A 115,343-nucleotide genomic window follows, 5' to 3' on the forward strand; every position below is an offset into this window, starting at 1 on the left:
GATATCTTCAACATAAGATGGCCAAATGAAGCCGTCTTTGTCATCCAATCCATTCTTAGAAATTTCCTTGATGCCAGAGTCGTAAACAGATTTCATGAAGGCATTACCGTAGTCGAAGAAGTAGGTGCCTTTAGCCGTCAAATCTTTAATTACTGCGAAGTGACGAGCCAAGGTTTCATCGACCAAGCGATGGAAGGTTTCTTTGTCTTCTGCCAACAAACGTGTCCGTTCTTCAAAGCTAATCCCAACTGGGCAATAGCCACCATCATAAACGTTGTGGCAAGAGGTTTGGTCAGACAAGAGATGAACGTGGACTTGGTGTTCATTGACATATTCGAGCAAGTCTACGATATTACCATGGTAGGCAATAGAAGTTGATTCACCAGCTTCAAGGGCTGCTTGAGCCAATTTCACAGCTTCTTCGGCACTGTCGGTCACTTGGCTAATCCAGCCTTGAGAGTGACGGGTTTCGATCCGAGAGCGGTCTACTTCTGCAACGATGGCAACAGCTTTTGCAATTTCAGCTGCTTTCCCTTGAGCTCCACTCATCCCACCAAGACCAGACGAGATGAAGAGTTTACCAGTTAAGTCGCCATCATCAGGCACACCGAGTTTAAGACGTCCAGCGTTGAGAAGGGTGTTGAAGGTACCATGGACGATTCCTTGAGGACCAATGTACATCCAACCACCAGCCGTCATTTGACCGTAGTTGGTAACGCCCATCTCTTCAGCGATTTCCCAGTCGCGCATATTGTCATACTCACCGATCAAGAGACCGTTGGTAATGATGACGCGAGGAGCTTCTGGTTTAGACTTGAAGAGGCCGAGAGGGTGACCAGATTCAACCACCAAGGTTTGGTCTTCTGTCATGACTTCTAAGTATTTCTTGATCAAGTTGTATTGCATCCAGTTAGCACAGACAGAACCTGTTTCTCCGTAAGTGACCAATTCATATGGATAAAGGGCAATTTCAAAGCTCAAGTTGTTGTCAATCATGACTTGCATAGCCTTAGCGGCGGTGCATTTTCCTTTGTACTCATCAATTGGTTTTCCATAGATCCGATCTTTTGGACGGAAGCGATAGCCATAAATCCGACCGCGAGTTTTTAGTTCTTCCAGAAATTCTGGGATCAATTCTTGGTGGAATTTTTTAGGGATGTAACGCAGAGCGTTCTTAAGAGCAATCTCAGTCTGAGCTTGCGTTAAGCGGAAGCCTCTATCAGGTGCACGACGGATGCCTTCTTGAAAAGTTGCCTTTTCAGGTAGGACATCAAAGTCAAGTTTGACAGACATAGCAGCTGCAATTTCTTTATCGTCTATAAATGACATAGTAGGAACCTCCTTATGTGTAGACTATGAATTTATATTTTCTTTATTGTATCCAAGAAACGTCAATAAAGAGTCAAAAATAAATTTAATTTTTAATAAAGCAAAAAAAAATGAGGGAGAAACTTTTTGACTTTTTTTTGACGCTTTTTCTTTAGAATTGTAAAATGAATAACAATGGAAATAGAAAGGAATGTTTTCATATGTCTGCTGATGTAATCTTAACCCACTTTAACCAGTTGTTTTGTCCAAATGATTTAGGCCATCCTCTCTATGGAAAAGAGATGGCAGAAGCGCAAATCCTTTCCGATGCTTATATTGCTATTAAGGATGGAAAAATCCTCGCAGTTGGGACAGGTCAACCCGATCCAGAACTGATCGATGACCATACGGAAGTAAAATCTTGTGAAGGGAAAGTTGCGACTCCTGGTTTGATCGACTGCCATACCCACCTGGTCTACGGAGGTAGTCGTGAGCATGAATTTGCGAAAAAGCTAGCGGGTGTTTCCTACTTAGACATCCTCGCTCAAGGCGGTGGAATTCTGAGCACTGTTCGGGCAACTCGTGAAGCATCTTTTGACAATCTTTATAACAAGTCCAAACGATTGTTGGACTATATGTTGCGTCATGGAGTGACCACCGTTGAAGCTAAGAGTGGCTATGGTTTGGATTGGGAAACGGAAAAACGCCAATTAGATGTGGTTGCAGCCTTGGACCGTGACCATGAAATTGATCTGGTTTCGACCTTTATGGCAGCTCATGCGATCCCGACAGAGTATAAGGGCCGTTCTCAAGAGTATTTGGATCTCATCATTGAGCAAATGCTTCCAAAAGTGAAGGAAGAAAAGTTAGCTGAATTCTGTGATATCTTCTGTGAAAAGGGTGTCTTTACAGCAGATGAGTCTCGCTATCTTCTGTCAAAAGCCAAGGAAATGGGCTTCAAACTGCGGATTCATGCGGATGAAATCGAGTCTATCGGTGGTGTGGATGTTGCAGCTGAATTGGAATCTACTAGCGCAGAACACTTGATGGTGATTACCGATGAAGGCATTCAAAAACTAGCAAAAGCAAAAGTTATCGGCAATCTGTTGCCTGCTACAACCTTCAGCCTCATGGAAGATACCTATGCACCGGCTCGTAAGATGCTGGATGCTGGGATGGCCATCACCCTAACAACAGATAGCAATCCAGGATCCTGTCCGACAGCCAATCTCCAGTTTGCCATGCACCTGGGTTGCTTCATGATGCGTTTGACGCCAGTTGAGATTCTCAATGCGGTAACTATTAATGCAGCTTATTCAGTAGATCGTGCCAAAACCATTGGCTCTTTTGATACTGGAAAACAAGCCGATATCACGATTTACGATGCACCAAATCTAGATTATCTCTTCTATTTCTTCGCGACCAACCTAGTGACAGATGTCTATAAAAATGGTAAAAAAGTGATTTGATCCTCTCGTTTCAAATGTGACCTAAATAGAAAAAATCCCCTCATCAATTGATTCTGATGAGGGGATTTTAGTGCTGAGAACAGTATTTCCAAAGGGAGTTGGAAAGCTTTAAATTCCAACCTTGACATCTGGGAATCTCTCAGACACCTGTGCAAAAAGAGTGTAGAGTTGTTCTTCAGCGTTCTTCTTATTCTTAATGGCTAGGCGGTGCTGTTTCTTTGGTTTGTCCTTGCGGATGTAGCACAATTGGAAGATTGAGCGAGCAATCCCTGATTGACGAACTCGAGTGACATGTAAGTATAGTTGTTGAACCTCTCGTAAATCAATCGTTTGAGTTCCTCTGAAATAGGTGATCAAATGATTTTTGTACAAGATAACTTTTAAGTCTTGATTGTAGTAGCTGGCTTCATCAGACAGGCGAGACAGATCTCCTTGGAGTTCGGGATAGTTTTGGTGGAGTTCCTGATAGGAAGCAATGGTCCGTTTCCGAACGGAGAAGCTGGCTACGACCATTATGATAGAAAGTCCAGCAAGAGCAGCTGAACCAATTAAGAGGAATAAGGAGTCTTTGTTGTACTCTGTGAGGCTTAAGTAATAGCTGGTCGTCATATTAAGTGACACGACAGAAGTCGGGTCGAGAAGGGAATGGATGTAGTCGCTATAGCCGACAAGGCGACCGTTACGAGACGTATTTTTGCTATCCTTTGCCAAAGGGGCTAATTGCGTTCCCTTTAGTTGATAAGGATGGGTCTGCAGTTCCCCATTTTTTGCCTTATCAATGACCTCTTTAATCGTCGCATCGTCTTTTTTGGCTTCGATCCCTGCAAACTTACCATCGTTTTGGTTATCGTATTGGACGATATAGAGGACGTGGCCGTTGTCCACAGTTCCGACAGGTTCTCGTGTAATATCATAGACCTTCATCGTTACAGGGTCCCCAGACTTTTCTGCCTTCGCAAAGCTAGTAGAAGGGTTCTGGCGTCCCATCCATAATGAAAATACTAATCCTGCGAATGCAAGAAAGACAAGGGCAAGCACTAGACCTGACACAAATCCTTTATTGCGTTTTTCCGTCATCATAACGACCTCCTTTAGTTTGATATCTAAAGTATATCATGAAAGATTTTATGTGACAAGGGGATTTATAGAAAGCTGATTTCAAAGGATTTTCGAGCGGTCTAAGCAAAAATCTGTTTGTAAAATGATTGAAAAATGCTTTGATTTTAAAAGAGATTTGCAACTTTTTATAAAAAACTATATTTTTTTTTAATTTTTTCTATATACAAAAAGATAAATTATTGATAGAATAGAAAAGAATTGAATTAAATTTGGTTCGCGTTCGTTCTGTCTTCATGTTAGTGAAACAGAATGTTTATACCTAAATACTTGCACTGGATTCTAATTCATCAGAATCATAGCTAGAATTTGAGAGGAGACAATATGACTGTTGATTTTAACAGCAAAGCTTACTTGGATAAAGTGGATGCGTGGTGGCGTGCAGCCAACTACATTTCGGCTGCTCAAATGTACTTAAAAGACAACCCATTGTTGAAACGTGAAGTGGTTGAAAACGACTTGAAGGCTCACCCAATCGGACACTGGGGAACTGTACCAGGACAAAACTTTATCTATGCTCACTTGAACCGTGCCATCAACAAATACGACTTGGATATGTTTTACATTGAAGGACCAGGTCATGGTGGACAAGTTATGGTGTCCAACTCTTACTTAGATGGTTCTTACACAGAATTGAATCCAAATATCCCACAAAATGAAGAAGGATTTAAACACCTATGTAAAATCTTCTCATTCCCAGGAGGGATTGCCTCTCACGCGGCACCTGAAACTCCAGGATCTATCCATGAAGGTGGAGAGCTTGGTTATGCTCTTTCTCACGCAGCTGGAGCTGTTTTGGACAATCCAGATGTGATTGCTGCAACCGTAATCGGTGATGGTGAAGGAGAAACTGGTCCATTGATGGCTGGTTGGTTGGCCAATACCTTCTTGAACCCAGTTAACGATGGTGCTGTTCTTCCAATCTTCTACCTCAACGGTGGGAAGATCCACAACCCAACGATCTTTGAACGCAAAACAGACGAAGAATTGGCCCTCTTCTTTGAAGGTCTTGGATGGAAACCAATCTTTGCAGACGTAACAGCTATTTCTGACGACCACGAAGCAGCTCATGCTTTGTTTGCAGAAAAATTGGACGAAGCGATTGAAGAAATCAAGAAAGTCCAAGCAGAAGCTCGTAAAGGTTCTGCAGAAGAAGCAACTCAACCAGTATACCCTGTCTTGATTGCTCGTATTCCTAAAGGTTGGACTGGACCAAAAGCTTGGGAAGGTACACCAATCGAGGGTGGATTCCGTGCTCACCAAGTGCCAATCCCAGTAGATGCTCACCATATGGAGCATGTAGATGCCCTCCTTTCTTGGTTGGAATCATATCGTCCAGCTGAATTGTTCGACGAAACTGGTAAATTGCTTCCTGAAATTGCTGAAATTGCACCAAAAGGTGACCGTCGCATGGCTATGAACCCAATCACAAACGCAGGTGTCATCGAACCAATGGACACTGCTGATTGGAAGAAACATGCCTTCAAGATTGAAACACCAGGTGCTATCATGGCCCAAGATATGATCGAGTTTGGTAAGTATGCAGCAGATCTTGTGGATGCGAACCCACATAACTTCCGTATCTTTGGACCAGATGAAACTAAATCAAACCGTCTTCAAGAAGTCTTCACTCGTACAAGCCGTCAATGGTTAGGACGTACGAAACCAGACTACGATGAAGCTTTGAGCCCTGCTGGACGTGTCATTGACTCTCAATTGTCAGAGCACCAAGCAGAAGGTATGCTCGAAGGATATGTCTTGACAGGTCGTCATGGCTTCTTCGCTTCTTACGAATCATTCCTTCGTGTCGTGGACTCTATGATTACTCAACACTTCAAATGGTTGCGTAAATCTAAGACTCACACGACATGGCGTAAAAACTACCCTGCCTTGAACTTGATTGCGACTTCAACTGTTTTCCAACAAGATCACAATGGCTACACTCACCAAGATCCAGGTATCTTGACTCACTTGGCAGAAAAAACTCCAGAATACATCCGTGAGTACTTGCCAGCAGATACGAATACGTTGCTTGCGGTGATGGACCAAGCCTTCAAGGCAGAAGATATGATTAACTTGATCGTTTCTTCTAAACACCCACGTCCTCAATTCTACTCAGCTGATGAAGCGGAAGAATTGGTTCGTGAAGGATACAAGGTGATCGATTGGGCATCAACTGTTTCAGCAGATGAAGAGCCAGATCTTGTCATTGCAGCTGCAGGTACAGAGCCAAACCTTGAAGCTCTTGCAGCCATTACAATCTTGCACAAGGCCTTCCCAGAATTGAAGATCCGCTTTGTCAATGTGGTAGATATCTTGAAATTGCGTCACCCATCCGTCGATGCGCGTGGACTTTCAGATGAAGAGTTCGACAAAGTCTTCACAACTGATAAACCTGTGATCTTTGCCTTCCACGGTTATGAAGGCATGATCCGTGATATCTTCTTCAACCGTCACAACCATAACCTTCGTGTACATGGTTACCGTGAAAACGGAGATATCACGACACCATTCGATATGCGTGTCATGTCTGAATTGGATCGCTTCCACTTGGCACAAGATGCAGCCAATGCAGCTCTTGGAGTAGAAGCAGCTGAATTCGCAGCTCAAATGGACGAAACAATCGCCTTCCACAACGCTTACATCCGTGAACATGGTGATGATATTCCAGAAGTACACAACTGGAAATGGGAAAACGTAAATAAATAAGTTTATTCCAAAAGAAATCAGAAGTTATTCTGATTTCTTTTTTTGTACCTTTTTAAAGAAAGAAACTTTGGCTAAGGAATTCCCCTTGGCAAGAAAAAATTCTTCAATAATGGATAAAGAAATCTGACAAAAATCAATGAAATAGTATATTTTTTTAGATTGCATTGACTTTGCATAAGATAAGGACTAAAATATAGGTGCGGAAACCGCTTACAAAATATAAAGGAGGTCTGTTTATGGGAAGCGACAGACAACAACGTTTTTCTTTACGAAAATATGCAGTCGGCTTAGTATCGGTACTTGTCGGATGCTTTTTTTGTGGGGTGACTGTTTCAGCCCAGGAGCAGGAAGGGCAGACAGATGTATCCGCTCTTGTAGTCAAGGAAGAAAGTCAGGAGGTGAGTCCGACAGTCGGACAGGGCAAAGGTTTGGACGGAGCTCATGCAACTGATGCAGTGAAGGAGGAGTCTTCTTCACAAGAGCAAGCCAAGACTGAGAAAACTGCCGAGATCTCACCTTCCAATGCTCTAGCAAATCCAGCTTCGGACCCTACACCTGAAAAGGAAGGTATTGAAAAGAAGGAGCAAGAAGATCACACTGTTTCAGAATCTCAGCCAGTAGCTAATAAGGACGCTGTTTCAGCAACCGTGGCAGATGAAGCCCGTGTTCAGGCCCTGGTACGTTTGGAGACGAAAAAGCAAGATGAAGCTGCTCCTCTTAGTATTGCGGAGCAGATCAAGGATAATGCACCAATCAAGGAAGCTGTATTGAATGAATTGAAGGAAAAAGGCATTCAGTATACAAAACTAGCTGATTTTGATTTGGTCTTTAATGGTTTTGTTTTAGAAACCAAGTACAAGGATGCCTTGAAGATTCGTCAGTTAGCGCGTGTTGAAAAGGTAGAAATTACGCCACTAACGGATCGGACGGATGCACAACCTAGCCCAACGAAGCAGAATACCCTCCTTCCTACAAAAGTTAGTGATGAAAATGAGTTGATTAATCTACAGCCTCTCTGGGACAAAGGGATCAAGGGGCAAGGTCGGGTGGTAGCCGTTTTGGATACGGGCCTTGATGTCCACCATAATTTCTTTAGTCTAACGGATAAAAGCAAAGCCAAATTTCAGAATAAAGAGCAGATGGAAGCGGCTATGAAAAAGGCAGGCATCACTTATGGGAAGTGGTACAACGATAAGGTAGTCTATGCCTATAACTATTCAGATATGAACGATGAGATTCGAGAAGATGATCCGCGTTCACATGGGACCCACGTAGCAGGCTCAGCCGTTGGAAATGCGACCAAGCCAGTGCCAACTGGTGAATACCTAAAGGGAGTCGCACCAGAAGCCCAGCTTATCTTTATGCGCGTTTTCTCTGATAAGAAGGGAATGACAGAACAAGGCTTTGTCGTCGCTAAGGCTGTTGAAGATGCGGTCAAGCTTGGTGCTGATACTATCAATATGAGTTTTGGTGGAGTTAATGGGTCTGAAGCAGATACCAATCCCCTAACCCGCCAAGCCTTTGAATTCGCGCGTAAATCCGGTGTTGTCATCAATGCTGCAGCAGGGAATTACGCCGTGAGTGGATACTGGCAGGCTAAGCCAAAAGCAGATGCACCGGATACTGGAACGATTGATGAACCCGCCATAGAAGATGGAGTTCTAGCCATTGGTGCCTTCAATAATCAGATTAATCACGAAACAACCATGCGTCTGGAAATCCCAGCTCTAAAGGATAAGAAAGAATTCCAAAATGGCCTCGTTGATCTCCCTGTTTACCGGCTGATTTTCCCAGTAGAAGGTCCTCAGTCTTACGTTTCAGTTTCAAAAGGTGGACTAGATACTTACCGAAATGCTACGGTGAAAGGCAAAATTGCTCTGGTTGAAAGCGGTGGAGATGTGACGGACGAAGAGAAGGTCAACGCCCTCAGACAAGCTGGTGCAAAAGGTGTCCTCGTTTATCAGAATGAAGAGCAAGGAGACAACCTCCAAAAACTTCCGATGGGCTATTGGGGATCCTTCTATCCGGTCAGCGTCTTGAACCATGCTATCGGAAAAGAACTAGCCTCCCACGCTGGAGAATACGAGCTAATCTTCCATCAAGAAGTTAAGAAAGTACCTTATAGCGAAGCCAACAAGATGCTCTTCTTTACTGGTTGGGGGCTTTCTGCCGAAGGAAAACTTAAGCCAGATGTTACCCTACCTGGCGGAATGGTTTATTCGGCGATTCCAGATGGTATGTATGATATGGATGAGGGAACCAGTATGGCAACGCCCCATGCGGCAGGGGCGACAGCCTTGATCAAGCAAGCTCTAGAACAACGTTTCCCAACTTATAGTCCAGAGCAAATCCATACGCTGTTACGCCAGTTAGTCATGAGTACAGCCAAACCTCATTTTGATCAGGAAAGCAAGAGCTACTCATCTGTCCGTCAACAAGGATCTGGTCTCATGGATGCTGCAGCGGCAGCCTTTGGCGAAGTCTTTGTAACAGGTGGAAAAGGAACCAATAGCAGCTTGACGCTTGGCAATGTCAAAGATGCCTTTACGTTTGAAGTTACGGTACACAATTTAGGCTCAGAAGCAAAAGAATTCACTTATCACACGGTTGTTAATACCGATCAGGTGGAAAATGGTCGCATCAGCTTGAAGATGCGTCAGCTATTGGATCAAGTGGGAGAAAAAACCATTCATGTTCCAGCTAAGGGAAGTGTGATGGTTCCAATTTCTGTAGATACCAGTACCTTTACAAGTGAACTCACCAATCAAATGAAGAACGGTTACTTTTTAGAAGGATTTGTCTTCTTTAAAGATGCCAAAACCAAGAAAGATCTCGTAAGTCTTCCATATATTGGCTTCAAAGGGCAGTATCAGGATTTACCGGGTATCGAAAAGCCTATCTATGCCTTCACTGGGGATGAAAAACCATTCTACTATTACGCAAACGAAAAAGCAGAGAAACCTGAAAAAGATTCAGGGGATCACTTTACAGCCTTGGTCAGCACTATTTGGCGCGGAGGCAAAGAAGTACAGGTTGTCCTGGGAGAAAAAGATGGGCATTACGATGGGAATCAGCTCGTCTTCTCGCCAAATGATGATGGTTCCTATGATAGTGTCAAGCTCAATGCAGTCGTTTTGAGAAATGTAGACAATATTCATTTATCAGTCTATCGTGCAGATGACCTCAAACGCGAACATCCTATTTTTGAACAAGGCAATGAAAGTCAGAAGAAATCCGACTACGGTTGGCGGATTAATGACCGTAGTAAGATTCTTAATGCGACACAGTGGGCAGGCAAGGACAATAACAATCAGCTAGTGCCAGATGGGGACTATCAATATGTAGTCACTTATCGTCCAAGCACACCAGGTGCCAAACCTCAAGAGATTGTTCTAAAAGTCCGAGTCGATAAGCAAGTGCCACAACTGGCGAATACCAAGGATCTCTTTGATCCAGCAACTCGTATCTTTAAGCCAGGTGAGATTATTGAAACGGGCAGTGGGCTGGGTGGAAAATACCTCTCCTACCAAAAGGATAATCAAGAAGTAGAGATCAGTCCAAACGAAGATGGAACCTACACGATTCCTGAAGGAGTGGATCTAAAAACTGTGCGCTTCTATATCTGGGATCAGGTCAATAATACCAACACCCTGACCTTGGATGGTAAGACCGTTTCAGAAGAAAAAACGACAGAAAGAGCAGGGACTGAAGGGGCAAGCCTGACAGCTGCAAGCAGCGAAGCAACCGTCGGTCGCTTAGAGGTTCAAATTGTCGATGAAAAAGGCGAGGCAACCAACCAATACCCAGAAATGATGCGTTACCAAGTCTTTGACAGCAAGGGAAATCGGGTGGATCAGGAATTTAATAGCTACTACGAAGATCCGCTACCGACTCTTCCATTTGGAACCTACACTGTAAAAGTTGTCGCTCAAGATCAAAACTACTCTTGGGTATCTCCAACCACTGTGACAGTGGAATTAAGCAAGGAGCACCCTAAAGGACTGGTCAAATTTGTCTACCACTATATTGATAAAAATCGCTTTGACCTCGTCTTTGACAAAGAACTTCCAGATGGAACCCGCGTCTTTGCCATTGATCAGAAGACAGGGGAAAAAGTGGAGTTGGATCAAACCCTATATGAACCAAAGACATTTGAAAGCATCCTGATCAATGGAGAGTATCAGATCCATATTGATCTGCCAACAGGTTATCGGGCAGTGGAAAATGATTTCGTCTATACCGTAACTAATGGTATCAATCGCTACTTGACCAGTTTTGTAAAAATCTCAGAAGATCAGGTAGAAAATCCGGCTGTCCCATCCACTCCTCAACTGTCACCTATGACACAAAAAGGTAGAATAAAGATGGATCAGGAGTCTCAACAAGTCACTCCTCAACCGTCACCTATGACACAAAAAGGTCAATCTGAAATGGATCAGGAGTCTCAACAAGTCTCTCATCGACCAGCAACTTCTCTTCCAAAAACAGGACAGGAAAATGACCAGCTGGGTCTTGTAGGATTGATGGTTCTTCTTCTCACTTTCGGTGCGATCCGAATGAAGAAAAATCATCTAGACCAAGTATAACGTTCTCCTAGTAGAGAAAATTGAGTGGGGTTCAGGTGGTGTAACAGCCACCTGAACCTGGTATATAAAAAGGAGTTTTTATGGAATTTCATCGACAACAACGTTTTTCCATTCGTAAATATGCGGTTGGAGTTGCTTCCGTTTTAATCAGTATGGTCTTGATGGGATCAGTGGTTTCGGCCGATACTGTAACACCAGCACCATCCACAGTCGAGTCATCAGCCGTAGTACCTGATAGCACAGCGACAGATGAAAAGGGAATTGAGCCCAATACGGTTGCTAAGGAGGATACCCCTACTAGGCCGATAGAAGAAGTGCCTTCTACTGTCCATGTTCCGGCAGAGACTGATGGTAAGGACCAAACCAAGCAACCACAAATTACCTCTTCTGCTACTAGCGATTCTTCAAATGAGAAACCAAAAGAAGAGAAGACCTTGTCAGCTTCTGTTATGGCAAGTCCAACAGCTAATCCTGAGCTTGCTACGACGGACACTCCCAAGGAAGGAACGAAAGAAACTCTAGAGGATTCAAGTCCAGTTGAGGTCCTAGTTCGTCTGAAAGAAAAAGTTTCTGATGGGGTTGGAGAATCATCACCAGTCTCAAAAGAAGCGCGTATCGAACAAACCAACCAAGATCATGAACAATTTTTGAAAGAACTCGAAAAGCAATCCATTCAGTTCAAAAAATTGTATGACGTTAATTTGCTCTTTAATGGACTGGCTCTAGAGACGACTTATGGAGATGCTAAAAAGATTCGGGGACTAGCGCGTGTAGATGCCCTAGATTATGCTCCACTAGGTCGGACTAGAGTGGAGGAAAACCAGCCTGCTCCTGCATCACCGACTTCAACTAGGACCAAGGTCAGTGAAGAAAATAGTCTGATCAATTTACAGCCACTCTGGGATAAGGGGATTAAGGGTCAAGGTCAGGTTGTAGCGGTCATCGATTCGGGGGTCGACCCTGCCCACGATATTTTCCGTCTAACAGATATCAGCAAGGCCAAGTACAAGAGTGAAGCGGAAATTGAAGAGGCTAAGAAGAAGGCCGGCATCACTTACGGTAAATGGTACAACAATAAAGTCGTCTACGTTCACAACTATAGTGATATGGATGACAATGTTAAAGAAGATGATCCAATCTCTCACGGTGCCCACGTAGCTGGAACCGCTGTGGGAAATGCCTCCCAACCATCTCCAAATGGTGAGATTATCCGAGGTGTCGCTCCCGAAGCCCAGCTTATGTTTTTGCGTGTTTTCTCAGACACCAAGGGCGGGCAGGTGCAAAATTTCATCTACACTAAAGCAGTAGAAGACGCCGTCAAATTAGGGGCGGATTCCATCAACATGAGTTTGGGAACCGCATCAGGCTCGATTTATGATGTGGGAGAAATTACGCGCCAGGCCTTTGAGGCCGCAAGAAAGGCTGGAGTGACCATTACAGTTGCCTCTACCAATATGGCGACCAATGGCTTCTGGCACAGCAAACCACTTGCAAGCACACCGGATTATGGGATGACAGGAACCCCATCCGTCAATCCAAATGTCATCTCAGTCGCGTCTATTAATAGTCTGACTAAGCATGAGTCGACAGAAGCAAGCCTGACCGTAGAAGCCTTAAAAGGTTCCGTGGACTTTCCTGATGGTAAAATTCCGATGCACTCCTTTGTAGAACGCGATGCCTTTCGGACAACCATCCCTCAAAGTTATCTCCATGTGGAAAAGGGAGGAATCGACCACTACCAAGCTGATAGTATCAATGGGCACTTAGTCCTTACGGAGCGAGGTGGCGAAGTTTCGGATGTGGATAAGGTCAAAGAGCTCAAAAGAGCTGGTGCTACAGGGGTGATCTTCTACCAGACTAAGGAGCAGGGCAATAATCCTGTAAGCTTTGACTTAGAAGGGTTGGGGGAACGATTCCCAGTTGGGGTTATTGGCCACGATGCTGGAAGTGTCCTAGCACAACATGCCAAGGACTACCAGCTCCATATTGCCAACAAATTCAAACGGGTGCCGTACGACGCAGCCAATCAATTATCCGACTTCTCCTCTTGGGGGCTGTCAGCTGATGGCGACCTCAAACCGGATGTCACCCTTCCAGGAGGGATGATCTACTCATCTGTTAATAATGGAGAGTACTATATGGATAGGGGGACCAGTATGGCCTCTCCTCACGCAGCGGGTGCCACTGCACTGGTGAAACAAGCCTTGAAGGAGCGCTTCCCTCATCTCAGTCCAGAACAGTTACAAGTTCTTGTCAAACAGATGACCATGAGTACAGCTGTTCCGCATGTGGATGAGGAAACGCATGCCTATTCCTCTGTTCGTCAGCAAGGAGCAGGGGTTATGGATGTCACAGCTGCAGCACTAGGTGATCTCTATGTAACGGCGAAAGATGCTAAAAGTAGTCTGACACTAGGTAATGTCACAGATACTTTTGAGTTTGACGTGACCATCCACAATCTTTCCAATCAAGAGAAGTCTCTTCGTTATGAAACGACCCTTCAGACAGATCAAGTTCAAGATGGCAAATTCACCCTCCATCCTCGGCTATTAGAAACCATAGATGGCAAGGAAACCATTACTGTTCCAGCCAATGGTCAGCGGACCATCCATGTAACGGTTGATGCGAGCAAGTACAAGGAAGAGCTCAGCAAGCAAATGCCAAATGGTTATTTCTTAGAAGGGTTTGTACTGGTCAAAGATGCCAGCAACCAAAAACATCTGGTCAGCCTCCCTTATGTTGGCTTCCATGGAGATTATCAAAATCTGCGTGGCATTGAAAAGCCAATCTACGAATACACAGGTAGCGACAAGCCGTTTTATTACTACAAGGACAAGACGGATTATCCAGATGAAAAGGTCCCAGAAACGCCAGAGCGTCATCCAGACAATCACTTTACATCTTTGATCAGTTATGTCTATGAAAATGGAGAATCCGTAGCCAAAACTCTTGGCCAGGATGGGGATCGCTTTGATGGGGACCAACTTTACTTCTCTCCAAACAATGATTCCAGCTTTGATAGCATCAAGGTCAAAGCCGTCATGCTTCGCAATGTTGAAAATGTCCACCTATCAGTTTACAAGAAGGAGGACACAGCTCGTACTAACCCGATTTACGAGGTCGGAAATGAAGTCCACCGTAAGACAGACTGGAGTTACCGGATTGGGAATCGTAGCGAAGAGTTTTATGAAATCTCTTGGGAAGGTTTGGACAAAGACGGCAAGCAATTACCAGATGGAGAATACCAATTTGTGATCACCTACCGTCCAACTGCTTCAGGGGCTAAGAAACAAGAGCTTAACTTCAAGGTTAAGATTGACAATACGGCTCCAAGCATCGAGTCTGGAAGTGCTCAGTACAATCCAGCAACACGGATTTTCCGACCAGGTAAGGTGATTGAAACTGGTAGTGGACTAGCAGGGACTTATCTGTCCTACGTCAAAAATGGGGAAACCGTGGCCTTGGAACCCCAAGAGGACGGTAGCTATCTGCTTCCGGAAGGGGTGGACCCTTCTACTGTTCGCTATACCATCTGGGATAAGGTCTACAATACCACTGAGATGGACATCGAAGGAAAGAAAGTAGAGGCAACGACTTCGACGAATGAAGCCAGTTCAGATGAACAACCAGGCGAGACAGAGACTGAAAAACCAAAGGCTGAAAAGAGCACCTTGGAGGTGGTCTTCACAGATAGCAGTGGAGAAGTCATTTCGTATTATCCATCCGTCGTTCGTTATCAGGTAGTGGATGACCAAGGCCGTGTAGTAGAAGGAGAGTTCAATGCGTCCTACAATGCTGGCACCTTCCCAGACTTACCTTTTGGCACTTATACAGTGAAAATCACCTTGTCTGATTACCATTATGATTGGGGAACAGAGCTAGTGAAGAAGGTGACGGTTTCAGCCGAAAATCCACATCCGAAAGTGACCTTTGCCTTCCATTATTTAGATGAAAACAAACTCACTATTGGATTTAATCAGCCGGTTCCGACAGGAACAGTCGTAAAAGTGGTGGGGAATGATGGTATCAGTCGCCTTCTCCCACAAAGTATCTATGATTTGAAACGCTTTGAGACCATGTTGATGAACGGCTCCTATCGTGTTCATGTGGATCTCCCAGCGGGGTATCGTGCATCGGAAAATGATTTCCTTTATGAAGTGAGCAATCAAATCAATTTCCACCTTCTTTCTTTGGTCAAAGACGTTATCAAGCCAAACCCAGAGGTGCATAGTGGAGCGATTGTGGAACCATGGATTCAACCAGAAAATCCGACACTAGAGATACCGGAAACTCCAGTGACGCCTGTCCAACCAGCGGTATCCAAAGGCCCAGTTACCCCAGCTCAACCAACTACACCTGAAACGAAAGAAGTTGCAACAAACAAACCAGTCGCTGTTACCTATCATACAGGTGGTCAAGCAGAAGTAGCTGCTACATCAGCAACTGGTCTTCCAAAAACAGGTCAAGATGAATTGGCTTCAACAGTCCTTAGCCTCTTTGGCATGACCTCACTAGCTTTGGCAGGTTTTGTAGCAAGTAAAAAACGGCAAGATTAAGTCGTTCATGTATTAGGTTAATCAAAAAAACGTCCGTTTAATTTTAGAAACGGACGTTTTGAATGTTTTAAGCTGTTTTCTCCATCCAAACACTGCGGATAAAGAAGAGGCTGATGAGGGCGAGGGCTAGGAAGATCCCTGCAACATAATAGTAGGGTTGGTCGAGAGTTGTTGAACGACCAGAGAGGTTAACAATACCTCGGTAGAGGGCCCCCGCAGTTGCCGTAGCAACTGCTGAGTTCCAAAGATTGAGAGTGAGTCGAGAAAGGCCTTTTACCACTAGTTGCAGGGCCACTAGCAGGATGCCGCCGATCAAAGGAATCAAGAAAAGGTAGTGCATGAAGGCAGAGGTTTCGCCAAAACTAAAGTGTTCGTAGATGCGACTACCGACGAAGAAGAAAGCTGAAATCAGACTGTACCAGAGGATGGTCTTTTTCAACCGTTGTTTGATAGGATTAGTAACCGATGTAGACAATGTCACTCACCGCCCTTTCTGAGATAGTACCATTTGTTGTTGGTTTGTTAATAACTTGGCCATTGAAGTAAAGTGTAGAAGATCCACCCCCGTCTAGGTTGTAGGCTGTTTTAACGCCATAAGACTTCATCACTTCCGCTAATTGGTAGAGAGAAAGCCCTTCACTCTCAGAAGTCCGTCCGTCTGACACTACGATAATGTAGTGGTTTTCATCGATGATCCCAATCGCTGTCCGTGGATTAGACGCCATGGATTGTCCTACCTCTGAGTTCGTATCGACTGTAATTTCTCCATCTTCAACCAAGGAAGGTCCGAAGGCAAGGAGATTGACGACGCCATCTTCGACCAACTGATCCGCAGAGATTTCATCTTCGTAGATAACCTTGAAGGAACCATCTTTATAAATCGCCAGGTCGCCATTGCTAGAGTCTTCACGAACCGTATCACGGTAGACCACTCCATTTCGGATGACATAGCCGGTGCTATTAGCTCCATAGTAGTCTCCATTGACGGCTAGAATAGCATTGTTCTCAGCTGCAGTGACGGAAGTTTTAGCCGTCACATTGGTCCCATAGGTATTTTGCGCAAAAGCAGTTTTTAGATAGTCAGAAGAGCTAACCGTAATATCTGCAATGTAAACTTGGGTGTTTTCAACTGTTGTTTCTGTCAGGCTTACCTGGATATTGTTATCGGAGTAACTGGTATCTGTTGTAGTAGCAGAGGCTGCTGCCTCCTCAGCCGACTTGGTATCAGTGGTCGTAGCTTTGACTGTTTGGATAGCATCCGATAAGACAAAGGTCTTGAGCATAGAATAGCTGAAGGAGCTTGTTAGCAGGATGCCGAAACAAGCAGCATAGGTATAAGATTTTTTAAAGAATTTCATGAGTAGGTGCAGTCCTTTCCTTGAAAATGATTTTTTTCTGAATCAACCATGAGACGACGAAAAGCAAGAGTCCGACGATCACTTTGCTGAGGAGCAAATGGAGACCAAAGCTTGTATAGAAGAGTCGAATCAAGAGGGTATCGAGAATAAAGAGTCCAATCGCAAGTCCCAAGTAACCACTTCCGGTTCGAGCCACGCTGTCTTTGTTCTTAAAGACTAGATGTTTGTTGGTCGAGTAGTTAAAGATGGAGCTGGTCACACGAGCGATCCCGTTTGCAAGGAGGATCCGAAGACTAATCGGCACAGCCATCATCACGAAAAGGAAGAAGGCATAGACCAGGTAATCCACGATAAAGCTACTCAGGGAAGAGAGGGCAAACTTGAACATGTCCTTGTAGATCATGAGACCGTCGCGAATAGGACGGAAGTGGGACCCTTCATTGTCATTGATATAAACTGTTTTAATCGGAACTTCCAAGATGGGGAAGGCCTTGCTAGCTGCAAGAAGCACATTCATTTCGTACTCATACCGTTGTCCCTCGATATCTAACATAAAGGGGATCATGTTGGTTGTAAAGGCTCGAAGGCCAGTCTGCGTATCTGTCACAGCGACCCCTGTTTGTTGCTTGAACAAGAAGCGGGTCAATTTATTTCCGAAAGCAGAACGCAAAGGAACCTTGCCTGAAAAGGCGCGTGCCCCTAGAACCAATTGGTTCGGATTTTCTTGCGATTGATTGGCTACGCGGAAGATATCCCAAACCTTATGTTGACCATCAGCATCAGCTGTGATGACTGTTCCATATTGCCCTTGTTCTTGAATGTAGGTGTAGGCTGTTTTGAGAGCCCCTCCTTTTCCAAGGTTGGTTTCGTGGTGAAGGACTGTAGCTAGCCCGTCTAATTTTTCAAAAATCGCTTGGCAGTCCTCGGAACTACCATCGTCCACAACGATAATGGAGAAGTCACATTTTTCTATCAGTTTTTTTACCAGTTTGAGAAGTTTTTGATCGGGTTGATAAGCGGGGATGACTAAATAATTCATAACCGTTCCTCGTTTCTTGTTTGTGATGAAGGTAGTATAACGGCCCTTTCTTAAAGCTAACTGATATCAGTTTTCTTTAAGGAAAGGGAGAGATTTCCTTGTTGTAAAAAAGGAGAGAAAATAATAGAAGAAAAATAAAACTTTTCGAAAAGAATGTAGAGAAGGTATTTTTACTTGCCTTCTATCCCAAAGTCTGGTATAATAGTTTCTTGTGAGCAAACCTCACTTACCCCTTGCAAAGACTTGGGGTCATTAGACCAAAAGGAGGAACATATCAATGGCTAAATACGAAATTCTTTATATTATTCGTCCAAACATTGAAGAAGAAGCTAAAAACGCTTTGGTAGCACGCTTTGACTCTATCTTGACTGACAACGGTGCAACTGTTGTTGAATCAAAAGATTGGGAAAAACGTCGTCTTGCATACGAAATCCAAGATTTCCGTGAAGGACTTTACCACATCGTAAACGTTGAAGCGAACGACGATGCAGCTCTTAACGAGTTCGACCGTCTTTCAAAAATCAACGGTGACATTCTTCGTCACATGATCGTAAAAGTTGACGCGTAAGCCCTAACGAATAAAGAAGGTGACTAATGATTAACAATGTTGTACTTGTAGGTCGTATGACTCGAGATGCTGAACTTCGTTATACCCCTCAGAATCAGGCTGTTGCGACATTCTCACTCGCGGTTAACCGTAATTTTAAAAACCAAAATGGTGAACGAGATGCGGACTTTATCAACTGTGTGATTTGGCGTCAACAAGCTGAAAATTTAGCAAATTGGGCTAAAAAGGGTGCCTTAGTTGGGATTACAGGTCGTATCCAGACTCGTAATTATGAGAATCAGCAAGGTCAACGTGTTTATGTCACTGAAGTCGTAGCGGACAGCTTCCAATTGTTGGAAAGCCGCGCGAATCGTGAAGGACAAGCTGGTGGAGGTTATTCTTCAGCTGGAGGATTTGCAGGAAATGCAGCTCCAAGCTTTGGAGGATCTGAACCATCGAACGCAACACCAAACTTTGGACGTGATGACAATCCATTCGGTGCTAATCCAATGGACATCTCGGATGACGATCTACCATTCTAAGAATGGGTTTAACGAATTAAAACTATAAAGGAGAAATAAACATGGCTCAACAACGTCGTGGCGGATTCAAACGCCGTAAAAAAGTTGATTACATCGCAGCAAACAAAATTGAATATGTTGATTACAAAGATACTGAGCTTCTTAGCCGTTTCGTTTCAGAACGTGGGAAAATCCTTCCTCGTCGTGTAACTGGAACTTCAGCGAAGAACCAACGTAAAGTAACAACAGCTATCAAACGCGCTCGCGTAATGGCTTTGATGCCTTTCGTAAACGAAGATTAAAGAAAAGACCCTTACGGGTCTTTTTTTCACGAGCCTGGAAATGTAAGAGCGAGTTGAGGTCCAGTGGACCTCTTTTTCATGAGCTTGAAAACAAGAGAGCGAGTAAGACCCTTACGGGTCTTTTTTGCGAGCATAGAAATGTGATAGTGAGTTAGGTCCGTGTGAAGCTCTTTGCCCTTTCCCAAGCTCTAATTATGCTATAATGATGGGGAGAAAGGTATCAAGGAGCGCAACATGAAGGAAGGTGTAATCATCAGGAGGATGATAAAGGCAGATATTGAGCACATCTCTCAAGCCTTTATCCACCAAAGGTGGCCAGGTAGAGAGGATATCTTGACTAGCTATTTTCAAGAGCAGGAGAATAGAGAGAGGGACGTATTAGTAGCTGAGTCGGATGGATTTGTGGCAGGCTATATCACTATATTGCCTGCTGCCAAGCACGGCCCTTTCGTGGGAGTCTATCCTGAACTATCTGATTTTAATGTTTTTGAACCATTTAGAAATCGAGGGATTGGGAATCAACTCTTAGAGGAGGCAGAAAAAAGAGTCCGGCTACTATCAGAGATTGTTACTTTAGGGGTTGGTTTACACTCGGGTTATGGCCCAGCTCAAAGACTGTATGTCAAACGGGGCTATATCCCAGATGGATCTGGAGTTTGGTTTAGGGATCAGCCCTTGGCCCCTTACAGTTCTTGTGAAAACAATGATGACTTAGTCCTCTATTTTTCAAAAAGGTTGAACAGGGAAATACAGTAAAACAAAAACGGATGAAAACTTCATCCGTTTCTTTTTAGCGTCGTTGAGGTGCTGTATTGGCGCTCTTGATATTGTATTTTTTCTTCAAATAGTAGCGGAGGAGAAGAGCACCACCACCGAGTAAGAGCATGAACCAGTTTGGTACACGCGGATTGAGGAATTGTGGGAGCAAAGCAGTGACCATGAGAATCACAACCCAAAGAATCATGGCTAACATTAGGATAGGAAGTGACTTGGTTAAAGCAGGCCGTTTCATTCCTCGTTTAGAAACTTCGTAGTATTGGTAGAAGTAGTAATACATCAAATAGAGCACAACCCCACCAGCCAAGCTACCAAGAGTCAAAGTGAGGAGTCCATAAGTGGTTCCCTGAGGTGCAAAAAGGTTCATGAAGGCTGAAATGGCAGCAAAGAGACCAAAGACGAGAAGGAAAGAATCTGTGATCATGAGATGAGGAGCATCATTCTCTTTTGGATGCTCTTTTTCGTAGCGTTCCTGATCACTAAAAGCATTGGCCCAAACAGTTGGCGCTCCAAAGAGAGTTCGCGCCGTTACTCCTTTTGGTTGGTTTTCAAAGATAGCTGGAAGAATTTCTTCAATCAGGCTAGTAGCCTCTTCTTCTGTTTTGCCGTTTTCAATCAATTGGTGTTTAGCGATGCGAACGAATTCTTGATTCTTTTTACTTAATTGGGTCAAATCAAATTGAGACATAAATACTCCTTAGTGTTATTAGTAGGTGTTAGAACCATTTTTTATGGATGAGGTAGACAACGAGCGATCCGGTCATGGCAAAGGCAATAAAGATAATGAGCCAGAAAGCATTAGGTTCTCCGTTGAGGGGGAGATCATTGTTCTTAAAGTTCATGCCATAGGCCGAGAAAATCATAGTTGGGATGGACATGACAATGGTCACCATGGCCAAGGTTTTCATGATATTGTTCTGGTTGTTGGAGATGATCGATGCGAAGGTATCGGTCATAGAGTGGAGAATGTTTCCATAAATATCCGCCATCTCAATGGCCTGTTGAGTTTCAATCAAGGTATCTTCCAAGAGATCCTCGTCTTCCAGGTATTTCTTGATGTTACTAGTGGCACTGGTCAATTTCTTGATCACGCGCTCATTAGTTTTCAGAGAGGCCTTAAAGTAGACGATGGTCTTTTCCAGCTCCATCAGTTCAATCAGTTCTTCGTTTCGAGTCGACTTGTGCAGTTGACTTTCAATCTGTTCACTCTTACGATCCAGGGTACGAAGTGCGGTCAAGTAGAGCTCGGCATTTCGATAAAGGATCTGAAAGATGAAGCGGGATCGCATGAAGGTATAGAAATTCCGCAAGCGACGATTGATAAAGGTGTCTAGGAGAGGCAACTCTTCCAAGCAAGTGGTGATGATAGCCTCTTCTGTTAGGATGATTCCCAAAGGGATGGTGACATAGTAGGTCTGATTGTTACGCTCTTCCTTGATGGGAACGTCTACGATGATCAAGGTATACTCATCTTCAATGGTCATACGAGACATTTCTTCCGCATCGAGTGGTGCCCGTAAGTCGGCAATATCAATATTAAAAGCAGAGGCGATTTCCATCGATTCACTTTGGGAAGGATTGACAAGGTTGATCCAGCTACCGGGTTCCAGTGTCTCTATTTCTTTAAATTCAGTCGTTGTCGATAAAAAGACCTGTTTCATGGTGCCTCCCCTTGTTTTTTTACACCTTAACATTATAACAGAAAAAGCACGCTTTTGGATAAAAGAATGCTGAAAAATTTGATATAATGAAGGATAAATAAATTGATGAAAAGTGGAAGAAATGCTCGATAAAATTGTCATTCATGGAGCGCGTGCTCATAATTTAAAAAATATTGATGTTGAAATCCCTCGAGATAAGCTGGTCGTGGTCACTGGTCTATCAGGTTCTGGGAAATCGAGCTTAGCCTTTGACACTCTCTATGCGGAAGGACAAAGACGTTATGTAGAGAGTCTGTCAGCCTATGCTCGTCAGTTTTTAGGAAATATGGAAAAACCCGATGTGGACTCGATTGATGGCTTAAGTCCAGCCATCTCCATTGACCAAAAAACAACCAGCAAAAATCCGCGGTCAACGGTTGGAACGACTACTGAAATCAACGATTATTTACGTCTTCTCTATGCTCGTGTGGGGACTCCTTACTGTATCAATGGGCATGGAGCGATTACGGCTTCTTCGGTCGAGCAGATCGTTGACCAAGTTTTGGAATTGCCGGAGCGCCAACGCCTGCAAATTTTAGCGCCCATTGTTCGTAAGAAAAAAGGCCAGCATAAGAATATCATCGAAAAGGTGCAAAAAGACGGCTATGTCCGGGTGCGGGTGGATGGCGAGATTTTTGATGTGACAGAGGTCCCAGAATTATCCAAAAGCCAACAGCACACAATTGAGGTTGTCGTAGACCGGATTGTCATCAAAGATGGCATTCGTTCCCGTCTCTTTGATTCTGTCGAAGCGGCCCTTCGGATCGCAGATGGCTACGTGGTCATCGATACCATGGATGAAAATGAATTGCTCTTTTCAGAGCACTACGCTTGCCCGGTTTGTGGCTTTACCGTCCCTGAGTTGGAACCTCGTCTCTTTTCATTTAATGCCCCCTTTGGCTCTTGTCCAGATTGTGATGGACTAGGGATCAAGCTAGAGGTGGACTTGGATTTGGTTGTTCCAGATGCTAGCAAGACTCTCCGTGAAGGAGCACTAGCACCATGGAATCCGATTTCTTCTAACTACTATCCTCAGATGTTGGAGCAGGCCATGATCCAGTTTGGGATTGATATGGACAAGCCCTTTGAAGACTTGTCTCCAGAAGAGCGGCACTTGGTTTTCTATGGTTCTGAGGGCAAGGAATTCCATTTCCATTATGAGAATGAATTTGGTGGGGTTCGAGATATTGACATTCCTTTTGAAGGGGTCGTTACCAACATCAATCGCCGCTACCACGAAACCTCTAGCGACTTTACTCGCAATCAGATGTTGTCCTACATGAATGAATTGACTTGTGCTACCTGCCATGGTTATCGCTTGAATGACCAGGCCTTGTCTGTCCGAGTAGGAGGAGAGAAGGGGCTACATATCGGGCAGATCTCGGACTTGTCCATTGAGGACCATCTTAAGTTGGTAGCTGATCTAAAATTAACCAAGAATGAGGAGACCATTGCGCGACCGATTCTCAAAGAAGTCAAGGATCGTTTGACCTTCCTGAACAATGTTGGCTTGAGCTATCTGACCCTGTCTCGCTCGGCCGGGACTCTATCAGGGGGAGAGAGTCAGCGGATTCGCTTGGCGACCCAGATCGGATCCAACCTCTCAGGTGTCCTCTATATCCTGGATGAGCCTTCGATCGGTCTTCATCAACGGGACAATGATCGCTTGATTGCTAGCCTCAAGAAGATGCGTGATTTGGGCAATACCTTGATCGTTGTCGAACACGATGAGGATACCATGAGAGAGGCTGATTACCTGATCGACGTCGGTCCAGGAGCCGGTGTCTTTGGAGGCGAGATTGTTGCGGCTGGAACGCCTAAGCAGGTAGCCCGCAATAGCAAATCCATCACTGGTCAGTACCTCTCTGGAAAACGGGCTATCCCTGTACCAACGGAACGACGGGTGGGCAACGGTCGCTTTATCGAATTGACAGGGGCTGCTGAAAATAACTTAAAAGAGGTGACCGCACGCTTCCCGCTGGGCAAGTTCATTGCTGTTACTGGCGTTTCTGGATCAGGGAAGTCAACCTTAGTCAACAGTATTTTGAAAAAAACGCTGGCGCAAAAGTTGAACCGCAATTCAGAGAAACCCGGGAAATACAAAACCATTTCAGGTGTCGAGCACATTGATCGACTGATTGATATCGACCAAAGTCCGATTGGCCGCACTCCACGCTCCAATCCGGCTACCTATACAGGTGTATTTGACGACATTCGTGACCTCTTTGCCCAAACCAATGAAGCCAAGATTAGAGGCTATAAAAAAGGCCGCTTTAGTTTCAACGTCAAAGGAGGCCGGTGTGAGGCCTGTTCGGGAGATGGGATTATCAAGATTGAGATGCATTTCCTACCGGATGTCTATGTACCGTGTGAAGTCTGTCATGGACGACGCTACAATAGTGAAACCCTAGAAGTTCACTATAAAGAAAAAAATATCTCCCAGATTTTGGACATGACCGTCAATGATGCGGTGGATTTCTTTAAACATATTCCAAAGATTAATCGCAAATTACAAACCATCAAGGATGTCGGCTTGGGCTATGTGACCCTGGGACAGCCGGCAACGACGCTTTCTGGTGGAGAAGCCCAGCGGATGAAGTTGGCTTCAGAGCTTCATAAGCGCTCAACTGGCAAGTCCTTCTATATCTTGGATGAGCCGACAACAGGACTTCATACAGAGGATATCTCTCGTTTGCTCAAGGTTTTGGAACGCTTTGTGGACGATGGCAATACCGTTTTGGTTATTGAGCACAACTTAGATGTCATTAAGACAGCGGACCATATCATCGACTTAGGACCAGAAGGTGGTGTCGGTGGTGGTACCATTATTGCGACAGGAACACCAGAAGAAGTAGCCAGCAACCCAGCTAGCTTTACAGGACAGTATTTGAAAGGGAAATTACAATGAACCAACGAATTACAAATCTACGAACTAAAATGAAGGCACAGGATTTAAAAGCTGTCCTCATTAACAACTTGAAAAATGTCTACTATTTGACAGGTTTCTGGGGATCAAATGGGACTGTTTTGGTGACAGAAGAGCGCGTGGTCCTCTTCACCGATTCGCGCTATACCATTCATGCCCATGCGACTTGTTTCCCCTTTGTTGAGATTGTTGAAACCCGCAATGAATTGGAAGAAGCGGCAAAAATTGTCAAAGACGCAGCGATCCAAGAACTTGGCTTTGAGGATGAGATCACAGTTGCCTATCATACTCGTCTGGCGACAGTTTTCTCAGGAGTCTCTCTAAGAGCCTTGTCTGATTTTGTGATGGAGTTTCGTTTGATTAAGGATGAGACAGAAGTGGCAACCATCCGCAAGGCCTGCAGTATTTCAGATCAAGCCTTCCTAGATGTGCTGGAGTTTATCAAGGTTGGTCGAACAACAGAGTTAGAAGCGGCAACTTTCCTGGATTTCAGAATGCGGGAATTGGGAGCGTCAGGTGTATCCTTTGATATCATCTCCGCTGCGGGAGAGCGCTCTGCTATGCCCCATGCGACTCCAAGTGATCGCATCATCTCTGCTGGGGATGCCTTGACCTTGGACTTTGGCTGTCTCTACAACCATTACGTCAGTGATATGACCCGGACCATTTATGCAGGTCATGTCAGCGACAAGGAAAGAGAAATTTACGAAACGGTCTTGAAAGCCAACCAAGCTCTCATTTCTGAAGCCAAGGCTGGACTCGGTTTCCGTGATTTTGATAAAATTCCTCGGGATATTATTGAGGCTGCAGGATACGGTCAGTACTTTACTCATGGAATTGGCCATGGAATTGGCTTGGACATCCATGAAGAGCCTTATTTCAGTCAAACTTCAAAAGAAGTTATCAAGGCGGGGATGGTTTTGACAGATGAGCCAGGGATCTACATTGAAGGCTTATCTGGTGTCCGGATTGAAGATGATCTCCTGATTACGGAAACTGGCTGTGAAGTCTTGACCTTGGCACCGAAAGAATTGATTGTGATCTAAGGAAATTTGCAGAGACAGATTTGAGAAATCTGAGCATTTGTGATAAAATAAAGAGTAATATATTTTTAAAAAGAGGTATGAAAACATGATTGAAGCAAGTAAGTTGAAAGCTGGTATGACCTTTGAAACAGCTGATGGAAAATTGATCCGCGTTTTGGAAGCTAGCCACCACAAACCAGGTAAAGGAAACACCATCATGCGTATGAAATTGCGTGATGTACGTACTGGTTCAACTTTTGATACAAGCTACCGTCCAGAAGAAAAATTTGAGCAAGCTATTATTGAAACAGTACCAGCTCAATATTTGTATAAAATGGATGATACAGCTTACTTCATGAATACTGAAACATACGACCAATATGAAATTCCTGTTGCCAATGTTGAGAACGAATTGCTTTACATCCTTGAAAACTCAGAAGTGAAAATCCAATTCTATGGAAACGAAGTGATTGGGGTGACTGTTCCTACAACTGTTGAATTGACAGTTGCTGAAACTCAACCATCTATTAAAGGTGCTACAGTTACAGGTTCTGGTAAACCAGCTACAATGGAAACAGGTCTTGTGGTTAACGTTCCAGACTTCATCGAAGCAGGACAAAAATTGATTATCAATACAGCTGAAGGAACTTACGTTTCTCGTGCCTAATCAGCTCTAAAATAGGTCTGATAGAAAGGAACTTCTATGGCAACTGAACAATACGGCGAAATCGTCATTGCACCTCGTGTGCTAGAAAAAATTATTGCGATTGCGACTGCAAAAGTAGATGGTGTTCATTCTCTTGAAAACAAGAGTGTATCGGATAGCCTTTCAAAACGTGCTCTTGGTCGTGGGGTTTACCTTCGTACACAAGAAGATGGTCAAATCTCTGTTGATATTTACCTCTATCTAGAGTATGGTGTGGCAGTCCCTAAAGTAGCGGTTGCAATCCAAAAAGCAGTAAAAACAGCTGTCTACAATATGGCGGATGTCACATTGGATGATGTCAACATCCATGTAGTTGGAATCGTGACTGAAAAAGCAGCGAAACCTGATTTGAAAGATTTGTTTAATGAGGATTTCCTCAATGACTGATATTTTATTTGAATCACGTCGTGATCTACGGGAGCGTGCCTTTCAAGCTCTGATGAGTTTAGAGTATGAAGGGGATGTTGTAGAAGCGTGTCGATTTGCTTTTACTCATGACAAAGAGGAAACAGACCAGGAAGTGGAAATTCCAGCTTTTCTCCTCAATTTGGTATCGGGTGTTCGTCAATCAAAGGATGAATTGGATCAACAGATTGCCCAACACTTGAAAACTGGCTGGACCGTAGAACGCTTGACTCTAGTGGAGAAAAACATTCTTCGCTTGGGTGTGTTTGAAATGACTTCCTTTGATACACCTCAATTGGTTGCGGTGAATGAAGCAATTGAATTAGCAAAAACTTTTTCAGATGAGAAATCTGCTCGGTTTGTGAATGGTGTCTTAAGCCAATTTGTGACGGAAGCAGAATAAAAAAGAAGCTACCTAAAAGGTGGCTTCTTTTTTGTGATTAATTTCTTACTCATTTACACACTTTTGCCGGGTAAAACACTAACAGGGAGAAAATAGCCTGTAGTCTTTACCTCTTTCCCTTCGATTTTCTGTAGAAGAAGATCGACCGTCAGGTGAGCAATCTCTTGTAAAGGTTGCTTGATGGTGGTTAGACGGGGGAAAAATTTTTCAATAAAGTAGGTCCCGTCGTAGCCAATGACTTTGAGGTCTTCTGGAATTGAAATGCCGAGTTCATCAGCAATTTTCATCACCAAAATCGCCGTTAGATCGTCAGATGCAAAGATAGCATCAGGTTTTTGCTGGGTCAAGATAGACTTGATTTCCATTTCTTTGCGAATGGGGGAATAATCACTAGAAACATTAATGATTTGTGCTCCTGGCAGTACCGAAGCAAACCCTGCATGGCGAAGACCTGTTGGGGAATTGGAGTTATCATTCCCCGTAATCATGATAATCTTCTTTGCACCTGTCTTGGCAAGGGTTTCCGCAGCAAGGACGCCACCGGCGTAGTTATCTGAGGAGACGACAGGGATCTCAGGTGATAGGTTTCGGTCAAAAGCGATGATAGGAGCTGTAACTCGGTTATAATCTTCAATTCCCAGATTATGACTACCAGAAATAATACCATCTACTTGATTGGCTTCTAGCATTTCAATGTATTCACGTTCTTTTTCAGAATCATGCTCGCTATTACAAATAATGGTTTTATACCCATGTTTGAACAGTTCTTCTTCCAATTTATCGATTAATTCTGCATAGAAGACATGACTGATTTTTGGGAAGATTAAGCCGATTAATTTGGCTGATTTTCCTTGTAGGCTCCGAGCGATTGTATTAGGCTTGTAGCCCAACTCCCTCATGGCCTCTTTGACTTTTGAGATAGTTTTTTCAGATAAATAGCCCTTTTTATTGATGACTCGTGAAACTGTCGTAGGGCTGACGCCAGCTAATTTGGCGACATCAGTGAGCTTTGCGACCATAGTCTAGTTCGTAGTATGTTCCAGTAGGTGTTCCAGATTTAATCAAAATACCAGTTTGATTAGCATGCGGGAAGACGCGACCAGAGAATACTTTTTCTCCTTTGTTGATAAAAATTTCAAAAATAGAATGATCGATGAAAATAGTAGCAGTTGTAGCTTGGTTTTCGATCGGGCAAGTACGAGTAGTCCCAAACTCTTGGGCATATTGTTCACCAGCTTGACTACGATCGACAATGACTTGACCATTTGCAATATCGAAAGTAATAGAAAGACCTTTTCCTTCTTTATCTGCTAGGAGAACAATCTCACTTTTGCTATTCGCTTCAAAGGCTAATTCTAACTCGTAACAATTGTTGGTAACCTCTTTGTTACGAAACTCGGATGAAGAGGAGCGGAGCTCTTTTATAGCTTCAACTGGATATTGATAAAGTTTACCGTCCTTAATACTTAGCTCTTTGACCAAAGAGAAAGCTCCTTGGTGGTCATAACGATCAGATGGATAAGCGACATCTGGTAGACCTAACCAGCTAACAGTTAAGGCTCTTCCATCAGGAGCATTGAAGCCTTGAGTTGCATAGGCTTCGAAGCCATAGTCTAAGTTTTGCAATTCAGATACATCAACTAAACGAGCCTGTTCAGGATCAAAAGAAGCCCCAATCTTATACATATTTGGGTAGATATTGTCGTAATCGAGGACCGCTTTGTCCAAACCTTGAGGGCAATAAAGAAGGATAGGTTGCTCGCCGACGAAGACCAAGTTAGGACATTCCATCATATAAGCTGTACGATCATTGTTGAAATCAAGATCTCCTACTTCAACCCAGTTGGTATAATCGTTATTCACTGCTTTGTAAAGACGAACGAATCCTTTTTTCTCAAGATCTTGACCACCGACAATGGCATAGTATTGGCCTTTGAAATTAAAAATTTGTGGGTCGCGGAAGTGATCAGTAGAATCAGCAGGTTGATCAATCAAGATTTTGTTAATTTTTTCAATCTTTCCTTCTTTGTCCATCAAAGCGCCGACTTGGTAGGGATGACGGATCCATTCTGCATCGCGAACATTTCCAGTATAGAATAAGAATAGTTTGTCATCAAACTGCATAGCAGAACCAGAATAGGCTCCATGGCTATCTAAAGGTGTGTCTGGAAAGACCTTCACTCCGGTTTCGTTAAAATGGACTAAATCGTCACTTTCGAGTTGTACCCAAGACTTCAATCCATGTGCGGCTCCAAACGGAAAGTTTTGGTAAAAGAGGATCCATTTGCCGTCAAAATAAGAGAAACCATTTGGATCATTTAAGAGACCAGATGTTGGTTCAACATGGTAGTGAGTATGCCAAGGGGATTTGGCCATATTTTCTTTAATTTGTTTCTTTTCTTCTTCGGTCCAGTCTTCATACCGTTTGTACCGAAGTTCGGTTGTCCATTCCATTTGACTCCTCCAAAATTTTTCTTACTTCCATAGTACCGATTTCTAAAAAAAAAAGCAAGAATTTGGCCAAATAATTGAGAAAAAATGTCAAACGTTTATCATAAAATATCGAAGTCAAGCCTAGTTTCGGTTTATGAAAATAAATGAAAGTATGAAAGTTTTTGAAAATTCAAAAACAAGATAGAGGTTTTTATATAGAGCATACGGGCTTTTTAGTGAATGAAAATAAGAAATCCATCTTTCAAACAATCAAAAATCGCAAATAAACACCAAAAACATTCTGCAAAACGGTTGACATATTCTTAATACGTGGTACAATTAAGAGCGTAGAGATGGTTTAACCGTTTTCAAAACAATAAAAAATAAGGAGATTTTTGCAAATGTCAAATACAGAAATTGCAAAAAAAGTCATCGATGCAATCGGTGGAGTTGAGAACGTTAGCAGTGTTGCTCACTGTGCGACTCGTCTTCGCGTGATGGTTAAAGATGAATCAAAAATCAACAAAGATGTTGTTGAGAACATTGAAAAAGTACAGGGAGCTTTCTTTAACTCAGGTCAATACCAAATCATCTTTGGTACTGGTACTGTAAATAAGATCTACGATGAAGTAGTAGCTCTAGGCTTGCCAACTTCTTCAAAAGATGAAATGAAAGCTGAAGCAGCGAAACAAGGAAATTGGTTCCAACGCGCAATCCGTACCTTCGGAGATGTTTTTGTCCCAATTTTGCCAGCAATCGTTGCAACTGGTTTGTTTATGGGAATTCGTGGTGCTATTGCTCAAGATCAAGTGCTGGCTTTGTTTGGTACTACAGCAGACGCATTTAAATCTACAGATTTCTATACCTATTCAACAATTTTGACAGATACTGCGTTTGCTTTCTTCCCAGCCTTGATTTCATGGTCTGCGTTCCGAGTGTTTGGAGGAAATCCTGTTCTTGGAATTGTAATTGGTTTGATGATGGTTAGTCCGACACTTCCTAATGCGTGGGTTGTAGCGGAAGATCCTTCTAAAGCAGCAACATTCTTTGGTATCTTCCATCATGTAGTTGGATTCCAGAACTCAGTTCTTCCCGCTTTCTTCGTTGGTCTAATTGGTGCAAAACTTGAAAAATGGCTCCATAAGAAAATTCCAGATGTCTTAGATTTGTTATTGGTTCCATTATTTACATTAACAATCATGTCATTCCTCGCTTTGTTTATTATTGGACCATTCTTCCACAGCATCGAGGAACATGTACTGAATGCAACTAAGTTTATTTTAAATTTACCATTCGGCCTTGCAGGTCTTCTTATCGGTGGGGTTCATCAGTTGATTGTCGTTACTGGTGTCCATCATATTTTTAACCTTCTTGAATCGCAATTAATTACTTCGGATAAAAAAGATCCATTTAATGCAATTATTACAGCTGCTATGACTGCACAAGCTGGTGCGACTTTAGCGGTGGCAGTGAAATCAAAATCTCAAAAAGTGAAAGCTTTAGCATTTCCTGCAACTATTTCTGCCTTATTAGGTATTACTGAGCCTGCAATCTTTGGTGTGAACTTGCGTTATGTGAAACCATTCGTTATTGCTTTGGGAGCAGGTGCTGTAGGTGGTTGGATTGCATCTATGTTAAACCTTGCTGGTACAGGATTTGGTATTACAATTATTCCAGGAACACTTCTCTATCTAAACGGTCAATTATTGAAATATGTATTTATGGTTGTATTTACAACTGCACTAAGTTTTGGTTTGACATATATGTTCGGTTACGAAGATGAAGCTTCATCAGTTCCTGCAGAAGACGAAGAAGCTGGTGCAATTATTGAAGAAGAAACAACTGGAACTGTTCCAGCATCTCTTCAAGATGAAACCATCATCTCTCCAATCGTTGGTCAAGCGGTTGCTTTAGAAAACGTAAATGACCCTGTATTCTCAAGTGGTGCTATGGGACAAGGGATTGCCATCAAACCAACTGAAGGTGTTGTATATGCTCCGGCGGATGCTGAAGTAACCATTGCTTTTGCAACTGGACATGCTTTTGGCTTGAAAACAGCCAATGGTGCTGAAGTTTTGATCCACGTTGGGATTGATACAGTTTCAATGAACGGGGAAGGATTTGATCAGAAAGTTGCTCAAGGTGACAAGGTCAAAGCTGGCGATGTTCTTGGAACATTTGATTCTGCTAAAATTGCAGCAGCTGGTCTTGATGATACAACAATGGTCATCGTCACAAACACAGCTGATTATGCTTCAGTAACTCCAGTAGCTACTGGTGCAGTTGCTAAAGGCGATGCGATTATTGAAGTAAAAGCATAATCTAAAATAGGATTACTCAAGGACTGGTTAGGGCTTCCTCCAGTCCTTGAATTTTGTTTGGAGGTGAGGCTTGGAATAAAAAAGCCGCTCACCTAATGTTTAAACATAAATAAGAGTAGTTTTTTCTATAAGGAATAGAAGTGAACCGTTTCCCTTTGTGATATAATAGAAAAAAAGAGAATTGAAAAAGAGGTTTGATATGACTAAATTATATGGAAGTCTTGAAGCTGGTGGAACAAAGTTTGTTTGTGCTGTAGGTGACGAAAATAATAACGTCATTGAAAAGACACAGTTTCCGACAACAACCCCAATTGAAACCCTTGATAAATGTATTGAGTTTTTCTCTAAATTTGAAAGTCTTGCTGGTTTAGCCATTGGTTCATTTGGACCGATTGATATTGATAAGAATTCAAAGACCTATGGTTTTATTACAACAACTCCCAAACCACATTGGGCAAATGTAGATGTGGTGGGAGCTTTCCGTCGATCCTTGAATGTACCGATTTACTTCACCACTGATGTGAATAGCTCAGCTTATGGTGAGGTCGTGGCTCGTAATAATGCGGGTGGTCGTATTGAGAACTTAGTTTACTACACAATTGGTACAGGGATTGGTGCAGGTGTCATCCAGCGTGGTGAATTCATTGGTGGAGTGGGACATCCTGAGATGGGGCACTACTATGTTGCTAAACACCCAATGGATGTTGAAAAAGAATTTAATGGAGTTTGTCCATTCCACAGAGGCTGTTTAGAAGGTTTTGCGGCTGGTCCAAGCTTGGAAGCTCGTACCGGTATTCGTGGGGAAAATATTGAACTGAATAGCTCTGTATGGGATATCCAAGCCTACTATATTGCCCAAGCTGCTGTCAATGCAACTGTAACCTTCCGCCCAGATGTGATTGTATTTGGTGGAGGAGTGATGGCACAACAACACATGTTGGATCGCGTTCGTGAAAAATTCACCGTCTTATTGAACGGCTATTTACCAGTGCCAGATGTTCGTGACTATATCGTAACACCAGCAGTAGCAGGAAATGGTTCAGCGACCTTGGGTAACTTTGTCTTAGCAAAACAAGTCAGCAAAAAAGACTAATAAGTTAAGGTTGAAATAACATAAAGCATCAAAATGCTAGGGGGAGGGAGTTCTTCGTCGGGAAGATGGATGAATGACCTTCTCTTTTTTAGCAAGAGAGGAGAAATGATGGAAAAAGCCATTATGAAGGATCCCTTCTTTTTGAGTCAAGTGTCTGAAGAAGCGACAAAAGAGGATTTGTATTTGGCGCAAGATTTACAAGATACCCTACGAGCTCACCAGGAAGCCTGTGTTGGCATGGCTGCTAATATGATTGGTGTACGTAAGCGAGTCATCATCATCCAACTAGGTTTGATGCCCTTGGTTCTCTTTAATCCTGTTCTAGTTAAGAAAGAAGGGATTTATGAGACAGAAGAAGGCTGTCTTTCTTTGCCAGGAAGTCGAAAGACAAGTCGCTTTGAAAAGATTCAAGTTTCCTACCGTGATACAAATTGGAAACCTCAGCTCATAAGCTTAGAAGGTTTTGTGGCCCAGATTTGCCAGCATGAGCTCGATCACCTGGAAGGGATTTTGATCTAGCTGAGCTGTTGCTTGTTAAATGACTGATTGAAGAGAAAATCCTTATGAAAAAAGAATGTTTGTTCTATGAACGGGTTAGACCATTTTTTGTGACCCATCCCTATTATCTTTCTTTATTAAAGTGGACCAATCGGCTTGTCACCTTGTTGATGCCTCTCCTTTATTTCTATGTTCTTTGGGCAGCCTATCTAAAGACTACCAAGACTTGGATTGTGCTTGCTTATCTTTTGGTACCAGCAACTGGTTTTATTGTATTAAGTGTCATTCGAAAACGAATGGATTGGCCGCGTCCCTATGAGCTTGGGACTTTCCCTCCGTTACTGAATCGAGAGGGGAAGGGAAGTTCCATGCCAAGTCGGCACGTCTTTTCTGCGGCGATCATTTCTACAGTAGCCTGGGGAGTGAACCCTCTTCTATCTGTCCTTGGTCTGTCCTTGGCTCTTCTATTGGCGGGGGTTCGTGTTCTGGCTGGACTCCATTTTGTCCGTGATGTTGTGGTCGGTTTTTTATCTGCTATTCTTTGGGGGTTCTTTTGGTTTTATCTCTTAGGGCTTTTTTAAGAATAAGGTCAGGAAGAAGGATGAAGTGAACGATAAAAGAGGCTGGGACAAAAGTCCTAGCCTCTCAATTATCTTTGGATTGTCGAGCAAGACGCAGTGGTTGAGTGGGCTCTACTAGGCTGATTTCATCAGCTTTTACAGCCCTACTCAACTGTGCGGAGGTGGGACGACGAAATCGAAGTCTAACGAATGACCGATTTCTGTCCCACTCTCTATTTTTGTATCGTTATTTCATCTTGATGGAATTTTTGGAAAAACCGTTCGCGTTCTTCTATAATAGCAGGACTTGGATTTTTGAGGGAAGTTAATAAATCGACCAAGTCAGGTGTGACTTCTCGAATCAGCTCTCCCAGTGACCAAATGGCTGTTGCAATATGAATCTGGTTTTGCGAGGTTTCGATAATTTCTAGAAGTTTAGGGATAGCAGACCGGTTGTTCGCATTGGCCAAGGCAATAATGGCATTTCGCTGAAGGATATTTTTCCCCCGCCAACTACCAGCAACCATTCCGAATTTTTCTTTGAATTGTCCATTGGATAGCTCGATAAAGGGGATTAATTCTGGGTGAGCGAGTTCTGGATCAATGTCAGTGGCTAGTGGGTTATCCAGACCACGATTGTAGGGGCAACAGATTTGACAGATATCACAGCCGTAAATGACCGTTTTAATCTTTTTACGGAATTCCATATCCATCATCCCCTTGTCTTGGGTCTGAAAGGATAAACAACGTCGGGCATTCATGGTGCCATCTCCAATTAAGCAAGATGTCGGGCAGGCTTCTACACAGCGGTTACAATCTCCACAACCATAGTCGACTGCTTGGTCGGGTTCAATTTCTAGGTTAGTGATAAGCTCCCCTAAAAACATATAAGAACCATATTCTTTTGAGATGACGAGGCCATTCTTGCCGATAAATCCAATGCCAGCCCGTTGAGCAACGGCAGTATCCACCAAGGCTCCGGTATCTACCATGCCCTTGTATTCGAAGTTAGCCGTCAATTCTTCAATCCCTTTAGCCAGGCGGTCCAACTTATCCTGTAGGACATAGTGATAGTCTATGCCCCAACTGTTGGGAGTGAATTTTCCGCGTTTATAGGCTGTCTTCTGAGGTTGTTGTTTTAACTTGTGAGGATATGCAACGGCAATGGAAATAATCGTTTTAGCAGAAGCTAAACTTAAGCGCGGCTGGATTCGTTCTTCGATATTTTTGTGCTCAAACCCTGAATTTCGGCCTTCCTCTACAGCTAGGCGGAGAGATTTTTCTAAATAGGAAAAATCATCTGCAGTGGTAAAACCGATTTTTGAAATACCGATGGAGTGAGCCAACTCGATAATGGATTCTTTGAGATTCATATACCTATTATAGCGAAAAGCCGGTAAAAATGCGAAAAACGTGCAAAAAATTAAAAAGGGGATGAAGGGCTTGGCAGGGCTTTCAAAAACGAATGAAATTTTGTATAATAAGGTATTGAATACAAGGATATATGGAGGCAGGTATGTCACAACCGTTATTTTTACAATCCGTCATGCAGGAAAAAATTTGGGGTGGAACTAGATTACGAGATGAGTTTGGCTATGAAATCCCGAGCGATCATGTTGGTGAATATTGGGCGATTTCGGCCCATCCACATGGTGTTTCTGTTGTTAAAAATGGGCCATTTGCTGGAATGGGGTTAGACCAACTTTATGCAGAGCATCGTGAATTATTTGGAGATCGAACAGAACCGGTCTTTCCTTTATTGACAAAGATTCTGGATGCCAATGACTGGCTCAGTGTTCAGGTTCATCCAGATGATGCCTATGGAATGGAGCATGAAGGAGAACTTGGGAAAACCGAATGCTGGTATATTATTGCTGCTGATGAAGGTGCGGAGATTATCTATGGTCACCACGCCCAGTCCAAGGAAGAATTACGTCAGATGATCGAAGCCAAAGAATGGGATGATCTTTTAGCACGGGTTCCTGTGAAAGCGGGAGATTTCTTCTATGTTCCAAGTGGAACCATGCATGCCATTGGTTCGGGTATCTTGATTTTGGAAACTCAGCAATCAAGCGACACGACGTATCGAGTTTACGACTTTGATCGCAAAGATGATCAAGGGAATTTACGTGAATTGCACATTGAACAGTCTATTGATGTACTGAACTTAGGTGCTCCGGCAAATAGCCGACCAGTTGAGGAAAAAGTTGACCACTTGTCATCGACTTTGTTAGTGGCCAATGACTTCTTTGGTGTTCACAAATGGGTCATCAATGGGGAAGTTCGATTTGAAAAGACCCATGATTATAGTTTGATGAGCGTTCTCTCAGGGCAAGGAAGTCTTCGGGTAGATGGGGTAGATTATCCGATTGGAAAAGGAGAACATTTTATCTTAACGAGTGATATCCAGAATTGGACCTTATCAGGAGAAGAGATGGAATTAATTGTCAGTCATCCATAAATGTAGGTAGAAGGTTGAGTCATCAAGTGCTCAGCCTTTTGTTGTTTTAAGGATTTTTCTAATAGATGAGCAAAAGGTGAAATGGATAAGGGAAAAAAGAGGGGGAAACCATCTTCTAATCAATGGAATTTCTTGATGGATAAGCTACAGTGTGCTATAATAAAAAGAACGTTTAAAATTTAAGAAATTTGAAAAGTAAGGATACTAATGGCTAATTTATTAAAAACAATTATCGAAAATGATAAAGGTGAATTAAGACGATTGGAAAAGATGGCAGACAAGGTCTTCTCCTATGAAGATCAAATGGCTGCCTTGTCAGATGATGAACTGAAGGCGAAAACAGAAGAGTTCAAACAACGCTACCAAGATGGTGAATCATTGGATGATCTCCTCTATGAAGCTTTCGCAGTAGTTCGTGAAGGTGCTAAGCGTGTCTTGGGCTTGTTCCCTTATAAAGTACAGGTCATGGGGGGGATTGTTCTTCACCATGGTGACGTTCCAGAAATGCGTACAGGGGAAGGGAAAACCTTGACTGCGACCATGCCGGTGTATTTGAATGCCCTATCTGGTAAAGGGGTTCACGTTGTTACGGTCAATGAATACCTGACAGAACGTGATGCGACAGAGATGGGTGAATTGTACTCATGGCTTGGTTTGTCAGTTGGGATCAACCTGGCTGCAAAATCACCTTCTGAAAAACAAGAAGCTTATGCTTGTGATATCACCTATTCAACCAACGCGGAAATCGGTTTCGACTACTTGCGTGATAACATGGTTGTTCGTGCCGAAAATATGGTACAACGTCCTTTGAACTATGCCTTGGTCGATGAGGTAGACTCGATCTTGATTGATGAAGCCCGTACTCCATTGATTGTTTCAGGTCAGACTTCTACAGAAACTAGCCAACTCTATCACATGGCGGATGCCTTTGTGAAATCTTTGGAAGAAGAAGACTATATCATTGATGTTCCTTCAAAAACGATTGGTTTGTCAGATTCTGGGATTGATAAGGCTGAAAGCTACTTTAAGCTTGAAAACTTGTATGACATCGAAAATGTTGCTTTAACGCATTACATTGACAATGCCCTCCGTGCCAACTATATCATGATTTTGGACATCGACTATGTGGTCAGTGAGGATCAAGAAATCTTGATCGTCGACCAATTTACAGGTCGGACCATGGAAGGACGTCGTTATTCAGACGGCTTGCACCAAGCGATTGAGGCTAAAGAAGGTGTACCAGTCCAAGAAGAAACCAAAACATCAGCTTCTATTACTTACCAAAACCTCTTCCGGATGTACAAAAAACTTTCAGGGATGACAGGTACTGGTAAGACAGAAGAAGAAGAATTCCGTGAAATTTACAACATTCGCGTCATTCCAATTCCAACAAACCGTCCGATTGCTCGTATCGACCATCCAGATCTTCTCTACCCAAGCTTGAAATCGAAGTTTAAGGCTGTAGTAGAAGATGTAAAAGCACGTTACGAAAAAGGGCAACCAGTCTTGGTGGGTACCGTTGCCGTTGAAACCAGTGACTATTTATCTCGTCTCTTGGTCGAAGCAGGAGTTCCCCACGAAGTTTTGAATGCGAAAAACCACTACAAAGAAGCTCAAATCATCATGAATGCGGGTCAACGTGGTGCCGTTACCATCGCGACTAACATGGCCGGACGTGGTACCGATATCAAGCTCGGTGAAGGAGTTCGTGAATTGGGCGGACTATGTGTCATTGGTACAGAGCGTCATGAAAGCCGTCGTATTGATAACCAGTTGCGTGGACGTTCTGGACGTCAAGGGGACCCAGGTGAATCTCAATTCTACCTTTCTCTTGAAGATGAGTTGATGCGTCGTTTCGGTTCAGAGCGCATCAAAGCCTTGCTAGACCGCTTCAAACTAAGCGAAGAAGAATCTGTCATCCGATCTAACATGTTTACACGTCAAGTTGAAGCAGCCCAAAAACGAGTGGAAGGGAACAACTATGACACTCGTAAGCAAGTCCTTCAGTATGATGACGTCATGCGGGAGCAACGCGAGATTATCTACTCTCAACGCTATGATGTGATTACAGCGGATCGTGATTTGGCTCCAGAAATCAAGGCCATGATCAAACGAACCATTAAACGGATCGTTGAAGGGGCAAGTCACTCAAGCAAGGAAGAACGTACGGAAGCTATCTTGAACTTTGCCAAATACAATTTGGTCCCTGAAGATACCATTTCAGAGAGCGATATTGAAGGCAAATCTGATAAAGATGTGATTGATTACTTATTCCAACGAGCTGAAGAGGTTTATGAAAACCAAGTAGCGAAATTACGCGATGAAGAAGCAGTTAGAGAATTCCAAAAGGTCTTGATCCTTCGTGTTGTGGATAGTAAATGGACAGATCACATCGATGCCTTAGACCAATTGCGTAATGCTGTCGGTCTCCGTGGCTATGCGCAAAACAATCCAGTGGTCGAATACCAATCTGAAGGATTCCGTATGTTCAACGATATGATTGGCTCTATCGAGTTTGATGTGACTCGTTTGATGATGAAAGCTCAAATTCACGAACAAGAACGCCCACGTACTGAACATAGTATTTCAACGACAGCGACTCGTAACATTGCCGCTCAAAAAACTGATTTACCAGAAGATCTTGATTTGAGTCAAATCAAACGCAATGACATCTGTCCATGTGGATCTGGTAAGAAATTTAAAAACTGCCACGGTAAAAAACTCTAATCGTATGAAAGGATCTGCCTATGTCTTTTACAGCTACTAGCCCAATCATTGATGAAACAGCAGTAACTTCTCTTTATCGCTTAGAAGGTGAACAGTTGGCTCGCAAAGAAGCGCGTGACCGTGAACTAGCCTCTATTTTAAAGGGAGAAGACAAGCGTATCTTGCTTGTGATGGGACCATGTTCATCAGATAATGAGGAAGCGGTGATGGAGTATGCTCGTCGCCTTGCAGCCCTTCAAGAAGAAGTCAAAGATCGGGTCTTCATTGTGATGCGGGTCTATACTGCCAAGCCTCGGACCAATGGAGATGGCTATAAAGGTTTGATGCATCAGCCGGATACTGCTTCAGAACCAAGTTTTGTAGCTGGTTTAAAGGCAGTTCGTCGCCTACATCATCGAGTGATTACCGAAACCGGATTGACTACAGCAGACGAACTTTTGTATCCTGAGACCTACCCATTTGTTGAAGATTTACTTTCCTATGTTGCTATTGGGGCCCGTTCTGTAGAAGATCAAGGCCACCGCTTTGTGGCAAGTGGAATCTCAGTCCCAACGGGATTGAAAAATCCAACATCTGGAAATCTGTCTGTCATGTTTAATGCGATTTATGCTGCACAGCATGGGCATCATTTCTTCTATAATGGTCGTTCTGTGGAGACAAATGGAAATCCATTCGGACACGCTATTCTGCGTGGAGCTTTAGACACGAATGGGAAAAACATTCCAAACTACCACTATGAAGATTTGCTAGAAGCTGCTCATCGTTACCAAGCCTTGGGCTTGCAACATCCATTTATCTTGGTTGATACCAATCATGATAATTCTGGGAAAAAATTTGCTGAACAGATTCGCATTGTCAGAGAGACCCTTAGTAATCGAAGCTGGAATCCAATTATCCATGATGTGGTTCGTGGATTTATGATTGAATCTTATCTGGAGGACGGTCGTCAAGATCAACCAGAAGTATTTGGTCAATCAATCACAGACCCATGCTTGGGTTGGGAAAAGACAGAAAGCTTAGTACGAGAAATATATCAGTATGTAGCTGAATAAGAGGAGAGGGCTGGAGAAAACATTCTCAGCCCTTTCCTTCTTAAATGGAGTTGCGGATAGAGAATTATCAAAGAGGAATAGATATGATTGTTGGACATGGGATAGATATCGAATCGATCCAATCCATTGAAGAGGCCTACCAGAGACATCCCAGATTTGCTACCAAGGTATTGACAGAGACAGAACGAGAACGGTTCGATCAATTATCCGGGAAACGGAAAATGGAATACCTGGCCGGACGATGGTCTGCAAAAGAAGCCTTTTCCAAGGCTTGGGGAACAGGAATTGGTCCAGTAGGATTTCAGGATCTGGAAATTCTAACCAATCAAAAAGGAGCTCCCTATTTTTCTAAAGCCCCTTTTAGTGGAAAGATATGGGTTTCGATTAGTCACTCAGGCGATTTAGTTTCGACCAGTGTCATTTTGGAGGAAAGAAATGAAAGCTAGTATACATAGACCAACGCGAGCATATGTGGATGTGGAGGCTATTGCCTATAATGTTCGACAAATACAGGACCATATTCCGAAAGAGACCTTGACCTTTGCGGTTGTCAAGGCCAATGCATACGGCCATGGGGTTCAGCCAGTGGTAGAACGCTTATTGCCAATGGTAGATGCTTTTTGTGTCTCCAACCTAGACGAAGCCATAGAAGTTCGCCAAGTAGCTGGTGAAAAGCCGATTTTAATTTTGGGAGTTGCTCCAATAGATTTCATAGAGATTGCCATCAAAGAAGGAATTCGTTATACAGTGGCTAGTCTCGAGTGGTTGAAATCTTTATTAGCTAAAAAGTCTGATTTGACTGGTTTGAAGCTTCATATTAAAGTGGATTCAGGAATGGGACGGATTGGTTTTCGTTCAGCCGAAGACTTGCAAGAGGCTATGATCTTATTAAGAGACCATGGAGCAGAAGTGGAAGGGATCTTTACTCATTTTGCTACAGCTGACGAGAAAGATGACCGTCATTTCCAAGGACAATTGCAACGGTTTAGGACCCTGTTGGAGCTCTTACCCTATACTCCAGAAATCGTTCATGCCAGCAATTCAGCAACGACTTTATGGCATGCTAATACCATTTTTAATGCTGTCCGACTGGGCGATGTCATGTATGGCCTCAATCCAAGTGGAAGAGAGTTAGAACTACCTTACAATATTCGACCTGCTTTAAGTTTGGAAACAGAATTGGTGCATGTCAAGCCACTAGAGGTGGGGCAGACAGTTGGCTATGGAGCGACCTATCAGACTACTGAGGAAGAGTGGATTGGGACCATTCCGATTGGCTATGCAGATGGCTGGACTAGAGATATGAAAGGTTTCCATGTCCTTATTGATGGGCAATTCTGTCCAATTGTCGGTCGCGTATCCATGGACCAAATCACCATTCGCCTACCCAAGGCCTATCCGATTGGGACCAAGGTGGTATTGATCGGATCGGATGGTAATCTAGCTATCACGGCAACGGATGTAGCAGCCTATAGAGGCACGATCAACTATGAGGTGGTTTGTGTCTTGAGCGATCGCGTACCAAGAGTTTATCGTCCAACAAAGGAAGTCAGTGGGAAGTAAGCTGTTTAAGTTTTCCTAGCTTCCTTTCATAAAAAGTTCGAGATGAAAGAGGTTGATGACGGAGGTCCCAGCCTCCTTTCTTATCTAGGAGGAATGAATGAACTTACACCAACCACTCTCTGTCCTACCAGGAATTGGACCAAAATCAGCAGAGAAATACAAGAAATTGGGAATCGAAACGGTTGAAGATCTCTTGCTCTACTTTCCATTTCGATATGAAGATTTTAAATCAAAAAATGTTTTAGACTTGGAAGATGGAGAAAAAGCGGTCGTTTCTGGACTTGTCGCAACTCCAGCCAATGTTCAATATTACGGCTACAAACGCAACCGTCTTCGCTTCACCATTAAACAAGGGGAGCTGGTGTTAGCAGTTAGTTTCTTTAACCAGCCCTATCTAGCGGACAAGATTGAACTGGGGCAAACGGTGGCTGTCTTTGGTAAATGGGACAAGGCCAAGGGAGCCTTGACAGGGATGAAGCTACTCGCGCAAGTCGAAGATGACCTTCAACCGGTCTACCGCTTGGCTCAAGGGGTGAGTCAGACTGCTCTAGTGAAGGTTATCAAAACAGCTTTTGAAGCAGGCTTGGACCAACTATTGGAAGAAAATTTGCCCCAAGTCCTAATGGACAAGTACCAGTTGCTTTCTCGCAGGCAGGCGGTTAGAGCCATGCATTTTCCCAAGGATCTTGAGGAATACAAGCAGGCCCTGAGACGAGTGAAATTTGAAGAACTGCTCTTTTTCCAATTGCAACTGCAGGTCTTGAAGGAAGAAAATCGTTCAGTCGGGCAGGGAATTGTACTGGATTGGGATGAGAAGAAGCTAAAAGCTCTTCAAGCCAATCTTCCCTTTGCTTTGACAGAAGCCCAGGAGCGGAGTCTGAAGGAAATTCTAGCAGATATGCGCTCTCCTTACCACATGAATCGTCTCTTGCAAGGGGATGTCGGAAGTGGAAAAACTGTCGTTGCTGGACTAGCCATGTATGCTGCTGTGACAGCTGGCAAGCAAGCAGCTTTGATGGTACCGACAGAAATTTTGGCCGAGCAGCATTTACAAAGTTTGACCTCTCTTTTTCCTAATCTTAGAATCCTTCTTTTGACAGGAAGTCTGAAAGCTGCGGAGAGACGAGAGCGATTGGCTTCGATTGAAGCAGGGGAAGTGGACCTTATTGTGGGAACCCATGCCTTGATTCAGGAGGGAGTCCATTTCCATGATTTAGGCTTGGTCATTATTGATGAGCAGCACCGTTTTGGTGTAGCCCAAAGACGGATCCTGCGTGAAAAGGGCCAAAATCCTGATGTCTTGATGATGACAGCAACCCCAATCCCTCGGACCTTGGCGATCACTGCTTTTGGTGATATGGATGTTTCGATTATCGACCAAATGCCAGCTGGTCGAAAAGACATCATCACCCGATGGGTCAAGCACCAACAGTTAAACTTGGTTTTGGATTGGTTGGTTAAAGAAATTCAAAAAGGATCCCAAGCCTATGTTATTTCTCCCTTGATTGAAGAATCTGAAGCCCTGGACCTCAAAAATGCTATTGCCTTAGAGGAAGAATTGATTGCCTACTTCGGAGATCGTGCCCGTATTGCCCTCCTCCATGGCAAGATGAAGGGGGAAGAAAAAGAGGCCATTATGCAGGCCTTCAAGCAGGGAGAAATTGACTTGCTAGTTTCGACAACCGTTATCGAAGTCGGGGTCAATGTTCCCAATGCCACCGTCATGATTATCATAGATGCAGACCGCTTTGGCTTGAGCCAATTGCACCAGCTGAGAGGTCGGGTAGGACGTGGTGATAAGCAGTCTTACGCGGTCTTAGTTGCCAATCCCAAAACAGAATCTGGCAAGCGTCGGATGAAAATCATGACTGAAACAACCAATGGGTTTGTCTTGGCAGAAGAAGATCTCAAGCTAAGGGGCTCTGGGGAAATCTTTGGAACGCGTCAATCAGGCATACCAGAATTTCAAGTGGCCAACCTCATTGAAGATTATCCAATCTTAGAGGAAGCGCGAAAGGTAGCTGTTCAGGTGGTGACAACTCCTAATTGGCGGGAACACCCAGACTGGCACTGTCTGTCTCTACATTTGGAACAGAAAGAACACCTGGATTAAGAAGTGATAAAAGAGAGTGAGACAGAAATCGGTCATTCGTTAGAATTCGATTTCGTCGTCCCACCTCCGCACAGTTGAGTAGGGCTGTAAAAGCTGATGAAATCAGCGTAGTAGAGCCCACTCAACCACTGCATCTTGCTCGACAATCCAAAGACAATTGAGAGGCTGGGACTTTTGTCCCAGCCTCTTTTATCTTATTTTAAGTTTGTGGACCTATAATTCTAAAAAACAGAAAAGAGGTCCTAGCTATGAGAACCATGTTAAAATTCATTTTGTCCGTCATTATCTCAGTTCATCAAAGCTATTTTTAACTTCAAAAGGCGGATGGATTAACCATCACGCCTTCTATCCTTATTTTACCCTTCCATATAGTCTCTTAATTCTTCATCTTTTAAGCCAGCATTGATGGCAATCAAGAGTTTTAACCGAGCCTTGGCGGCATTGAGCTCTTTCACAAAGAAGATGCCACGATCGTGAAGTTGAACTCCGCCCCCGTCGTAAGCATAGACGGGTTCTGCAATCCCGTTAAAACAACGGGAAACCAAGGCAATGGGAAGACCGGCTTCCTGAAATTCAAAGAGTTTCTCAGCTATTTCCTTAGGAAGATTTCCTGCTCCAAAGGCTTCAATAATCAAACCATCCATTTGATGGACATCTAGTAGATCAAGGAGTTCTGTTTTCATGCCAGCATAGGCGGAAATAATGGGGACGACTCCCTTGATTTCTTGCAAATCAAAACGCACACGGGGTTCAGCTGTTTTGAAGAAAAGAACTTCTTTTTTCATAACCAATCCTAGAGGACCATGTGTTGGGGTCTGGAAGGTGCTGACATTGGTTGTATGTGTTTTGGTCACGTACTTTGCTGCATGGACTTCATCATTCATCACGACCAAGACACCCTTGTCTTGTGATTTGGAATCTGCCGCAACTCGGATGGCCGTCAGATAGTTATAGACACCGTCACTTCCTAATTCGTTGGAGCTTCTCATGGCTCCTGTCAGTACTACAGAAATAGTTGGCAAGTCCATGGTATCTAAGAAGTAGGCTGTTTCTTCGAGAGTATCGGTACCATGGGTGATGACAATACCATCATACTGGGAAGCCTCTTTCTGAATCTTATGATAGAGTTGCAACATGTGCTGAGGAGTTACATGAGGGCTTGGTAAATTTAAAAAATCTTCTGAAGTGAGCTCAATCCCAGCTAGTGACAAATCAATATGGTTCATGGGGTTGGCTGAATTGGTCACGACAGCTCCTGTGGCGTCAGCCTGCATGGAGATGGTCCCTCCTGTATGAAGGGCCAAAATTTTCTTAATCATGTGTGTCTCCTTGAAATGTGTGTTATAATTTATTGTATCATAAAACGGAAAGAAAGCAGTTATCATGGAAATAAAAGCGGTCTTTTTTGACATTGACGGAACCTTGGTCAATGATAGTCGAATGGTTTTAAAGTCAACTGAAAAAGCCATTCGCGCCTTAAAGGAACAAGGGATTTTTGTTGGTTTGGCGACAGGGCGAGGACCGTTCTTTGTCCGTCCTTTTATCGAGCGTTATGACTTTGATTTCGCAGTCACCTATAATGGTCAGTATATTTTTACCAAGGACAAGATTTTATCTGCCTCTCCGATTGATAAGAAGAATCTTCGTCTCTTAATTGAATATGCAAAGAAACATCGCATCGAAATTGCTTTAGGGACAGAAGATGGAGTCGAAGGCTCTCGCATTATGAGTTTTGGGATGAGTCCGATTTCTCAATGGTCTGCACGTTTTGTACCGAAAGGTTTTTCGAAGGCAGTTAGTCAGGGCTTCAACAAGGTAGTCAGCAAGGCTGTTCCTCAGGATCAAAAGCAACTGCTACAAATTGCTCAAGGACCGGTTTATCAGGTTCTCTTATTAGCTAGTCCCAAGGACACCCAAAAAGTTGAGCAAGCTTTTCCTGAATTAAAATTCACTCGTTCTAGTCCCTTTGCGGCAGATGTCATCAACCCTGATAACTCAAAAATGGAGGGAATTCGGATTGTAGGAGAAGAATTTGGCTTCTCGATGGACCAAGTTATGGCTTTTGGTGATTCGGATAATGACTTAGAGATGCTTTCGGGTGTCGGTCTGTCGATTGCGATGGGGAATGGGACCAGCAAGGTCAAAGAAGTGGCTCAGCACACAACGACTAGTAATACCAAGGACGGAATTCAAAAAGCGCTGGAACATTTTGGAATTATTACGGATCAGACTCTTTTTGTCAGTCGCGACGACCACTTTAATAAGGTCAAAGCCTTCCATCAACTCATGGATGGTCAAACTCAGGAAGAACCAAAGGCCTGGGACAATCAAGAGGCTCTTTACCGAACCATGTTTAAGCAGGAAGAATTGGTTGAATTTATTCGGGCAGCTAGTAAGGATGAAGCAATCTTCGATCGTTCAATTGAAAAATTGCATCAAGCTCTAGATGAGGCAGCGAATAAGGTTCGCAGCAAGCATCCCGCCGAGATCTCCATGGTAGGGCAGGTCGATGCCTTGATTGATACGCTGTATCTGACTTATGGTAGTTTCGTTCTAATGGGGGTCGATCCTGAAGAGGTCTTTGAGATTGTTCACCGCGCCAATATGGGGAAAATTTTCCCAGATGGTCAGGCTCACTTTGATGAAGTCACGCATAAAATTTTAAAACCAGACGACTGGGAAGAAAAGTATGCACCTGAACCAGCTATTCAAAAAGAGCTGGAACGGCAAATCAAAGCTTATCAAAAACATTGCTCTGAAAAAACAGTAGAATCTGAAGAAAATAAAAGAGAGTGGGACAGAAATCGGTAATTCGTTAGAATTTGATTTCGTCGTCCCACCTCCGCACAGTTGAGTAGGGCTGTAAAAGCTGATGAAATCAGCGTAGTAGAGCCCACTCAACCACTGCGTCTTGCTCGACAATCCAAAAACAATTGAGAGGCTAGGACTTTTGTCCCAGCCTCTTTGTTTTTTATAAAGTTTATAAGGTCTTTTCGGTCTCACGCACCACTAACAAATCAACTTTGGCATGGCGGAGGATGTATTCAGAAGAAGAGCCAACTAGTAAACGTTCAAAAGCATTTAGACCAGTCGCCCCAACCATGATGAGATCAACTTCCTCTGCTTCAGGGATATCAGTCGCTAAGAGGACTTTTGGATTTCCCATTTCGACCACTGAAGCAATATTTTGGACACCGGCTTCTTTTGCACGTTTGATATAACCTTCTAATAGTTCATTAGCCTCTGTTTGGAATCCTTCATACACTTCGGCATCAAAACTAGAGACACTTTGTAAGGCACGTGTATCAACGACATGAGCAAGGGTAAGTTTTGAACCGTTTCGCAAGGCTACATTCACACCTTTCTCAAAAGCGAGTTCAGCTTCGCGAGATCCATCAACTGCAACCATAATGTTTTCGTATTTTTGAGACATGTTCCGTCCTCCTTTAGTGCTTGAAAACGTGAAAATGAAATGGATGAGCCCATTTATGTTACCTATAATTATATTTTAAACTTTTTAGCATAGAAAGTAAAGGTCAAATAAGCTATCTATAGGATTTCATCTAGAATGAAAGAGGTTGCTCAGTTGTACTCAAGATTAACTAGTGGTATAATGGAAGCAGTTTGATAAAGTGAGGAAAAAATCATGAAAGAATACAATAAGTCCGTCAAGCTAGAGCACGTTGCTTACGATATTCGTGGTCCAGTATTAGAAGAAGCGATGCGCATGCGGGCAAACGGGGAGAAGATCCTTCGCTTAAATACAGGAAATCCGGCTGAATTTGGTTTCACGGCTCCCGATGAAGTCATTCATGATTTGATTATGAATGCTCGGGATAGTGAAGGGTATTCAGATTCAAAAGGAATTTTTTCTGCCCGTAAGGCAATTATGCAGTATAGCCAATTGAAAAAGATTCCGAATGTTGAGATTGATGACATTTATATTGGAAATGGTGTCAGTGAGCTAATCGTGATGTCTATGCAAGGCTTGTTGGATAATGGCGATGAAGTACTTGTACCGATGCCAGACTATCCTCTATGGACAGCAGCGGTCAGCCTAGCAGGTGGTAATGCAGTGCACTATGTCTGTGATGAAGAGGCTGAGTGGTATCCTGATATTGAAGATATCAAGTCAAAAATCACTTCAAACACCAAGGCTATCGTCGTGATCAATCCCAATAACCCGACCGGGGCTCTCTATCCAGATGAGGTGTTGTTGGAAATCGTCGAGATTGCGCGCCAACATGGCTTGATTATCTTTGCGGATGAAATCTATGATCGCTTAGTTATGGATGGAGAAAAACATACTGCGATTGCCAGCCTGGCTCCAGATTTGTTCTGTGTCAGCATGAACGGTTTGTCCAAATCACACCGCATCGCGGGCTTCCGTGTGGGCTGGATGGTTTTGTCTGGACCCAAACACCATGTGAAAGGCTATATCGAAGGTTTGAACATGCTCTCTAATATGCGCCTGTGTTCAAACGTCTTGGCTCAACAAGTGGTTCAGACTTCTTTGGGAGGCTACCAGTCAGTGGACGAACTCTTGCTTCCAGGTGGTCGAATCTACGAACAACGGAACTTTATCTATAAGGCCATCAATGATATTCCAGGACTCTCAGCTGTCAAACCAAAAGCCGGTCTCTATATCTTCCCTAAGATTGATCGAGAAATGTACCGAGTAGATGATGATGAGCAATTTGTCTTGGAATTCTTGAAACAAGAAAAGGTTCTTTTGGTTCACGGACGTGGATTCAACTGGAAAGAGCCAGATCATTTCCGGATCGTTTACCTTCCTCGAGTAGAAGAATTGGCTCAAATTCAAGAGAAGATGACCCGTTTCTTAAAACAATACAAACGATAAGCAGATAGAGAGAGTGGGACAGAAATCGTTAATTCGTTAGAATTCGATTTCTTCGTCCCACCTCCGCACAGTTGAGTAGGGCTGTAAAAGCTGATGAAATCAGTGTAATAGAGCCCACTCAACTACTGCGTCTTGCTCGACAATCCAAAGACAATTGAGAGGCTGGGATTTTTGTCCCAGCCTCTTTTTTGACTGAGTGAAGCGAATATTTTGTTACATAAGGATAATTATTCTGAATTGAATAGAATTGTAGAAAAAATAAATAATTTTCAGATAATTTGATTGAAATTCCCTCGCTTATATGATATACTTTAGCTGACTATATGCGAGGTTTATTATGGCTAAATTATTAGAAAAAACGAGAAAAATTACATCTATCTTGAAGCGTTCTGAAGAACAGTTGCAAGACGAAATGCCTTACAATGCAATTGCCCGTCAACTGGCTGATATCATTCATTGTAATGCTTGTATTATTAATAGCAAGGGGACTCTCCTTGGTTATTTCATGCGTTACAAGACTAATAATGACCGGGTTGAGGCTTTTTTTGACAATAAAAAATTACCAGAAGATTATGCTAAAGCAGCTAGTTTAGTCTATGATACAGAGGCAAATTTAGATGTGGACCACGATTTAAGTATCTTTCCAGTAGAGACCAAGTCTGAATTTCCTGATGGCTTGACGACCATTGCTCCTATTCATGTATCTGGGATTCGCTTGGGATCTTTGATTATCTGGCGCAATGATAAAGAGTTTGATGACGATGATTTGATCTTGGTTGAGATTGCTAGTACAGTAGTTGGGATTCAAATGTTGAACTTCCAACGAGAGGAAGACGAGAAAAATATTCGTCGCCGTACTGCAGTCAATATGGCTGTGAACACCTTGTCCTATTCAGAATTGCGGGCAGTTTCTGCTATCCTTGGTGAATTGAAAGGAAATGAAGGACAGTTGACGGCTTCTGTCATTGCGGATCGGATTGGTATTACGCGCTCTGTGATTGTCAATGCGTTGCGGAAGCTGGAGTCAGCAGGAATTATTGAAAGTCGTTCGCTTGGGATGAAGGGAACCTACCTCAAAGTGTTGATCCCAGATATTTTTGAAGAAATTAAGAAAAGAGACTACTAATGACTAAAGCGTTAATTTCGATTGACTACACCTTTGATTTTGTAGCGGATGAAGGTAAGCTTACTGCAGGAGCTCCTGCACAAGCCATTTCTGAGAGCATTGCCCAGGTGACCCAGTGGGCCTTTGATCAAGGTGCCTATGTCTTTTTTGCTATTGATGCTCATGAAGGGAATGATCCCTTTCATCCAGAGAGCAAGCTTTTCCCACCCCATAATATCATTGGGACCAGTGGGCGGGACTTGTACGGCCCCTTAGCTGATTTTTATCAGCAACATCAAGCTGATCCACGCGTCTTTTGGATGGACAAGCGTCATTATTCTGCTTTTTCGGGAACTGACTTGGATATCCGTCTTCGAGAACGTGGCGTGGATACTGTTGTTTTGACGGGAGTCTTAACGGACATTTGTGTCCTCCATACAGCGGTTGATGCCTACAATCTTGGCTATCAGATTGAAGTGGTAGAACCGGCAGTAGCGTCGCTTACTCCTGAAAACCACCAGTTTGCTTTAAATCATTTCAAACATGTTTTGGGAGCAAAACTTGTGAATGAACAATTAGAAGAATGTTAAGAAGAGAGTTCGAGGAGAGAGGCCTAATGGCTACGCTTCCTTGGACTCTATTTTCTTGCCAAACTACCGCATAAATACTAAAAATATGGTAAAATAGAGGGTATTGAAAAATCATCATTTCACGAAAGGAAGCAAGATGAAAATTACGCAAGAAGAGGTAACACACGTTGCCAATCTTTCAAAATTGAAATTCTCTCCAGAAGAGACAGCTGAGTTTGCGACAACCTTATCGAAGATTGTGGATATGGTGGAATTGTTGGAAGAGGTGGACACAACCGATGTGGCTCCAACAACGACCATGGCGGATCGCAAGACTGTATTGCGTCCGGATATTGCTGAAAAAGGGACGGACCGTGACCGTTTGTTTAAAAATGTACCTGAAAAAGATAATTACTACATCAAGGTACCAGCTATCCTAGAAGATGGAGGAGATGCCTAATGTCATTCAACCATAAAACCATTGAAGAGTTGCACGACCTCCTTGTCTCTAAGGAAATTTCAGCAACCGAATTGACCCAAGCGACGCTTGATGATATCAAGGCGCGTGAAGAAGCAATCAATGCCTTTGTAACGGTGGCCGAAGAAGCTGCCCTTGCACAAGCCAAGGCTATTGATGAAAAAGGAATCGATGCAGACAACCTCCTATCAGGGATTCCGCTCGCGGTCAAAGACAATATCTCAACAGATGGTATCTTGACGACTGCGGCATCAAAAATGCTCTATAACTACGAGCCAATCTTTGATGCGACAGCTGTTGCCAATGCCAAAGCTAAAGATATGATTGTCATCGGGAAGACCAACATGGATGAATTTGCCATGGGTGGATCTGGTGAAACTTCATATTATGGACCAACCAAGAATGCATGGGACCACAGTAAGGTGCCTGGTGGATCTTCTAGTGGTTCAGCAGCTGCTGTAGCTTCAGGTCAAGTCCGTTTGTCCCTTGGTTCAGATACTGGTGGTTCTATCCGCCAACCAGCTGCCTTCAACGGGATTGTTGGTCTCAAACCAACTTATGGAACAGTTTCACGTTTTGGTCTCATTGCCTTTGGTAGCTCACTCGACCAAATTGGTACTTTCTCACCAACCGTTAAAGAAAATGCCCTCTTGCTCAATGCTATTTCCAGCGAAGATGCAAAAGACTCTACTTCTGCTCCAGTCCGCATTACTGACTTTACTTCTAAGATTGGTCAAGACATCAAAGGCATGAAGATTGCCCTTCCTAAGGAATACCTTGGGGAAGGGATTGACCCAGAAGTCAAAGAAACTATCCTCAATGCGGCTAAACACTTTGAAAAATTGGGAGCAACTGTCGAAGAAGTCAGCCTGCCTCATTCTAAATACGGGGTTGCCGTTTATTACATCATCGCTTCATCTGAAGCTTCTTCAAACTTGCAACGTTTCGACGGGATTCGCTATGGTTTCCGTGCGGAAGATGCTAAAAACTTAGATGACATCTACGTGAACACTCGTAGCCAAGGCTTTGGCGATGAGGTCAAACGCCGTATCATGCTTGGTACCTTTAGTTTGTCATCTGGTTACTACGATGCTTACTACAAGAAAGCTGGTCAAGTCCGTACCCTCATTATCCAAGACTTCGAAAAAGTCTTTGCGGATTACGACCTTATCCTTGGTCCAACAGCTCCAAGTGTAGCCTTTGATTTAGATTCACTCAACCACGACCCGGTTGCCATGTACTTGGCTGACCTCTTGACCATTCCAGTTAACTTGGCAGGTCTTCCAGGGATTTCGATTCCTGCAGGTTTTGCTCAAGGTCTTCCAGTTGGTTTGCAGTTGATTGGTCCCAAGTATTCTGAAGAGACCATCTACCAAGCTGCAGCGGCCTTTGAAGCAACGACGGATTACCACAAGCAACAACCCCTTATTTTCGGAGGTGACAATTAATGAACTTTGAAACAGTCATCGGACTTGAAGTCCACGTTGAATTGAATACAAACTCAAAAATTTTCTCACCAACCTCTGCCCATTTTGGAAACGAGCAAAATGCCAATACCAATGTGATTGACTGGTCTTTCCCAGGGGTGCTTCCTGTCTTGAACAAGGGTGTTGTGGACGCTGGGATCAAGGCTGCTTTGGCGCTGAATATGGATATTCATCAGCACATGCACTTTGACCGTAAGAACTATTTCTACCCTGATAATCCAAAGGCCTACCAAATCTCACAATTTGACGAACCAATCGGATACAACGGTTGGATTGAAGTGCAATTGGAAGACGGCTCAACTAAGAAAATCGGGATTGAACGGGCTCACTTGGAAGAAGATGCTGGTAAGAACACCCACGGAACAGACGGTTTCTCTTATGTAGACCTCAACCGTCAAGGGGTCCCATTGATCGAAATCGTATCTGAAGCAGATATGCGTTCTCCAGAAGAAGCCTATGCTTATTTGACAGCTTTGAAAGAAGTCATCCAGTACACTGGTATTTCAGACGTCAAGATGGAAGAAGGATCGATGCGGGTGGATGCCAACATTTCCCTTCGCCCATACGGCCAAGAGGAATTCGGTACCAAGACGGAGTTGAAAAACTTGAACTCCTTCTCAAACGTCCGTAAAGGTCTTGAATACGAAGTACAGCGCCAAGCGAAAATCTTGCGATCAGGTGGGGTCATTCGTCAAGAAACACGCCGTTATGATGAAGCGAATAAGAGCACCATTCTTATGCGTGTCAAAGAAGGAGCAGCGGATTACCGTTACTTCCCAGAACCAGACCTTCCCTTGTTTGAAATCTCAGATGAGTGGATCGAGGAAATGCGTACGGAGTTGCCAGAGTTTCCAAAAGACCGTCGGGCTCGCTATGTGGCAGAGCTTGGCTTGTCTGACTATGATGCCAACCAATTGACAGCGACGAAAGTCACTTCTGACTTCTTTGAAGCAGCTGTAGCCCTTGGTGGCGATGCTAAACAAGTGTCTAACTGGCTCCAAGGGGAAGTCGCACAATTCTTGAATGCAGAAGGCAAAACGCTGGAAGAAATCCAATTGACACCAGAAAATTTGGTCGAAATGATTGCTATCATCGAAGATGGAACCATTTCTTCTAAGATTGCCAAGAAAGTCTTTGTTCACTTGGCGAAAAACGGTGGCGGTGCGCGTGAATACGTTGAAAAAGCTGGTTTGATACAGATTTCAGATCCTGAAGTCTTGATCCCAATCATCCACCAAGTCTTTGCAGACAATGAAGCAGCCGTAGCTGACTTCAAGTCAGGGAAGCGGAATGCGGACAAGGCCTTCACCGGCTTCCTTATGAAAGCAACCAAAGGCCAAGCCAACCCACAAGTAGCTCTTAAACTACTTGCCCAAGAATTGGCTAAGTTGAGAGATAGTGAATAATAACAGGCCCCAAAGGTATCTTTTAGATTCATGACAAAGACATCTTAGAAACTTTCCTTAGGTGAGTACGGACGTCAGCGAACTTCGAAGAAGTTCCATGACTAATTATTGAGCCTAGGGTCTCAATAATTCCGAGTGCTAGAAACAATCGTGTTTCTAGCACTTTTCTCACAGCGGAAAGTTTCAATATATGTTTACATTCTAACAGGCACCTTTTAGTGTCTGTTTTTACTTTTTTAAAAGGAATAAAAAATGGATTTTAATTGACAAAGTCTTCTGGATTTAATACAATAAAAAACAGACTGGCGGTTTGTTTTTGGGGGAGAATTACTTGAAACAAGAAATGAAATCAAAAAGAAGTAAAGATCAAATTATTCAAGCAGCCTTGTCCTTGTTTTCAAATAAAGGCTATAAAGAAACAACGATGGCTAATTTAGTAACAGTGACAGGATTGTCAAAAGGGGCTGTTTACCATCACTTTAAAAGTAAAGAAGAGATTCTACAGCTCTTAATGGAGAAAGAAACGAACTCCCTCTCAACTTTTCTAGAAGAATTGTCAAAAAACGAAGGAGTTTCATCAACAGATCGTCTATTACAATTAGTTGATTATTTAATAGGCAATGAGAATATGAAACAGCTTACTGGTATAGACTGGGCACAAAAGATACCGTTTGGTTTGTTGTTTTCTTTAAAAAATACGGTAAATATTCTTTCCAAATATGTAGGAATAATCATTCATCAAGGAAATGAGAAGGGCGAATTTTCTTGTAAATATCCTTTAGAGACAGCTACAACACTATCTCTATTAATTGATGTGTGGCTTGATCCAACTATATCAGGTGAAGAAATGATATCATTCTCACAAAAATTAGACTATATCGCATATTATTTAAACAGTAGTGGTGTTCCTGTTTTAACAGAAAAAAGGTGTCAAGAGATTAATAAGTTTCTTCTTAAAGGAGGAAGAAGATGAATCGGTTGTTAAGATTCTTATTTATTTTACTTATCATCGCCATGTCTGGAGCGATTATTTTTCAACTATTCTTTCCAATCTATATGGGAAGTCATTCAGGATATGGTGTTTCTGTCGGTTGGCAGCGGGAGATTGGGATTTGGAATGTGGCAGTTCTTGTGATTCTCATTGCTGTTAATCTCAAATATGATTGGTTTTATCTTCGTACGGTTTTATTGGCCTTGATCATTGGTGGGCTTGGGATTGGGACCAATCATTTATTTGCTTATCTCAACTATCATTTGCCAGTAAATGCTATTGGAACTTTTGAAAATTATCTTCTTGTTCTGGGCTGGATTGTCGGTTGGAAATTAGAGTCATCTCGGACCGATAATTAAGATATTAATCGTCTGTTTCTTCTTGACAAAGTTTGTGAAAGGGTTTACAATATGGTTGTCGGGTTTCCTGAAAGGGAATTGCAATTCATGGAAAAATAGGAGAATCATATGGAAACAATGAAAGCTGCCCGCTGGCATGGCAAGAAGGACGTTCGTATCGAAGAAGTAGAAGTCCCTAAAGTACAACCTCATCAAGTAAAGGTTGCGGTCAAATTCACGGGAATCTGTGGGACAGACTTGCATGAATACTTGGATGGGCCAATCTTCATTCCAACAGAAGAGCATGTTTATTCTGGCCAAAAAGCACCCGTTACCCTCGGTCACGAGTTTGCTGGAGAAATTGTTGAGGTTGGAAGCGATGTGACTCGTGTTAAAGTCGGTGATCGTGTGACGATTGAACCAATTTTGGCAAAACACAACTTAATTGGTGACTACAACCTTGATCCAAACTTGAACTTCGTCGGTCTTGCGGCAGATGGTGGGTTTGCTAAATACTGTGTCCTAGATGGAGATTTAGTCCATGTGATTCCAGACAGTTTGAGCTATGAGCAAGCAGCGCTTACAGAACCTGCTGCTGTAGCCGTTTATGCAGTTCGTCAATCTGCTTTGAAAACAGGCGATACAGCTGTTATCTTTGGTTTAGGCCCAATTGGTCTTTTGATCGTGGAAGCCCTTCGTGCAGCTGGTGCTTCAAAAATCTATGCGGTTGAATTGTCTCCGGAACGTCAAGCCAAAGCAGAAGAGCTGGGTGCCATTGTGGTTCGTCCAGAAGAAGGTGAATCAATCGTTGAAGCCATTCATCGCTTGACGGATGGTGGAGCGGATGTGTCTTATGAAGTAACAGGGGTTCCTGTTGTTCTTGGACAAGCTCTTGCAGCAGTTCATAAGGCTGGTGAGTGTATGGTTGTTTCTATTTGGGAACGCGAAGCCAGCATCAATCCAAATGAATTCGCCATTCAAGAAAAGACCCTTAAAGGGATTATCGCTTATCGCCACATCTTCCCTAAAGTATTGGAATTGATGGAACAAGGCTACTTCTCTGCTGAAAAATTGGTTACCAAGAAAATCAAATTGGAAAATATCGTTGAAGATGGCTTTATCGAATTAACGCAAGATAAATCTCAAATCAAGATTTTGGTTGAGCCGTAATTCACCATCTAAACGGAATTAGACCAGTCCATGTGGACTGGTTTTTTTACTAGGGAGGACAATATAAAAAGATAGTATAAATTAAGAAAACGCTTGCATAAATAATTCTTACATGCTATACTGGTTGAACACTAATCATTTTAAGGAGACAGAATAGATATGAAACAGAATTCTTCTGTGACAGGCGATAAGCAAGTTGTCTATGCGATTCGTCGGTTAAAAAATGGCGTTGGTTCGGTGGCGATTGCGACGAGCTTGGCCCTCTTAACAGCCTTTGCTGGTCCAGTCAGTGCGGATGAGGTGGGCAATACCCCCGCACCAGCTTCAGAAGTGGTGACATCCCCGTCAAATGAAGCAAGCACTTCTTCATCGGATGTGAAACCAGCTACGAACACTGGAACAAGTGAAACTCCAAAAGTAGCAGAAGAAAGTGTCACTGCGCCTGATAATGTAAGCGTCCTCACTGAAGGAGTGGCTTCTCCTCAGTCTGAGAAGGCAGAGGAGCCGATTGCTGATCAGACTATCCGGATTCACGTGAAAAAGCTACCAGAAGAAAACAAGGAAACTCAGGGGCTCTGGACCTGGGATGATGTTGAAAAACCTTCGGAAAACTGGCCGACGGGTGCTCAATCCTTTAAGGATGCAAAGACAGATGACTACGGCTATTATCTAGATGTCAAGCTTAAAAATGATCAGGCTAAGAAGATTAGCTTCCTCATCAACAATGTTAAAGGGGACAATATCACGGGGGACAAGTCCATTGAATTGCTCTCTCCAAAAATGAATGAAGCTTGGTTGGATGACAAATTTAAAGTCTATTCTTATCAACCTCAAGCAGAGGGAACAGTCAGAGTCAATTACTATCGGACAGATGGAAATTATGACAAAAAATCTCTCTGGTATTGGGGAGATGTAGAGAATCCGAGTAGTGCTGCTTGGCCGGATGGGACAGATTTTGTAGCGACAGGGAAATATGGTCGTTACATTGATATCCCCCTAAAGGAAGCTGCAAAAGAATTTGGTTTCTTATTATTGGATGAGAGTAAGTCTGGAGACGATGTGAAAATTCGACAAGAAGATTATAAATTTGCTGATTTGAAGAACCACAGCCAAATTTTCTTACGGGACGATGATCCGACTGTTTACACCAACCCATACTATGTCAACGATATCCGTATGACGGGTGCCCAGCATGTCGGTAAGGAAAAGATTGAAGCCAGCTTTTCGACCTTGGCGGGGGCACAGAAAGAGGAGTTGCTCAAACGAACCAAGATCACAGATGCTCAAGGAAATTCTGTCACCATTAAGGATCTTCTTTTAGATGAAGCAGGGAAGAAAGTGACCTATACGGGGGATTTCTCTCAGGTTGATCAGTCCTATACGGTTCAATATGACAATGACCGCTTCACCACCAAAATGAACTGGCGCCTCAAGGATGAAGCCTATAGCTACGATGGAACGCTCGGAGCTCATCTTCATGAAGGAGGGAAGAAGGTTGATCTCACCCTCTGGTCACCAAGTGCGGACAAGGTATCCGTTGTCATCTATGACAAGAATGATTCTGAAAAACTAGTTGGCCGTGTGGCTCTAGAAAAAGGGGAGCGAGGAACTTGGAAGCAGACCCTTTCTGCTGATTCAGGACTGGCTATCCAAGATTATACAGGCTATTTCTACCAGTATGAAATTGAACGCCAAGGGAAAACCTTCACGGTCCTTGATCCGTATGCCAAATCGTTGGCAGCTTGGAATAGTGAATTGTCCAAGACAGATGCGGTTCATAAGGTAGCAAAAGCAGCCTTTGTGGATCCAAGTAGATTAGGTCCGAGCGACTTAACCTATGCGTCCATTCCAAACTTTAAGAAGCGCGAAGATGCTATCATCTATGAAGCCCATGTCCGGGACTTCACTTCTGATCCGGCTTTAGCATCAGAGCTTAAGAGCCAATTTGGGACCTTTGCTTCCTTTGTTGAAAAATTAGATTACCTCAAAGACCTTGGTGTAACGCACGTTCAACTATTGCCAGTTCTGTCTTATTACCACGTTAATGAATTGAAAAACAGTGAGCGCTTGTTAGAGTATGCCTCAAGCAATAGCAACTACAACTGGGGCTATGATCCACAGAACTACTTTGCCTTAACAGGTATGTACTCAACAGATCCAAGCAATCCTCAAAAACGAATTGAAGAATTCAAGAATTTGGTCAATGAAATTCACAAGCGTGGAATGGGAGTCGTGCTTGACGTTGTCTATAACCATACAGCTAATGTGGACATCTTTGAAGATATCGAGCCAAATTACTACCATTTCATGGATGCGGACGGTACACCTCGGACAAGCTTTGGTGGTGGACGCTTGGGAACAACCCACTACATGTCCAAACGAGTCTTGGTCGATTCAATTAAGTATTTAGTAGATACTTATAAGGTGGACGGTTTCCGATTTGACATGATGGGTGACCATGATGCGGCCTCTATCGAAGAAGCCTACAAGGCGGCTCGGGCTCTGAATCCAAATCTCATCATGTTGGGAGAAGGCTGGGTGACCTATGCAGGTGATGAAAACAGTCCTGTACAACCAGCAGACCAATCCTGGATGAAGAAAACAGACACCGTTGCCGTATTCTCAGATGATGTTCGAAATAATCTAAAATCTGGCTATCCAAATGAGGGACAACCAGCCTTTATCACCAATGGAAAACGGAAGATTGCGACCATCTTTAAGAATCTCATCGCGCAACCAACCAACTTTGAGGCAGATAGCCCAGGTGATGTCATCCAATACATTGCGGCCCATGATAACTTGACCCTCTTTGATATTATCGCTCAGTCTATCAAGAAGGACCCTAGTATCCCAGCCAATAATGCAGAGATTCATCGTCGCTTGCGTCTAGGAAACCTGCTCGTTCTGACAGCTCAAGGAACACCGTTCCTTCATTCTGGTCAGGAATATGGTCGAACCAAGCAATTCAAGGATCCAGCTTACCGCACGCCTGTTTCCGATGACAAGGTTCCAAACAAATCTCATTTATTAGTAGATGAAAATGGAAAGCCATTTGACTACCCTTACTTCATCCACGATTCTTATGACTCAAGCGATGCCATCAACCACTTTGATTGGGAAAAAGCAACCAATGAAGCTCTCTATCCAGAGAATACTCGCTCTCGCGCCTTTACCAAAGGATTGATTGCCCTTCGTAAGTCAACAGACGCCTTCCGCATGGACAACATGGAAGAAGTGAAGAACCGCGTCAAGCTCTTGACGATTCCAGGTGAGAATGGAGTCGAAGAAGAGGATCAGGTGATTGGCTACCAAATCACTGCCAGCAATGGAGATGTCTATCTAGTCTTAGTAAATGCCGATACCAAGGCGCGTGACTTTGCATTAGGAACGGACTTCGAACGCTTTAGAAAGGCAGATGTTCTAGTGGATGGTGAACGAGCAGGTATTAGCAATCTAACTGATCCAAAAGGAATCTCTTGGACAGAAACAGGCCTTCGACTAGATGCTTTGACAGCAACTGTCTTGCGTTTGTCTACTAAGGAAGAAGCTGAAAATCCTGTTCTTCCAAATCGTCCTGAATACCATACACCGGTATCTCCATCTCCAGAGAAAGTCCTTCCTCCACAAACTGTTAAACCGACGTCACAACTTCTTGCTCAAAAGAAAGAAGAGCCAGAGGTTCAAGCTTTAGCTCCTCATCCTGACTCTGCGTCAGTTGAACATGGAGAAGAAGCAAGTCCAGCTCGCGCGCTTCCTGAAACAGGAGAAGCGAGCTCCAACCTAACTAGCTTAGCTGGGCTCCTTCTCTTAGGAGGTCTCGGGTTAGGAATGGCTAAGAACGGGAGAAAAGAAGAATGAAATCTTCTAGATGGGATTTAAAAATAGTTTTTAAATCCTACATAAAACCAGCCCTTTTGGGCTGGTTTTTGTGATAGAATAGAGAAGAAGTAGCGTACCGTATTAATTAATTTTGGGAGGCAACATGTCTACATCTTTCAAAGGAACCGTGATGACTGTGATTGCTGGAATTGCCTGGGGGCTTTCTGGAGTGAGCGGGCAATATTTGATGGCCCACGGTTTTTCAGCTATCGTTTTAACCAATATTCGTTTACTAATTTCAGGTGCCGTCCTCCTTCTCTTTGCCTATCTGTCTGACAAGGAGAAGTTTGTTGCCTTTTTTAAGGATAAAAGTTCTTATATCTCTTTGATTCTTTTTGCCTTTTTTGGCTTGCTATTGACTCAGTTGACCTATCTGATTGCTATTGCAGAAACCAATGCTGGAACTGCAACAGTGCTTCAATACGTTTGCCCGGTTGGTGTTTTAGCCTATACCTGCATCAAGGATCGTGTTGGGCCTACTGTCTCTGAGATTGCTTCCATGTTACTAGCAATTGGGGGGACCTTCCTGATTGCCACCCATGGACAGTTGAATCAGCTGGCTATTACGCCCAAAGGTCTAGGCTGGGGCTTGTTTTCGGCCTTTGCCTACGCTCTCTATATCATTTTACCCCTCAATTTAATCAAAAAATGGGGAAGTATGTTGGTCATTGGGGTGGGCATGCTCTTGCCAGGGATTCTCATGCTTCCTTTTAGTGGCTTGGTATCCTTTCAAGGACACTATTCTTCAGATAACCTCTGGGCCCTCTTTGGCTTGATTGTGTTAGGAACCATTTTTGCATATACGGTCTTTCTTAAAGGAACCTCGATGGTAGGGGCAGTCAAGGGGAGTTTATTAGCTTCTATTGAGCCTATTTCCGCTGTATTTTTTGCCTATATAATCATGAACGATCAATTCTATGCGATTGATTTTATAGGGATGGGGATGATTTTGTTAGCAGTTCTTCTGATTTCTCTGAAAGACCTCATTATTCAAAAAGAAAAAGGAATTCTATAAAAAAAGATGCTGGGTGTTTGCCCAACATCTTTTTTAGGCCATTTGCCAGAAATAGTCGATGATATAGGTGAGACCATAAGTGTAGATGACCAGAGTAATCGGTTTACAGAGAATAATAATGGTCATATAGCGCTTAAAGGTCATATTGGTTAATCCAGCTAGCATGCAGAGAAAGTCCGCTGGACTGATAGGCCAGATCATCATGAAGATGAAGAAACGATCAAACCGCTTGTCTTCGTTGAGCCAGTTAATATACTTGTCGTAAGTCTTCTGGCTGACCATAGACTGGACAAATTTAGGCCCGTACATTCTTGCGAGGTGGAAGATGATGGCACAGCCGATGACGATGCCGATGTAGTTGTAGATGGTCCCAATGATGTGGCCATAGATAAAGACACCAGCAACAGATGTTAGAGCGCCAGGAATAATAGGGACCACAGTTTGAAGGATCTGAAGAAAGATAAAGAGAGGGGGTCCGAAGATACCTGCTTGGAGAATAAAAGCCGACAAAGTTTCTTTGGATTGGAGAATGCCAGCAAAGTAGGCCCAGATACAGAAAGCAAGGGTTGCCAGGGCCCCAATGATGGAGGACCAATTAATGATTTTTTGGAGGAGAGGGGAGACCTCCCTCAATTTTTTTTCTTTTGTTATCATAACTCTTCCGCGTATTTTTTTCTTCTACTATACCACGTTTTTGGAACTTTGTAACGATTTTGTCCATTTTAGGGAATATCAAAGAGATAGATTGGGTCCTCTTACAAAGGGGAGACAACGAAGCAAGTGCAAAATACGTCTATTTATGCTACAATGAAGAGAATATAAAAAATGGAGAAAAACGTGTCAATCGAAAATTACAAACCAGATTTTGCGGTGGAAGCAGCCTATGATCTCACCGTTGCAGATTTGAAAAAACAGGGTATTAAGGCGGTCCTTGTGGATTTGGATAACACCTTGATTGCTTGGAATAATCCGGATGGGACTCCCGAGATGCGCCAGTGGTTACATGACCTTCGTGATGGGGGGATTCGGGTCATCGTGGTGTCCAATAATAGTCCCAAACGGGTCAAGCGCGCTGTTGAGAAATTTGATATTGACTATGAAGCTTGGTCGCTTAAGCCCTTTACCTTTGGGATTGATCGGGCCCTCAAACGTTTCCACTATGAGAAAAATGAAGTGGTCATGGTCGGGGATCAACTGATGACGGATATCCGGGCTGCCCATCGAGCAGGCATTCGCTCGATTTTGGTCAAGCCTTTGGTTGAGCATGACTCCATCAAGACCCAGATCAACCGGGCGCGTGAACGCCGTGTCATGAAGCAAATGGCCGAAAAATATGGTCCGATTGTATACAAAAAAGGAATTTAAGAATGGAAGAATTATTCTGTATTGGCTGTGGAGCGCCCATTCAGACAGAAAATAAAGAGGGGCTAGGCTATACTCCCCAATCAGCTCTTGAAAAGGGCTTGGAAACAGGCGAAGTCTATTGCCAACGCTGTTTCCGTCTACGTCACTACAATGAAATCACAGATGTGCATCTGACAGATGATGATTTCCTAAAGCTCCTTCACGAAGTAGGCGATAGTGATGCTCTCGTGGTCAATGTAGTGGATATTTTTGACTTTAATGGCTCCGTCATTCCTTGCCTACCACGCTTTGTAGCAGGAAATGATGTCCTCTTGGTCGGAAATAAAAAGGACATCTTGCCTAAGTCAGTTAAAGATAGCAAGGTGACGCATTGGTTGATGGAGCGGGCCCACGAAGAAGGGATGCGTCCTGTCGATGTGGTCCTCACATCTGCCCAAAATAAGAGTGCTATCAAGGACTTGATGGAAAAGATTGAGCAGTACCGCAAAGGCCGTGACGTCTATGTGGTGGGTGTGACCAACGTTGGAAAATCAACCCTCATCAATGCGATCATCCAAGAAATCACTGGAGACAAGGATATCATTACAACCTCTCGCTTCCCAGGAACGACACTGGACAAGATCGAAATCCCACTGGACGATGGGTCCTATATCTACGATACACCAGGGATTATCCATCGCCACCAGATGGCTCATTACTTGACGGCAAAAAACCTCAAGTATGTTAGCCCTAAAAAAGAAATCAAGCCCAAGACTTATCAGCTCAATCCCGAGCAAACCCTCTTCTTGGGTGGCTTGGGACGCTTTGACTTTATTAAGGGGGAAAAGCAAGGCTTCACGGCCTTCTTTGATAACGAACTCAAGCTTCATCGAACCAAGCTAGAAGGAGCGACCGCCTTTTATAACAAGCATGTTGGTGGCTTGCTAACTCCACCTAATAGCAAAGAAAAAGAAGAGTTCCCACCCTTGGTTTCTCATGAGTTTACTATCAAGGACAAGACAGACCTCGTCATCTCTGGACTGGGCTGGATCCGCGTCAATGGAGAAGCCAAAGTAGCCGTCTGGGCACCAGAAGGCGTCGCCGTCGTTACCCGCAAAGCTATTATTTAAAAATTTGAAAGGAAATAGTTTCTTTATAGACTGGGCGAGTGCAACGAGCCTAGAAAGGATACTTTTCGCTGTGGTGAAAGCCTAAGTAGATATTTTACTACTTAGGCGCGGAAAATTTGAGACTTTAGGCTCAAATTTAAGTCATGGAACTCCGCTAGGAGGTCGCTGACGACCTCCACCACATCAGAAAAGTATCAAAAAAGAAACAATGAAAAAAGCATGACATTAACATCCAAACAACGGGCTTTCCTCAACAGCCAAGCCCACAGCCTCAAACCCATTATCCAAATTGGGAAAAACGGGCTTAATGACCAAATCAAAACCAGTGTGCGCCAAGCGCTAGATGCACGCGAACTGATCAAGGTGACCCTTCTTCAAAATACGGATGAGAATATCCATGAAGTAGCGGAAATCTTGGAAGAAGAAATCGGTGTGGATACGGTTCAAAAAATTGGACGCATCCTCATCTTATACAAACAATCAAGCAAAAAAGAAAACCGGAAGATTTCAGTCAAAGTAAAAGAAATCTAAGAGACACAGGAGAGCAGGTATATGGCCATTGAACTATTAACCCCCTTTACCAAGGTGGAGTTAGAGCCAGAAATCAAAGATAAGAAACGCAAACAAGTGGGAATCCTCGGAGGGAATTTCAATCCCGTCCATAATGCCCATCTTGTAGTTGCAGACCAAGTCCGCCAGCAACTAGGCTTGGACAAGGTCCTTCTCATGCCAGAATATGAGCCTCCGCATGTGGATAAAAAAGAAACCATTGATGAAGGCCATCGCTTGAAAATGCTGGAACTAGCCATTGATGGCATTGAAGGTCTGGAAATCGAGACGATTGAGCTAGAGCGTAAAGGGATTTCCTATACCTACGATACGATGAAGTTGCTCAATGAGCGAGACCCAGATACAGACTATTACTTCATCATTGGAGCGGATATGGTAGACTACCTGCCAAAATGGTATCGGATTGACGAATTAGTGGAGATGGTGCAGTTTGTCGGTGTTCAACGTCCCCGTTACAAGGCAGGAACCTCCTATCCTGTGATTTGGGTCGATGTTCCTCTTATGGACATCTCTTCTAGCATGGTGCGAGAGTTTATCGCCCAAGGTCGGACGCCCAATTTTATGTTGCCAAAGCCAGTCTTGGACTACATCAAGAAAGAAGGTTTGTATTAATGACCTATGAAAACTATCTCGGCTTTTCTCGCGAGGTCTTGCTTGAAAAAATGGGTCAAATCTTGCCAGAAAAACGCCTAACCCACTGTTTAGGGGTTGAGAAAGCTGCGCGTGACTTGGCCAAACGCTATGAAGCAGATGAAGAACAGGCTGGACTAGCAGGTTTGTTGCATGACTATGCCAAGAAATTATCGGATCAGGAATTTCTAGACTTGATTGATCGCTATAGTCTTGATCCAGAATTAAAAAACTGGGGCAATAACGTCTGGCATGGGATGGTTGGGATTTACAAGATCCAAGAAGATCTCGGACTGACAGATCCAGCCATTCTTCGGAGTATTGAGATTCATACAGTGGGGAGTAGTCAGATGTCAACCTTAGACAAGATTGTCTATGTGGCAGATTATATTGAACACAACCGGGCCTTTCCAGGAGTGGATCAGGCGCGCGACATCGCCCAAGTCTCCTTGGATCGTGCCGTGGCCTATGAGACGGCTCGCACAGTCGAACACCTGGCCCACCAAGGACTTCCCATTTATCCCCAAACCCTTGAAACCTACAATGCCTTTGTGAAGTATTTGAAAGAGGAGCAGTGAGTGAAGACAGCTTTTATCATTATTGATGTACAAAATATCTTAGTGGAAACAGGTTTTGAGACAGAAAAGCTCCTAGAGAAGATCGTTTATTTGCAGGATCAGGCTAGAAAACAGCAGATTGAAATCATCTACATTCAGCATATTGAAACGCCAGAGGCTTTAACCTCGGAAGATTGGCAATTATCTCCTCTGTTGAAAAGACAGGAGAATGAAAAGGTATTTCAGAAGCGATACAATAGCATGTTTAAGGAGACAGGATTAAAAGAATACTTGGATCAACAAGGAATTCAACAACTGGTCCTGTGTGGCATGCAGACAGAATATTGTGTCGATACATCCGTCAAAGTGGGGTTTGAATACGGCTACAAGCTGGTCATTCCAGAAGGAGCTGTCACAACCTTTGATGGAGAGGATATTCCGGCAGAAACGCTTAATGAATTTTATGAAAATATTTGGGCAGAACGTTTTGCGGATGTCTTAGATTACAAATCAATTTTTTAAGGAAAGAGGACTAAATGAAAGAAAAAGAATTACTTGAACTTGTTGTTAAAGCTGCCGATGAAAAGCGTGCAGAAGACATTGTCGCTTTGGATGTTCAAAGCTTGACCAGCGTGACAGATTACTTTGTCATCGCAAGCTCTATGAATAGCCGTCAGTTGGAGGCTATCGCTGAAAATATTCGCGAGAAGGTCGTTGAAGCTGGTGGCAATGCCAGCCACGTCGAAGGTGATTCAGCTGGAGGTTGGGTCCTTCTTGACTTAGGTGGTGTGGTGGTCCATGTCTTCTCAGAAGAAATGCGTACCCACTATAACCTAGAAAAGCTTTGGCACGAAGCAAGTGCTGTTGATCTTTCAGCAACCCTAGCATAAGCAGGTAAACTCAGTTGGTAGCAACTGAGTTTTGTTGGTTAAATTGAAATTCTATGGAAAGAAAGGATGGAGCCTTGTGCTTGGTTAGGTTTCTAACTGAACACGAGCTAAAAGCTGTGAGAAAAAGAGGAACTTCCTTTGTATCTGACGATACGGCAGAAAGTTTCCTATTTTCTCTTTGCTTTTAACGCTCTTTGTATCTTGATTTATGGCGACTTATGAAACCTTTGCGGCGGTCTATGATGCGGTCATGGATGACAGTCTGTATGATTTGTGGACGGATTTTTCTCTCCGGCATCTCGCTAAAAGCAAGGATCGGAAAAAATTACTGGAATTGGCTTGTGGGACTGGGATTCAGTCTGTTCGCTTTTCTCAAGCTGGATTTGATGTGACGGGGTTAGACCTGAGTGCTGACATGCTGAAAATTGCTGAAAAAAGAGCTGCTTCAGCTAAGCAGAAGATTGATTTTATCGAGGGCAATATGCTGGACCTGTCGCAAGCAGGCACTTATGATTTCGTGACCTGCTACTCGGATTCTATCTGCTATATGCAGGACGAGGTAGAAGTAGGAGACGTCTTTAAGGAAGTCTATAATGTCCTCAATGAAGGTGGAGTCTTTATTTTTGATGTCCATTCGACCTACCAGACAGATGAGGTCTTCCCAGGCTATTCTTATCATGAAAATGCGGAAGACTTTGCCATGCTTTGGGATACCTACGAGGATGAAGCCCCTCACTCGATCGTCCATGAGCTGACCTTCTTTGTCCAAGAAGAAGATGGATCCTTTAGTCGGCACGATGAAGTTCATGAGGAACGCACTTATGAAGTTTTAACCTATGACATCTTATTGGAGCAGGCTGGCTTTAAATCTTTCAAATTGTTCGCAGACTTTGAAGATAAGGAGCCAACAAAGACCAGCAAACGTTGGTTCTTCGTAGCACAGAAGTAGGCCAGCATGACAGTTACAGGAATTATTGCAGAATTTAATCCCTTTCACAATGGACACAAGTACCTGCTAGAACAGGCAGAAGGGGTGAAAATCGTCGCCATGTCTGGGAATTTTGTCCAACGTGGTGAACCTGCCATTGTAGACAAATGGGCACGGGCCCAGATGGCTTTGGAAAATGGAGCAGACCTGGTGGTCGAGCTCCCCTTTCTCGTGGCTGTTCAATCGGCGGATCATTTTGCCAAGGGAGCGGTAGAAATCTTATCCCGTCTAGGAATCGACCAATTGGCCTTTGGGACAGAAGAAGTCATAGATTACCAAGCGATTGCGACAGTCTACTCGGAGAATGAGGCGGAAATGGAAGCTTTCTTGCGAAGCCTTCCTGACGATTTATCCTATCCACAAAAGACCCAAAAAATGTGGGAAACCTTTGCTGGAGTGGAGTTCACAGGAGAGACTCCCAATCATATCCTGGGTTTGGCCTATGCCAAGGCTTGTGCTGGGAAGGGAATTGCGCTCAAGTCCGTCCAGCGCCAGGGAGCAGGCTACCATTCAGAAGAAAAAGAAGTGGCCTATGCTTCTGCGACTAGTCTACGCCTACACAAGGAAGATCAGGACTTTGTCGCTAAATTCATGCCCAATAGTCAACTCTTTCAGTCGGCTCCACAGGTATCTTGGGAGGATTATGACCAACTGCTCCGTTATCAAATCCTAACCCATCCAGATCTGACACAGATCTTTCAGGTCAATGAGGAACTGGCCAACCGGATAAAGGAGGCCGTTCGAAGTGCTAGCTCTGTGGAGGACTTAGTTGAGAAAGTCGCAACCAAGCGCTATACCAAAGCGCGCGTGCGCCGCATCTTTACCTACATCTTGGTAGGGGCGATGGATCAGGCTCTTCCCGACGCCATTCGTGTCTTAGGTTTTTCCGCAAAGGGACAAGCTCATCTCAAAGGCTTGAAAAAATCAGTAGAAATCGTGACCCGAATCGGTAAGGAACCTTGGGATGCTTTGACCCAACAAGCTGATCAGGTGTATCAACTAGGCCATCCTGCACTTAAGGAACAAAATTTTGGACGCGTCCCAGTGATTGTTTTGTAAAGAAAACTTTTATCTAAACTAAAAAGATAGAAGTAGAAGCATATAAAAACAGAAAAAGGAATCTTCTTTTATGAGAACGAAAAAATCAATCTTACTTTCCCTCTTGGCTATAATTGCCCTCGGCCTAGGTGCTTGCTCGAGCATTAACCATCAAGGAAATAGTGCTCAGAAAAAAACAAGTCAAAGTTCACGTAAAACCGAGGATATAACAAGTCTTTTAGAAGAAATCGAGACCACTAATAAAAAAATGACTAGTGTTCGTCAGAAAACGGATATAAGTGGTTCATTAAATACAAAAGAAGAAACTATTCAAAAAAAACAAAAAATGACTTCACAAGTTATCTATAAGACTGAAAAGCAAGAAGTAGAGATGGCATACATTAGTGTTAAGACTTTGGAGAATGGAGAAGAAAATTTTAAAGAACTCTTGATGCCGGGTGGTGAAATGACTCCAATGTATACCCGTTATAATAAAAGTGGGGAATGGGATAAGGAGATTTATGGAAAAGACGGTAAATATATTGTTAACCCGGATTATTTCCAGCTCTTAAAGGGTTTGAATGAACTAACAGAAGATTTAGCTCTAGAAGAAACGGATGACGCTTATGTCTTCAAGTTGAAAAATAAGGATGCTGACTTAATAAGCATTTATGAAGACGAGTTCCAGTTTAACTTATCACAATTCCCTGATTCAAAATACAAGAATGATTTGATCGTAAAGATTGACAAAAAAACTAAATTCCTTAAAGAATTCAAGATGACAGTATCTACTTTAAGTAATAAAGGATTACTGACGATCAAGAGTGAAACGACATACTCAGACTGGAACTTGGTTGAAAAGGAAGACATTCCAACTATCACTGACGAGAAGAATGAACAATAAGTTGCTATGTTGAGCTTCGCTATTTCCAAAGGCAAAGTTCATAAGATACCAGTCAATAGGAAATGTAAGATTAGGATCTACAAGTAAACATCTTCTTTTCTGTTAAAGAAAAGATATAGAAGAGAACGAATTCTACTATTTTTCTTAGTGATTTTTCATGGTTACTGTGTTATAATAATGAAGATTAAAATGTAAACTATTAAAAGGAGAACCTCCAATGGGACGTAAATGGGCCAATATTGTGGCAAAGAAAACTGCCAAAGATGGCGCTAACTCAAAAGTATATGCGAAATTCGGAGTAGAAATCTATGTAGCCGCTAAAAAAGGTGAGCCAGATCCAGAATTGAATACTGCTTTGAAATTCGTTATCGACCGTGCTAAACAAGCGCAAGTGCCAAAACACGTAATTGATAAAGCGATCGATAAGGCAAAAGGGAATACAGACGAAACCTTTACAGAAGGACGTTACGAAGGATTTGGACCAAATGGTTCCATGTTGATCGTTGATACCTTGACATCAAATGTTAACCGTACAGCTGCGAATGTCCGGGCTGCCTTCGGTAAAAACGGTGGAAACATGGGAGCTTCTGGTTCTGTATCTTACCTCTTTGACAACAAGGGGGTCATCGTCTTTGCGGGTGATGATGCGGATGCCATCTTTGAGCTTTTATTGGAAGCAGATGTGGATGTAGATGATGTTGAAGCAGAAGAAGGAACAATTACTGTTTACACTGCTCCAACTGACCTTCACAAAGCGATCGTTGCTTTGCGTGAATCTGGTATCGAAGAATTCCAAGTAACCGAATTGGAAATGATTCCTCAATCAGAAGTTGAGTTATCAGGTGAAGATTTGGAAACATTTGAAAAACTCTACAGCGTTCTTGAAGACGACGAAGACGTACAAAAAATCTACACAAACGTGGATGGATTCTAATAGAAATAGACCTTTGAAGATAATTTCTTCAAAGGTTTTTTTCTTGAGGTTTGGCATTTTTAGGAAGGAAAGCAGAGGACACAACAATAACGATATAGTTCCTGGCTATAACTGAGAGAAAAAAATAGGAATTAGACGAATAGGGGAGGCAGTGATAGAATAGAACTATGCTAGAAAGGGGACGAGAAATGGTATCATTTTCCTATGAACATCTAGTGCCCATTCGGCATTACGTGCATCAGCATCCAGAGTTATCTGGACAAGAATACCAAACCACAGCTTATCTCAAAGCCTATTTGGAAAAGCTAGGTGTACGCATTTTAAACAGTGGATTAAAGACCGGTCTGATTGCTGAGATCGGAAGCGGTCAACCAGTCATTGCCCTTCGCGCAGATATTGATGCCCTTCCAATTCAGGAAAACACGGGTCTCGACTACCAAAGTCAAAACCCTGGTGTCATGCATGCCTGTGGCCATGATTTCCATCAGGTGAGCCTATTAGGGGCTGCAGAAGTCCTAAAAGGTATGGAAACAGACTTAAAGGGAACGGTTCGGTTGATTTTTCAGCCGGCTGAGGAGACTTCTGAAGGAGCATCTGCGGTATTAGCGACCGGGCTCCTAGAGAATGTACAGGCCATCCTTGGATTTCACAACATGCCGTCATTGCCTGCGGGTCAGTTGGCCCTGCGTCCAGGCGCCATGATGGCGGGTGTTGAAAAGTTCAAGGTGACTGTCACTGGGGTGAGCAGTCATGCAGCTCGACCGGATCTCGGTTTGGATACGGTTGTAGCAATCACTAGTATGGTCCAGCAGTTGCAGACCTTGGTTTCGCGTACGGTTTCGCCATTTGAGACAGCTGTCCTATCGGTGACCCATATCGAAGCTGGTTCAACCTGGAATGTTCTTCCCAAGTATGGTTACTTTGAAGGAACCATTCGAACCTTTAATCCGGATCTCCAGAGACGCCTCAAGGCGGATTTCATTCGCGTGATTGAGCAAATCTCTAACAGTACCGGAGTCATGGTCCAATTTGATTGGGGCAAGACACCACCGGTTACCTATAATGATAAGGCCCTGGCTAAAAAAGTTTTTCGCTGGTCCAAGTCTTTTGCAGAAGTTGTCGAGGCCCAGCCATCGACAGCGGGTGAAGATTTTGCTTTCTATCAAGAGAAAATCCCAGGAGTCTTTGCTTTTATCGGATCGAATGGTGCAGCGGATGCACCGGATCTCCACCATGATAGCATGGTCATAGATGATGCTGCTTTTGCAGTATCAGTTCCATATTACGTAGAAAATGCCCTCGCTTTGCTGAAAAAATTTTCAACCAAATGAGACGTGATAGGTAAAACTTATCACTGCCATAAAGAAAATATAATACCCAAGAGTCAGGAATTTTGATATGATGGAAAAAGCTGTTTTTTTAAAGAGGAATAAACAATTTTAGTGAAAAAGGAGAACAAATGAAATTGAATAAATTCATCAAATATGTTGGTTTGAGTCTTGTGGGCTTAGTAGCAGTTGGGACTTTGGTAGCCTGCTCATCCAAGTCATCAAGTAAATCAAGCGGAAAACGGACCATTGAAGTCGCAACAGTTGGAACAACCAAACCCTTCACCTATGATAAGGACGGGGAATTGACTGGTTATGAAATCGAAGTCATGCGTGAAATCTTCAAAGGTTCAGATAAGTATGAAGTCAACTTTAATAAGACAGAGTGGTCTTCTATCTTTGCGGGCTTAGACGGTGATCGTTACCAGATCGGTGTCAGCAACCTTAGCTACGATAAAAAACGTGCGGAAAAATACTTGTACCCAAATCCTTACGCTAAGAACCCAGTGGTCTTAGTGGTTCGCAAAGATTCAGGGATCAAGTCACTGGACGATATTGGTGGCAAGTCTACAGAGGTCATCCAAGGAACTTCTACAGCGAAACAATTGGAAGCATACAATGAAGAGCATAAGGATAATCCAACAGAGCTCAAATATACAGATGGAACGATTCAATCTATTCTTGCTAATTTGAGCGATGGCCGTTCAGATTATAAGATTTTTGAACGTTTGACAGTTGAAGCCTTAATCAAGGACCAAGGGTTGGATAATTTGGAAGTGATTGAACTTCCAAGTGATCAACAACCATACGTTTACCCAATCCTTGCCAAAGGTGAGAAAGAATTGGAAACCTTCGTCAACAAACGGATCAAAGAGTTGTACGAAGACGGGACACTTGAAAAGTTGTCTAAGAAGTACTTTGGTGGAACCTACCTTCCAGAAGCTTCTGATATTAAATAAGGTTATTTAAAAACATCATAAGGAGAAAGAACATGAAATTAACAAAACTTTTTGGTGTAGCAGCTCTTGCTACCGTTGCAACCTTTGCCTTAGCAGCATGTGGGTCTTCAAAATCATCTAAATCATCTGATAAAGATGGTGTGACAACTGTTAAAGTTGGGGTGATGAACTTAAGTGATACAGAAGAAGCACGTTGGAAAGAAGTGCAAAAGAACTTAGATGATGCAAAAGCAAACATCAAATTGGAATTCACTCAGTTTACAGACTACTCACAACCAAACCAAGCTGTTCGTGATGGTGATGTGGATATCAACGCTTTCCAACATTACAACTACCTTGAAAACTGGAACAAAGAAAACAGCGCAGACCTAGTTTCTGTGGCAGATACTTACATTGCGCCAATCCGTCTTTACTCTGGTACAAAAGATGGGAAAAATAAATACACTGATGTGAAAGACATTCCTGAAAAAGGAACCATTGCAGTACCAAACGACCCAACAAACGAAAGCCGTGCTTTGTATGTATTGGAATCAGCTGGTTTGATCAAGTTGGATACAAAAGATGGGGAATTGGCTACCATCAGCAACATCAAAGACAATCCAAAGAACTTGACAATTTCTGAGTTGGACGCTTCTCAAACAGCTTCTTCACTTCCATCAGTTGATGCAGCAATCATTAACAACACCTTTGTTCGTGAAGCAGGTATTGATTACAAGAAAGCTCTCTTTGTAGAAAAAGCAAACAGCAACTCTAAACAATGGTACAACTTGATTGCAGCTAAGAAAGATTGGAAATCATCTGATAAAGCCAAAGCAATCGAAGCCATTATTAAAGCCTACCATACTGACAACGTGAAGAAAGTCATCGAAGAATCTTCAGACGGTATGGACCAACCAGTTTGGTAATTGAGAGGATGAATAGAGAGGTGGAGAAGGTTTTCTCTACCTCTTATCGTGTATAGTAGGAGGAAATGATGTCCAATCCAAGAGAGACAGAACAAATACGCAAATTTGAAAATGATGAGGTGGCTCAGCATTATTTTGAAGTCCTGAGGACCCTCATTTCCAAGCGCTCCATTTTTGCCCAGCAGATTGGCTTAAAGGAAGTGGCGACCTATTTGGGAGAAATTTTCACAGCTGCAGGAGCTAAGGTAACTGTGGATGACAGTTACACAGCGCCATTTGTCATTGCTAAATTTGTTTCACCCAATCCGGACGCGAAGACCATCATTTTCTACAACCATTACGATACTGTTCCAGCAGATGGCGACCAACCTTGGACGAGTGATCCCTTTACGCTGTCGGTCCATTACGGGACCATGTATGGTCGAGGGGTAGATGATGACAAGGGGCATATTACAGCACGGTTAACGGCTATTCGCAAATATATCCGTGAGAATGGCGACCTGCCAGTCAACATTACCTTTATCATCGAAGGAGCAGAAGAATCTGCTTCGACCGACCTGGATAAGTATCTAGCCAAACACAAAAAACACTTGCGTGGGGCAGATCTCTTAGTCTGGGAACAAGGGACTCGTAACCAACAAGGGGAACTGGAAATCTCCGGTGGCAACAAGGGGATTGTTACCTTTGACATGGTGGTCAAAAGTGCAGATGTGGATATCCATTCCAGCTATGGTGGAGTGGTGGAATCAGCATCTTGGTATCTACTCAATGGTTTGTCCAGTCTTCGAGATAAAGACGGTCGTATCCTGGTGGATGGCCTCTATGACTTGATTGAGGAACCTAACGAGCGGGAACTGGCCCTGATTGATCGGTATGCCAATAAAACGGCAGACGATGTGACAGAAATCTACAATCTCCAATTGCCTATCTTGAAAGAGGAACGAAGTGAGTTCTTAAAACGTTTTTATTTTGAGCCAGCTATGAACATTGAAGGCTTGGGAACAGGGTATCAGGGTCAAGGAGTCAAGACGATTCTGCCTGCAGAAGCTCGAGCCAAGATGGAAGTTCGGTTGGTGCCAGGCTTGGAGCCTAAACAAGTCTTGGAGTTGATTCGTAAACAATTGAATCAGAATGGCTTTGAGAAGATTGAACTTGTTTTCACACTAGGGGAAATGAGCTATCGGAGTGATATGAGTGCACCGTCCATTCTCAACGTGATAGATTTGGCCAAACGCTTTTATCCAGAAGGGGTCTGTGTCCTTCCGACAACTGCAGGTACTGGTCCCATGTATACGGTCTTTGAGGCCTTGCAAGTTCCAATGGCTGCCTTTGGTATCGGAAATGCCAATAGTCGAGATCATGGTGGGGATGAGAATGTGAAAATTGCAGACTACTATACCCATATTGAATTAATTAAGGAGTTAATCACAAGTTATGAGTAAAGAAATTATCAAACTGGACCATATCGATGTTACCTTTCATCAGAAAAAACGTGAAATTGCAGCCGTGAAGGATGTGACCATTCACATCAATGAAGGGGATATTTACGGGATTGTTGGGTATTCTGGTGCAGGGAAGTCAACTCTTGTACGGGTCATCAATCTCTTGCAAGTACCGTCAGCAGGTACTATCACCGTAGATGGTGATGTCATCTATCAAGATCGGGTGACCTTGAATGCTGCGGCTTTACGCCAAAAACGCCGAGACATTGGTATGATTTTCCAACACTTCAATCTAATGGCCCAAATGACCGCTGCTGAAAATGTGGCCTTTGCCCTTAAGCATTCAAATTTGTCTAAAGAGCAAAAGGCTGAAAAAGTAGCCAAGTTGTTGGAACTAGTTGGACTGTCAGATCGGGCAGACAACTATCCTGCTCAATTGTCGGGTGGACAAAAACAACGGGTGGCGATTGCGCGTGCGCTCGCCAACGATCCAAAGATTTTGATTTCTGACGAATCAACATCTGCCCTAGATCCAAAAACGACCAAACAAATCCTTGCTCTTCTGCAAGAGTTGAATCAGAAGTTGGGCTTGACAGTGGTCTTGATTACCCACGAAATGCAGATCGTTAAAGATATTGCCAATCGGGTGGCTGTTATGCAAAATGGTGAATTGATTGAAGAAGGTTCTGTTTTAGATATCTTCTCAAATCCTAAGAATGAATTGACGCAAGACTTCATCACAACAGCAACAGGAATTGATGAAGCTATGGTGAAAATCAACCAGCAACAAATTGTTAAGCAATTGCCAGCGGATTCTGTTTTAGCCCATTTGAAATATTCTGGTTCGGTGACAGACACAGCGATTATCAACGATATTTATAAACAGTACCAAGTGTCTGCAAATATTCTACACGGAAATATTGAAATTTTGGATCATACCCCTGTTGGAGAGTTGGTTGTTATCCTGACTGGAGAAGCAGCCAACCTATCTGCAGCGCAACGGGATCTACAAGCGGCAGGTGTTTCTGTTCGTGTCTTAAAAGAAGGGAGTAATGCATGATTGACTTTATTCAAACCTATCTACCAAATGTTTACCGGATGGGCTGGAGTGGCCAAGCTGGATGGGGAACAGCGATTTATCTGACCCTTTACATGACCTTTATCTCTTTTGTGATTGGTGGTTTATTGGGACTCATTGCAGGATTATTATTAGTCTTGACAGCACCAGGTGGGATTATCGAGAATAAATTGGTTTTCCATATCTTGGATAAAATCACTTCCATCTTCCGTGCGATTCCATTTATCATCTTGCTAGCCTTAATTAATCCCTTCACTCGTATGATTGTCGGAACTGGGATTGGTCCTACAGCAGCCTTAGTTCCCCTATCCTTAGCTGTCTTTCCTTTCTTTGCTCGCCAAGTTCAAGTCGTTTTGTCTGAGCTTGACCGAGGTGTGATTGAAGCAGCTCAAGCCAGTGGGGCAACATTTTGGGATATTGTTGGTGTCTATCTTCGTGAAGGTCTTCCAGATTTGATTCGTGTCACAACTGTTACCCTTATTTCCTTGGTTGGTGAAACAGCCATGGCGGGAGCGATTGGAGCGGGAGGTCTCGGAAATGTAGCTATTTCCTATGGTTACCAACGCTTTAATAATGATGTCACCTTACTAGCAACCTTCTTGATTCTGCTTTTGATCTTCTTTATTCAGTTTATCGGTGATTTCTTGACCAAGAAAATTAGTCACCGGTAAGGATGGGTAAGGTACATGAACATGATACAGAAACATCAATTTAAGCAGGTTGCAGCCTTTGCAGGCTTGTATTTTCTTGCTATTGGTTTAGGCGTCCTACTTGGAAGTCTGGTTGACCATCGAGGAAATATGTTTTATGCTCCAGCCTTCTCTGCCCTAGTTGGTGGAGGGATCTATCGCGTCTATGTTGAGAAAATTCAACGGACAGGAGCTATTCTAGTAGTTGCTCTTGTGATTGGTGCTTTTTTCCTTTTCACTCGTCATGGAGCTGGAGCCTTTCTTCCTGCTCTTGTTGGGGGGCTTTTAGCCGAATTGGTCGCAGCCCGTGGCCGCTACCAGTCGAAGTTAGGCAATGCGCTTTCCTTCCTCCTCTTTTCCTTTACGACGACAGGGCCCATTCTCATGATGTGGATCCAACCGGCTAGTTACCGTGCTTCTTTACTAGCCCGTGGGAAGTCGATGGATTATATTGAACGCGTTATGGTACCGTCGAATATGGAGACGGTGAGCTGGTTTTTATTGACCCTTCTGTTTGGAGCTCTACTAGGCTATCTTCTGGGACAATTGGTCTATCAAAAGCTAGATAGAAAATGACATGATGGAGAAGAAATATGCACAATAATTTATTAGTCCTTCAGTCAGACTTTGGTCTGGTAGACGGAGCTGTCTCTGCTATGATTGGGGTTGCTTTAGAGGAATCGCCCACCCTCAAGATTCACCACTTGACCCATGACATTACTCCTTACAATATTTTTGAAGGAAGTTACCGCCTCTTTCAGACGGTAGACTACTGGCCAGAAGGGACAACCTTTGTTTCGGTGGTCGATCCGGGGGTCGGCTCTAAACGAAAGAGCGTCGTAGCCAAAACGGCGAAGAACCAATACATTGTCACACCGGATAATGGAACCCTCTCTTTTATCAAGAAACATGTAGGGATTGTTGCTATCCGTGAGATTTCAGAGGTGAAGAACCGCCGGGCAAATACAGAGTTTTCTTATACCTTCCATGGGCGTGATGTCTATGCCTATACAGGAGCTAAGTTAGCCAGTGGCCATATCAGCTTTGAGGAAGTGGGACCAGAACTCAGTGTCGAACACATTGTAGAAATCCCTGTAGTGGAAACTGTTATAGAGGACAATCTTGTCAAAGGAGCCGTTGACATCTTGGATGTGCGCTTTGGTTCTCTCTGGACTTCGATTACTCGGGAAGAGTTTAATCATTTGAAACCTGAATTTGGGGAACGCTTTGAAGTGACCATCTATAACAATGACATGCTGGTTTATCAAAACCAAGTAACCTACGGCAAGTCTTTCGCAGATGTGCGGATTGGACAGCCAATCCTTTATATCAATTCCCTCTACCGTGTTGGTCTTGCCATCAACCAGGGATCCTTTGCCAAGGCCTATAATGTAGGAGTTGGGGCTTCTTGGCATATCGAAATTAGAAAAATGGAAAATTAATAGGAGATAAAATATGAAACAAAAACAAGCTTTTACAATTAAGGATGTTGTAGCCATCGGGGTTGGAGCGGCCCTCTTTGTCGTGATTGCAATGATCCCAATTCCGGCACCAGCGCCAAATACCAGCATTCAGGTGCAGTATGCGCTTCAAGCTCTTTTTAGTGTAGTCTTTGGCCCGATTGTCGGCTTCTTAATGGGCTTGATCGGTCATGCTATCAAAGATGCCATGTCTGGAAATCTTTGGTGGACTTGGATCATTTCTAGTGGCTTGTTTGGCCTCTTTGTCGGTTTCTTCCGCAAGCAAATCGGTGAGCTAAAAGGAGAAGTGACCAAGAAAGAATTGATCGTCTTTAACGTCGTACAAGTCATTGCCAACTTGCTTATTTGGGGATTGATTGCTCCGATTGGGGATGTCATGATCTACAAAGAAAGTGCCAACAAGGTCTTCTTACAAGGTGTTGTAGCAGGTTCTGTCAATGCTTTAGTTGTAGCTATTGCAGGTTCTCTTCTCTTGATTGCCTATGCCCGTACCCAAACAAAAGACGGAAGTTTGTCTAAAGACTAATCATAAATAAGAAGATAAAGCCTGGGAAACCAGGTTTTTTTGTTTACCAAAAATATTTTTTACAAAATGTAAAATATATATTGCAAAATAAAAAATATAATGTATAATAGAGTTATAAAAACAAGAAAGGAAAAGCCTGTGGCGAAAAATCTCAAATTAAAAATGGCCCGGGTCGAGCATGATATGACCCAGGGGGATCTTGCAGATGCCATCGGGGTGACACGTCAGACCATTGGCCTGATCGAGGCAGGGAAGTACAATCCTACCCTCAGCCTCTGCCTTGCTATTTGTAAGACCTTGGATAAGACGCTGGATCAACTGTTCTGGGAGTAACAGTTTCAACATAGAAAGAGGAAGAAAATGAAACAAAAGAAAGAACCAATTGTAAAAGATGAACGGACCATGCTACTTGATGGAAAAATTGCAGGGGAACTTGTTTTAGGAATGACCTGCTTTATCGCCCTATCAGCCTTTGTGAAAGCTAGTATTTTGGACTTAGCCCTAGTAGCTTATATTCCAGAGCTCATTTTGTTGATTGTCATGGGAGTTTATGCCTTTATGAGAAGGATCAGCTCAGGGATCGACATTCGAGATATGTTAGAAAAAGATAGCTGGTTCAGCCGCATCGGGTCAGGCATCTTATTTGCCTTATTTGTGATCGCAACGGATGTGATTGGGAAGCGCGAAACGATGAGCTTTATGTTCAGCCCCAAGTATCTGCTCAAAATCGTCCTTGCCATTTTAGTCTTTGCCCTTTTGACTTATCTGTTAGAGAAACCACTTGCTCTTATCAATCGGAAAAAACAAAAGAAGATCGAGGCAGAGTTAGAGGATTAAGGAGATTGCTTAAAAGTTGTTTAGAAATTTGAATAAAAGTCTGGCCCCCCAGGCTTCAGATTGAAGACAAAGTCATACTAAAAACTTTCCTTAGGTGAGTACGGACGTCAGCGAACTTCTTCGAAGTTCCAAGACTAATTATTGAGCCTATGGTCTCAATAATTCCGAGTGCCTGAAACGTTATTGTTTCAGGCACTTTTCTCACAGCGGAAAGTTTTGGTATTTTTTTGAATCGATTTAAAAATTGGAACTCATTTTTATTTCTTTGCAGAATTGCTTAACTTATTTTACTTTAAAATAGTTTGTCTACATTCTAAAGTCTGGCCCCCCAGGCTTTTATTTTTCAGTCAAATAAATTGCATTCGTTTTCTCGGGAGAGTATACTGGTATAGTTGAATGAAAAATTCTGATAATTTAATCTTAGAAAAGAGAATCTTATGGCAAAACCTATTCGTGTTTTACTTTACTATAAATATGTTCCCATCGAAAACGCAGAACAATTTGCGGCTGATCATTTGGCTTTTTGTAAATCAATCGGCCTCAAGGGCCGTATCCTAGTCGCTGACGAAGGAATTAACGGTACCGTTTCTGGTGATTACGAAACGACGCAAAAATACATGGACTATGTTCACAGCCTTCCAGGTATGGAAGACCTCTGGTTCAAGATTGATGAGGAAGAAGAGCAAGCTTTCAAGAAGATGTTTGTACGTTATAAGAAAGAGATTGTCCACCTTGGATTAGAGGATGATAACTTCGATAACGATATCAATCCCCTTGAAACGACAGGTGCTTACTTGTCTCCAAAAGAATTTAAAGAAGCCCTCCTAGATGAAGATACAGTTGTTCTTGATACTCGTAACGACTACGAGTACGACCTTGGACACTTCCGTGGGGCTATTCGTCCAGACATCCGCAACTTCCGTGAATTGCCACAATGGGTCCGTGATAACAAGGAAAAATTCATGGACAAACGCGTTGTCGTCTACTGTACTGGTGGAGTCCGCTGTGAGAAATTCTCAGGTTGGATGGTGCGTGAAGGCTACAAAGATGTCGGTCAATTGCACGGCGGAATTGCAACCTACGGAAAAGACCCAGAAGTTCAAGGAGAGCTGTGGGATGGGAAAATGTACGTCTTTGACGAGCGGATCGCAGTCGATGTCAATCATGTCGATCCAAGCGTTGTCGGAAAAGACTGGTTTGATGGAACACCATGTGAACGTTATGTCAACTGTGGAAATCCTTTCTGTAACCGTCGCATCTTGACTTCAGAAGAAAACGAAGACAAGTACCTCCGTGGCTGCTCCCATGAGTGTCGTGTTCATCCACGCAATCGTTATGTAGAAGAACACAACTTGTCACAAGCAGAGGTTGCTGAGCGTTTGGCCGTTATCGGTGAGACGCTTGATGGAACTCTTGCATAAGTTAAAAACAGCCTTTTGGCTGTTTTTTTCTATGGAAAGTCATGAAAATTTGTGCTATAATTTGGTAAGCGATTACAAAAAGGAGAAAACAAATGTCAGTTGTGTTTTCAATTCGAAATAAAAAGAGTATGTTTGGCTATCAAAAAGTGATGCCAGCTAAAGATGTATTGAATTTGGTGGAAGGAGTTCTTACCTACAGTTTTGAGGAAGCCATGCTTGGCCGCTCTCTCAAAGATTTTCCAGCCATGATGTGTATCCGCTATGGCAAGAGTTGCTTGCCGATCATCCTTCGTTATCTGGATCAAGAGCATGCTTATCAGTTCATCCTTGCAGATTTTGCCACCCTTGAAGATTGGCGACTCATCTTGGAATGGCTCAGTGCCCTAGCTCGTCAGTTGGGGAATGAGATTCACGATAATTTAGGAACCAGCTATGACGCAGATTCTATTTTCTCTTTTGACTATGAGAACTATTTGCTGAAGAATCTACAGAATCTAGAAAAAGATCCAGACCTTCATCAATATCAACTTCAGGGATTTGCTCATCCTGTAATTTTGGATCGTGAGCTCCTTCGTAAAATTTTAGACTCCGCTCAACCTTTAGAGGAGTTCAGTCAAGTGGTTAAAAAGGTTCAATACAGCTCCGCCTTCTTTAGTCAAGTTCGTTTCTACCGTCAGAACGAAACGGGAGGCATTATTGGCAGTTACAGTCTAACAGAAGATACGGATACTGTCTTGCCACGAGTGCCTTTTGTTCCAGCAGAGTTTGTAGAGAAGGTCAATATGGATGAAGTCATCGACTGGAAAGTGAACTTAGTGGAAATCACTGGAAATCCCGATATGCCAGAGAGTTATAAGCCGGTGGGGGCTGTGAATTTAGAAGCCCTACTGAATGCTTTGGATTCGAGTGAATTTGACTTGTTGGATGCCAATCAAATTGAAATCAAAAAATTGTCCAAAGAACGCTTGTTGCAATTAGCCCAACTCTAATAGAAAAAGTTCTCAGTGTTGAGAACTTTTTCTTTTAGTTTGATTCATGTGGCAAGATCAAGTTAAGGATGATTCCTGTCATAGCGGAGAGGGCTGTTCCTGAAAGGGTCACTGGACCGAGTTTCAGAATTGCTCCACCAAGTCCAAGAACCAACATGGCACTTGCAATAATCAAGTTGCGCATCAAGCTGAAGTCAACGCGTTCTTTGATCAAGACTTTCAAACCATTACTTGCGATTACCCCATAGAGCAAGATGGACATCCCACCGAGAACAGAGTTTGGAATGGTAGAAATGAGAGCAGTAAATTTACCAAGGAAGCTCAAGGAAATAGCAATCAAGGCTGCATTTCGGATAACGGAAACAGAAGCGATACGGGTCATTCCGATTACACCGGTGTTTTCACCGTAAGTGGTATTAGCTGGACCGCCAAGAAAGGCCGAAACAGATGTAGCAATACCATCACCAAGAAGGGTACGATGAAGTCCCGGTTGTTTCAAGAATTGACGGCCACAGATTTGACTAAGCACCGTATGGTCACCGATGTGTTCTGAAATAGTTACGATAGCGATTGGCAAGATAGCGATGGTTTCAGGACCGAAATACAAGTTGTATTGTTTGAAGGCCCCACCCGTATTGAAAGGAAGATAGAAACCAGGGATTTCAAACCAGTTAGCCTTGAGGACCGGATCAAAGTTCACCAAGCCCAAGCAAACTGCGAAGACATACCCACCGATAATGGCAAAGAGGAAAGGAATGATTTTGAAGAAACCTTTTCCTTTGGTGTTGATGAAGGCAGCGATCAGGAAGGTCACGACAGCGACAAGGGCATTTTTCCAATCCCCTCCTTCAACAAAACCAGCGTTTTTAACAGCGGATCCTGCAAGTCCAAGACCAATAACGATAATCATAGGTCCAATGACAACGGCAGGAAGCAATTTGTCAATCCAGCGAGTGCCTGCTACTTTAACCCCTGCAGCGACTAGCACGTAGATCAGACCGGTCAGGATAACCCCTGTTTGGGCTGCATCGACTTTTCCTCCCATTTCCTTCATTGCCAAAGCCATGGCTGTGATGAAGGCGAAGGAAGAGCCGAGGTAGACAGGGACTTTAAAGCCGGTACAAGTCATATAAATCAGTGTCCCAACCCCTGATGCAAAGAGGGCAACGGATACGGGCATGCCCAAGATGAGTGGTACCAGGATGGTTGCCCCAAACATGGCGAAAACGTGTTGGAAACTTAATAAGATTCCTTTTAGGGGTGCCGGACTTTGGTCGACATCCAGGAGCAAATCAACAGTTGATTCTTCTTTCATAATAACCTCACTTTTGGGCACCAAAAAAGAGCCCATGAATATTTTTGCATAGCAAGGGCCCTCAGATTATTCATATTCTGTGTCTTTGTCACCTCACAGGATGACATTAAAAACCTTTGCTTCTAAGAAGTATAGCAGAAAAAATTCGTTTTGTAAACGAATTTTTCCCGAGCCAAGAAACGAGAGAGCGAGGTTCGTTTTGTAAACGAATTTTTCCCGAGCCAAGAAACAAGAGAGCGAGGTAGAAGTTAGTAAGAGTTATCTATTTTCATCATAAAAGAGGTCAACGGTAGACGCAGTGGTTGAGGAATCCTTCTTCCTTTTGGAGGACAGCTCTGTTGTTTCCCATCACAAAAGGCGAACAAGTGAGCTTGCTTTTCCCCTTTGTTAGAAGGAAAGAGGCCGATTTTGTGGTATAATAGAGGACTAGAAGTAGAATGAATGAAAGAGAAGTCAGAGATGCTGTTAGAAGAATTTGATGCCAATCGACAGGCGATTATCAACCCACAAGACCTACATGGTCCCATTGAAGGATTTCCCAAAGTAGTCATCTCTTGCTTTTCAAGAGTAACTTTTGCGCGCCTCCTTGAAAATTATGAACATGAGGTTATTACAAGAACTTCCATGGCCAACTTTGAAGTCATAGTCTATGGGATTACGATTGAAGACCAACAGATTGCTGTCTTTAATGCACCAGTTGGGGCTGCTTCCTGTGTAGGGATTATAGAGGATTTGATTCAATTTGGGATGGAAAAACTAGTGCTCTTTGGGACCTGTGGGGTTTTGGACCAAGATATTGAGGCGACCTCCATCATCATTCCAACGGCTGCTCTTCGAGACGAAGGGACCAGCTATCACTATCTTCCGGCTAGTGATGAAGTGGAAGTAAATAAGGAAAGCCTTCCTCACTTCCAAGTCTTTCTGGATAGTCACAAGGTTTCCTATCAGAAAGGAAAAGTGTGGACGACAGATGCTCCCTACCGGGAAACCATCGATAAGATGAAGCGACGAATGGAAGCAGGAGCCATCTGTGTAGATATGGAATGTTCGGCAGTGGCAGCTTTAGCAGCTTTTCGGGACTTTGAGCTCTGCCATTTCTTCTACGCAGCAGACCACCTCTCGGAAGAAAAATGGGATATCCGAACCTTATCTAGTCATGAGGATTTAGATAGCAAGGATCGAATCGCGGATTTGGCCATCCAATTTGCGCTCTTATGGGAAAAGGCGAACTAAATGAAAGAAGCAATGATTGAATTGAAGGATTTTTCCTTCCAATACAAGGCACAGTCTGAGCCAACTTTGAAAAATCTCAACTTAACCATTTATAAGGGGGAAAAGGTCCTGATTGTCGGGCCATCTGGTTCTGGAAAGTCAACCATTGGCCAGTGCTTAAATGGGATTATCCCTAATATCTATAAGGGAACCAGTAGTGGTCAATTCCTCATTCAGGGGAAAGAAGCCTTTGATCTCAGTATTTATGAGAAATCTCACTTGGTCAGTACGGTCTTACAGGATACGGATGGTCAGTTTATCGGTCTCAGCGTAGCAGAAGACTTAGCTTTTGCCCTTGAAAACGATATGGTGGAGCTGGAAAGTATGAAATCCCGGGTCCATACCTGGGCGGAGCGCTTGGATTTGAGCAAGCTCTTGGATCATCGGCCACAAGATTTGTCCGGTGGGCAAAAACAACGGGTCAGCTTGGCGGGTGTTCTGATTGACGAAAGTCCGATCCTGCTCTTTGATGAGCCACTGGCTAATCTAGATCCCAAGTCGGGTCAGGATATTATTGATCTGATTGATCAGATTCATGAAGAACAGGGGACGACAACCATTATCATCGAACACCGTTTAGAGGATGTACTCAACCGTCCGATTGATCGGGTTATCTTGATCAATCAAGGTCAAGTTCTCTTTAATGGTCAACCTGATGATTTATTGAGGACGACACTGCTGGCTGAAAATGGGATTCGTGAACCTCTCTATTTAACGACTCTTCGCCAGTTAGGCCAGGATATCAGCAAGCTACCGCATTTGGACAAGGTAGAAAAACTACCACTTGGTGATGTATCAGTGGATATCCCAACTCCTCATTTTGAAAAAGGAGCAGAGGCAGAGACAATCCTAGAACTTGGTCATTTGAACTTTGCTTATCGAGAAGGCCAGCCCATTCTAAAAGACCTTTCTCTAACCATTCCAAAAGGCCAACGGTTGGCTATTGTTGGTAAAAATGGGGCTGGAAAATCAACCCTTGCTAAGGCGATTTGTGGCTTCATCCAGACGGAAGGAACCTATTTCTCAAAGGGAGAGGATATCAAGGGTGATAGTGTCAAGGAGAGGGCAGAGCGCGTGGGCTATGTCCTGCAAAACCCCAACCAGATGATCTCGACCAACATGATTTTTGATGAGGTGGCTCTGGGTCTTCGCTTGAGAAATGTTCCAGAGGCCCAGATTGAAAGTCGTGTCCATCAAGCCTTGAAGACCTGTGGTCTCTACGAATTTCGTAAGTGGCCGATTTCTGCTCTATCTTATGGTCAGAAAAAGCGGGTGACCATCGCCTCTATCCTTGTCTTGGGACCAGATGTTCTCGTCCTCGATGAGCCGACGGCTGGTCAGGACCAACGAAACTATACGGAAATTATGGATTTCCTTGATGAACTCCATCAAAAAGGGCATACCATTGTCATGATTACCCATGATATGCAGCTCATGCTGGATTATTCGGACCGGGCAGTCGTGGTCATGGATGGGCAGGTTTTGGCTGATTTGACACCGGCAGAGCTCTTGACCCAACCAGAAATTTTGAGACGGGCTAATTTGAAAGAAACGTCTATTTTCGCCTTGGCAAATCGACTTGGTGTCGATCCTCTTGCCTTGACCCAGTTTTATATGAATCAGAAGGGGGAAGGTCATGAATAATCGCTTAGTCGGCTACCATGCCGGAACCAGTTTTCTGCATCGCCTATCAGGCGCTAGCAAGCTTCTTTTCTTATTGTTGGTATCATTAGCTGCCATGTTGAGTTACGATACTCGCTTATTGTTGGTCATCGGTCTGGGTGCCCTCGCCTTATTTGCAACATCAGGCATTCGTTTGAAAGACATCTCCTTTGTTCTGAGTTTTGCCTTAGCTTTTGCCCTTCTCAATGTCTTGATGGTCTATCTTTTTGCCCCTCAATATGGGGTAGAAATCTATGGAGCAAAGACAGTTCTTCTAGATGGTTTAGGGGCATATAGTATTACAGCCCAAGAGTTGTTTTATCTCTTCAACCTCGCTTTGAAGTATGTCTGTACGATTCCTTTAGCTCTTATTTTCCTAATGACCACCCATCCTAGTCAATTTGCTTCGAGTCTCAATCAAATTGGGGTGTCCTACAAGATTGCTTACTCAGTCAGTTTGACCCTGCGCTATATTCCAGATGTGCAGGAGGAATACCAGATTATCAAGCTCTCTCAAGAAGCAAGAGGCTTGGAGTTGTCCAAAAAGGCTAACTTTGTCCAGCGGGTGAAGGGAAATCTTCAGATGATTTCTCCACTGATTTTTAGTTCTTTAGAGCGGATTGAAACGATCTCTACGGCCATGGAACTGCGTCGCTTTGGAAAAAATAAAAAACGAACTTGGTACACCTATCAGGAGATGACCACTCGAGATCGCTTGATTATTCTAGGGTCAATCTTTATGGTGGTCTTGAGTCTCGTCCTGATTTGGGTAAACAAAGGTCGCTTCTATAATCCTTGGAGGTAAGAAAATGGCAGAAACAATTTTAGTAACGGGAGCATCTGCTGGCTTTGGCCAAGCCATTTGTCACCGCTTAGTTGCCGATGGGCATCGCGTGATTGGCGCTGCTAGACGCATTGAAAAACTACAGGCTCTTCAAGAAGAGCTGGGAGAAGCTTTTTATCCCCTTCAAATGGATGTGACGGATCTTTCTCAGGTGGATCATGCACTTGCCAGTTTGCCAAAAGCTTGGGAGAGAGTGGATGTTTTGATCAATAATGCTGGCTTGGCTCTAGGCCTCGCTCCAGCTTATGAAGCAGAGCTTGCAGATTGGCTGACCATGATTCAGACCAATATAATCGGTCTGACCTATTTGACCCGGCAAATCCTCCCCCAGATGGTGGAAAGAAATGATGGATATGTCATCAATATGGGATCAACTGCTGGGACGGTGCCTTATCCAGGGGCCAATGTGTATGGTGCTTCCAAGGCCTTCGTTAAACAGTTCTCATTAAATCTGCGTGCGGACTTGGCTGGAAAACAGATTCGGGTGACCAATATTGAGCCTGGTCTCTGCGAAGGGACCGAGTTTTCGGAGGTTCGTTTTAAAGGAGATGAAAAACGGGTAGAAGCTCTCTATCGAGACGCCCATGCCATTCAGCCAGAAGATATTGCCAATACCGTAGCTTGGCTCATCCAACAGCCCAAGCATGTCAATGTCAACCGCATTGAAATCATGCCGGTTTCCCAAACCTTTGGACCACAACCGGTCTATCGGGGTGACTAGTTTTACTAACCAGCACGATCCGGTGCTGGTTATTTTTCCATGTTGAGGATAGAGAATAGGAGGGGGAAAACCATGTCAAAAGCCTTAGTGATTGGTTCAACTGTTTGTGATGTTATGGTTTATCTGGATCGACTACCGAGTCGGGAAGGAGACGCCCATATCCATGAGCAGACTTGGTCACTTGGAGGGTGTGCCTTTAATGTCACTTCAGTGCTTCATGCTTTAGGTCAAAATGTTGATTTCATCTCGCCAGTGGGGACAGGTGTCTACGGGGACTTTGTCAAGGCAGAACTCGAGAGGCTGGGTATCCAGACTCCAATCTCAGTAACCGGAGCAAATGGTTGTTGTTATTGCTTTATTGAGTCGGATGGTGAGAGGTCCTTTTTATCAGATCATGGAGTAGAATATAGTTTTCAGAAGGAATGGCTCCAGTCTCTGGAGCAGGAAAGCTACGATTTTATTTATCTCTGTGGCCTTGAAGTAGAAGAGCCGACTGGATTGGAACTGATTCAATCTGTGTCAAAAATCAAAGGTCAAGTCATCTTTGCGCCAGGGCCTCGAGGCCTCTTGATTCCTGAGGAGCGTTTGGAAGCCATTTATGATCTCCACCCCATTCTCCATGTCAATGAAGCAGAAGCCAAGGCTTTTTCAGCTTGTAAAGAAATTGCTGATGCAGCTAAGAAACTCTACCAAAGAACGGGACAGTTAGTCATCGTCACCTTGGGAGAAAAAGGAGCGATCGCATACGATGGTAGGTTCTACGAGGTGGCCGGATTTCCGACAGAAGTTCGTGATACCGTAGGAGCAGGAGACAGTCATCTGGGAGCCTTTTTAGCGGCATCTTTGCAAGGGCTAGATGTGGAGGATGCCTTAAGGTTTGCCAACAAAGTCTCTAGCCAGATTGTTGCAAGTAAGGGCGTTCATCTGACTCAGGAACAGTACCAAGTACTAAGAGCAGAACTCGCACAAAATTAAAAAGGAGTAGGTAACATGTCCTACTCCTTATTTGACTTTATCCGCTTGTCCCTTTGTATCTTATTGAAATGAACACGGGCTGCGGATTGTGTCAAAAAGATGAATCCTCCTAGAATCTTTTGGATTCTGCGTCGTATTCCCTATTTTGACTTTATCCGCTTAGCCCTTTGTATCTTACTACAACGGACGCTTATTTGGCATGCCCGCTTTTCTTGGGTATTTATTAGGGGTTTCTTTTTTCTTTTCGACAAGAGTGATATAGCGTGGATCCCCATTAGGCAATTCATACTGTAGATTGTCTTCAACCTTGCTAAAGAGCAGATTGAGGGCGTTTTTGGCTTCCTCCAACTCTTCTGGAGCATTGCTAGCCTTGAGAGCAAGAAGCTGTCCCCCTACTTTCAGATAGGGAATGGTCAGTTCAGACAAGACCTGCATGCGGGCAACGGCGCGGGCAGTTACGATATCAAATTGGGCACGAAAGGCCTTGTCTTGTGCAAAGTCCTCAGCTCGTCCATGGTAGAAATGAACTCCGCTCAAGCCTAACTCTTCAGCCAGCAAGTGAAGGAAATTGATCCGCTTATTGAGGGAATCAATAATGGTCACATCTAGCTCAGGGAATAGGATCTTCATTGGTAGGCTTGGAAAGCCGGCACCAGCTCCGATATCCAAGAGACGGATGGGTTGATTTTCGATTAAACCCTGCAAAATGGGTGCGATAGAATCATAAAAATGTTTGAGATAGACTTCATCTTTATCGGTGATAGCGGTGAGATTAATTTTCTCATTCCATTCCACGAGGAGCTCGAAATAGCGTTCGTATTGCTCTTTTTGTCGATCAGTTAGTAGGAAGCCGAGGTCGGCTAAACGGTCATAAAATTCTTCTGGTTTCATAAGATAATTTTACCACAAAATAAGGGAAATTTGATATACTGGTACTAAAGAAATGAAAGGAATTCAATAAAATGATTTGGATTATTCTTGGGGTCCTAGTGGTCCTTGTGTTGATGGTAGTAGGAGTTTACAACGGTTTAGTGAAAAGTCGGATGCAAACTCGTGAAGCTTGGAGTCAAATTGACGTGCAATTGAAACGTCGGAATGACTTGATTCCAAATTTGATCGAAACCGTTAAAGGGTATGCTAAGTACGAAGGAGATACACTAGCAAAAGTAACTCAACTTCGCCAACAAGTAGCGCAAGCATCTTCACCTGCAGAAGCAATGGCAGCCAGTGATGCTCTTTCACGTCAAGTGGCAGGTATCTTTGCGGTTGCCGAAAATTACCCAGACTTGAAAGCTAACACCAACTTCATGCAATTGCAAGAAGAATTGACCAACACAGAAAACAAAATTTCTTATGCTCGTCAATTGTACAACAGTGTCACAAGCAACTACAATGTCAAGTTGGAAACTTTCCCAACAAACGTGATTGCTGGAATGTTTGGCTTCAAACAAGCCGAATTCCTTCAAGTGCCTGAAGAAGAAAAAGCAGTACCAAAGGTGGACTTTAGCGGATTAGGAGACTAATATGCTCTTTGACCAAATTGCAAGCAATAAAAGGAGAACCTGGATTCTCCTTATTGCTTTTTTCATACTCTTGGCTCTTATCGGAGCAGCCGTTGGCTACCTCTGGTTAGGCTCTTCACTTGGCGGCGTCATCCTAGCTTTGATCATTGGTGGGATTTATGCCTTTAGCATGATTTTCCAATCAACCGAAGTTGTGATGCGGATGAACGGGGCGCGTGAGGTGACGGAAGAGCAAGCCCCTCAACTCTACCATATTGTCCAAGATATGGCCATGGTAGCTCAAATCCCTATGCCTCGAGTTTATATTGTAGATGATCCGTCCATGAATGCATTTGCGACAGGGTCCAATCCTCAAAATGCTGCTGTTGCAGCAACGACAGGTCTTCTGGCTGTGATGAACCGTGAGGAATTGGAGGGAGTCATCGGACACGAAGTCAGCCATATTCGCAATTACGATATTCGCATCTCGACGATTGCAGTTGCCCTTGCTAGTGCCATCACTATGCTTTCTAGCATTGGTGGCCGGATGATGTGGTGGGGCGGTGGCCGTAGACGGGATGATGATCGCGAAGGGGGCAGTGGTTTAGAAATTATTATTCTGATCCTTTCCTTGCTTGCCATCGTCTTAGCTCCATTAGCGGCGACTTTGGTTCAGTTAGCCATTTCTCGCCAACGGGAGTTCCTAGCGGATGCTTCCAGTGTCGAATTGACACGGAATCCTCAAGGAATGATCAATGCTCTTTTGAAGCTGGATAACAGTGTGCCTATGCAACGAGAAGTCGATAGTGCAAGTAGTGCTCTCTTTATTAACGATCCTAAAAAAGAATCCGGCTTTCAAAAACTCTTTTATACCCACCCACCCATTGCTGAGCGGGTTGAAAGATTAAGAAATATGTAAAAAAATCCACCAAACAGTGGATTCAGATTGAAGATACAATCATCTTAGAACCTTTCCTTAGGTGTGTACGGACGTCAGCGAACTTCTATGAAGTTCCATGACTAAATTACGATACAAAGGGCGTCTGCGGATAAAGTCAAAATAGGAAGTTTGACGCAGAATCTTTCGATTCTAGGAGAACTTATCTTTTTGACACAATCCGCAGCCCGTGTTCAATTCGTTTTGAACCCCCTCGCTCTTTAATTTCCAGGCTCAGGCTAAAACAGTTTCCCAAACTGTTTTACTCCCAAAACTCCCGAGTGCTAGAAACAACCTTGTTTCTAGCACTTTTCTCACGGCGGAAAGTTTCAGTAGATGATTGAATAACTCTAAAGAATAAAAAGTATTTATCTTTATAGAAGTTAATAGAATTGTATAAAAGATAACTTTGTCTTTAAGCTCAATCCACCCAATGGTGGGTTTTTATTTAGTTGTTAAGAGGAGGGTAGTGAAACCAAGGATAGCAAAGATCCCCCAAGCTAGGGGAAGGCTCCAGATAGCTAGACTAGAAAAGAGAGCTGTCCCAAGTGGCATGGCAAAGCTGACCATCAGTCCCAAAAAGCTAGAGGTAGACGCTAATTTTTCAGCGGGTAATTTACTCATTAAAAGACTGGAAACTTTTGGGTTGATTTTTGCAACAAGATAACCAAGGAAAGTGATGAGTAGAAGGGAAAGGAAATCCCAGTGCACCAGAATATTTGTGAGCCCAAGCATAGTCAGCCCACCTGCTATCCAAAGGAGGATATGGTGGAGGCTTTGCTTGGAAAAATAATCGTGAGGTGTCAGACTAGCCCAGACCATGCTTAAAATAGTTACAACCTCTAAGATCAAGAGGGATTGGCTAAAGCTCAACTGAAAGAAGGGGGAGTGAAGCAGTTGCAAATTGTAGATACCAGAGATGGATCCCCCTAAAGCATTGATGAGAACCAAAGAGAAGAGCAACTTGCCAAAGTGGTGAACGTCCTCATCTGCAAAAATATTTTTGGCATTGAAATACATCTCTTGGCATTCGTGGAGCAAAGAATTCTTATTTTGGGGCTCAATGACGGGGTCATGTGTCAGCTGCTTTTTTCTCATCAGGAGACAGGTGGAAGACAGGAGAAAAGTCACGGCATTGATCGAAGCGACCAGAGCAAAATGTTGATGGCTGATAGCTAGCAGCCAAACTCCTAGAGCTTGTCCAGAAATCGAACAGACCATACTAAGTAGTTGATTGAAGGAATAGGCCTCCATCAAATCCTCGCTAGAGATGTTCTTTTTCATGATGGGGAGTTGTAGCCCCCCGCGATAATCGCTCAAACAATCTGAAACAATGTTTAACAAACAGATGAAGGAAAAAGCAAAGTAACCCGGAATCTTGGTTATGAGAGCAATAAGTATGAAGAGGATGGCTTGGAGAAAGCCGATGCGGATCAACCAGTTAGCTTTTTTCTTCGTATGGTCAGCCTTCATCCCAACAAAAATGCTAAAGAGGCTAGGAATAAACACAATGAGATTGGCAATGCCAACTGCCAGACTCGGTTGCGGCATGCTGGCAGCAAAGACCACGAAGACCAGATTGTAGATGGCGGCACCAAGGGTATTCAAAAAGCGAGAAAGACTGAGTAAGGCAAAAATTTTATTTCGAGCTAAGAGTTTCATAAGCCTTCCTCCTTCACGTGATCAGTGGGTAGAGCTTGTTTGATGGATCGAAAGATTTGTTTTAAGACTTGTAATTTCTCATCATCAGAGAGAAGAAGTTTCTGATCTTTTAGGTAGACGCTGGTATGCTTGAGAAACAAATGAAGTAAGTATCTTTTTAGTTTGATCATCATGGAAGGGGCCTTCTTTCTTTGATTGATGATCCTATTGTAGACCTCAAAAACAAGAAAAACAAAATGTTGCATATTTTCAACAAAAAGAGGCTGAGACAAAAGTCCTAGCCTCTCAATTATCTTTGGATTGTCGAGCAAGACGCAGTGGTTGAGTGGGCTCTACTACGCTGATTTCATCAGCTTTTACAGCCCTACTCAACTGTGCGGAGATGGGACGACGAAATCGAATTCTAACGAATTACCGATTTCTGTCCCACTCTCTTTTCAGGATTCCTTGATCAGTTCTTGCAGGCCCTGTTTGTAGTAGTTGGCACTGTCCTTACAATCCAGAATAGAGAGAACCTGGATGGCCTGCTCCATCTTTTCAAGACCAGCTTCTTTTTCACCCTTCCGATAAAGAAATTCTCCTTTGGCGTAGAGATAAACCGTCCGAAGGTAGGCTTCGTTCTCAGAGTAAAAGTGGTTGTTAATCAGGTGATCAAAATAGGTTGCATCTTCAAATTCATTTGAATTAATGGCCAGAAAAAAGCCATTAAGGAAAATAGAATTGATGGCAGGACGAGAGGAATCTAGGAGAAGCTTGAAATCCTCACGTTGGACCAACTCCACTGTGTATTGTCGATAGAGCTGACTAGAGAAAAGAGGAGAGGTCAGTGAAAATAGGCTTAACTCAAAATTTCCCCAGACCATGACAGAGAAGAGGTAGTCATAGAGGAAATCTAGTTCCTCTTGGCTAGCAGCCAACTCTACCTCAGGATAGTTGCCAAGCATTTGGGCCTTGAGAATAATGCTGGCTAATAAGTCTTCTTTTTTGTGATCTTTCTGATAGGCTAGCTGGTAGCTTTGGTACAAGGCTTGATCATGTTCCAAGCTCATGTTCTCATAGTGCTCTTTCAACAATTTGGGAATAAAAGAGTGCTGATCGATTCCAGCTAGATGGGAAAACTCACTGAGGCTGGTTTTGATTTGTTGAAGGGCCTGAAAAAACCGTTGCGTCGTCAGGTCATTTTCCCCTCTTTCAAATCGAGATAACATGGAGCGCGAAAATTCACCACCTGTAGCCTCCTCTAAAGAGATGTGGCGACTTTCACGTATTTGCCGAAAAACTGCTCCGATTTCTTTCATGAATTCTCCTCTATCTAACATTGCTCAATGCCCTAGCAAGTGAACCTCTTTTGTCCAAGAGATGGTGGGACCCTTGTGTACAACACCAATTTGCCTAGTCTCTGTATCTTTTTTCATGATTATAACAAATTTTTGAGGAGACATCTTGGTTGAAGGGACAGCTTCATGATATACTAGTAGTATCTAGAAGATTTGAGGACAAAAGAATGAACTTATTTACACAAGAAATCCGTAAAAATCCTGAAGGACTAGCATTTAATCAAGAGTTGGATTTGTTAAAGGATCTGCAAAAGCGCAATCCAGAAATTCTTGATTTGAAGAATGTGACAGCGACAGGGGGAGTAGCCTATGATACAGGTCTCTATGTCTTGGATTACCAATTGACCTATACCATCGTCCTTGCCTCTAGCCGAAGCATGGAACCCGTTGAGCTTCAAGAGAGCTATCCTGTGACAGAGGTGTTCGCTGAGGACGCACAGTCAGAGGCAGATATCGAAGCTCTTGAGGAAGATCTGATCCTTCCCATCGAAGGGGGCAGAATTGATCTGAGTGAAAGCGTGGCAGATAATATCCTGCTCAATATTCCTCTCAAGGTTCTCACTCCGGAAGAAGAGGCCGGACACGGCTTTATCGAGGGCAATGATTGGAAAATCATGACAGAAGAAGAGTACCAAGAAGCTCAAGCGGTTAAGAAAGAAGAAAATAGTCCTTTTGCTGGTCTCCAAGGTTTATTTGAGGAAGAATAGGCTAGGGATGACATATTAAAAATCTAAACATAAATACAGGTCTTTTCTTTGAGGAAAAGATTTCTTTTGATATACTAAGATTTATAAACAACAGAGGGGAGACCTCTGAAAAAAGGAGAAAAGTATGGATACATTATTTATTCCAGGCTGGTTGATAACAGGTCTCATTGTTGCTGTCATTATTGTAGTTTTGCTTGTAAAAGGCTACGTGAACGCTAAACCAAACGAAGTTGTTGTTATTACAGGTCTTCGGAAGCAACGCCACTTACGCGGGAAAGCTGGTTTTATGATTCCCTTTGTCGAACAACGCTCTTATCTTGATATTGAGCAATTCTCGACAGATGTTCGGACATCTGAAGCAGTCCCAACACTGGACTTCATTAACGTCCGTGCCGATGCAGCTGTTAAATTAAAAATCGGTACAACCGATGAGATGATTGCCCGTGCTGCAGAGAACTTCTTGAACTGGAATACGACAGATATTTCCAATTCTGTCCAAGATGTCTTGGAAGGAAACTTGCGGGAAGTGATCGGTCAGATGGAGCTCCGTAAGATGGTCAATGACCGTCAAGAGTTTGCCTCAAAGGTGCAAGACAACGTAGCGCCAGACTTGGCTAAAATGGGTCTGGAAGTCATCGCCTTTACGGTTCAATCTTTCTCTGATGAAGGGGGAGTCATTGATAACCTTGGTATCGAAAATGTTGAAACCATCAAGAAGGATGCCTTGATTGCTAAAGCCAAAGCAGAACGCGAGCGCAAAGAAGTAGAGGCGGAACAAGATAAGCTAGCCAACGACAAACGCGTCGCAGCCGACCTTGAAATCGCGCAAAAACAAAATGAGTTGAAACTCAAACAAGCAGCCCTCAAGCAAGAAGCAGATATTGCTCAAGCCAAGGCAGATGCTGCGAAAGGGATTGAGGCAGAAGTGCAACGTCGTGAACAAGAGCGCGTGGCAGCTGAAGCTAACATCATGAAACAAGAGAAAGAAGCGGAAGTTAAGGAACGCGAAGTTAAGGTTCGTGAGCAAGAATTGGATGCCAACATCCGTAAGCAAGCCGAAGCTGAAAAGTATGCTCGTCAACAAGCAGCCGAAGCAGAATTGATCGAACGCCAACGCAAGGCGGAAGCTGAACTTTTCGAAACACAAAAAGAAGCGGAAGCTCGGAAAGCTCAAGCCGAAGCAGAGAAATTTGCCCAATTGCAAGAGGCAGAAGCCATCGAAGCCAAAGGTCGTGCAGAAGCTGAAGCCATTCGCTTGAAACTAGAAGCCGAAGCCAAAGGTTTGGACCAAAAGGCAGAAGCGATGAAGAAAATGCAAGAAGCAGCCATTACTGAAATGGTCGTTGATAAGTTGCCTGAAATTGCGCGTGCTGTCGCTGAGCCATTGACCAAGGTGGATAAGATCACCATGTATGGTGAAGGAAACGCCTCTAAGATGGTGGGTGATATCATGCAAAGTATCGATCAAGTCTCTCAAGGAGCTGGATTTGATATCCGTCAATTACTAGCAGGAGCTCTTGGGGTCAATATGACGGTCAACAAACTCAAAGAAGGAGAACAACCGGTCATTGAAGCGGATGAATTAGCTTCAAAAGAAGATTAATGCCATTCATAAGTAAGTGTCTGAGAACTGTTTCTCGGGCACTTTTGTTTTTAAGATCAAATGACTTGTATGATCTTCTCTCTCTTGGAGAAGTGGGAAGCTATTTTCTACTTTCATTTGATGTCAAAAAATGGTAGAATATAGGCAAACTATAAAGAGGAGTGTCACATGACTAAAGCAAACTTTGGTGTTGTTGGTATGGCCGTAATGGGTCGTAACCTTGCCCTTAATATTGAATCTCGTGGATACACAGTTGCTATCTATAACCGTAGTAAAGAAAAAACAGAAGATGTTGTTGCTTGCCATCCTGAAAAGAACTTTGTGCCAAGCTATGATATCGAAAGCTTTGTAAACTCAATTGAAAAACCACGTCGTATCATGCTTATGGTTCAAGCAGGACCTGGTACAGATGCAACCATCCAAGCCCTTCTTCCACACTTGGATAAAGGCGATATCTTGATTGACGGAGGAAACACTTTCTACAAAGATACTATCCGTCGTAATGAAGAGTTGGCCAACTCTGGTATCAACTTTATCGGTACTGGTGTCTCTGGTGGTGAAAAAGGTGCCCTTGAAGGTCCTTCTATCATGCCTGGTGGACAAAAAGAAGCGTATGAATTGGTAGCAGACGTTCTTGAAGAAATCTCTGCCAAAGCACCAGAAGATGGCAAACCATGTGTGACTTACATCGGTCCTGATGGAGCTGGTCACTACGTGAAAATGGTCCACAACGGTATCGAGTATGGGGACATGCAATTGATCGCAGAAAGCTATGATTTGATGCAACACTTGCTTGGACTTTCAGCTCAAGATATGGCTGAAATCTTCACTGAGTGGAACAAGGGCGAATTGGACAGCTACTTGATCGAAATCACGGCTGACATCCTTGGACGTAAAGATGATGAAGGTCAAGATGGCCCAATCGTAGACTACATCTTGGATGCCGCAGGAAACAAGGGAACTGGTAAATGGACTAGCCAATCAGCGCTTGACCTTGGTGTGCCATTGTCACTCATTACGGAGTCAGTATTTGCCCGTTACATCTCTACATACAAAGAAGAACGTGTACACGCTAGCAAGGTGCTTCCAAAACCAGCTGCTTTCAAATTTGAAGGTGATAAGGCTGAGTTGATCGAAAAGATCCGTCAAGCCCTTTACTTCTCAAAAATCATTTCATACGCACAAGGTTTTGCACAATTGCGTGTTGCATCTAAAGAAAACAACTGGAACTTGCCATTTGCAGACATCGCTTCTATCTGGCGTGATGGCTGTATCATCCGTTCTCGTTTCTTGCAAAAGATCACGGATGCATACAACCGTGATGCAGACCTTGCTAACCTTCTTTTGGATGAGTACTTCTTGGATGTCACTGCTAAGTATCAACAATCTGTTCGTGATATCGTAGCTCTTGCTGTTCAAGCTGGTGTGCCAGTCCCAACCTTCTCAGCAGCTATCACTTACTTTGATAGCTACCGTTCAGCGGATCTTCCAGCGAACTTGATCCAGGCACAACGTGACTACTTCGGTGCTCACACATACCAACGTAAGGATAAAGAAGGTACCTTCCACTATTCTTGGTACGACGAAAAATAATTGTAGGTTATGACAAAGCGGATATTACTAGTAGAAAATGAAAAGAATTTAGCGCGCTTTATTGATTTAGAACTTCAGAAAGCAGGCTATGTAGTTGATTTGGTAGAACAAGGGGAACTCGCCTTGAAACTCCTGCAGGCTACAGAATATGATTTAATTCTTCTCAATTACGAACTAGAAGATATGAGTGGGGAAGAGTTTGCCCAGCGTCTGAGCAAGATTCGTCCTGCAGCAGTCTTGATTGTCTTGGATAGTCGTGAGAAAATTTCAGAGCATATGGAGAGTATCCAACGATTTGCAGTATCTTATGTCATCAAACCATTCGTGATCAGTGATTTGGTTGAGAAAATCATCGCTATTTTTAGAGGTCGTGATTTTATTGACCAACATTGTAATCAGATGAAAGCTCCTACTTCCTATCGAAATTTGCGTATTGATGTCGAGAATCATATGGTGTATCGGGGAGAAGAAGTGATTGACCTGACACGTCGAGAATATGACCTGTTAGCGACTTTGATGGGAAGCAAACATGTCCTTAGTCGGGAGCAACTCTTAGAGCGGGTGTGGAAATATGAGAGTACAGCAGAAACCAATATCGTTGATGTCTATATTCGCTATCTTCGTGGGAAAATAGATCTTCCAGGACAAAAGAGCTATATCAAAACTGTCCGAGGTGTCGGCTACCAAATGCAAGAATAACAACAATCCCTTTGATGAGAAATCTCAAAGGGATTTTTTTGTTTGTCAAAAAGGAAGAAAGAAAAATTTTTTAAAAAAATTTTTTTAAAATCTTGTGAAAGAAGCAAACGTTTGCCTGGATTACAGTATTTCCAAGGCCTTTGTATATAATGTTTGTGAATTAAAAATTTACATGTAAGGGCTTTACAAAAAGAAAAAAAGTGGTATAATAGTAAGTGAAATATGCAAACGTTTTCTCGTATTGCGGGCATTTCAATTTTATAAGGAGGTCGAATGATGAATAAACAATCATTCAAAAGTCTATTAAGCTTTGAATTTTGGCAAAAATTCGGTAAAGCGTTGATGGTGGTCATTGCAGTTATGCCGGCGGCAGGTCTGATGATCAGTCTTGGTAAAACCATTGCAATGATTAATCCAGAACTTGGTTTCTTGGTAACTACCGGTGGTGTTCTTGAACAGATCGGTTGGGGGGTTATCGGAAACCTCCACATCCTCTTTGCTCTCGCTATCGGTGGTAGCTGGGCGAAAGAACGTGCGGGTGGGGCCTTTGCAGCAGGTCTATCCTTTATCCTGATTAACCGGATCACTGGTGTGATGTTCGGTGTAACAGGAGATATGCTGAAAGATCCAGAAGCGAAGGTGAAAACACTTCTTGGTGGATCTATCAAGGTTGCTGATTACTTCACGAGTGTGTTAGAATCACCTGCCTTGAATATGGGAGTTTTCGTTGGGATTATTGCCGGTTTTGTAGGGGCAACAGCCTTTAACAAATACTACAACTACCGCAAGTTACCAGATGCCCTATCATTCTTTAACGGGAAACGCTTTGTTCCATTTGTCGTTATCCTTCGTTCTGCAATTGTGGCTCTTATCTTGTCATTCTTATGGCCAGTAGTCCAAACAGGAATTAACAACTTTGGTATTTGGATTGCTAACTCAAAAGAGACTGCTCCAATCTTAGCACCATTTGCTTTCGGTACCTTGGAACGTCTCTTGCTTCCATTTGGTCTTCACCACATGTTGACTATCCCAATCAACTATACTCAATTGGGTGGTACTTATGAAGTGTTAACTGGTGCAGCAAAAGGCACTCAAGTATTTGGTCAAGATCCACTTTGGTTGGCTTGGATTACAGACTTAGGAAATACAAAAGTTTCTGACCCTGCTACTTACCAACACTTGTTGGATACTGTCACACCTGCTCGTTTCAAAGTGGGACAAATGATCGGTTCATTCGGTATCTTGATGGGGGTTGCCCTTGCCATTTACCGTAATGTAGACCCTGATAAGAAACACAAATACAAAGGGATGATGATTGCGACTGCTCTTGCAACCTTCCTCACAGGGGTTACAGAACCAATCGAGTACATGTTTATGTTCGTAGCAATGCCTCTTTACCTCGTTTATGCAGTGGTACAAGGTGCAGCCTTCGCGATGGCAGATATCGTCAATCTCCGTGTCCATTCATTTGGATCAATTGAGTTCTTGACTCGTACACCAATGACCATTAAAGCTGGTATTGGTATGGATATCATTAATTTCATCTGGGTAACTGTACTTTTTGCAGTGATCATGTACTTCATTGCAAACTTCATGATCCAGAAATTTAACTACGCAACTCCTGGACGTAATGGAAACTACGAACAAGCTGAGGGTGGTGCAGAAGAGTCTGAAACTTCAGGTTCAAGTAAAGTGGCTGCTGCTTCTCAAGCGGTTAACATCATTAACCTTCTTGGTGGTCGTGCCAATATCGTCGATGTAGATGCATGTATGACTCGTCTTCGTGTTACTGTTAAAGACGAAACTAAAGTCGGAACAGAAGAACAATGGAAGGCTGAAGGAGCAATGGGACTTGTCATGAAAGGACAAGGTGTCCAAGCGATTTACGGTCCAAAAGCGGACGTCTTGAAATCAGATATCCAAGATTTGTTAGACTCAGGTGAAGTGATTCCTGAAACTCTTCCAAGTCAAAAGACAGCGGTTCAACAAGCAGAAGTTGCCTTTAAAGGGGTGACGGAAGAAGTTCACTCAGTTGCTGAAGGACAAGTCATTGAATTAGAAAAAGTTCAAGATCCAGTCTTCTCACAAAAAATGATGGGTGACGGATTTGCAGTTGAACCAGCAAATGGTCAGATTGTTTCACCAGTAGCTGGTAAGGTGACAAGCGTCTTCCCTACCAAACATGCGCTTGGTTTGGTAACAGAATCTGGTCTTGAAGTCCTCGTTCATATCGGTCTTGATACTGTAAGTTTGGAAGGTAAACCTTTCACAGTGAAGGTAGAAGAAGGCCAAACAGTGGCAGCGGGAGACCTATTGGTAGAAGCAGATTTGGATGCTATTCGTGAAGCTGGACGTGCAACTTCAACAGTTGTAGTCTTCACAAATGGTGCAGCAATTAAATCTGTTACTCTTACACAAACTGGTCAACTTCCAGCAGATGCTGTGGTTGCTAAGGTTGAATTATAATCTATGAGAGTTATTCCTTGTATCTATTGGATACAGGGAATTCTCTATTAGGAGAGTAGGATCATGAAATTTTTAACTTTAAACACTCATAGTTGGATGGAAGAAAATCCCCAACAAAAATTTGAGGACTTATTAAAAGACATTCTTGAAAAGCAATACGACTTGATTTGTTTCCAAGAAATTAATCAGACCATCGAAAGTCCAGTTGTTCCTGTTAATGACTTGTACCATCCAACTCCTTCTTCGGAGCCGATCCATCAGGATCACTATGTTCGTTGTTTAGTTGAAAAATTAGAAGAAGAAGGATTGAGCTACCACTGGACCTGGGCTTATAACCATATCGGCTATGACCGTTATCATGAAGGTGTGGCGATTCTATCGCGTACCCCAATCCAGGCAAGCGAACTCTTGGTTTCAGATGTGAATGATCCAACAGATTATCATACACGACGGATTGCCATTGCAGAAACCCAAGTTGATGGGAAAGACATTGCTGTTGCCAGTGTTCACCTCTCTTGGTGGGACAAAGGCTTCCAGCAAGAGTGGGCGCGTTTAGAAGAACGCTTTAGCCAATTGCAAAAGCCTTTGATTTTAGCTGGGGACTTTAATAATCCAGCTGGGCAAGAAGGTTATGAAGCCATTTTAGCGAGCCCGCTAGCTCTTCAAGATAGCTTTATTGAAGCTCGCCAGACCAAGGGGACTTACACTGTAGGTCCTGGAATTGATGGATGGGATGATAATCAAGTACCCTTGCGGATTGATTATATTTTCACCTCAAAAGAATGGGTTATCGAACGGCTAGAAGTTGTGTTTGATGGTTCTAGTCAGCCTCTCGTCAGCGACCATTATGGTTTGTCAGCTGACTTGTATTTACCATAATATTCAAATCCCTATCCCTCCAGGAGGCTAGGGATTTTCTTTATTTCCCTTGCTTTCACTTTAGCCCTAAATATGATAGAATAAAGTATTAAGAAACGATAAGGAGGGTGTCCATGCGGTGTCCAAAATGTGGCGGAAATAAGTCTAGTGTTGTAGATAGTCGCCAGGCAGAAGATGGAAAAACGATTCGTAGAAGAAGAGAATGTGATGAATGTCATCATCGCTTCACCACTTATGAACGAGTAGAAGAGCGGACTCTTGTTGTGGTGAAAAAAGATGGCACCCGGGAACAGTTTTCTAGAGATAAAATATTTAATGGGATTATTCGATCTGCTCAGAAACGTCCAGTTTCCAGTGACGAAATTGAGGAAATTGTGGGGCGCATCGAACAAAAGATTCGAAGCCAGAGTGAAAATGAGATCCAGAGTGACTACATCGGATCACTGGTCATGGACGAGTTAGCAGAGTTGGACGAAATTACCTATGTCCGCTTTGCGAGTGTTTATCGTAGTTTCAAGGATGTTGGTGAATTGGAAAGTCTCTTAAAACAGATTACCAAAGGAACGAAGAAGAAAAAGGAAAAATAGATGAAGCCCAATACTTCATTTTCTTTCTTGAAGAATAATTATTTGGCGCCTACAGGAGCCTCCTTTACGCATCTGTATGGACCAATATTAGGTGTTCAAGCAAGTCAATTATATACTTTTCTGCTGAGTCTCTATGATCAGGGGAAAGAAAAACGGCTGATTGCTGTTGTTTTAAATCATCTGGATCTAGGCTTCGCTCATTTTCTCGAAAGTTTAGACCGCTTGATTGCCATGAATTTATTAGAGGTTTATGAAACAGAAGAAGGACTTCAGTTCCGATTTGTGCCTCCGCTAGAAGCAGATCAATTTTTTGCCAATGTTGCTTATCAGAAATTGCTGGAGAAAAAAATAGGAGAAGCGGCAGTTCGTGACTTGCTTCCTGAAAAACCAGAGGGCGAAAAACGGAAGGTGAACTTTGCCTCTGTCTTTGGGATTGATGGAGTTTCGACCCATCAGAAGAAAACATCTTCCTTCAGTTTGGAGCACTTTAAACAATTAATGGCGCGAGATGGTCTCCGTTTTGAGAACGAACAAGAAGACCTCTTGGTTCTCTATGCCATCACAGAAGAGAAGAATTGGACTTGGTATGAGACCTATCTCTTGGCCAAGGAGACAGCGGCTAATAGGATCATTTCGACCAAGCGGATGAGACAGAAACTAACCCAACAACCACAGAAAAAAGGCAAGGATGAGTTTACTCCGCAGGAAAGAGCCATTATCCGGGAAGCAAAAAATAAGACCAGTCGTCAATTTTTAGCAGGAATTAAAAAAGCACGTAAGGCTGTCGTGACCCAATCTGAGCGTCAAGCGATTTCTGATTTGGCCCAGTTAGGCCTATTAGATGAAGTCATAAACGTGATCTTGTTGTTGACCTTTAATAAGGTTGCTTCTGCCAATCTTAATGAAAAATATGCCTTAAAAGTTGGGAATGATTTTGCGTATGAGGGGATTAAAACGGCTGAAGAGGCTGTCCTGAAGATCCGTCAGCGCCAAGATTCCCATACACAAAAGGCAAAAGAGAAAGCAACTAAGAGTGGACAAGCGACTGGAAAAACCAATGTTCCTAAGTGGAGTCAGCCTAACTATACCAATCAGACCAGTCAGGAAGAACAGGCTGATCTGGAACAACAAAAACGGGCCTTGCTCGAGAAATTAAATCAAGGAGGGGAGTAAATGGAGAGCGTAGGGAAAACCATGTCCCAGATGAATCGATCACAGCAGTTCAATTATGAAGAATTGGTAGCTCAAATTCTCGCCGAACCTGAGATTGCAAGCTTTATTCAAAAGGAAGCCTTGTCGGAAGCAGAAATCCGTCGCAGCATTTCAAAATTTAATCAATACATCAGTGAACGAAATCGCTTTGTCCTCGGGGATGAAGATTATATTGCAAGAGGGTATAAGCCTGTATTGGTCATGAATGAGGGCTATGCGGATGTTTCCTATGAAGAGACACCTGAGTTGATTGAGGCACAAAAACAAGCTGCTATCAATAAACGCTTGCAGCTGATTAACTTGCCAAGTACCTTGAAGGAAGCTTCCTTAGCGAAAGTCGACTTGGATGATCGGGGACGTTTTGGAGCCTTTGAAGAGTTGGCCAATTTTGTTGCTTCCTATCCTCAAGCTCGTAAAGGAATTTTTCTATACGGAGATTTCGGAGTTGGGAAAAGCTATATGATGGCAGCTCTTGCTCATGACTTGTCTGAAAAACGGCAGGCTTCTTCAACCCTCTTGCATTTCCCAAGCTTTGTCATCGATGTCAAAAATGCCATCAATACAGGGCAAGTAAAAGAGATGTTGGATCAGGTCAAGAAGGCTGAAATCTTGATTCTTGATGATATTGGGGCAGAGCAAATGTCGCCTTGGGTCCGGGATGAAGTCTTGCAAGTGATTTTGCAACATCGGATGCAGGAGATTCTTCCAACCTTCTTTACTTCGAATTTCAACTTTGAAGATTTAGAACGTCATTTTGCTACGTCTCGGAATGGAGATGAGACTTGGCAAGCCAAACGTGTTATGGAGCGAATTAAGTTCCTGGCTAAAGAAGTGCGCCTAGAGGGAGAAAATCGCCGATGAATACCGTAATTGATTTGATGAAATCTCATTCCTCTGTCCGTCGCTTTAAGGAGGAGGACATCAAAGAGGAAGACCTTCAAGCAATCCTAACAGCAGGACAGATGGCTTCCTCTTGGAAGAACTTCCAGTCTTATTCCATTATCTTAGTGAGAAGCCAGGAAAAGAAAGAAGCGCTCTATCAATTCGTCCCACAGGAGGCGATTCGTCAATGCTCTGTTTTCTTACTGTTTGTAGGAGATCTTAACCGAGCTGAAAAAGGGGTTCGGATGCATACGGATCAATTCCATCCAGAAGGACCAGATAATTTATTGATTACTTCTGTAGATGCGGCCTTAGCAGGTCAGAACACCTTGCTGGCTGCTGAAAGTCTAGGCTATGGAGGAGTCATTATTGGCTTGGTTCGGTATGAAGCGGCTGAAGTGGCGAAACTATTTAACTTACCAGACTACACCTATCCTGTCTTTGGGATGGCTTTAGGAGTGCCAAATCAGAACCATCCTGTGAAGCCCCGCCTTCCTTTGGAAGCTGTTGTCTTCGAAGAAAGTTACCAGGAGCAGACTCCTGAAGTGATTGAAGCCTTTGATCGAGTACAGACTGCCTATGCTGGAGCACGGGCAACGGATACTTGGAGCCAACGCTTGGCTGCCCAATTTGGACAGGAAGAACCAGCTGCTACGGCAGAATTATTAAAGAAACACCAACTAGAAAAATAAGAGAAAAGAGGACACCATGGCTTTACCTACTGTTGCCATTGTAGGACGTCCAAATGTCGGGAAATCAACGCTCTTTAACCGGATTGCCGGTGAGCGGATTTCCATTGTCGAGGATGTCGAAGGGGTTACTCGGGACCGTATTTATGCAACGGCTGAGTGGCTCAACCACCAATTTAGTATTATTGATACTGGCGGGATTGATGACGTGGACGCACCTTTCATGGAGCAAATCAAGCACCAAGCGGAGATTGCCATGGATGAAGCAGACGTCATTGTCTTTGTCGTATCTGGAAAAGAAGGGATTACCGATGCAGATGAGTATGTGGCTCGGATGCTCTACAAGACCCACAAACCAGTCATTTTAGCGGTCAATAAAGTGGATAACCCAGAGATGCGAACTGACATCTATGATTTCTACGCTCTTGGCCTGGGCGAACCTTTGCCAGTGTCATCTGTGCACGGGATTGGTACAGGGGATGTTTTGGATGCTATTGTTGAAAACCTTCCGACGGATCGGGAGCCAGAAAATCCAGATGTCATCAAGTTCAGCTTGATTGGTCGCCCAAATGTCGGAAAATCTAGTCTGATCAATGCCATCCTTGGGGAAGACCGCGTCATTGCCAGTCCTGTAGCAGGGACTACGCGGGATGCGATTGACACCCATTTCACGGATGCAGAAGGCCAAGAGTACACCATGATTGATACAGCCGGAATGCGAAAATCTGGTAAGGTCTATGAAAATACAGAGAAATATTCTGTCATGCGGGCTATGCGAGCTATCGATCGCTCGGATGTGGTCTTGATGGTCTTGAACGCAGAAGAAGGAATCCGCGAGTACGATAAGCGGATTGCCGGATTTGCCCATGAAGCTGGAAAAGGGATGATCATCGTGGTCAATAAGTGGGACACCCTTGAAAAGGATAACCATACCATGAAGCAATGGGAAGATGATATTCGAGATCAGTTCCAATACTTATCTTATGCACCCATTATCTTTGTCTCTGCTCTGACCAAACAACGCCTGCACAAGTTACCAGATATGATCAAGCAGATCAGTGAGAGCCAAAATACACGCATTCCTTCAGCTGTCTTGAACGATGTCATCATGGATGCCATTGCCATTAATCCGACACCGACAGATAAAGGAAAACGTCTAAAAATCTTCTATGCGACTCAGGTTGCTACCAAGCCACCAACCTTTGTGGTCTTTGTCAATGAAGAAGAGCTCATGCACTTCTCTTATCTTCGTTTCTTGGAAAATCAAATTCGGAAAGCCTTTGTCTTTGAAGGAACCCCAATCCATTTGATTGCTCGGAAACGGAAGTAGGTATTTATGAAAATTTTGAAACAAGGACTCATGTTGGCTGTCCCATTCGTTGTGTTTCTAGGACTAACAGCTTGTAGCATTGAAAGAGAAGAAACCTATGAGAAAAAAGATAAAGACATTCTTCTTCGAGTGACGATTCGACATAGAGCCAATCAAATGATCTCTGAAGAGTTTTGGGCTGATAATTTTAATGTAAATATTGAAGATGACTCTGAGTTCGAATATATTAAAAAAGAAATTGTTGAACCTAAAAAAGGAATTTCGGGCTATACAACAGATGTGAGTCGGACGAAAGAGGGTGGACTGATGATTCATACCAAGATCGTCTACCAAGACTTAGATATTGAAGCCTTAAATAAAGCCAACGATGAGAAAAAAACGTTTGGAGAACTGGCCAACTATTCAGAACATATCAAAAATTTCAAAAAAGAAGGTTATAAGAGAATAAAATAAAAGGAACACACTTGGTGTTCCTTTTAGAATGTAAACAAACCATTTTTAACATAAAATAGCTAGCTATATTTCAAATAATGACTTTTATTTTTGGAGTCATTCAAGTAGATCTGAAACTTTCCGCCGTGAGAAAAGTGCTAGAAACAAGATTGTTTCTAGCACTCGGGAGTTTTGGAACCTTGGGTCCAAAACTAAGTCATGGAACTTCATAGAAGTTCGTTGACGTCCGTACTCACCTAAGGGAAGTTTCTAAGAACACCTCTTTTTTAATTTGAATGGAAAAAGAAAAGTGGAGTAGGTGATAGTAAAATCAGGCATTGAATTCTTCACAATTCTTTGTCTTTTTTTCTATTTTAGAGGGGATATGATATAATAAAGGGATAAACATAAGGTGGTAAATATGGCAAAATTAATTCCTGGGAAAATCCGTTCAGAAGGAATCCTTCTCTATGAAAACGGGAAAGTATCCCTACAGGAAATGAAGAATCAGTACCTCTATTTCAGAATTGACAATGAGTCCCTCCGGTATAGTCTAGATGATCAAGCAATTTTTTGTAGTTGTGAGTTTTTCCAGAAGAAAAAATTCTGTGTGCATTTAGCCGCAGGAGAAGCCTTTTTAAAAAATGATGAAGAAGGGAAGGAACTCTTGCTTGGTTTGGAGCAAGATGCAACAGAAAGTCAAGAAACAAAGGAAAAAGTATCTTTTGGAAGTTTGTTTTTAGATCAAGTCCTACCAAAAATTGAAAGCAAAGAAGTCCGTTTTGGTCTCTCAGCAACCGGTCATGTAGACGACTATTCCGGTCAGTTTTTGTGGACCCTTCGTATCTATCGCAGACCGGATGAGAGATCTTATGTGGTGCGGGATGTTGTAGCTTTTTTGCAAGCTATCAGAAAACAGTCCCATTTTGCGATTGGAAAAAGTTATTACGAGCCGATTTCCTATGCAGCCTTTGATCCTGAAAGTCGTGCCTTAATTCGATTCTTAGAAGGCTTGTTATCGGGAGATATGGTGCATGATGCCCTCTTCTTTCCAAATGGGGGTCGTCATCTTTACTTTCCAATGAGTTTCTTTGAAGAAGCTGTGCAATTATTGATGGACCTACCGTCCTTTACCCTTGAAGTCGGACTGGATACCTATCAGGAAGTATTCTTTCAAGAACTCCAGGAAGATTCAGGCTTGTTTTCTTTCCAAGTAGTGGAAATGAAGGAGTTTATCGAACTACAGGTCCAAGTGGCTTCCTATAAAATGGTGGAAGGTCGCTTTCTTTTGGCAAATGGCCATTTTTATCAAATATCACCGCTTCAAAAGATTTTGATTGAGGCTGTGCAGAGTTTACCCCTCTCCAGTGATCAGAAAAGACATGTTCAATTTGATTTGTCTGATCAGACCAAATTAACCTATAGCTTAGAGCAATTCAGGAAAATTGGTGAGGTGAAAGCACCAAGTAATTTCTATATTCACGATTTTCAACCTCACTTTGCTTTTGATTTATCGGAGCAAGGAGAAGTGCTGCTGGATCTAGTTTTTGTCTACGAGGACCGTATCGTTCGCTCTGAGAAAGAACTTAAGGATCTGCCTTATTCCAGTAATTTTGATAAGGAACGTTTGGTTTTTGAAACCATCTTGACAGCTGGCTTTACCAATCAATTTCAAACAAAACGAGCTCCTCTCCTTCCCAAGCAGATCTATCCCTTCTTTCAGCAGCCCCTTCCCTTGTTTGAAGAACTGGGAGAGGTCGAAGTTTCGGATAAGTTGTTAGATCTGTATCAGGTTGAAAAGCCAAAGATTGCCATTCAAACCAGTGGTCGTCTCCTTGAGATTGGTTTTGAATTTGACTCCATTGATCCCTCTGAGGTTGAGCAAGTGATGAGTGCCTTGGTTGAGAAGAATGACTATTATATCAGTCAATCAGGAAAGGTTCTAATCTTTGATGAAGAAACCAAGCGGATCAGTCAGACTTTATTGAATCTTCGTGCAAAGAAGACAAAAACAGGTCAGTTACAAACCAATCGCATAGCAGCCTTCCAGCTCTCCCAGTTATTTGAGTCAGCTGACAATGTCCAATTTTCTGAAGAGTTTCGTCACTTGGCTCATGATTTGATTCATCCAGAGCAATTTCCATTAGGTAAGCTACAAGTAACTGCTAAACTTCGAGATTATCAGGAAGTCGGAGTCCGCTGGCTATCCATGCTCAATCACTATGGTTTTGGGGGGATTTTGGCAGATGATATGGGGCTTGGAAAGACCCTCCAGACCATTGCCTTTCTCTCAAGTGTTGCGATGGCGGATTCTAAGATTTTGATTTTAGCCCCATCTAGTCTAATCTATAATTGGAAAGAGGAGTTCGAAAAATTTGCTCCACAAATGGAAGTGGAGGTTATCTATGGCCTCAAAGCAAGTCGCGACGAGGTGATTGCAAGCAACCCTCAGGTAGCGATCACCAGTTACGCTTCCTTCCGCCAGGACGTAGAGCAATACGAAAAAAATCAGTACCAATACCTCATCTTGGATGAAGCCCAGGTCATGAAAAATTCCCAAACCAAGATTGCCCAATACTTACGGAAATTCGATGTTCCTCATACCTTTGCTTTGTCGGGAACTCCAATAGAAAACCATGTAGAGGAACTCTGGTCGATTTTCCAAATTGTTCTTCCTGGTTTGTTTCCGGGTAAAAAAGAATTTAAACAATTGAGTCCAGCGACTATTTCTCAATACGTCAAGCCCTTTATCATGAGACGGAAAAAAAGTGAAGTCTTGCAGGAACTTCCAGATTTGATTGAGATGACCTATAAGAATGAATTGGCTGACAATCAAAAAACGATCTATTTAGCCCAGTTGAAACAAATGCAAGACCGCATTCTAAGCTCTTCTGAAGAGGAACTTAATCGCAGTAAGATGGAAATCTTATCTGGTTTGATGCGTCTTCGTCAGATTTGTGATACACCATCCCTCTTTTTAGAGGACTATACTGGAGAGAGTGGGAAGTTGGATAGCCTTCGAGAACTGCTAGAGCAGATCAAAGATGGAAACCAACGAGTGTTGATCTTCTCACAATTTAGGGGCATGTTGGATATCATTGAAAAAGAGTTGGATGCTCTGAAGATGACTTCGTTTAAAATCACAGGATCTACGCCAGCTAATGAGCGCCAAGATATGACTAACGCCTTTAACTCCGGTCAAGGGGATGCCTTTCTCATTTCCTTGAAAGCAGGTGGAGTTGGCTTGAATTTGACAGGTGCTGACACGGTTATTTTAGTTGACCTATGGTGGAACCCTGCGGTAGAAGATCAAGCCATTGGTCGTGCCCATCGAATGGGACAAGATAAGAATGTTGAGGTCTACCGGATGATTACTCGAGGGACCATCGAAGAAAAAATTCAAGAGCTCCAGACTAGCAAACGTCATTTAGTTTCTACAATATTAGATGGTACCGAAACGCGCTCAAGCCTTTCTATTGAAGAAATTCGGGAAATTTTGGGTATTTCGGTAGAATAACTTGAAAAATTAAATGAATAGTTTATAATTAATGAAGTGTCGAAAGGAAGAAATAGGATGACGGATAAGCAGTTTCCTCAAGTAGCAGATGATGAATTGATGCTAACTCAAATGCCCCATATGAATTTATATGATGATGGGGACTTCATTAGTAATATTCTTGGGGAGTATACAGATAAAAACTATTTAGAATGGGAGCCAATTGCTACTGGAAAGGCAGCAGAGCAACCTTATCAAAAAAATCTACAAAAATCCCTTCAAAAACCATTTGAAGTGCCTAAGTCAAGAAGGCAGCCGATGACTCCTGATTTCAAGGAGCCTGTTGATAAAAAGAGCCCGGCGAATCGCTACGCAGAAGAAGCTCGTGAAGCAGCGCGTGCTGATTTGAAAAAGAAGCGGACGGCTCCGTATTTAACAGCAGATATTGCATCTAAGCCTAATCGTAAAAAATTCACCCCTTCTTTCATGCCAAAAGGGAAGCCGACAGCTCCTTTTCAAAAAGAAAATCCCGGTGAATTGATTAAATATGGTGAGCGACTGAAACAAGAGCAATTGATCCTTTTAGAAGGGGCTGAGGAACTTCCAGTTCAAGAATCCCATCAAGAAGAGAAACCAAAAAAGAACAATTATGATTTCTTGAAAAAGAGTCAAATCTATAACAAGGATCAACAGAACATTCCAACGAGACCTATTAAACAAGAACTCAATGTGACCAATCTGGACTAGCAGGAGGAGAAACTATGTCAAAAACATTTCATTTTATCGGAATAAAAGGAGCTGGTATGAGTGCCTTGGCTCTCATGCTCCATCAGATGGGACACACTGTACAAGGATCTGATGTAGAGAAATATTACTTTACTCAAAGAGGTCTGGAGCAAGCAGGGATTACCATCCTACCATTCAGCGAAGAAAATCTTACTGGGGATCAAATCTTGATTGCTGGAAATGCCTTTAAACCTGAAAACAACGTAGAGATTGCTTATGCAGATGCTCAAGGCTATACCTATCAACGCTATCATGAATTCTTGGGTGAATTTATGCGTGATTTTGTCAGCATGGGAGTAGCAGGAGCTCACGGGAAAACCTCTACTACAGGGATTTTGTCTCACGTTCTGTCTAATATCACAGATACTAGCTATTTGATTGGGGATGGAACTGGTCGTGGTTCGAAAGGTGCTAAGTACTTTGTCTTTGAATCAGATGAGTACGAACGTCACTTCATGCCTTACCACCCAGAGTATTCAATCATCACCAATATTGACTTTGACCATCCTGATTACTTTACTGGCCTAGAAGATGTTTTCAATGCCTTCAATGATTATGCCAAACAAATCTCCAAAGCCTTGTTCATCTATGGTGAAGATCCTGAGCTTCGTCGGATTACAGCTAAGGCTCCGATTTACTACTACGGATTTGAAGAAGAAGGCAATGATTTTGTAGCCAGTGATCTCTTGCGTTCTACTACGGGATCAACCTTTAGTATTCACTTCCGTGGAGAAGATTTGGGTCAATTCCAAATCCCATCCTTTGGACGTCACAATATCATGAATGCAACAGCGGTCGTTGGGTTGCTTTATATCGCTGGATTCGATCTTGATTTGGTTCGGGAACACTTAAAAACATTTAGCGGGGTCAAACGTCGCTTTACAGAAAAGATTGTCAACGATACCGTCATCATTGATGACTTTGCCCACCATCCAACTGAAATTATTGCCACTTTGGATGCAGCCCGTCAAAAATACCCAAGTAAGGAAATCGTAGCGGTCTTCCAACCTCATACCTTTACTCGGACGATTGCTCTCTTGGATGAGTTTGCGGATGCTTTGAATCAGGCAGATGCGGTGTACTTGGCACAGATTTATGGATCAGCTCGCGAAGTGGATCATGGGGATGTCAAAGTCGAAGATCTAGAAGCAAAAATTATCAAGAAATCCGGTGTGATTACAGCTGAAAACGTTTCTCCACTCTTGGATCATGACAATGCCGTTTATGTCTTCATGGGAGCAGGAGATATCCAGACCTATGAATATTCATTTGAACGTTTACTTGGGAACTTGACCAATAACGTTCAATAAGGAGATACCATGCAACCAAGCGTTAGGATTCGGTTTGCTAAAGAAAATGATTGGGATGAGATCGAACAGATCACGTCCCAAAATTTTTCTTTTCAAAGAGAGAAGCTACAAGAACTGAATGGGTTTAGGACCATGGTCTTGGAATTTGAAGGGCGAGTGATTGGAACTTGCCTGATTCAGATGGAGGAACAGTTCGAGAATCTCTCTTTAAAATTATTGTGGTTGGAAATTCTTCCAGACTATAGAAAACAAGGGTTTGGCACCTTGCTACTCGCCACACTCAAGTCTCTTGTAGCTCAAGAATCCTTGTTAGAGATTCATGTGACCTGCCAGGAAGAGTTGATTCCGTATTTTGAAATGAATGATTTTCAATTAGAGATAGGGGATAAGGAAGAAGGAGTGGAGGGCTATCACCTAATGTGGCACCTATCCCTATAGAAAGGAAGAAAAATGAACATTCGTAGTGCAACTATGAAGGATTTAGAAGCCATTTTTACCATAGAACTGGAAAATTTTAGTCCAGAAGAGGCAATAGATAAGACGGTGCTTGCAAAACATATTGAAACGTTTCATAATAGCTTTTTAGTCGCTGAAAAGGATGGCCAAATTCTTGGCTATCTAGAAGGCCCAGTGACACAAACTAGATATGTCGAGGACCGCTCTTTTACAGCAGACGTAAAGGACGAGTCCCATCTACCAGGAGGTTATATTGCCCTTACGAGTCTTTCGATTTCTCCGTCTGCACAGGGCTTAGGGGTCGGGAAAGCCCTACTTGAAGCCATGAAGAATCTTGCTTTAGAAGAAGGACGGGAAGGGGTTAGTTTGACCTGTCATGATTACTTGATTGAGTATTATGAAAGGAACGGCTTTGTAAACGAAGGACGCTCGGCCTCTAACTATGCTGGGGAAGTCTGGTACGATTTAGTATGGGAGGTCCCATCAAGTAAGTGATCAATAGGATTTAAGGCCCTCAAGCCTCGTTCCTATTGCTTTTCTATCCCTTTTAAGATATAATATTAAGGATTATGACAAGGGGGGTCAAGTATTTGACTGAAAACCAACAAGAGAATGAAAAATTATTAAGCTTCAAAGAGCGGATTCTCCGTGATCTTGAAGAAGCCAATAAACAGATTGTACAGGTTGAAAAAGAAGTTGACTTACCTGTTCAAGAAATTTCTATTCCAGAGAACCAAGAAGACGAGACGGAAGGGGCGCTTTCTGAGCTTGTGTCAGAAGAGTCCGAGGTTCAGGAAACCGTAGAGATTCCAGAGGAAGTAGAAAAAGTAGAAGCACCAGAGGTTACAGAGGTTCCTGCAATTAAGGAAGTAGCCAAAGAGAACCAAGAAGAAACAACTCTACCAATCGAAGAGCCAACTCGAGAAGCAGAAAGCTCAAGTCAGCCTGTGGCTGTTTCGAGAAAAGAAACACCTGTATCTAGTGTTTCGCGCAAGGATCGGGATCAACGCGTTCAGAAAAAGAAAAAGCAGAACACCATTGCGAAACGAATCGTCTTGACGGTTCTAGGAATTCTTTTTGTCTTAATGGTTGCAACTGGAATTTTTGCAGTGACCTATGTTCAATCTAACTTAAATGCTATGGATGCCAAGGCTACAGAGTTTGTAACCGTTGAAATTCCTGCTGGTTCTAGCAATCGTGAAATTGGGACTATTTTGGAGAAAAAAGGTTTGATTAAGAATGGCCAGTTCTTCAACTATTACACCAAGTTCAAGAATTATGGGAACTTCCAATCCGGTTATTTCAATCTTCAAAAGAGTATGGATCTCGATACCATTATTCAAAAATTGCAAGAGCAAGGAACTAAAACTCCGGAACCACCAGTCTTAGGAAAAATTACCATTCCTGAGGGCTACACAATTGATCAAATCGCGGAAGTGGTTTCTGTGGATGCGAGCTCCAAATCTGGTGCCAAGACTCCGTATACGCAAGAAGAATTTCTAAAAGTCATCCAAGATGATGCCTTTATTGAAAAGATGGTAGCCAAATATCCTAAGTTACTCGCAACCTTGCCATCCAAAGAAAGTGGCGTACGCTACCGCTTGGAGGGATATCTCTTCCCAGCTACTTATGGCTATGGAAAAGATAGTAAAATGGAAGATCTTGTAGACCAGATGTTAGCTGCAATGGACCAAAATCTTTCAGCCTACTATGATACCATGGAAGCTAAAAATATTGATGTCAATGAGGCATTGACGCTGGCTTCTTTGATTGAAA

Annotated in this window: 100 protein-coding genes and 2 pseudogenes (2 of these 102 cut by a window edge); 85 read left to right on the forward strand and 17 right to left on the reverse strand. The window is 43.1% G+C overall.

What is annotated here, in order from left to right:
• Positions 1 to 1,329, reverse strand: the 5' portion of a protein-coding gene (locus I2C87_RS00245; protein ID WP_195323628.1) for a urocanate hydratase. The gene continues 702 nt to the left of window position 1, outside the view; only the first 1,329 of its 2,031 coding nucleotides appear in the window; its start codon is at positions 1,327 to 1,329; its stop codon lies off the left edge, out of view.
• Positions 1,330 to 1,529: 200 nt separating this feature from the next.
• Here I2C87_RS00245 and hutI point away from each other — a divergent pair, with 200 nt between their 5' ends.
• Complete coding sequence (gene hutI, locus I2C87_RS00250) at positions 1,530 to 2,777, forward strand: imidazolonepropionase (protein WP_195323629.1); 1,248 nt, start codon at positions 1,530 to 1,532, stop codon at positions 2,775 to 2,777.
• A gap of 108 nt (positions 2,778 to 2,885) precedes the next feature.
• Here the strand turns inward: hutI and I2C87_RS00255 are convergent, their stop codons facing one another.
• Positions 2,886 to 3,857, reverse strand: coding sequence for a hypothetical protein (locus tag I2C87_RS00255; RefSeq protein WP_195323630.1), 972 nt, complete (start codon positions 3,855 to 3,857; stop codon positions 2,886 to 2,888).
• A 360-nt stretch (positions 3,858 to 4,217) separates the two neighbouring features.
• Here I2C87_RS00255 and I2C87_RS00260 point away from each other — a divergent pair, with 360 nt between their 5' ends.
• The 3 genes from I2C87_RS00260 (at position 4,218) to I2C87_RS00270 (ending at position 15,744) form a co-directional block, all read left to right on the forward strand.
• Positions 4,218 to 6,602 (forward strand): phosphoketolase, encoded by a 2,385-nt coding sequence (locus I2C87_RS00260; RefSeq protein ID WP_195323631.1) that lies wholly within the window; start codon positions 4,218 to 4,220, stop codon positions 6,600 to 6,602.
• 236 nt (positions 6,603 to 6,838) lie between these two features.
• On the forward strand, positions 6,839 to 11,188 hold the full coding sequence (locus I2C87_RS00265) for an SGO_0316/SGO_0317 family LPXTG-anchored serine peptidase (protein ID WP_195323632.1): 4,350 nt from the start codon (positions 6,839 to 6,841) through the stop codon (positions 11,186 to 11,188).
• 80 nt (positions 11,189 to 11,268) lie between these two features.
• The gene (locus I2C87_RS00270; RefSeq protein ID WP_195323633.1) at positions 11,269 to 15,744 is read left to right on the forward strand and encodes an SGO_0316/SGO_0317 family LPXTG-anchored serine peptidase; all 4,476 of its coding nucleotides are present in this window, start codon (positions 11,269 to 11,271) and stop codon (positions 15,742 to 15,744) included.
• A gap of 67 nt (positions 15,745 to 15,811) precedes the next feature.
• Here I2C87_RS00270 and I2C87_RS00275 read toward each other — a convergent pair whose 3' ends face one another.
• From I2C87_RS00275 to I2C87_RS00285, 3 genes are read right to left on the reverse strand one after another with little or no spacing between them, the layout of a single operon-like run.
• Positions 15,812 to 16,219, reverse strand: coding sequence for a hypothetical protein (locus tag I2C87_RS00275; RefSeq protein ID WP_048716595.1), 408 nt, complete (start codon positions 16,217 to 16,219; stop codon positions 15,812 to 15,814).
• Complete coding sequence (locus tag I2C87_RS00280; protein ID WP_195323634.1) at positions 16,200 to 17,102, reverse strand: phosphodiester glycosidase family protein; 903 nt, start codon at positions 17,100 to 17,102, stop codon at positions 16,200 to 16,202. Before I2C87_RS00280 ends, I2C87_RS00275 begins: the two co-directional genes overlap by 20 nt.
• A complete protein-coding gene (locus I2C87_RS00285; RefSeq protein WP_195323635.1) occupies positions 17,089 to 18,141 on the reverse strand; it encodes a bifunctional glycosyltransferase family 2/GtrA family protein in 1,053 nt (350 codons plus the stop codon). The genes I2C87_RS00280 and I2C87_RS00285 overlap by 14 nt, the downstream gene beginning before the upstream one ends.
• A gap of 277 nt (positions 18,142 to 18,418) precedes the next feature.
• Here I2C87_RS00285 and rpsF point away from each other — a divergent pair, with 277 nt between their 5' ends.
• From rpsF to I2C87_RS00305, 4 genes are all read left to right on the forward strand, one after another.
• Positions 18,419 to 18,709: a 30S ribosomal protein S6 gene (rpsF, locus tag I2C87_RS00290; protein WP_006595679.1), complete on the forward strand. Its 291-nt coding sequence runs from the start codon at positions 18,419 to 18,421 to the stop codon at positions 18,707 to 18,709.
• 26 nt (positions 18,710 to 18,735) lie between these two features.
• Complete coding sequence (locus I2C87_RS00295) at positions 18,736 to 19,230, forward strand: single-stranded DNA-binding protein (protein ID WP_129270085.1); 495 nt, start codon at positions 18,736 to 18,738, stop codon at positions 19,228 to 19,230.
• 41 nt (positions 19,231 to 19,271) lie between these two features.
• Positions 19,272 to 19,511, forward strand: coding sequence for a 30S ribosomal protein S18 (rpsR, locus tag I2C87_RS00300; protein WP_000068664.1), 240 nt, complete (start codon positions 19,272 to 19,274; stop codon positions 19,509 to 19,511).
• A gap of 234 nt (positions 19,512 to 19,745) precedes the next feature.
• Positions 19,746 to 20,267: a GNAT family N-acetyltransferase gene (locus tag I2C87_RS00305; RefSeq protein ID WP_129270087.1), complete on the forward strand. Its 522-nt coding sequence runs from the start codon at positions 19,746 to 19,748 to the stop codon at positions 20,265 to 20,267.
• A 34-nt stretch (positions 20,268 to 20,301) separates the two neighbouring features.
• Here the strand turns inward: I2C87_RS00305 and I2C87_RS00310 are convergent, their stop codons facing one another.
• Both I2C87_RS00310 and I2C87_RS00315 read right to left on the reverse strand, forming a co-directional pair.
• A complete protein-coding gene (locus I2C87_RS00310) occupies positions 20,302 to 20,976 on the reverse strand; it encodes a DUF1129 family protein (protein WP_129270089.1) in 675 nt (224 codons plus the stop codon).
• Positions 20,977 to 21,004: 28 nt separating this feature from the next.
• The gene (locus tag I2C87_RS00315) at positions 21,005 to 21,949 is read right to left on the reverse strand and encodes a magnesium transporter CorA family protein (RefSeq protein ID WP_006597173.1); all 945 of its coding nucleotides are present in this window, start codon (positions 21,947 to 21,949) and stop codon (positions 21,005 to 21,007) included.
• 121 nt (positions 21,950 to 22,070) lie between these two features.
• On the opposite strand from I2C87_RS00315, the gene uvrA reads away from it, so the two are divergent.
• The 5 genes from uvrA (at position 22,071) to nusB (ending at position 27,453) form a co-directional block, all read left to right on the forward strand.
• Positions 22,071 to 24,896 (forward strand): excinuclease ABC subunit UvrA, encoded by a 2,826-nt coding sequence (uvrA, locus tag I2C87_RS00320; RefSeq protein ID WP_195323636.1) that lies wholly within the window; start codon positions 22,071 to 22,073, stop codon positions 24,894 to 24,896.
• The gene (locus I2C87_RS00325; RefSeq protein WP_048716421.1) at positions 24,893 to 25,960 is read left to right on the forward strand and encodes a M24 family metallopeptidase; all 1,068 of its coding nucleotides are present in this window, start codon (positions 24,893 to 24,895) and stop codon (positions 25,958 to 25,960) included. The genes uvrA and I2C87_RS00325 overlap by 4 nt, the downstream gene beginning before the upstream one ends.
• A gap of 85 nt (positions 25,961 to 26,045) precedes the next feature.
• Positions 26,046 to 26,606: an elongation factor P gene (gene efp / locus I2C87_RS00330; protein WP_023024254.1), complete on the forward strand. Its 561-nt coding sequence runs from the start codon at positions 26,046 to 26,048 to the stop codon at positions 26,604 to 26,606.
• A 36-nt stretch (positions 26,607 to 26,642) separates the two neighbouring features.
• Complete coding sequence (locus tag I2C87_RS00335; protein WP_006595687.1) at positions 26,643 to 27,032, forward strand: Asp23/Gls24 family envelope stress response protein; 390 nt, start codon at positions 26,643 to 26,645, stop codon at positions 27,030 to 27,032.
• Positions 27,025 to 27,453 (forward strand): transcription antitermination factor NusB, encoded by a 429-nt coding sequence (gene nusB, locus I2C87_RS00340; RefSeq protein WP_023024252.1) that lies wholly within the window; start codon positions 27,025 to 27,027, stop codon positions 27,451 to 27,453. Before I2C87_RS00335 ends, nusB begins: the two co-directional genes overlap by 8 nt.
• A 53-nt stretch (positions 27,454 to 27,506) precedes the next feature.
• Here the strand turns inward: nusB and I2C87_RS00345 are convergent, their stop codons facing one another.
• Complete coding sequence (locus I2C87_RS00345; RefSeq protein ID WP_023024250.1) at positions 27,507 to 28,472, reverse strand: LacI family DNA-binding transcriptional regulator; 966 nt, start codon at positions 28,470 to 28,472, stop codon at positions 27,507 to 27,509.
• A complete protein-coding gene (locus I2C87_RS00350) occupies positions 28,453 to 29,907 on the reverse strand; it encodes a sucrose-6-phosphate hydrolase (RefSeq protein ID WP_195323637.1) in 1,455 nt (484 codons plus the stop codon). Before I2C87_RS00350 ends, I2C87_RS00345 begins: the two co-directional genes overlap by 20 nt.
• A 380-nt stretch (positions 29,908 to 30,287) precedes the next feature.
• Here I2C87_RS00350 and I2C87_RS00355 point away from each other — a divergent pair, with 380 nt between their 5' ends.
• From I2C87_RS00355 to I2C87_RS00370, 4 genes are all read left to right on the forward strand, one after another.
• On the forward strand, positions 30,288 to 32,207 hold the full coding sequence (locus I2C87_RS00355) for a sucrose-specific PTS transporter subunit IIBC (RefSeq protein WP_195323638.1): 1,920 nt from the start codon (positions 30,288 to 30,290) through the stop codon (positions 32,205 to 32,207).
• Positions 32,208 to 32,406: 199 nt separating this feature from the next.
• The gene (gene scrK, locus I2C87_RS00360; protein WP_195323639.1) at positions 32,407 to 33,300 is read left to right on the forward strand and encodes a fructokinase ScrK; all 894 of its coding nucleotides are present in this window, start codon (positions 32,407 to 32,409) and stop codon (positions 33,298 to 33,300) included.
• A gap of 108 nt (positions 33,301 to 33,408) precedes the next feature.
• Complete coding sequence (locus I2C87_RS00365) at positions 33,409 to 33,819, forward strand: peptide deformylase (protein WP_117744632.1); 411 nt, start codon at positions 33,409 to 33,411, stop codon at positions 33,817 to 33,819.
• A gap of 44 nt (positions 33,820 to 33,863) precedes the next feature.
• On the forward strand, positions 33,864 to 34,379 hold the full coding sequence (locus I2C87_RS00370; RefSeq protein ID WP_195323640.1) for a phosphatase PAP2 family protein: 516 nt from the start codon (positions 33,864 to 33,866) through the stop codon (positions 34,377 to 34,379).
• Positions 34,380 to 34,591: 212 nt separating this feature from the next.
• Here the strand turns inward: I2C87_RS00370 and queG are convergent, their stop codons facing one another.
• Positions 34,592 to 35,731 (reverse strand): tRNA epoxyqueuosine(34) reductase QueG, encoded by a 1,140-nt coding sequence (queG, locus tag I2C87_RS00375; protein WP_195323641.1) that lies wholly within the window; start codon positions 35,729 to 35,731, stop codon positions 34,592 to 34,594.
• A gap of 143 nt (positions 35,732 to 35,874) precedes the next feature.
• Between queG and manA the strand changes: the two genes are divergently transcribed.
• The 6 genes from manA (at position 35,875) to recG (ending at position 44,274) form a co-directional block, all read left to right on the forward strand.
• Positions 35,875 to 36,819: a mannose-6-phosphate isomerase, class I gene (manA, locus tag I2C87_RS00380; protein WP_195323642.1), complete on the forward strand. Its 945-nt coding sequence runs from the start codon at positions 35,875 to 35,877 to the stop codon at positions 36,817 to 36,819.
• Positions 36,820 to 37,026: 207 nt separating this feature from the next.
• The gene (gene secA / locus I2C87_RS00385) at positions 37,027 to 39,546 is read left to right on the forward strand and encodes a preprotein translocase subunit SecA (protein ID WP_023024235.1); all 2,520 of its coding nucleotides are present in this window, start codon (positions 37,027 to 37,029) and stop codon (positions 39,544 to 39,546) included.
• A 20-nt stretch (positions 39,547 to 39,566) separates the two neighbouring features.
• Positions 39,567 to 40,598 (forward strand): 3-deoxy-7-phosphoheptulonate synthase, encoded by a 1,032-nt coding sequence (locus tag I2C87_RS00390; RefSeq protein WP_195323643.1) that lies wholly within the window; start codon positions 39,567 to 39,569, stop codon positions 40,596 to 40,598.
• Between the two features lie 83 nt (positions 40,599 to 40,681).
• Positions 40,682 to 41,044, forward strand: a complete 363-nt coding sequence (gene acpS / locus I2C87_RS00395; RefSeq protein WP_195323644.1) for a holo-ACP synthase — start codon at positions 40,682 to 40,684, stop codon at positions 41,042 to 41,044.
• Positions 41,034 to 42,161 (forward strand): alanine racemase, encoded by a 1,128-nt coding sequence (gene alr, locus I2C87_RS00400; protein WP_195323645.1) that lies wholly within the window; start codon positions 41,034 to 41,036, stop codon positions 42,159 to 42,161. Before acpS ends, alr begins: the two co-directional genes overlap by 11 nt.
• 97 nt (positions 42,162 to 42,258) lie before the next feature.
• Entirely contained in the window at positions 42,259 to 44,274 is a 2,016-nt protein-coding gene (recG, locus tag I2C87_RS00405) for an ATP-dependent DNA helicase RecG (RefSeq protein ID WP_195323646.1), read from the forward strand.
• A gap of 356 nt (positions 44,275 to 44,630) precedes the next feature.
• Here recG and I2C87_RS00410 read toward each other — a convergent pair whose 3' ends face one another.
• Positions 44,631 to 45,593 (reverse strand): asparaginase, encoded by a 963-nt coding sequence (locus I2C87_RS00410; protein WP_195323647.1) that lies wholly within the window; start codon positions 45,591 to 45,593, stop codon positions 44,631 to 44,633.
• A gap of 64 nt (positions 45,594 to 45,657) precedes the next feature.
• Here I2C87_RS00410 and I2C87_RS00415 point away from each other — a divergent pair, with 64 nt between their 5' ends.
• Positions 45,658 to 47,085: a Cof-type HAD-IIB family hydrolase gene (locus tag I2C87_RS00415; protein WP_195323648.1), complete on the forward strand. Its 1,428-nt coding sequence runs from the start codon at positions 45,658 to 45,660 to the stop codon at positions 47,083 to 47,085.
• A 169-nt stretch (positions 47,086 to 47,254) separates the two neighbouring features.
• Here the strand turns inward: I2C87_RS00415 and I2C87_RS00420 are convergent, their stop codons facing one another.
• Positions 47,255 to 47,707 (reverse strand): universal stress protein, encoded by a 453-nt coding sequence (locus I2C87_RS00420; protein WP_023024222.1) that lies wholly within the window; start codon positions 47,705 to 47,707, stop codon positions 47,255 to 47,257.
• A gap of 213 nt (positions 47,708 to 47,920) precedes the next feature.
• Here I2C87_RS00420 and I2C87_RS00425 point away from each other — a divergent pair, with 213 nt between their 5' ends.
• The 11 genes from I2C87_RS00425 (at position 47,921) to I2C87_RS00475 (ending at position 61,573) form a co-directional block, all read left to right on the forward strand.
• On the forward strand, positions 47,921 to 49,135 hold the full coding sequence (locus tag I2C87_RS00425; protein ID WP_195323649.1) for a pyridoxal phosphate-dependent aminotransferase: 1,215 nt from the start codon (positions 47,921 to 47,923) through the stop codon (positions 49,133 to 49,135).
• 337 nt (positions 49,136 to 49,472) lie between these two features.
• The gene (gene codY / locus I2C87_RS00430; protein WP_023024217.1) at positions 49,473 to 50,261 is read left to right on the forward strand and encodes a GTP-sensing pleiotropic transcriptional regulator CodY; all 789 of its coding nucleotides are present in this window, start codon (positions 49,473 to 49,475) and stop codon (positions 50,259 to 50,261) included.
• Positions 50,261 to 50,830, forward strand: a complete 570-nt coding sequence (locus I2C87_RS00435) for a cysteine hydrolase family protein (protein WP_023024215.1) — start codon at positions 50,261 to 50,263, stop codon at positions 50,828 to 50,830. The genes codY and I2C87_RS00435 overlap by 1 nt, the downstream gene beginning before the upstream one ends.
• Positions 50,831 to 50,966: 136 nt before the next feature.
• On the forward strand, positions 50,967 to 51,269 hold the full coding sequence (gene gatC, locus I2C87_RS00440; RefSeq protein ID WP_023024213.1) for an Asp-tRNA(Asn)/Glu-tRNA(Gln) amidotransferase subunit GatC: 303 nt from the start codon (positions 50,967 to 50,969) through the stop codon (positions 51,267 to 51,269).
• Positions 51,269 to 52,735, forward strand: coding sequence for an Asp-tRNA(Asn)/Glu-tRNA(Gln) amidotransferase subunit GatA (gene gatA, locus I2C87_RS00445; RefSeq protein ID WP_195323650.1), 1,467 nt, complete (start codon positions 51,269 to 51,271; stop codon positions 52,733 to 52,735). The genes gatC and gatA overlap by 1 nt, the downstream gene beginning before the upstream one ends.
• Positions 52,735 to 54,180, forward strand: coding sequence for an Asp-tRNA(Asn)/Glu-tRNA(Gln) amidotransferase subunit GatB (gene gatB / locus I2C87_RS00450; RefSeq protein ID WP_195323651.1), 1,446 nt, complete (start codon positions 52,735 to 52,737; stop codon positions 54,178 to 54,180). The genes gatA and gatB overlap by 1 nt, the downstream gene beginning before the upstream one ends.
• A gap of 331 nt (positions 54,181 to 54,511) precedes the next feature.
• Positions 54,512 to 55,153, forward strand: coding sequence for a TetR/AcrR family transcriptional regulator (locus I2C87_RS00455; RefSeq protein WP_195323652.1), 642 nt, complete (start codon positions 54,512 to 54,514; stop codon positions 55,151 to 55,153).
• Positions 55,150 to 55,530 carry a hypothetical protein gene (locus I2C87_RS00460; protein ID WP_195323653.1) on the forward strand — a complete coding sequence of 127 codons (381 nt, stop codon included), beginning with the start codon at positions 55,150 to 55,152 and terminating at the stop codon, positions 55,528 to 55,530. The genes I2C87_RS00455 and I2C87_RS00460 overlap by 4 nt, the downstream gene beginning before the upstream one ends.
• A 108-nt stretch (positions 55,531 to 55,638) precedes the next feature.
• A complete protein-coding gene (locus tag I2C87_RS00465) occupies positions 55,639 to 56,679 on the forward strand; it encodes a 2,3-butanediol dehydrogenase (protein WP_129270127.1) in 1,041 nt (346 codons plus the stop codon).
• Positions 56,680 to 56,838: 159 nt separating this feature from the next.
• Positions 56,839 to 60,537, forward strand: a complete 3,699-nt coding sequence (locus I2C87_RS00470) for a pullulanase (protein WP_195323654.1) — start codon at positions 56,839 to 56,841, stop codon at positions 60,535 to 60,537.
• 124 nt (positions 60,538 to 60,661) lie between these two features.
• Positions 60,662 to 61,573 (forward strand): DMT family transporter, encoded by a 912-nt coding sequence (locus I2C87_RS00475; protein WP_129822418.1) that lies wholly within the window; start codon positions 60,662 to 60,664, stop codon positions 61,571 to 61,573.
• Positions 61,574 to 61,606: 33 nt separating this feature from the next.
• On the opposite strand, the gene I2C87_RS00480 is transcribed toward I2C87_RS00475, so the two are convergent.
• Complete coding sequence (locus tag I2C87_RS00480) at positions 61,607 to 62,227, reverse strand: TVP38/TMEM64 family protein (protein WP_129822417.1); 621 nt, start codon at positions 62,225 to 62,227, stop codon at positions 61,607 to 61,609.
• Between the two features lie 183 nt (positions 62,228 to 62,410).
• On the opposite strand from I2C87_RS00480, the gene I2C87_RS00485 reads away from it, so the two are divergent.
• The 24 genes from I2C87_RS00485 (at position 62,411) to I2C87_RS00600 (ending at position 82,213) form a co-directional block, all read left to right on the forward strand.
• Positions 62,411 to 62,938: a YqeG family HAD IIIA-type phosphatase gene (locus tag I2C87_RS00485; RefSeq protein ID WP_045759146.1), complete on the forward strand. Its 528-nt coding sequence runs from the start codon at positions 62,411 to 62,413 to the stop codon at positions 62,936 to 62,938.
• 2 nt (positions 62,939 to 62,940) lie between these two features.
• Positions 62,941 to 64,047, forward strand: coding sequence for a ribosome biogenesis GTPase YqeH (yqeH, locus tag I2C87_RS00490; protein ID WP_195323655.1), 1,107 nt, complete (start codon positions 62,941 to 62,943; stop codon positions 64,045 to 64,047).
• A gap of 219 nt (positions 64,048 to 64,266) precedes the next feature.
• Positions 64,267 to 64,578, forward strand: a complete 312-nt coding sequence (gene yhbY / locus I2C87_RS00495) for a ribosome assembly RNA-binding protein YhbY (protein ID WP_006595720.1) — start codon at positions 64,267 to 64,269, stop codon at positions 64,576 to 64,578.
• Positions 64,579 to 64,599: 21 nt separating this feature from the next.
• A complete protein-coding gene (locus I2C87_RS00500; RefSeq protein WP_129270137.1) occupies positions 64,600 to 65,229 on the forward strand; it encodes a nicotinate-nucleotide adenylyltransferase in 630 nt (209 codons plus the stop codon).
• Positions 65,229 to 65,825: a bis(5'-nucleosyl)-tetraphosphatase (symmetrical) YqeK gene (yqeK, locus tag I2C87_RS00505; RefSeq protein WP_195323656.1), complete on the forward strand. Its 597-nt coding sequence runs from the start codon at positions 65,229 to 65,231 to the stop codon at positions 65,823 to 65,825. The genes I2C87_RS00500 and yqeK overlap by 1 nt, the downstream gene beginning before the upstream one ends.
• Entirely contained in the window at positions 65,826 to 66,326 is a 501-nt protein-coding gene (locus I2C87_RS00510; protein WP_195323657.1) for a cysteine hydrolase family protein, read from the forward strand.
• Positions 66,327 to 66,340: 14 nt separating this feature from the next.
• Positions 66,341 to 66,694, forward strand: coding sequence for a ribosome silencing factor (gene rsfS / locus I2C87_RS00515; RefSeq protein WP_129270143.1), 354 nt, complete (start codon positions 66,341 to 66,343; stop codon positions 66,692 to 66,694).
• Positions 66,695 to 66,902: 208 nt separating this feature from the next.
• The gene (locus I2C87_RS00520; RefSeq protein WP_129270145.1) at positions 66,903 to 67,643 is read left to right on the forward strand and encodes a class I SAM-dependent DNA methyltransferase; all 741 of its coding nucleotides are present in this window, start codon (positions 66,903 to 66,905) and stop codon (positions 67,641 to 67,643) included.
• 6 nt (positions 67,644 to 67,649) lie between these two features.
• Positions 67,650 to 68,741, forward strand: coding sequence for a nucleotidyltransferase (locus tag I2C87_RS00525; RefSeq protein WP_195323658.1), 1,092 nt, complete (start codon positions 67,650 to 67,652; stop codon positions 68,739 to 68,741).
• 70 nt (positions 68,742 to 68,811) lie between these two features.
• On the forward strand, positions 68,812 to 69,624 hold the full coding sequence (locus I2C87_RS00530; RefSeq protein ID WP_048789828.1) for a hypothetical protein: 813 nt from the start codon (positions 68,812 to 68,814) through the stop codon (positions 69,622 to 69,624).
• Positions 69,625 to 69,841: 217 nt separating this feature from the next.
• Positions 69,842 to 70,558: a YebC/PmpR family DNA-binding transcriptional regulator gene (locus I2C87_RS00535; RefSeq protein WP_006146163.1), complete on the forward strand. Its 717-nt coding sequence runs from the start codon at positions 69,842 to 69,844 to the stop codon at positions 70,556 to 70,558.
• A 188-nt stretch (positions 70,559 to 70,746) separates the two neighbouring features.
• Positions 70,747 to 71,889, forward strand: a complete 1,143-nt coding sequence (locus I2C87_RS00540; RefSeq protein WP_125334845.1) for an amidohydrolase — start codon at positions 70,747 to 70,749, stop codon at positions 71,887 to 71,889.
• A gap of 128 nt (positions 71,890 to 72,017) precedes the next feature.
• Positions 72,018 to 72,845, forward strand: coding sequence for an amino acid ABC transporter substrate-binding protein (locus I2C87_RS00545; protein ID WP_195323659.1), 828 nt, complete (start codon positions 72,018 to 72,020; stop codon positions 72,843 to 72,845).
• A 32-nt stretch (positions 72,846 to 72,877) separates the two neighbouring features.
• The gene (locus I2C87_RS00550; RefSeq protein WP_023024186.1) at positions 72,878 to 73,750 is read left to right on the forward strand and encodes a MetQ/NlpA family ABC transporter substrate-binding protein; all 873 of its coding nucleotides are present in this window, start codon (positions 72,878 to 72,880) and stop codon (positions 73,748 to 73,750) included.
• A 68-nt stretch (positions 73,751 to 73,818) separates the two neighbouring features.
• On the forward strand, positions 73,819 to 75,192 hold the full coding sequence (locus I2C87_RS00555; RefSeq protein WP_048716514.1) for a M20/M25/M40 family metallo-hydrolase: 1,374 nt from the start codon (positions 73,819 to 73,821) through the stop codon (positions 75,190 to 75,192).
• Complete coding sequence (locus I2C87_RS00560) at positions 75,185 to 76,252, forward strand: methionine ABC transporter ATP-binding protein (RefSeq protein WP_126404728.1); 1,068 nt, start codon at positions 75,185 to 75,187, stop codon at positions 76,250 to 76,252. Before I2C87_RS00555 ends, I2C87_RS00560 begins: the two co-directional genes overlap by 8 nt.
• On the forward strand, positions 76,249 to 76,941 hold the full coding sequence (locus I2C87_RS00565; RefSeq protein WP_006595735.1) for a methionine ABC transporter permease: 693 nt from the start codon (positions 76,249 to 76,251) through the stop codon (positions 76,939 to 76,941). Before I2C87_RS00560 ends, I2C87_RS00565 begins: the two co-directional genes overlap by 4 nt.
• 15 nt (positions 76,942 to 76,956) lie before the next feature.
• A complete protein-coding gene (locus I2C87_RS00570) occupies positions 76,957 to 77,535 on the forward strand; it encodes an MptD family putative ECF transporter S component (RefSeq protein WP_126404727.1) in 579 nt (192 codons plus the stop codon).
• Between the two features lie 17 nt (positions 77,536 to 77,552).
• Positions 77,553 to 78,401, forward strand: coding sequence for an SAM hydrolase/SAM-dependent halogenase family protein (locus I2C87_RS00575; protein WP_129270149.1), 849 nt, complete (start codon positions 77,553 to 77,555; stop codon positions 78,399 to 78,401).
• A 13-nt stretch (positions 78,402 to 78,414) separates the two neighbouring features.
• On the forward strand, positions 78,415 to 78,966 hold the full coding sequence (locus tag I2C87_RS00580; protein WP_129270151.1) for an ECF-type riboflavin transporter substrate-binding protein: 552 nt from the start codon (positions 78,415 to 78,417) through the stop codon (positions 78,964 to 78,966).
• Between the two features lie 138 nt (positions 78,967 to 79,104).
• Positions 79,105 to 79,299: a helix-turn-helix transcriptional regulator gene (locus I2C87_RS00585; protein ID WP_003005328.1), complete on the forward strand. Its 195-nt coding sequence runs from the start codon at positions 79,105 to 79,107 to the stop codon at positions 79,297 to 79,299.
• Between the two features lie 27 nt (positions 79,300 to 79,326).
• Positions 79,327 to 79,803: a DUF6773 family protein gene (locus tag I2C87_RS00590; protein WP_195323661.1), complete on the forward strand. Its 477-nt coding sequence runs from the start codon at positions 79,327 to 79,329 to the stop codon at positions 79,801 to 79,803.
• A 437-nt stretch (positions 79,804 to 80,240) separates the two neighbouring features.
• Entirely contained in the window at positions 80,241 to 81,224 is a 984-nt protein-coding gene (locus I2C87_RS00595) for a rhodanese-related sulfurtransferase (protein ID WP_129270155.1), read from the forward strand.
• 92 nt (positions 81,225 to 81,316) lie between these two features.
• Positions 81,317 to 82,213 carry a DUF4299 family protein gene (locus I2C87_RS00600; RefSeq protein WP_048716528.1) on the forward strand — a complete coding sequence of 299 codons (897 nt, stop codon included), beginning with the start codon at positions 81,317 to 81,319 and terminating at the stop codon, positions 82,211 to 82,213.
• Positions 82,214 to 82,247: 34 nt separating this feature from the next.
• Here the strand turns inward: I2C87_RS00600 and I2C87_RS00605 are convergent, their stop codons facing one another.
• A complete protein-coding gene (locus tag I2C87_RS00605; protein WP_009731544.1) occupies positions 82,248 to 83,528 on the reverse strand; it encodes a uracil-xanthine permease family protein in 1,281 nt (426 codons plus the stop codon).
• Positions 83,529 to 83,987: 459 nt separating this feature from the next.
• Between I2C87_RS00605 and I2C87_RS00610 the strand changes: the two genes are divergently transcribed.
• The 6 genes and pseudogenes from I2C87_RS00610 to I2C87_RS00630 all read left to right on the forward strand — a co-directional run bounded on the left by I2C87_RS00610 (position 83,988) and on the right by I2C87_RS00630 (position 89,002).
• A complete protein-coding gene (locus I2C87_RS00610; protein ID WP_129270277.1) occupies positions 83,988 to 84,761 on the forward strand; it encodes a nucleoside phosphorylase in 774 nt (257 codons plus the stop codon).
• Positions 84,762 to 85,613 (forward strand): annotated as a pseudogene (locus I2C87_RS10180) (DUF3744 domain-containing protein); the annotation flags it as partial.
• Between the two features lie 27 nt (positions 85,614 to 85,640).
• Positions 85,641 to 86,444 (forward strand): annotated as a pseudogene (locus I2C87_RS10185) (energy-coupling factor ABC transporter ATP-binding protein); the annotation flags it as partial.
• Entirely contained in the window at positions 86,437 to 87,267 is an 831-nt protein-coding gene (locus I2C87_RS00620; RefSeq protein WP_129270159.1) for an energy-coupling factor transporter transmembrane component T family protein, read from the forward strand. The pseudogene I2C87_RS10185 and the gene I2C87_RS00620, both read left to right, overlap by 8 nt.
• Positions 87,268 to 87,271: 4 nt before the next feature.
• Positions 87,272 to 88,027, forward strand: coding sequence for an SDR family oxidoreductase (locus I2C87_RS00625; protein WP_129270161.1), 756 nt, complete (start codon positions 87,272 to 87,274; stop codon positions 88,025 to 88,027).
• Positions 88,028 to 88,099: 72 nt separating this feature from the next.
• Positions 88,100 to 89,002: a carbohydrate kinase family protein gene (locus I2C87_RS00630; protein WP_129270162.1), complete on the forward strand. Its 903-nt coding sequence runs from the start codon at positions 88,100 to 88,102 to the stop codon at positions 89,000 to 89,002.
• 177 nt (positions 89,003 to 89,179) lie between these two features.
• Here the strand turns inward: I2C87_RS00630 and rsmG are convergent, their stop codons facing one another.
• Positions 89,180 to 89,893: a 16S rRNA (guanine(527)-N(7))-methyltransferase RsmG gene (gene rsmG / locus I2C87_RS00635; RefSeq protein ID WP_129270164.1), complete on the reverse strand. Its 714-nt coding sequence runs from the start codon at positions 89,891 to 89,893 to the stop codon at positions 89,180 to 89,182.
• 71 nt (positions 89,894 to 89,964) lie between these two features.
• Here rsmG and I2C87_RS00640 point away from each other — a divergent pair, with 71 nt between their 5' ends.
• Both I2C87_RS00640 and htpX read left to right on the forward strand, forming a co-directional pair.
• Complete coding sequence (locus tag I2C87_RS00640) at positions 89,965 to 90,525, forward strand: LemA family protein (protein ID WP_003013312.1); 561 nt, start codon at positions 89,965 to 89,967, stop codon at positions 90,523 to 90,525.
• A gap of 1 nt (position 90,526) precedes the next feature.
• Entirely contained in the window at positions 90,527 to 91,423 is an 897-nt protein-coding gene (gene htpX, locus I2C87_RS00645; protein WP_126404716.1) for a zinc metalloprotease HtpX, read from the forward strand.
• Positions 91,424 to 91,885: 462 nt separating this feature from the next.
• Here htpX and I2C87_RS00650 read toward each other — a convergent pair whose 3' ends face one another.
• Positions 91,886 to 93,103, reverse strand: coding sequence for a transporter (locus tag I2C87_RS00650; RefSeq protein ID WP_129270166.1), 1,218 nt, complete (start codon positions 93,101 to 93,103; stop codon positions 91,886 to 91,888).
• A 437-nt stretch (positions 93,104 to 93,540) separates the two neighbouring features.
• On the reverse strand, positions 93,541 to 94,401 hold the full coding sequence (locus I2C87_RS00655) for a helix-turn-helix domain-containing protein (protein ID WP_195323662.1): 861 nt from the start codon (positions 94,399 to 94,401) through the stop codon (positions 93,541 to 93,543).
• A gap of 206 nt (positions 94,402 to 94,607) precedes the next feature.
• Here I2C87_RS00655 and I2C87_RS00660 point away from each other — a divergent pair, with 206 nt between their 5' ends.
• From I2C87_RS00660 to mltG, 18 genes are all read left to right on the forward strand, one after another.
• The gene (locus I2C87_RS00660; RefSeq protein WP_195323663.1) at positions 94,608 to 95,147 is read left to right on the forward strand and encodes a DUF177 domain-containing protein; all 540 of its coding nucleotides are present in this window, start codon (positions 94,608 to 94,610) and stop codon (positions 95,145 to 95,147) included.
• A gap of 124 nt (positions 95,148 to 95,271) precedes the next feature.
• Positions 95,272 to 96,750, forward strand: a complete 1,479-nt coding sequence (locus I2C87_RS00665) for a flotillin family protein (protein WP_023027165.1) — start codon at positions 95,272 to 95,274, stop codon at positions 96,748 to 96,750.
• 168 nt (positions 96,751 to 96,918) lie between these two features.
• A complete protein-coding gene (gndA, locus tag I2C87_RS00670; RefSeq protein WP_006151777.1) occupies positions 96,919 to 98,343 on the forward strand; it encodes an NADP-dependent phosphogluconate dehydrogenase in 1,425 nt (474 codons plus the stop codon).
• 9 nt (positions 98,344 to 98,352) lie between these two features.
• The gene (locus I2C87_RS00675; RefSeq protein ID WP_129822395.1) at positions 98,353 to 99,042 is read left to right on the forward strand and encodes a response regulator transcription factor; all 690 of its coding nucleotides are present in this window, start codon (positions 98,353 to 98,355) and stop codon (positions 99,040 to 99,042) included.
• A 276-nt stretch (positions 99,043 to 99,318) separates the two neighbouring features.
• The gene (locus I2C87_RS00680; protein WP_154854190.1) at positions 99,319 to 101,508 is read left to right on the forward strand and encodes a PTS transporter subunit IIBC; all 2,190 of its coding nucleotides are present in this window, start codon (positions 99,319 to 99,321) and stop codon (positions 101,506 to 101,508) included.
• 63 nt (positions 101,509 to 101,571) lie between these two features.
• Positions 101,572 to 102,387 carry an endonuclease/exonuclease/phosphatase family protein gene (locus tag I2C87_RS00685; protein ID WP_129822394.1) on the forward strand — a complete coding sequence of 272 codons (816 nt, stop codon included), beginning with the start codon at positions 101,572 to 101,574 and terminating at the stop codon, positions 102,385 to 102,387.
• 113 nt (positions 102,388 to 102,500) lie between these two features.
• Positions 102,501 to 102,974, forward strand: a complete 474-nt coding sequence (gene nrdR, locus I2C87_RS00690; protein ID WP_006595763.1) for a transcriptional regulator NrdR — start codon at positions 102,501 to 102,503, stop codon at positions 102,972 to 102,974.
• Entirely contained in the window at positions 102,975 to 104,147 is a 1,173-nt protein-coding gene (locus I2C87_RS00695; protein WP_195323664.1) for a DnaD domain protein, read from the forward strand.
• Entirely contained in the window at positions 104,148 to 105,047 is a 900-nt protein-coding gene (gene dnaI, locus I2C87_RS00700) for a primosomal protein DnaI (protein WP_195323665.1), read from the forward strand.
• Positions 105,044 to 105,760 carry an NADPH-dependent oxidoreductase gene (locus tag I2C87_RS00705; RefSeq protein ID WP_154857530.1) on the forward strand — a complete coding sequence of 239 codons (717 nt, stop codon included), beginning with the start codon at positions 105,044 to 105,046 and terminating at the stop codon, positions 105,758 to 105,760. Before dnaI ends, I2C87_RS00705 begins: the two co-directional genes overlap by 4 nt.
• A 16-nt stretch (positions 105,761 to 105,776) precedes the next feature.
• A complete protein-coding gene (der, locus tag I2C87_RS00710) occupies positions 105,777 to 107,087 on the forward strand; it encodes a ribosome biogenesis GTPase Der (protein WP_006595767.1) in 1,311 nt (436 codons plus the stop codon).
• 6 nt (positions 107,088 to 107,093) lie between these two features.
• Positions 107,094 to 107,540, forward strand: coding sequence for a hypothetical protein (locus I2C87_RS00715; protein WP_129270178.1), 447 nt, complete (start codon positions 107,094 to 107,096; stop codon positions 107,538 to 107,540).
• Positions 107,541 to 107,940: 400 nt separating this feature from the next.
• Positions 107,941 to 111,036 (forward strand): DEAD/DEAH box helicase, encoded by a 3,096-nt coding sequence (locus I2C87_RS00720; RefSeq protein WP_195323666.1) that lies wholly within the window; start codon positions 107,941 to 107,943, stop codon positions 111,034 to 111,036.
• Positions 111,037 to 111,093: 57 nt separating this feature from the next.
• Positions 111,094 to 111,762: a cystathionine gamma-synthase gene (locus I2C87_RS00725; RefSeq protein WP_195323667.1), complete on the forward strand. Its 669-nt coding sequence runs from the start codon at positions 111,094 to 111,096 to the stop codon at positions 111,760 to 111,762.
• A 14-nt stretch (positions 111,763 to 111,776) separates the two neighbouring features.
• A complete protein-coding gene (murC, locus tag I2C87_RS00730; protein WP_195323668.1) occupies positions 111,777 to 113,111 on the forward strand; it encodes a UDP-N-acetylmuramate--L-alanine ligase in 1,335 nt (444 codons plus the stop codon).
• A 9-nt stretch (positions 113,112 to 113,120) separates the two neighbouring features.
• Positions 113,121 to 113,549, forward strand: a complete 429-nt coding sequence (locus tag I2C87_RS00735) for a GNAT family N-acetyltransferase (protein WP_195323669.1) — start codon at positions 113,121 to 113,123, stop codon at positions 113,547 to 113,549.
• A 12-nt stretch (positions 113,550 to 113,561) separates the two neighbouring features.
• Entirely contained in the window at positions 113,562 to 114,062 is a 501-nt protein-coding gene (locus tag I2C87_RS00740; protein WP_195323670.1) for a GNAT family N-acetyltransferase, read from the forward strand.
• A gap of 62 nt (positions 114,063 to 114,124) precedes the next feature.
• On the forward strand, positions 114,125 to 115,343 hold the 5' portion of the coding sequence (gene mltG / locus I2C87_RS00745) for an endolytic transglycosylase MltG (RefSeq protein WP_416385279.1). It continues 392 nt past the right edge of the window; the window shows 1,219 of its 1,611 coding nt (coding positions 1-1,219); it begins with the start codon at positions 114,125 to 114,127; the stop codon falls past the right edge of the window.

Origin of the sequence: Streptococcus sp. 1001283B150225_161107_H12, assembly GCF_015552665.1 — a bacterium.
GTDB lineage: Bacteria > Bacillota > Bacilli > Lactobacillales > Streptococcaceae > Streptococcus.

Excerpts from the sequence above, each read along its gene's own strand:
- hutI (WP_195323629.1), top strand. The coding sequence starts at position 1,530 with ATGTCTGCTGATGTAATCTTAACCCACTTTAACCAGTTGTTTTGTCCA.
- I2C87_RS00255 (WP_195323630.1), bottom strand. The coding sequence starts at position 3,857 with ATGATGACGGAAAAACGCAATAAAGGATTTGTGTCAGGTCTAGTGCTT.
- I2C87_RS00260 (WP_195323631.1), top strand. The coding sequence starts at position 4,218 with ATGACTGTTGATTTTAACAGCAAAGCTTACTTGGATAAAGTGGATGCG.
- I2C87_RS00265 (WP_195323632.1), top strand. The coding sequence starts at position 6,839 with ATGGGAAGCGACAGACAACAACGTTTTTCTTTACGAAAATATGCAGTC.
- I2C87_RS00270 (WP_195323633.1), top strand. The coding sequence starts at position 11,269 with ATGGAATTTCATCGACAACAACGTTTTTCCATTCGTAAATATGCGGTT.
- I2C87_RS00280 (WP_195323634.1), bottom strand. The coding sequence starts at position 17,102 with ATGAAATTCTTTAAAAAATCTTATACCTATGCTGCTTGTTTCGGCATC.
- I2C87_RS00285 (WP_195323635.1), bottom strand. The coding sequence starts at position 18,141 with ATGAATTATTTAGTCATCCCCGCTTATCAACCCGATCAAAAACTTCTC.
- rpsF (WP_006595679.1), top strand. The coding sequence starts at position 18,419 with ATGGCTAAATACGAAATTCTTTATATTATTCGTCCAAACATTGAAGAA.
- I2C87_RS00295 (WP_129270085.1), top strand. The coding sequence starts at position 18,736 with ATGATTAACAATGTTGTACTTGTAGGTCGTATGACTCGAGATGCTGAA.
- rpsR (WP_000068664.1), top strand. The coding sequence starts at position 19,272 with ATGGCTCAACAACGTCGTGGCGGATTCAAACGCCGTAAAAAAGTTGAT.
- I2C87_RS00305 (WP_129270087.1), top strand. The coding sequence starts at position 19,746 with ATGAAGGAAGGTGTAATCATCAGGAGGATGATAAAGGCAGATATTGAG.
- I2C87_RS00310 (WP_129270089.1), bottom strand. The coding sequence starts at position 20,976 with ATGTCTCAATTTGATTTGACCCAATTAAGTAAAAAGAATCAAGAATTC.
- I2C87_RS00315 (WP_006597173.1), bottom strand. The coding sequence starts at position 21,949 with ATGAAACAGGTCTTTTTATCGACAACGACTGAATTTAAAGAAATAGAG.
- uvrA (WP_195323636.1), top strand. The coding sequence starts at position 22,071 with ATGCTCGATAAAATTGTCATTCATGGAGCGCGTGCTCATAATTTAAAA.
- I2C87_RS00325 (WP_048716421.1), top strand. The coding sequence starts at position 24,893 with ATGAACCAACGAATTACAAATCTACGAACTAAAATGAAGGCACAGGAT.
- efp (WP_023024254.1), top strand. The coding sequence starts at position 26,046 with ATGATTGAAGCAAGTAAGTTGAAAGCTGGTATGACCTTTGAAACAGCT.
- I2C87_RS00335 (WP_006595687.1), top strand. The coding sequence starts at position 26,643 with ATGGCAACTGAACAATACGGCGAAATCGTCATTGCACCTCGTGTGCTA.
- nusB (WP_023024252.1), top strand. The coding sequence starts at position 27,025 with ATGACTGATATTTTATTTGAATCACGTCGTGATCTACGGGAGCGTGCC.
- I2C87_RS00345 (WP_023024250.1), bottom strand. The coding sequence starts at position 28,472 with ATGGTCGCAAAGCTCACTGATGTCGCCAAATTAGCTGGCGTCAGCCCT.
- I2C87_RS00350 (WP_195323637.1), bottom strand. The coding sequence starts at position 29,907 with ATGGAATGGACAACCGAACTTCGGTACAAACGGTATGAAGACTGGACC.
- I2C87_RS00355 (WP_195323638.1), top strand. The coding sequence starts at position 30,288 with ATGTCAAATACAGAAATTGCAAAAAAAGTCATCGATGCAATCGGTGGA.
- scrK (WP_195323639.1), top strand. The coding sequence starts at position 32,407 with ATGACTAAATTATATGGAAGTCTTGAAGCTGGTGGAACAAAGTTTGTT.
- I2C87_RS00365 (WP_117744632.1), top strand. The coding sequence starts at position 33,409 with ATGGAAAAAGCCATTATGAAGGATCCCTTCTTTTTGAGTCAAGTGTCT.
- I2C87_RS00370 (WP_195323640.1), top strand. The coding sequence starts at position 33,864 with ATGAAAAAAGAATGTTTGTTCTATGAACGGGTTAGACCATTTTTTGTG.
- queG (WP_195323641.1), bottom strand. The coding sequence starts at position 35,731 with ATGAATCTCAAAGAATCCATTATCGAGTTGGCTCACTCCATCGGTATT.
- manA (WP_195323642.1), top strand. The coding sequence starts at position 35,875 with ATGTCACAACCGTTATTTTTACAATCCGTCATGCAGGAAAAAATTTGG.
- secA (WP_023024235.1), top strand. The coding sequence starts at position 37,027 with ATGGCTAATTTATTAAAAACAATTATCGAAAATGATAAAGGTGAATTA.
- I2C87_RS00390 (WP_195323643.1), top strand. The coding sequence starts at position 39,567 with ATGTCTTTTACAGCTACTAGCCCAATCATTGATGAAACAGCAGTAACT.
- acpS (WP_195323644.1), top strand. The coding sequence starts at position 40,682 with ATGATTGTTGGACATGGGATAGATATCGAATCGATCCAATCCATTGAA.
- alr (WP_195323645.1), top strand. The coding sequence starts at position 41,034 with ATGAAAGCTAGTATACATAGACCAACGCGAGCATATGTGGATGTGGAG.
- recG (WP_195323646.1), top strand. The coding sequence starts at position 42,259 with ATGAACTTACACCAACCACTCTCTGTCCTACCAGGAATTGGACCAAAA.
- I2C87_RS00410 (WP_195323647.1), bottom strand. The coding sequence starts at position 45,593 with ATGATTAAGAAAATTTTGGCCCTTCATACAGGAGGGACCATCTCCATG.
- I2C87_RS00415 (WP_195323648.1), top strand. The coding sequence starts at position 45,658 with ATGGAAATAAAAGCGGTCTTTTTTGACATTGACGGAACCTTGGTCAAT.
- I2C87_RS00420 (WP_023024222.1), bottom strand. The coding sequence starts at position 47,707 with ATGTCTCAAAAATACGAAAACATTATGGTTGCAGTTGATGGATCTCGC.
- I2C87_RS00425 (WP_195323649.1), top strand. The coding sequence starts at position 47,921 with ATGAAAGAATACAATAAGTCCGTCAAGCTAGAGCACGTTGCTTACGAT.
- codY (WP_023024217.1), top strand. The coding sequence starts at position 49,473 with ATGGCTAAATTATTAGAAAAAACGAGAAAAATTACATCTATCTTGAAG.
- I2C87_RS00435 (WP_023024215.1), top strand. The coding sequence starts at position 50,261 with ATGACTAAAGCGTTAATTTCGATTGACTACACCTTTGATTTTGTAGCG.
- gatC (WP_023024213.1), top strand. The coding sequence starts at position 50,967 with ATGAAAATTACGCAAGAAGAGGTAACACACGTTGCCAATCTTTCAAAA.
- gatA (WP_195323650.1), top strand. The coding sequence starts at position 51,269 with ATGTCATTCAACCATAAAACCATTGAAGAGTTGCACGACCTCCTTGTC.
- gatB (WP_195323651.1), top strand. The coding sequence starts at position 52,735 with ATGAACTTTGAAACAGTCATCGGACTTGAAGTCCACGTTGAATTGAAT.
- I2C87_RS00460 (WP_195323653.1), top strand. The coding sequence starts at position 55,150 with ATGAATCGGTTGTTAAGATTCTTATTTATTTTACTTATCATCGCCATG.
- I2C87_RS00465 (WP_129270127.1), top strand. The coding sequence starts at position 55,639 with ATGGAAACAATGAAAGCTGCCCGCTGGCATGGCAAGAAGGACGTTCGT.
- I2C87_RS00470 (WP_195323654.1), top strand. The coding sequence starts at position 56,839 with ATGAAACAGAATTCTTCTGTGACAGGCGATAAGCAAGTTGTCTATGCG.
- I2C87_RS00475 (WP_129822418.1), top strand. The coding sequence starts at position 60,662 with ATGTCTACATCTTTCAAAGGAACCGTGATGACTGTGATTGCTGGAATT.
- I2C87_RS00480 (WP_129822417.1), bottom strand. The coding sequence starts at position 62,227 with ATGATAACAAAAGAAAAAAAATTGAGGGAGGTCTCCCCTCTCCTCCAA.
- yqeH (WP_195323655.1), top strand. The coding sequence starts at position 62,941 with ATGGAAGAATTATTCTGTATTGGCTGTGGAGCGCCCATTCAGACAGAA.
- yhbY (WP_006595720.1), top strand. The coding sequence starts at position 64,267 with ATGACATTAACATCCAAACAACGGGCTTTCCTCAACAGCCAAGCCCAC.
- I2C87_RS00500 (WP_129270137.1), top strand. The coding sequence starts at position 64,600 with ATGGCCATTGAACTATTAACCCCCTTTACCAAGGTGGAGTTAGAGCCA.
- yqeK (WP_195323656.1), top strand. The coding sequence starts at position 65,229 with ATGACCTATGAAAACTATCTCGGCTTTTCTCGCGAGGTCTTGCTTGAA.
- rsfS (WP_129270143.1), top strand. The coding sequence starts at position 66,341 with ATGAAAGAAAAAGAATTACTTGAACTTGTTGTTAAAGCTGCCGATGAA.
- I2C87_RS00520 (WP_129270145.1), top strand. The coding sequence starts at position 66,903 with ATGGCGACTTATGAAACCTTTGCGGCGGTCTATGATGCGGTCATGGAT.
- I2C87_RS00525 (WP_195323658.1), top strand. The coding sequence starts at position 67,650 with ATGACAGTTACAGGAATTATTGCAGAATTTAATCCCTTTCACAATGGA.
- I2C87_RS00530 (WP_048789828.1), top strand. The coding sequence starts at position 68,812 with ATGAGAACGAAAAAATCAATCTTACTTTCCCTCTTGGCTATAATTGCC.
- I2C87_RS00535 (WP_006146163.1), top strand. The coding sequence starts at position 69,842 with ATGGGACGTAAATGGGCCAATATTGTGGCAAAGAAAACTGCCAAAGAT.
- I2C87_RS00540 (WP_125334845.1), top strand. The coding sequence starts at position 70,747 with ATGGTATCATTTTCCTATGAACATCTAGTGCCCATTCGGCATTACGTG.
- I2C87_RS00545 (WP_195323659.1), top strand. The coding sequence starts at position 72,018 with ATGAAATTGAATAAATTCATCAAATATGTTGGTTTGAGTCTTGTGGGC.
- I2C87_RS00550 (WP_023024186.1), top strand. The coding sequence starts at position 72,878 with ATGAAATTAACAAAACTTTTTGGTGTAGCAGCTCTTGCTACCGTTGCA.
- I2C87_RS00555 (WP_048716514.1), top strand. The coding sequence starts at position 73,819 with ATGTCCAATCCAAGAGAGACAGAACAAATACGCAAATTTGAAAATGAT.
- I2C87_RS00560 (WP_126404728.1), top strand. The coding sequence starts at position 75,185 with ATGAGTAAAGAAATTATCAAACTGGACCATATCGATGTTACCTTTCAT.
- I2C87_RS00565 (WP_006595735.1), top strand. The coding sequence starts at position 76,249 with ATGATTGACTTTATTCAAACCTATCTACCAAATGTTTACCGGATGGGC.
- I2C87_RS00570 (WP_126404727.1), top strand. The coding sequence starts at position 76,957 with ATGAACATGATACAGAAACATCAATTTAAGCAGGTTGCAGCCTTTGCA.
- I2C87_RS00575 (WP_129270149.1), top strand. The coding sequence starts at position 77,553 with ATGCACAATAATTTATTAGTCCTTCAGTCAGACTTTGGTCTGGTAGAC.
- I2C87_RS00580 (WP_129270151.1), top strand. The coding sequence starts at position 78,415 with ATGAAACAAAAACAAGCTTTTACAATTAAGGATGTTGTAGCCATCGGG.
- I2C87_RS00590 (WP_195323661.1), top strand. The coding sequence starts at position 79,327 with ATGAAACAAAAGAAAGAACCAATTGTAAAAGATGAACGGACCATGCTA.
- I2C87_RS00595 (WP_129270155.1), top strand. The coding sequence starts at position 80,241 with ATGGCAAAACCTATTCGTGTTTTACTTTACTATAAATATGTTCCCATC.
- I2C87_RS00600 (WP_048716528.1), top strand. The coding sequence starts at position 81,317 with ATGTCAGTTGTGTTTTCAATTCGAAATAAAAAGAGTATGTTTGGCTAT.
- I2C87_RS00605 (WP_009731544.1), bottom strand. The coding sequence starts at position 83,528 with ATGAAAGAAGAATCAACTGTTGATTTGCTCCTGGATGTCGACCAAAGT.
- I2C87_RS00610 (WP_129270277.1), top strand. The coding sequence starts at position 83,988 with ATGCTGTTAGAAGAATTTGATGCCAATCGACAGGCGATTATCAACCCA.
- I2C87_RS00620 (WP_129270159.1), top strand. The coding sequence starts at position 86,437 with ATGAATAATCGCTTAGTCGGCTACCATGCCGGAACCAGTTTTCTGCAT.
- I2C87_RS00625 (WP_129270161.1), top strand. The coding sequence starts at position 87,272 with ATGGCAGAAACAATTTTAGTAACGGGAGCATCTGCTGGCTTTGGCCAA.
- I2C87_RS00630 (WP_129270162.1), top strand. The coding sequence starts at position 88,100 with ATGTCAAAAGCCTTAGTGATTGGTTCAACTGTTTGTGATGTTATGGTT.
- rsmG (WP_129270164.1), bottom strand. The coding sequence starts at position 89,893 with ATGAAACCAGAAGAATTTTATGACCGTTTAGCCGACCTCGGCTTCCTA.
- I2C87_RS00640 (WP_003013312.1), top strand. The coding sequence starts at position 89,965 with ATGATTTGGATTATTCTTGGGGTCCTAGTGGTCCTTGTGTTGATGGTA.
- htpX (WP_126404716.1), top strand. The coding sequence starts at position 90,527 with ATGCTCTTTGACCAAATTGCAAGCAATAAAAGGAGAACCTGGATTCTC.
- I2C87_RS00650 (WP_129270166.1), bottom strand. The coding sequence starts at position 93,103 with ATGAAACTCTTAGCTCGAAATAAAATTTTTGCCTTACTCAGTCTTTCT.
- I2C87_RS00655 (WP_195323662.1), bottom strand. The coding sequence starts at position 94,401 with ATGAAAGAAATCGGAGCAGTTTTTCGGCAAATACGTGAAAGTCGCCAC.
- I2C87_RS00660 (WP_195323663.1), top strand. The coding sequence starts at position 94,608 with ATGAACTTATTTACACAAGAAATCCGTAAAAATCCTGAAGGACTAGCA.
- I2C87_RS00665 (WP_023027165.1), top strand. The coding sequence starts at position 95,272 with ATGGATACATTATTTATTCCAGGCTGGTTGATAACAGGTCTCATTGTT.
- gndA (WP_006151777.1), top strand. The coding sequence starts at position 96,919 with ATGACTAAAGCAAACTTTGGTGTTGTTGGTATGGCCGTAATGGGTCGT.
- I2C87_RS00675 (WP_129822395.1), top strand. The coding sequence starts at position 98,353 with ATGACAAAGCGGATATTACTAGTAGAAAATGAAAAGAATTTAGCGCGC.
- I2C87_RS00680 (WP_154854190.1), top strand. The coding sequence starts at position 99,319 with ATGAATAAACAATCATTCAAAAGTCTATTAAGCTTTGAATTTTGGCAA.
- I2C87_RS00685 (WP_129822394.1), top strand. The coding sequence starts at position 101,572 with ATGAAATTTTTAACTTTAAACACTCATAGTTGGATGGAAGAAAATCCC.
- nrdR (WP_006595763.1), top strand. The coding sequence starts at position 102,501 with ATGCGGTGTCCAAAATGTGGCGGAAATAAGTCTAGTGTTGTAGATAGT.
- I2C87_RS00695 (WP_195323664.1), top strand. The coding sequence starts at position 102,975 with ATGAAGCCCAATACTTCATTTTCTTTCTTGAAGAATAATTATTTGGCG.
- dnaI (WP_195323665.1), top strand. The coding sequence starts at position 104,148 with ATGGAGAGCGTAGGGAAAACCATGTCCCAGATGAATCGATCACAGCAG.
- I2C87_RS00705 (WP_154857530.1), top strand. The coding sequence starts at position 105,044 with ATGAATACCGTAATTGATTTGATGAAATCTCATTCCTCTGTCCGTCGC.
- der (WP_006595767.1), top strand. The coding sequence starts at position 105,777 with ATGGCTTTACCTACTGTTGCCATTGTAGGACGTCCAAATGTCGGGAAA.
- I2C87_RS00715 (WP_129270178.1), top strand. The coding sequence starts at position 107,094 with ATGAAAATTTTGAAACAAGGACTCATGTTGGCTGTCCCATTCGTTGTG.
- I2C87_RS00720 (WP_195323666.1), top strand. The coding sequence starts at position 107,941 with ATGGCAAAATTAATTCCTGGGAAAATCCGTTCAGAAGGAATCCTTCTC.
- I2C87_RS00725 (WP_195323667.1), top strand. The coding sequence starts at position 111,094 with ATGACGGATAAGCAGTTTCCTCAAGTAGCAGATGATGAATTGATGCTA.
- murC (WP_195323668.1), top strand. The coding sequence starts at position 111,777 with ATGTCAAAAACATTTCATTTTATCGGAATAAAAGGAGCTGGTATGAGT.
- I2C87_RS00735 (WP_195323669.1), top strand. The coding sequence starts at position 113,121 with ATGCAACCAAGCGTTAGGATTCGGTTTGCTAAAGAAAATGATTGGGAT.
- I2C87_RS00740 (WP_195323670.1), top strand. The coding sequence starts at position 113,562 with ATGAACATTCGTAGTGCAACTATGAAGGATTTAGAAGCCATTTTTACC.